Genomic DNA, 115343 nt, shown 5'->3' with positions numbered 1-115343 from the left:
CCACTTCACGCTGCTTGTCCGTGAGCTCAGACAGCCACTGGTCAATGCTCTGGGAAAGATCATCGTCCTGCAACAGCTCACAAGGATCCGTAGGGCGATCATCCGTCAGGGTGTCCAGCAGGGTTTTATCCGAATCCGGACCCAACGAGACGTCGACCGAAGACACGCGCTCGTTAAGACCAAGCATGCGCTTGACCTCCCCTACCGGTTTCTCCAGCAGGTTGGCGATTTCTTCAGGCGAAGGTTCATGATCGAGTTTTTGGGTAAGCTCACGCGCTGCCCGCAGGTAGACGTTGAGCTCCTTGACCACATGGATCGGCAACCGGATCGTGCGAGTCTGATTCATGATCGCCCGTTCGATGGTCTGACGAATCCACCAGGTCGCATAGGTCGAAAAGCGGAAGCCCCGCTCAGGGTCGAACTTCTCTACCGCCCGGATCAAGCCAAGGTTGCCCTCCTCGATCAAGTCCAGCAAGGAAAGCCCACGATTGACATAGCGTCGGGCGATTTTCACCACCAGGCGCAGGTTGCTTTCAATCATGCGCTTGCGCCCGGCCGGATCGCCCTTTTGCGACAAGCGCGCAAAATGGACTTCTTCTTCGGGGGTAAGCAGAGGGGAAAAGCCGATTTCATTGAGATACAACTGGGTCGCATCGAGCGCCCGCGTGTAGTCAATGTATTTGTGTTGCTTTAACGCGGTGGCGTTCTTGGATTTGGTGCGAACTGAAGGTACAGCAGGTCCCTCATTCGACATCGATTCCGTAGCAATGCCGGTCTCCATAAGGAGGACCTCATCGTCGATGTCAAACTCCGGCGCTTCTTTACTGAGAGCCATTGTTATAGTCCTTTGGTGAGTTCGACCTCAAGCTCAAGCGGCGCCTTTATCCTTGGCAACGCTGGAGCCTGTTCCTTCTACGTGAGGGAACAGGCTGTGCAACATATCAACGACGGGGTAAGAATTGCAGCGGATCTACAGGCTTCCCTTGTCGGCGAATCTCAAAGTGCAGTTTCACCCGGTCCGTACCAGTTGACCCCATTTCGGCAATTGTCTGTCCGACTTTGACCTGCTGCCCCTCCCGAACCAACAGCCTACGGTTATGACCGTAAGCACTGACGTAGGTATCGCTGTGCTTGATGATGATCAGCTCGCCGTAGCCCCGTAAACCACTCCCGGCGTACACAACCGTCCCATCAGACGCAGCTAAAACAGGCTGTCCCAAATCTCCGGCGATATCAATGCCTTTATTCAAACTACCGTTTGAAGAGAATTTTCCAATCAACACGCCGTTTGAAGGCCATCCCCAACCGGTCGGCGAAGGCCCAGCAGGTGGCAACGGCGCGGGTGCCGGCTTGTTCGCAGAGGCAGGCGCCGCAGTACCGGCAGGCCGGGTGAAGACGGTAGTTTTGCTTGAGGACGACGGCGAAGAACCACTCTTTGTCACGACTGCCGTAGGCGTTGAACCCGTGCGACCGTCGAAGCGAATCGTCTGACCCGGATGTATCGTGTAAGGCACAGGAATATTGTTACGCGCTGCGAGGGCCTTGTAGTCCCAGCCATAACGGAAGGCGATCGAAAACATCGTATCGCCCTTTCGCACCACATATTGCCCGGTGGTTACCGTCGGCCTTTGCGGTGCCGCATTATTACGATCAACCACCCGCGCGCCGCCGCTTGGCGAGCTGGAGCACCCTACCAACACAGAACTGAAGACGAGGCCAAGCACCAGTCGATGAAAGCTTGTTTTACTCATACGCTGCGCAAGACCTGTGAGACTCACCCGCCGCTCCCTTTGTGCTGGCTGAACATGAACGCCTGTATCAGGCTTGAAATATGACGCAAGTATAACTGGGCATTGGAGTTTTACCGGCACACGTCTGAAACGAATCGTCCAGCGTGTTGAATCGTCGCGCCAGTGATGTTGATTCAATAGACCCCGCCGTAAGACACATCCCCGCCAGCAGAATTCACCGCCGGAAAAAATTGATCAGGCCAGCGGGCCATTGAGCAGCGGTACAAAACGAACAGCGCCCAGTACATGCCGTGAAAAGCCTTCGTCCTCACGGATAATGAGCATCAATTGTTGCACTTCACCGGAGCCGACCGGAATCACCAGGCGCCCACCGGGGGCGAGTTGATCGAGCAGCGCTTGCGGAACATCGGTGGCCACGGCAGTAACAATGATGCCGTTGTACGGTGCCAGCGCCGGCCAACCTTCCCAGCCATCGCCCCAGCGAAACACCACGTTGCGCAGGTTCAACTCCACCAGGCGCTCCTTGGCGCGGTCTTGCAGCACCTTGATGCGCTCCACCGAGAACACCCGCTCCACCAACTGCGCCAGCACGGCGGTCTGGTAGCCGGAGCCCGTACCGATTTCCAGCACCTTGTCCAACGGACCCGCGGCCAGCAGCAGCTCGCTCATGCGCGCCACCATGTAAGGCTGGGAAATGGTCTGGTTATGGCCGATGGGCAGCGCCGTGTCTTCATAGGCACGGTGGGCCAGGGCTTCATCGACAAACAGATGGCGAGGCGTGCGCCGGATCACTTCCAGCACCTGGGCGTTGGACAAGCCCTCTTCGTACAGGCGCTGTATCAGGCGTTCGCGGGTACGCTGGGAAGTCATCCCGATACCCCGGCGCAGCAAGTCGTCTTGTTCACGGCCCATCAGCGCAGCCCCTCCAGCCAGCCATCGAGACCACTGAAGGCATCACTGAAGGTGCGATCAAATTGCAATGGGGTAATCGATACATAACCTTGCATCACCGCATGAAAGTCCGTGCCCGGACCGCCATCTTCGGCGTCACCCGCTGCAGCGATCCAATAGCCTTCCTTGCCGCGCGGATCAATTACCTTCAACGGCGCCGCCGCGCGGGCGCGATGGCCCAGGCGCGTGAGCTGGATGCCGCGAATATGATCAAGGGGCAAGTTGGGAATATTGACGTTGAGCACCGTGCGCGGCGGCAAGTCCAGGGAGCCATGGGCCTCTACCAGCTTGCGCGCGAAATAGGCCGCGGTCGGCAGGTTATCCAATTGGCGCGAGGCAAACGAAAAGGCGAACGCGGTTTGCCCCAGGAAACGCCCTTCAAGGGCTGCCGCCACGGTACCGGAATACAGCACGTCATCCCCCAGGTTCGCACCAAGATTGATGCCCGACACCACCAGGTCTGGCTGCGGATCCAACAGGCTGTTGATCGCCAGGTGGACGCAGTCGGTAGGCGTGCCGTTCACGCTGATAAAGCCATTGGCCAGGACCTGCGGGTGCAGCGGACGGTCGAGCGTCAACGAACTGCTGGCGCCGCTCTTGTCCTGGTCGGGGGCAACCACCACGCACTCGGCATAATCTTCCAGCGCAGCATAGAGCGCGGCAAGACCGGGTGCGGTGGCACCGTCATCGTTTGATATCAGAATACGCATGGGTTGTCCGTCTGCCCCACCGGCACCAGATCAACAAGCTCGCGCACCAAGACAGTGGCGAAACATCCGGCCGGCAGGACGAATTCCAATTGCAGAATGTCCAGCGAGGGATAATGCCACGTCAAACCGCCAATGGGCAGTCGCAGAATGCGACGTTCCTGGCTCATGCCGGCATTCACCAGCCAATCGCGCAGGTCGGCTTCACCGGCGGCGACCGCCTGTTCCAGCTCGAAGGTTGCGCCACTGGCGGGTGAGTCACCTTCCCCCCACTGCGGCCCGGTCGGGTGCAGGTCCAGAATGGCCAGGCGCGGGTCGCTGCATTCCGCCTCCCCCGCCGGGAAAAAGCTGCGGCTGTCAGTAAACGCCAACAGGTCGCCGACCTGCGCGCGCTGCCAGGAACCGTCGGCCACGCGCGCCGCCAGCACCTTATTGAACAGGTAGCTGCGCGCCGTCGACAGCAGCCGTGAACGCACGTTGCGCTGTTCCGGCAAAGCCTTGCGTGCGGCCCACTCGCGGGCGTCAACCACGTTGCCACCATTGTGACCAAAACGCTGGGCGCCGAAATAGTTGGGGATGCCCTGCTGTGCAATCACTTGCAAACGCGCGTCGAGGGCGGCGGTATCACCGGCCAGCTGGGTCAGGCGCAAGGTGAAACCATTGGCCGAATGTGCGCCGCGCTGCAATTTGCGTTTATGACGGGCGGTCTTGAGAACCTTGAGGCTTTCGTTTTCCGCAGCGCTCATGTCCGGATCGGCTTTGCCTGGCAACTGCACGCTGAACCATTGGCGGGTCAACGCCTGGCGATCCTTGAGCCCGGCATAGCTGACAGTGCGCAACGGCACGCCAGCCGCCTTGGCGATACGCCGCGCGGCTTCTTCTGTATTGAGGCCACGCTTCTCAACCCACAACCACAGGTGCTCACCCTCGCCGGTCAGCGGGATATCCAGCACCTCATCAACCTGGAAGTCTTCAGCGGTCGCCTTCAGGACCGCGCTGCCCAAGGCTTCGCCATAGGCCCGTGGGCCCAGCAATTGCAGATCATTCATGCGCGCAGCAACAAGGCAACGGAGTGCACGGCGATGCCCTCTTCACGACCGGTGAACCCGAGCTTTTCGGTGGTGGTAGCTTTCACGTTCACTTGATCCAATTCAATGTGCAGGTCTGCGGCAATCAGTGCGCGCATCGATTCAATATGGGGCGCCATTTTTGGCGCCTGGGCCACGATGGTGTTGTCGACGTTACCGACCTTCCAGCCTTTGGCATGGATCAGGCCAACCACATGGCGCAGCAACACACGGCTGTCCGCGCCCTTGAAGGTCGGGTCGGTGTCCGGAAAGTGCTTGCCGATATCGCCCAACGCCGCCGCGCCGAGCAAGGCATCGCTCAAGGCATGCAACACAACGTCGCCGTCGGAATGAGCCAGCAACCCATGGTGGTGCGCAATGCGCACGCCGCCCAGGGTGATGAAATCGCCTTCAGCGAAACGGTGCACATCGTAGCCGTGGCCAATACGCATATAAAAACGCCCCGATTTAATTCAGGGCGTGATTCTACCTACTTTTGCCTCACATTAACCGAGCAAAGCACGACCATGGTGTCGCAAATGGTCTTCGATGAAGCTGGCGATAAAGAAGTAACTGTGGTCGTAGCCAGGTTGCAGCCGCAGTTCCAACGGATGGTTGGCTGCCTTGGCCGCTTGCTGCAGGGCTTCAGGCTTGAGTTGCACGGCAAGGAAATCGTCGCGATCACCTTGGTCCACCAGCAGTGGCAGCTTTTCCGCGGATTCGCTGATCAGCACGCAGGTATCCCACTCGCGCCATTTCGAACGCTCTTCGCCCAGGTAGCGGGAAAAGGCCTTCTGGCCCCATGGGCAGTCCATCGGATTGCTGATCGGCGAAAACGCCGACACCGACAGGTAACGCCCGGGATTGCGCAACGCACACACCAGTGCACCGTGGCCACCCATGGAGTGACCGCTGATGCCACGTTTATCTGACGCCGGGAAATGCGCTTCAACCAACGCAGGCAATTCCTTCACAACGTAGTCATGCATCCGATAGTGCTTGGCCCAGGGCTCCTGCGTGGCATTCAGATAGAAGCCGGCGCCAAGGCCAAAATCCCAGGCGTTATCGGGATCACCCGGAACACCCGGCCCACGAGGGCTGGTGTCCGGCGCCACGATGATCAACCCCAGCTCGGCGGCCATGCGCTGCGCGCCGGCCTTCTGCATGAAGTTCTCATCGGTGCAGGTGAGACCGGACAGCCAGTACAGCACCGGCAACTTACCGCCCTGCTCCGCTTGCGGCGGCAGGTAGACAGCGAAGGTCATGTCGCAGCCGAGCACGAGGGAGCTGTGTTTGTAGCGTTTATGCCAGCCACCAAAACTCTTTTGGCAGGAAATATTTTCCAAGGTCATGGGAATGCTCCCAGCTAGAAGCTACAAGCTCCAGGCTGCAAGTAAGGCGCGCTCACTTGCAGCGTATGGCTTGTCGCTTGCCGCTGCTTCAAAAATGAATGACGGTACGAATGCTCTTGCCTTCATGCATCAGGTCAAACGCTTTGTTGATGTCTTCCAGGCCCATGGTATGGGTGATGAAGGTGTCCAGCGGGATCTCGCCGGTCTGGGCCATTTCCACGTAGCTTGGCAGCTCAGTACGACCGCGCACGCCACCGAAGGCCGAACCGCGCCAGACGCGACCGGTCACCAGCTGGAAGGGACGCGTGGCGATTTCCTGACCGGCACCGGCCACGCCGATGATCACCGACTCACCCCAACCTTTGTGGCAGCACTCGAGGGCAGCGCGCATCAGTTGAACGTTGCCGATGCATTCAAAGGAGAAGTCCACGCCGCCATCGGTCAGGTCGACAATCACGTCCTGGATCGGGCGATCGTAGTCTTTCGGGTTGATGCAGTCGGTCGCACCCAACTGTTTGGCGATCTCAAACTTGGCCGGGTTGATGTCAATGGCGATGATGCGGCCAGCCTTGGCCTTGACTGCGCCGATGACGGCGGACAGGCCGATACCGCCGAGACCAAAGATGGCCACGGTGTCGCCCGGCTTGACCTTGGCGGTGTTGATCACCGCGCCGATGCCGGTGGTGACGCCGCAACCCAACAGGCAGACCTTTTCCAGTGGCGCTTCTTTAGGAATCTTGGCCACGGAAATTTCCGGCAACACGGTGTACTCGGAAAAAGTCGAGGTGCCCATGTAGTGGAAAATCGGCTGACCCTTGTAGGAAAACCGCGTGGTGCCATCCGGCATCAAGCCTTTGCCCTGAGTGGAGCGAATGGCCTGGCAAAGATTGGTCTTGCCCGACAGGCAGAATTTGCACTGACCGCATTCCGGGGTGTACAGCGGGATCACGTGATCGCCGACGGCTACGGAGGTCACGCCTTCGCCGATCGCTTCAACCACTGCACCACCTTCATGGCCGAGGATCGACGGGAAGATACCTTCGGGGTCGGCGCCCGACAGCGTGTAGGCGTCGGTATGGCATACACCGGACGCGACCACGCGCAACAGCACCTCGCCAGCCTTGGGCATGGCGACATCCACTTCAACAATCTCAAGGGGCTTCTTGGCTTCGAAGGCTACGGCGGCGCGGGACTTGATCATCCGGGTTTCTCCATGGAGTTGAATACTGAGACGGTGAGTGTAAAACATGGCTAGCTGATTAATAATCCAAGCGAAAGCAAAACTTTATTGCTATACAGGGATAATCACCGTGCTTGAAAACCGCTGGGAAGGCATCGATGAATTTGTCGCAGTGGCCGAATGCAGCCAATTCACTGCGGCAGCGGAACGCCTGGGCGTCTCTTCGTCGCATATCAGCCGGCAGGTGGCGCGCCTGGAAGAACGCCTGCAAACGCGGTTGCTGTATCGCAGCACGCGCAAGGTCACCTTGACGGAAGCCGGCCAGACCTTTCTGCAACATTGCCAACGTTTGCAGGACGGGCGCGAAGAAGCCTTGCGTGCGGTGGGTGACCTCACCAGCGAACCCAAAGGCATGTTGCGCATGACCTGCGCCGTGGCCTACGGCGAGCGTTTTATCGTGCCGTTGGTAACGCGGTTCATGGGCCTCTACCCGCAGTTGCGCGTGGATATCGAGCTGAGCAACCGTCAACTAGACCTAGTGCACGAGGGCCTGGATCTGGCGATTCGCCTGGGCCGTTTGCAGGATTCGCGCATGGTCGCCAGCAGGCTGGCACCGAGGCGCATGTACCTGTGCGCGTCGCCGTCCTACCTGGCGCGGTACGGTCGGCCACATAGCTTGTCGGAATTGAGTCGGCATAACTGCTTGATTGGTAGCTCGGATATCTGGCAACTGGCCCAGGACGGGCGCGAATTTTCCCAGCGGGTGCAGGGAAACTGGCGCTGCAACAGTGGGCAAGCGGTATTGGATGCGGCGTTACAGGGCGTCGGGTTGTGCCAGTTGCCGGATTATTACGCACTGGAGCACTTGCACAGTGGCGCGCTGGTGTCGCTGCTGGAGGCGCATCAGCCGCCGAATACAGCGGTGTGGGCGCTGTATCCGCAGCAGCGGCATTTGTCGCCGAAGGTCAGGAAGTTGGTGGATTACTTGAAGGAGGGGCTGGCTGAGAGGCCGGAGTACAGCCAGTAATTATTGGCTGTTTGTGCCGTCCTCTTCGCAGGCAAGCCAGCGCCTACATTTGACCGCGTTTATCCTGTTGGAACGCGGCAAATGTGGGCTTGCTCGCGAAGGGGTCGACTCGGTGCAACTGACTACCGGCGATTAGCCCACCGCAACCTGAGCCACTCCAGATCTTCCGGCCGCGTCACCTTGATATTGTCCGACCGCCCTTCGATCAGCCGCGGCGCCTGGCCGGACCATTCCATGGCAGAGGCTTCATCGGTGATGACGGCGTCCGCCACCAGGCTGTCAGCCAAAGCACGATGCAGCGGACCCAGACGGAACATCTGCGGCGTGTAGGCTTGCCAGATCAGGCTACGGTCGACGGTTTCGACGACACGCCCATGCTTATCGACTCGCTTGAGGGTGTCACGTGCCGGCACGGCCAGCAGACCGCCCACCGGGTCGTCCGCCAGTTCAGTCAGCAGTTTGTCGAGGTCATCGCGACTCAGGTTCGGCCGCGCCGCATCGTGCACCAGCACCCAATCATCATCACTGGCCCCCAAAGCGTTCAGCTGCAACAGCGCGTTGAGCACCGAACCGGAACGCTCAAAATCGCCGTCCGCACGGTGAATGCGCGGGTCCATGGCACACGCCAGGGTAGGCCAATACGGATCATCAACAGCAAGACTGACCATCAGCCCCTTGAGCGAAGGATGGTCGAGAAAACAGCCAAGGCTGTGTTCGAGAATGGTACGTCCGCCCAGTTGCAGGTACTGCTTGGGACGGTCCGCGGCCATGCGGGCACCGATGCCCGCGGCAGGAATCACGGCCCAGAAGGCCGGCAAGCTGTTGGTCATTGGGCCAACTGGTAGAGGGTTTCGCCCTCCTTGACCATGCCCAACTCATGACGAGCCCGCTCTTCAACGGTCTCGGTACCCTTTTTCAGCTCAAGCACTTCCGCATAAAGTACCCGGTTGCGCTCCAGCAGGACTTCGTTTTCGGCGCGTTGTGCAGCGATTTGCTCGGCCAGGTCTTTTACCTGCGCAAAGCTGCCATTACCGACCCATAGGCGGTACTGCAGGCCAGCCAGCAACAAGAGCAAGACGAGAAACAACCAATTGGGACTGCGCATCGAAATCCGGGTATCCAGTGAAAAAAGACAGCCATGCAAAACTTTTAAAGTAACTGATAGCACGAAGCCTGGAAAAACCAGGCTTGTGCTTGATAGCCATCAGATTAGCGTCGAAACCCACACTGTCGTGAGTTTTCCGACGCAATCCGTCAGCTTTTTACCATGTCTTACCCTCAAGAGCGATCAGCCGCGAAACTCGCCGCGACCGTTGTACTTGGCTTTGCCGGCCAGTTGCTCTTCGATACGCAGCAATTGGTTGTACTTGGAAACGCGGTCGGAACGGCACAGAGAACCGGTCTTGATCTGGCCCGCCGAGGTGCCCACGGCCAGGTCGGCAATGGTCGAATCTTCGGTTTCGCCGGAGCGGTGCGAGATCACGGCAGTGTAGCCCGCTGCCTTGGCCATCTGGATGGCTTCCAGGGTTTCGGTCAGGGTGCCGATCTGGTTGAACTTGATCAGGATCGAGTTGGCGATCTTTTTATCGATGCCCTCTTTCAGGATCTTGGTGTTGGTGACGAACAGGTCGTCGCCCACCAGCTGGGTTTTCTCGCCGATCTTGTCGGTGAGGATTTTCCAGCCATCCCAGTCGGACTCGTCCAGCCCGTCTTCGATCGAGATGATCGGGTAACGCTCGGTCAAGCCCTTGAGGTAGTCAGCAAAACCTTCGGAGTTGAACACCTGGCCTTCGCCGGACAGGTTGTATTTACCGTCCTCGTAGAACTCACTGGCCGCGCAATCCAGCGCCAGGGTCACGTCGGTGCCCAGCTTGTAGCCAGCGTTGGCTACCGCTTCGGAGATCACTTTGAGTGCATCTTCGTTGGACGCCAGGTTCGGTGCAAAACCACCTTCGTCACCCACGGCAGTGCTCAGGCCACGGGCCTTCAGCACAGCTTTGAGGTGATGGAAAATCTCGGTGCCCATGCGCAGGCCTTCGGAGAAGGTCTTGGCGCCGACCGGCTGCACCATGAATTCCTGAATGTCGACGTTGTTATCGGCGTGCTCACCACCGTTGATGATGTTCATCATCGGTACCGGCATCGAGTAAACACCGGGGGTGCCGTTCAGGTTGGCAATGTGTGCGTACAGCGGCAGGTCCTGGTCCTGGGCAGCAGCCTTGGCAGCAGCCAGGGACACGGCGAGGATGGCGTTGGCGCCCAGGCTGCCTTTGTTTTCGGTGCCGTCGAGCTTGATCATCGCGTGGTCCAGGGCTTTCTGGTCCAGCGGGTCTTTGCCCAGTAACAGGTCTCGGATCGGGCCGTTGATGTTGGCTACAGCCTTGAGTACACCCTTGCCCAGGTAACGGCTCTTGTCGCCATCACGCAGTTCCAGCGCTTCGCGCGAACCGGTGGAAGCACCGGACGGCGCGCAGGCGCTGCCGATGATGCCGTTATCGAGAAGCACGTCTGCTTCGACGGTGGGGTTGCCACGGGAGTCGAGAACTTCACGACCTTTGATGTCGACGATTTTTGCCATTGTTGTAAACACTCCAAAGTTGACGAAAACGACGCAGCTGAAGGAAATCTTTTGACCGACCGCAAGGGTGGAACAACGGGGCAGGCTTGCAGGCGACATGGCTCAGGCCCGTAGGCCTGAGCGTAAAGCGTGGGAAAGTCTACCGGAGAAATGGTGCTTACGCGGTCTCTACCGTCGGAAAACTCTTGACCAGTTCGTCCAGCTGCTTGAGCTGGGCCAGGAATGGCTCCAGTTTGTCCAGGCGCAGGGCGCACGGACCGTCGCATTTGGCGTTGTCCGGGTCCGGGTGGGCTTCGAGGAACAGGCCCGCCAAAGACTGGCTGATGCCAGCCTTGGCCAGGTCCAGCACCTGGGCACGCCGCCCGCCCGCAGAATCAGCGCGACCACCGGGCATTTGCAGCGCGTGGGTCACGTCGAAGAACACCGGGTATTCGAACTGTTTCATGATGCCGAAACCGAGCATGTCGACCACGAGGTTGTTGTAGCCGAAGCTCGAACCGCGCTCGCAGAGGATCAACTGGTCGTTACCCGCTTCAACGCACTTGCTCAGGATGTGCTTCATTTCCTGGGGCGCGAGGAACTGGGCTTTCTTGATATTGATCACAGCACCGGTCTTGGCCATCGCGACAACCAAGTCGGTCTGGCGCGACAGGAAGGCCGGCAACTGGATGATGTCGCACACCTCAGCGACCACGGCAGCCTGTTCAGGCTCGTGGACGTCAGTGATGATCGGTACACCGAAGGCTTGCTTGATGTCCTGGAAGATCCGCATGCCTTCTTCAAGGCCCGGGCCGCGATAGGAGGTCACGGACGAACGGTTGGCCTTGTCGAAGCTGGCTTTGAACACGTAAGGGATACCCATTTTTTGGGTCACCTTCACGTACTCTTCACAGACCTGCATCGCCATGTCGCGGCTTTCCAGCACGTTCATGCCGCCAAACAGCACCATGGGCTTGTCGTTGGCAATCTCGATGTCGCCTACGCGAATGATCTTCTGGGCCATCAGGGTTACGCCTTTTTCTGATGTTGCGTCAGTGCTGCTTTAACGAAACCACTGAACAACGGGTGACCGTCGCGCGGCGTCGAGGTGAACTCCGGGTGGAACTGGCACGCCACGAACCATGGATGATCCGGTGCCTCGACCACTTCAACCAGCGCGCCATCACCGGAGCGACCGGAGATTTTCAGGCCGGCCTCTTTGATTTGTGGCAGCAGGTTGTTGTTCACTTCGTAGCGGTGACGGTGACGCTCGACGATCACATCCTTGCCGTAGCAATCGTGAACCAGCGAACCCGGCTCCAGCAGGCAGTCCTGCGCGCCAAGGCGCATGGTGCCACCAAGGTCGGAGGCTTCGGTACGGGTCTCGACGGCACCAGTGGCATCTTCCCACTCGGTGATCAGGCCCACGACCGGGTGACCGCTCTTGCTGTCGAACTCGGTGGAGTTGGCGTCTTTCCAGCCCAACACGTTACGGGCGAACTCGATAACGGCCACTTGCATGCCCAGGCAGATACCCAGGTACGGCACCTTGTTCTCACGAGCGTATTGCACGGCAGTGATCTTGCCTTCCACGCCGCGCAGGCCGAAACCGCCCGGTACGAGGATCGCATCGACACCTTCGAGCAGCGCAGTGCCCTGGTTCTCGATGTCTTCGGAATCAATGTAGCGCAGGTTGACCTTGGTACGGTTGCTGATGCCGGCGTGACTCATCGCTTCGATCAGCGACTTGTACGCGTCCAGCAGCTCCATATACTTGCCGACCATGGCGATGGTGACTTCGTGCTCAGGGTTGAGCTTGGCGTCGACCACAGCTTCCCACTCGGACAGGTCCGCGCTGTTGCATTGCAGGCCGAAACGCTCGACCACAAAATCGTCCAGGCCTTGCGAGTGCAGGATGCCCGGGATCTTGTAGATGGTGTCGGCGTCTTCCAGCGCGATCACCGCACGTTCTTCAACGTTGGTGAATTGCGCGATCTTGCGACGCGAGGAAATGTCGATCGGGTGATCGGAGCGGCACACCAGCACATCCGGCTGCAGGCCGATGGAACGCAGTTCCTTTACCGAGTGCTGGGTAGGCTTGGTTTTGGTTTCGCCGGCGGTGGCGATGTACGGCACCAGGGTCAGGTGCATCAGCATCGCGCGCTTGGCGCCGACTTCGAAACGCAGCTGGCGGATGGCTTCGAGGAACGGTTGGGACTCGATGTCACCGACGGTGCCACCAATCTCGACCATCGCCACGTCGGCATCGCCTGCACCCTTGATGATGCGGCGCTTGATTTCATCGGTGATGTGCGGGATCACCTGGATGGTTGCACCCAGGTAGTCACCACGGCGTTCCTTGCGCAGCACGTGCTCGTAGACACGGCCGGTGGTGAAGTTGTTGTTCTGGGTCATGGTCGTGCGGATGAACCGCTCGTAGTGGCCCAGGTCCAGGTCGGTCTCGGCGCCGTCGTGAGTGACGAACACTTCACCGTGCTGGAACGGGCTCATGGTGCCCGGGTCGACGTTGATGTACGGGTCCAGCTTGAGCATGGTGACCTTAAGTCCCCGCGCCTCCAGGATGGCCGCCAATGAAGCGGAGGCAATGCCTTTCCCCAATGAAGAAACAACACCGCCCGTGACGAATATGTAGCGCGTCATGAAAAACCCTAGAAGTCTGCGTTAAAGCGGTCCGAACCGCCGGGGAGAGCGAAGAGAGGCCGAAGCCCCCGATCACCTGCATTAATCACAGTGCACCTTTCAAAAAAAACCGCCGCGTGATGACAGACCGGCAATGAAACACCAGTACGTTGATCGCTACACATTTTTTGGAATCGCCCAGCAAAGACTGCTTGGTAATCGGCAACTGCTGCGATTCAGGCGAATCCACAGAAGTTGTATCAAGAAGGGAGCGTAGTCTACCGGAAAGGCGCTATCAGCTCAAACCTTGATCGCAGGTCTGTGGCATCCAATGTAATTGCCAGTCGCCCGCCCCTGTGTTCCACAATCCCGCCAGGTTAGGCACCCCGAGCAATTGCTCCCCCTGATACAGCAGCGGCAATCTGCCACGGACGAAGCTCGGAAGCCCACTTTCATTAAGCAGGCGCTTCAAGTCACGCCGCCCGCGACGTGGCACGTCGATGATTTCGCCGCCATGACGGTAGCGAACCTCCAGCGGGCCTTCAGGCGCCTTGCCGGTGAGTTTCAGCCGGCCATTGCCGGGTAACTCTAGTGGATTTCGCGGATCGGGCCAGCGCAGCGATGCGTCGGAAAACTCCGACCATGTGGAGGGCAGCCACCATAGGCGTTCGCCGCTACGGTGCAGTTCGCCGTCGGCCAGGCGCCATAGAGGCTGTGCGTCGCCCTTGGCATCACGCAGGGAATGCCAACTGGCCCAGTGGTCGCTGTCGGGTAGACGGGTCAGTGGGGCCAGCCAATGGCGCAGGGCGTTACGCTGGCGGGCGTCGGAAAGTTCGCGCAGCGGCGCAAGTGCCAAAGATGGCAGGTGCAACCAGGGAAAAGGTGCAGGCTGGTCGGCGGCTTGCAGGTCCATTTGCGCCAATTCATCGAGCAGGCCCTGGGCTTCACCTAGGTGCTCGGCAGTGCGGGCAAGGCTGATGACAGCTTGAGGCCAGCGCTTCGTGAGCGCCGGGAACACGTGATGGCGCAGATAATTGCGTGAGAACCGCGGGTCGGCGTTGGACGGGTCTTCGACCCATTTGAGTTGATGCTCGTGGGCGTAGGCCTCCAACTCACCCCTTGCTACATCCAATAAAGGCCGAACCAGATAACCAGCCGCCAACGGGCGCTGTGCAGGCATTGCCGACAGCCCGCGCGCGCCTGCGCCGCGCAACAGGCGGAATAACAGGGTTTCGGCCTGATCATCGCGATGCTGGCCTGTCAGCAGCACCTCCCCTGCTCCGATGACTTCGGTAAACGCCTGGTAACGCGCGTCACGGGCGGCCCGCTCAAGGCTGGCGCCGGGTTGTACCTGCACGCGCATGACGCGCAGGGGGATGCCCACGCTGTCGCATATCGACTGGCAATGGTTTGGCCAGGCGTCGGCGGCGGTTTGCAGGCCATGGTGGACATGGATTGCGTTGAGGGGTGGGAGTGTTTCGGTTTCTGGCAGGGCGGCCAGGAGATGGAGCAGGACGGTGGAATCAAGGCCGCCAGAGAAAGCGATATGCCAGGCCGGGGCATTTTGCCAGGGACCCAGGGCTTGCAGCAGTTTGGCGGTCAGCGTCCGTTTCATCACACATTGTCGCCGCATACTTGGAACACGATAGCCCAGCATACACAAAGCAAATGTGGGAGCGGGCTTACTCGCGAAAGCGTGGTGTCAGTCACCGGATATATTGACTGATTCACCGCTTTCGCGAGTAAGCCCGCTCCCACATCAGTACAGCAATGTCTGCCAGATCAGTAGTTGATCAGAGACCGTAGCTCATCAGACGCTCATAACGACGGGCCAACAGCGCTTCGTTATCCAGCTTCTTGAGCATCGCCAGTTGCGAACCCAGCTCGGCACGAATAGTCGCGGCAGCAGCAGTCGGATCACGATGAGCGCCGCCCAATGGCTCGGCGATCACTTTGTCGACAATGCCCAGGCCCTTGAGGCGATCAGCGGTGATACCCATCGCTTCAGCAGCGTCCGGCGCTTTTTCAGCGGTTTTCCACAGAATCGAAGCGCAACCTTCCGGTGAGATCACCGCGTAGGTCGAGTATTGCAGCATGTTCAACTGATCGCACACGCCAATGGCCAGTGCGCCACCGGAACCACCTTCACCAATCACGGTAGCGATGATCGGGGTTTTGAGGCGCGACATGACGCGCAGGTTCCAGGCGATTGCTTCGCTCTGGTTGCGCTCTTCAGCGTCGATACCCGGATAAGCACCCGGCGTGTCGATGAAGGTCAGGATCGGCATTTTGAAACGCTCGGCCATTTCCATCAGGCGGCACGCCTTGCGGTAGCCTTCCGGACGCGGCATGCCGAAGTTGCGGCGAACTTTCTCGCGCACTTCACGGCCTTTCTGGTGACCGATCACCATCACCGGCTGGTCGTCCAGGCGAGCGATACCGCCCACGATGGCCGCGTCGTCGGAGAAGTGGCGGTCGCCGTGCAGCTCGTCGAACTCGGTGAAGATGTGCTGAATGTAGTCCAGGGTGTACGGACGACGCGGGTGGCGAGCCAAACGCGCGATCTGCCAGCTGGTCAGCTTGCCGAAGATATCCTCGGTGAGCGTGCTGCTCTTGTCTTGCAGGCGAGCGATCTCATCGCCGATATTCAGCGAATTGTCATTGCCGACCAGGCGCAGTTCTTCAATCTTGGCTTGCAGGTCAGCGATCGGCTGTTCGAAATCAAGAAAATTCGGGTTCATAAGCGTCCGTCTTGGGTCGACGGCCAAGGAGTGCCTGGCCAGCCGGTTGTCTATTCGCGCCCTACCTTAAGGGAGAGGCGCGTCTAGGTCGAGATTAAATGTTTCGCCGAGATCAGGCTAAATATTAATGCCTGACCGTCAACGGTATTGGAGAAAGACGTTGTCACGGCCGAACTGGTCACGCAATGCTTGAATCAAGCCATCCGCAGGATCAATTCGCCAGGTCTCGCCAAACTGCAACATGGCCTTGGCGTCATTGCCGGTGTACTCCATAGTCACCGGGCACGCGCCACGGTGGCGTTTGAGCAGGTCGCCCAACCAGCGTAGCTGATCGCCCTTGAGCGCTTCGGTTTTCACCTTCAAGCGCAAGCTCTCGGCCAAATTGGTGCGCGCATCTTCCATGCTCATCACGCGCTTGATCCGCAGCCGCAGGCCGCCGGAGAAGTCATCGTTGCTGACCTCCCCTTCCACCACCACCATGGCGTCAGTCTGCAGCAGCGACTGCGCGGAGTGGAACGCATCGGCAAACAGCGACGCTTCGATGCGGCCCGAACGGTCGTCGAGAGTGATAAAGCCCATCTTGTCGCCCTTTTTGTTTTTCATCACCCGCAGGGCGATGATCATACCGGCGACGGTCTGCGTATCCCGCGCCGGTTTCAGGTCGATGATGCGCTGGCGGGCGAACCGCCGGATTTCACCTTCGTACTCATCAATCGGGTGGCCGGTGAGGTAAAGGCCCAAGGTGTCTTTCTCACCCTTGAGGCGCTCCTTCAGGGTCAGGTCCTTGGCCTTGCGGTGGTTGGCGTACACATCCGCGTCTTCCTCGACGAACAATCCGCCAAACAGGTCGGCATGGCCACTGTCATGGGTGCGGGCAGTCTGCTCGGCAGCCTTGATCGCCTCTTCCATCGCAGTGAGCAACACGGCGCGGTTACGGTCGATATTCGCCTGGTAAGCCTTCGGCTCATCATGGAAATAGGGGCCGAGGCGGTCGAGTGCACCACTACGGATCAGCCCATCGAGGGTTCGCTTGTTGATGCGCTTGAGGTCAACCCGTGCACAGAAGTCGAACAAGTCCTTGAAAGGCCCGTCCTGGCGCGCTTCGGTGATGGCTTCCACCGGGCCTTCGCCCACGCCTTTGATCGCGCCCAGGCCATAGATGATGCGACCTTCGTCGTTCACCGTGAACTTGAACTCCGAGGCGTTCACGTCCGGTGCGTCGAGGCGCAGTTTCATGGTGCGCACTTCCTCGATCAAGGTCACAACCTTGTCGGTGTTGTGCATATCCGCCGAAAGTACCGCAGCCATGAACGGCGCCGGGTAGTGAGCCTTCAGCCAGGCAGTCTGGTACGACACCAGGCCGTAGGCGGCGGAGTGGGATTTGTTAAAGCCGTAACCGGCGAATTTTTCTACCAGGTCGAAAATGTTACCGGCCAGGTCAGCGTCAATATTGTTGGTGGCGCAACCTTCAATGAAACCGCCGCGCTGCTTGGCCATTTCCTCGGGTTTTTTCTTACCCATGGCGCGACGCAGCATGTCCGCACCACCGAGGGTGTAACCGGCCATCACCTGGGCGATCTGCATCACCTGTTCCTGATACAGGATGATGCCGTAGGTCGGCGCCAATACCGGCTTGAGGCCTTCGTATTGGTAGTCGGAGTGCGGATATGCCAGCTCGGCGCGACCGTGCTTACGGTTGATGAAGTCGTCCACCATGCCCGATTGCAGCGGGCCCGGACGGAACAGCGCCACCAGTGCGATCAAGTCTTCCAGGCAGTCGGGCTTGAGCTTTTTGATCAGCTCTTTCATACCGCGCGACTCAAGCTGGAACACCGCCGTGGTTTCGGCCTTTTGCAGCAACTGGTAGGTCGGCTTGTCGTCCAGCGGGATGAACGCAATATCCAGCGGCTCTTCGTCGACCTTGGCACGCTCACGGTTGATCGTCTTGAGCGCCCAATCGATGATCGTCAGCGTGCGCAGGCCGAGGAAGTCGAACTTCACCAGGCCGGCCGCCTCGACGTCGTCCTTGTCGAACTGGGTGACCAGGCCGCCGCCTTCTTCATCGCAATAGATCGGCGAAAAGTCGGTGAGCTTTGTAGGCGCGATAACCACACCACCGGCGTGTTTACCGACGTTACGCACCACGCCTTCGAGCTTGCGCGCCATGTCCCAGATTTCGGCGGCTTCTTCATCGATCTTGATGAAGTCACGCAGGATCTCTTCCTGCTCGTAGGCCTTTTCCAGGGTCATGCCGACTTCGAACGGAATCATCTTCGACAGGCGATCCGCCAGGCCGTAGGACTTGCCCTGCACCCGCGCAACGTCGCGGATTACAGCCTTGGCAGCCATGGAACCGAAGGTGATGATCTGGCTTACCGCGTTGCGGCCGTATTTCTCGGCCACGTACTCAATGACGCGGTCGCGACCATCCATGCAGAAGTCGACGTCGAAGTCGGGCATGGAAACCCGTTCCGGGTTCAGGAACCGTTCGAACAGCAGGTCATATTCCAGCGGGTCGAGATCGGTAATCTTCTGTACGTAAGCAACCAGCGAGCCAGCACCCGACCCCCGGCCCGGGCCTACCGGCACACCGTTGCTTTTGGCCCACTGGATAAAGTCCATTACGATCAGGAAGTAACCGGGGAACCCCATCTGGATGATGATATCCAGCTCGAAATTCAGCCGGTCGACATAGACCTGGCGCTTGGCCTCGTAATCCTCAGTGGTGTCCTTGGGCAACAGCACACTGAGGCGCTCTTCCAAGCCGTCGAACGACACCTTGCGGAAGTACTCATCGATGGTCATGCCATCGGGAATCGGGAAGTTGGGCAGGAAGTGCTTGCCCAGCTTCACTTCAATGTTGCAACGCTTGGCAATTTCGACAGAGTTTTCCAGGGCCTCGGGCAGGTCGCTGAACAGCTCGGCCATCTCGTCGGCACTTTTGAGGTATTGCTCTTCGCTGAAGTTCTTCGAGCGTCGCGGGTCATCCAGAGCCCGGCCCTCGCCGATGCACACGCGGGTTTCGTGGGCTTCGAAATCTTCTTTCTTGATGAAGCGCACATCGTTGGTCGCTACCAACGGCGCGCCCAGCTTATCGGCCAGGGCCACGGCGGCGTGCAGGTGCTCTTCGTCGTTGGGGCGGTTGGTGCGCTGGACTTCCAAGTAGAGACGGTCGGGAAAAACCTGCATCCACTCGCGGGCCAGCACTTCAGCCTCTTGAGGATTGCCGCCGAGTAGCGCGAGACCGATCTCACCCTCTTTAGCGGCCGACAGCATGATCAGCCCTTCGCTGGCCTCGGCGACCCACTCGCGCTCGATGATGATCGAACCGTTGCGCTGGCCGTCGATAAAGCCACGGGAAATCAGTTCGGTGAGGTTGCGATAACCCACGCCGTTCATCGCCAGCAGACTGATACGGCTAAGGGCGTTATCCGGATCTTTGTTGGACAACCACAGGTCGGCGCCGCAGATCGGCTTGATGCCGGCGCCCATGGCGTTTTTATAGAATTTGACCAGGGAACACATGTTGTTCTGATCGGTAACCGCCACGGCAGGCATGTTCATGCCCACCAGGGTTTTGACCAGCGGTTTGATCCGTACCAGGCCGTCAACCAGGGAGTATTCAGTGTGCAGGCGCAGGTGAACGAATGAAGCCGGCATAGTGATCCTGTCTTAAACGTAGAAACAACAAGGCCCGGGATTGTACCGGGCCTTGGCAAAAACATCAGCCTCGCGACTACACCTCGCTGAGACTCTCTCGCAGCTCATAAGCCTGGCGTACGGGGGCGAACGAGCGGCGGTGGATCGGCGTCGGGCCGAGGCGAGCCAGGGCTTCCAGATGAACGGGGGTCGGGTAGCCTTTATGGCCGCCAATGCCGTAGCCGGGGTAGATCAATTCGAAAGCAGCCATTTCACGATCGCGGCTGACTTTAGCCAGGATTGACGCTGCCGCAATCGCAGGCACCTTGCTATCGCCCTTCACCACCGCTTCCGCCGGCATGGCCAATTTTGGGCAGCGGTTGCCGTCGATCATCGCCATTTTGGGCGTGATGTGCAGGCCTTCTACTGCACGCTGCATGGCAAGCATGGTGGCGTGAAGGATGTTCAACGCGTCGATTTCCTCGACTTCGGCCCGAGCAATATGCCAGCTGAGGGCCTTCTCAATAATCTCGTCGTAGAGCTTTTCGCGGCGCGCTTCGGTGAGTTTCTTCGAGTCGTTGAGGCCGAGAATCGGGCGGTTCGGATCGAGAATCACCGCCGCCGTGACGACAGCGCCGCACAAAGGCCCGCGCCCGACCTCGTCAACACCGGCCACCAGTTCGTGGGCTTCGGCAACCAGGCTGAAATCCAGGCCGATTTGCTTGGTCATAAAGCGTCCTGTTTCTTGCCGATCAAGGTCAACACGGCGTCCGCCGCCTGGTTCGAGGCATCACGGCGCAAGGTGCAGTGAATGTCGTCAAAACCGCGGGTCTGCTCTTCGCCGCCGTCGATCAAGGGTAGTAGAGTTTGTGCCAAGGCCTCAGGCGTTGCATCGTCCTGCAACAACTCCGGCACCAACAGGCGCTGGGCCAGCAGGTTGGGCAGGGAGATGTAAGGGCTTTTGACCATGCGCTTGAGAATCCAGAAGGTCAGCGGCGCCAGGCGATAGGCCACGACCATCGGACGCTTGTACAGCAAGGCCTCCAGGGTGGCCGTACCCGAGGCGATCAGCACGGCATTACAGGCCGCCAGGGCCAGGTGCGATTGGCCGTCGAGCAAGGTCACCGGCAGGTTGCGACCGTCCAATAGGGCCTCGATCTGCGCACGCCGCTGCGGGCTCGCGCAGGGCAGCACGAAACGTACGCCTGGCTTCAAGGCTTGCAGGCGCTCGGCAGCATCGAAGAACACCGCAGCCAGGCGGCCGACTTCGCCGCCACGGCTGCCCGGCATCAGCGCCACCAGCGGACCGTCAGGCAGACCCAGCTCGGCGCGCGCGGCTGTGCGATCAGCGTGCAAAGGGATGGTGTCGGCCAGGGTGTGACCGACAAATCGCACCGGCACGCCCTTTTCTTCGTAGAACCTGGCTTCGAACGGCAGCAGGGTCAGCATCAAGTCACAGCCTTCGCGGATCTTCAGTACGCGCTTCTGACGCCATGCCCACACGGAGGGGCTGACGTAGTGCACGGTCTTGATCCCGGCCTGACGTAACTTGAGCTCGATATTAAGGGTGAAGTCCGGTGCGTCGATCCCGATGAAAACATCGGGTTTCTCTTCGATGAGGGTCTGGATCAGCAGCTTGCGGCGAGCCAGCAGCTCACGCAGACGGCCCAGCACTTCCACCAACCCCATGACCGATAGCCGCTCCATGGGAAAGTAGGACGTGAGCCCTTCGGCCTGCATCAGCGGGCCGCCGACACCCATAAATTCCACCGCAGGGTGCTGGGCCTTGAGGGCCCGCATAAGACCCGCGCCCAGAATGTCACCGGAAGCTTCTCCGGCCACCAGCGCAATACGCAGATTAGCCATGATTAGCGGGTGATGCCGCGAGTCGACGCCTGGATAGAGTCACGGAACACCGCGACTTCCGGGAACAACGTCGATGGCTCGGCCAATTGCGTCAACGCCTGATCCACGGTAAGCCCCTGGCGATAAACCACCTTGTAGGCACGGCGCAGGGCGTGGATGGCCTCTTCGCTGAAACCACGACGGCGCATGCCTTCGAAGTTCATGCTGCGAGCTTCGGCCGGGTTGCCAAATACTGTGACGAACGCCGGAACATCCTTGCCGATGGCGGTACCCATGCCGGAAAAGCTGTGTGCGCCGATATGGCAGTACTGATGCACCAGGGTGAATCCGGAGAGGATCGCCCAATCGTCGACGTGCACATGGCCGGCTAACGCCGTGTTGTTGACCAGGATGCAGTGGTTGCCGATGACGCTGTCGTGGCCGATGTGCGCGTAGGCCATGACCAGGTTGTGATCACCCAGGGTGGTCTCGGCCCGATCTTGCACGGTGCCACGGTGAATGGTCACGCCTTCACGAATGATGTTGTGATCACCGATTACCAGGCGTGTTTCTTCACCCTTGTACTTCATGTCCGGGGTGTCTTCGCCTACCGAGGAAAACTGGTAGATACGATTGTGTTTGCCAATACGGGTCGGACCTTTAAGGATCACGTGCGGCCCGATGACAGTCCCCTCGCCGATTTCCACACCTGCGCCGATGATCGACCAGGGGCCGACCTCAACGTCGGCGGCCAGTACGGCCGACGGATCGATGATTGCGCGAGGGTCAATCAAACTCATAGTTTGCGTTCCGCACAGATGATTTCGGCGGAGCACACAGGCTTGCCGTCCACCGAAGCCTGGCATTCGAACTTCCAGATCTGGCGCTTGCAGCTGATGAACTTGGCTTCCAGGATCAACTGGTCACCCGGGGTGACCGGGTTGCGAAAACGCAACTTATCGGACCCCACGAAATAGTAGAGTGTGCCGTCGGCAGGCTTGAGGTCGAGCATTTTGAAACCAAGGATACCGGCAGCCTGGGCCATCGCTTCGATGATCAGCACGCCCGGCATGATTGGATGCGCGGGAAAGTGACCGTTGAAGAACGGTTCGTTGATGCTGACATTCTTGTAGGCACGAATGCGCTTTTCCTCGACGTTGAGGTCCACTACGCGGTCCACCAGCAGGAACGGGTAACGGTGAGGCAGGTATTCGCGAATCTCGTTGATGTCCATCATTTCGGGGGGAAGCCTGTAATAAAGATTGGGGGCGGGCGAACTAAACGCACGCCCCGCTAGCAAATCAAGGAGGCAGTCTAGCGGCTGTGCACACTTGATATGGAAATGGTATCAGCCTTCTGATGAAGCATTACCGCCAGGGGTCACGTCCCCAACACGCTTTTCCAGCTGTTTGAGACGTCGAGCCATGTCGTCGAGCTGCCTCAACCGTGCTGCGCTCTTGCGCCATTCAGCCGCAGGCTGCATGGCGGTACCGGATGAGTAGGCCCCTGGCTCGGTAATCGAGTGGGTAACCATGGTCATGCCGGTGATGAAGACGTTGTCGCAAATATCGATATGCCCCACCAGCCCTACGCCACCGGCGAGCATGCAATGCTTGCCGATCCTGGTGCTGCCGGAAATGCCCACACACGCTGCCATGGCAGTGTGATCACCAATCTGCACGTTGTGGGCGATCTGAATCTGGTTGTCGAGCTTCACGCCGTTGCCGATCACGGTATCGGCCAGGGCCCCGCGATCAACAGCAGTGTTGACGCCAATTTCCACGTCGTCGCCGATCAATACGCCGCCGACCTGGGCAATCTTGTTCCAGATACCCTTGGCGTTGGCGAAGCCGAAGCCTTCCCCCCCGATCACCGCACCCGATTGGATGACCACACGCTCACCGATACGCACATCGTGGTACAGGGTTACGCGCGGTGCGAGCCAACCGTCAGCGCCGATCTCGCAGCGCGCGCCGATAAAGCAATGGGCACCAATGGTCACACCTGCTGCAATGCGCGCACCGCTCTCGATCACCGCAAAGGCGCCAATGCTGGCCGCAGGATCAACCTGAGCATCATCGGCGATGACCGCAGACGAATGAATACCGGCTGCGGCCCTTGGTTTCGGATCGAACAGGTGCGACACCCGGGCATAAGCGAGGTACGGGTCGGGCACCACCAGCGAGTCCCCTGCAAACCCTTCGGCGTCAGCAGCTTTCAGCAACACGGCGGCGGCTTGGCTCTCGACCAGGTATTTACGGTATTGAGGGTTTGCGAGGAAGCTCAACTGAGCTGGGCCAGCCTCCTGCAAGGTGGCTAGCCCAGTGATTTCTTTCTCCGGGGAGCCATTTAAGGTGGCCCCCAGGAACTCGGCCAACTCGCCGAGCTTGATAGTCGCGGTCATGGCTTACTTCAGCTGGTTCATGCGCTCGATCACCTGGCGGGTGATGTCATATTGAGGCTTGACGTCGATAACCGCGCCACGCTCGAACACCAGGTCAAAGGCACCTTTCTTGATGACTTCTTCCACGGCGCTGTCGAGTTTCGGCTTCAGCTGTTTCAGCATTTCACGGTCAGCAACCGCTTTGGCTTCGTTCAGCTCCTTGGACTGGAACTGGTAGTCACGGGCCTTTTGCTTGAATTCAAGCTCCAGACGCTCGCGCTCGCCTTGCTGCATCTTGTCGCCACCGGCTACCAGACGATCCTGGATGCCCTTGGCGCTGCTTTCCAGGGTCTTGAGTTTGGTCAGTTGCGGACCGAATTTCTTCTCGGCATCCACGGCATAACGCTTGGCCGCGTCGGATTCCAACAGCGCCATCTGATAGTTCAGGACGGCGATTTTCATTTCGGCGAAGGCCGGGGTGGTTACCAGCACAGTGGCCAGCAAAACCAATTGAGTCAACTTACGCACGATGTACTCCTACAGAATCCGTTGTCGTTATCTTAGGTCAGACGCTTAGAACGTCTGGCCGAGGGAGAATTGGAAAATCTGGGTTTCAGCGTTATCCGGTTTCTTGATCGGCATGGCCAGCGCGAAGCTCAACGGGCCCAGCGCAGTCACCCAGGTCACACCCAAGCCCACGGAGCTCGCCAAGTTACTGAGGCTCACATCGTTGCACTGGGTGTTGGACTTCAAGCCGCTCGGGTTACGAATCTGCTCGCACTTGGAGTCGAACACGTTACCCACGTCCCAGAAGACCGAGGTCCGCAGGGAACGCTGATCCTTGACGAACGGCAGCGGGAACAGGATCTCGGCACCACCCTGGATCAGCACGTTACCACCGAACGGCAGCGGATCGTTGTCGGAGTCAGCCACAGTGCCTTGGTTACCGGTTACACCAACACCACGGCTTGGGGTACCACGTGGACCCAGGGTGCTGTCTTTGAAACCACGTACGGAGTTGAAGCCACCCGCGTAGTAGTTCTCGTAGAAAGGTAGACCGTTGGTGGAACCATAACCATCGCCATAACCCAATTCAGTGTGCAGGCGCATGGTGTAGTTGTCGCTCAACGGCGTGAACAGTTGGCCACGGTAGTCGAGCTTGAAGAACGACAGGTCGCTGCCCGGCGTGGTGACTTCCGCAGTCAGGCTCTGGGAATGGCCACGGGTTGCCAGCACCCCTTTGTTCAGGGTCGACTCGGACCAGCCAGCAGATGCCTTGAAGTTCAGGAACTTGTCACCTTCACGACGGGTGAAGTCAAAGATTTCATCCACGGTGTAGACACCGGTCTTGATCTCATCCTGTTGCGCAGTCAGGCCGAAGGTCAGGCGCGACGTCTCGCTGATCGGGTAACCAACGTTGACACCGGCACCGAGGCTGTCGATCGCATAGCTTGCAACGTCAACGTCGAGGTCTTTGTAGTCGGTGGTGCGGTAGAAGGCGTTGTAGCCCAGGCTCACACCATCAGCAGTCCAGTAGGGGTCGGTATAACCGAAGTTATATCGGCTCTGGTATTCGCTTCGGGTCAGGCCGATAGACACGCGGTTACCGGTACCCAGGAAGTTGTTCTGGGTGATGGAGCCACCAAGGATCAGACCGGCACTTTGTGCGAAGCCGACACTGGCGGTGATCGAGCCCGAGGCTTGTTCTTCCACGGCGTAGTTCACGTCAACCTGGTCATCAACACCCGGTACGGCCGGGGTTTCGACGTTGACTTCCTTGAAGAAGCCCAGGCGTTCAAGACGGGTCTTGGACTGGTCGATCAGGTAAGTCGACGCCCAGCCACCTTCCATCTGACGCATTTCACGACGCAGCACTTCGTCCGCTGACTTGGTGTTGCCACGGAAGTTGATGCGGTTCACGTAGGCACGTTTGCCGGGATCGACGACGAAAGTGATGTCCACGGTGTGGTCATCATCATGCGGAGTCGGCACGCCGTTGACGTTGGCGAAGGTATAGCCTTCGTTACCCAGGCGGCGAGTGATCAGTTCTGACGTGGTGGTCATCAGCTTGCGGGAGAACACCTGGTCTTTCTGCACCAGCAGCAGCGCCTTGACCTGGTCTTCAGGCACTTTCAGGTCGCCGCTCAGCTTGACATCACGAACCTTGTACTTCTCGCCTTCGTTGACGTTGACTGTGATGTAGACGTGTTTCTTGTCCGGGGTGATGGAGACCTGGGTCGAGGCGATATCCATGTTGATATAGCCACGGTCCAGGTAGTAGGAACGCAGGCGTTCCAAGTCACCAGACAGTTTCTCGCGGGCGTACTTGTCATCGTTCTTGAAGAACGACAGCCAGTTGGTGGTCTTGAGCTCGAACAGGTCGATCAGGTCTTCATCAGCGAACTTGGTATTACCCACCACGTTGATGTGCTGGATCGCCGCCACGGTGCCTTCGTTGATGTTGACCTTGAGGCCCACACGGTTACGCGGCTGCGGCACCACTTCCGTTTCCACGGTGGCGGAGTAGCGGCCTTGGGCAACGTACTGGCGTTGCAGCTCGTTACGCACACCTTCAAGGGTGGCGCGTTGGAAGATCTCGCCTTCGGCCAGGCCGGATTGCTTCAGACCTTTCATCAAGTCTTCAGTAGAGATCGCCTTGTTGCCTTCGATCTCGATACTGGCGACGGAAGGTCGCTCGACAACGGTGATGACCAGGACGTTGCCTTCACGCCCCAGTTGGATGTCTTGAAAGAAACCGGTTTTGAACAGCGCACGAGTGGACTCCACCAGGCGACGGTCATCAGCCTGTTCACCGACGTTCAACGGTAACGCACCAAAGACGCTACCGGCGGAAACCCGCTGGAGGCCGTTGACGCGAATATCGGAGATGGTGAAGGACTCGGCGTGAACTTCGGCGATCATCAATACGGTGAGAACCGCAGTTAGCAGCAGACGTTTCATGAAGTCCTTTCTTATTCCAACTGGCAATAAACAAACTGCCGCAAAATGCGGCAGATTCGCAATTCAGCGAAGCGTTACAGTCGACCCAGATCGTTGACCAAGGCTAATAACATCACCCCGACCACCAAACTGATACCGATCTGTATCCCCCAACCCTGCACCCGATCCGACAAGGGGCGACCACGCACCCACTCGACCAGATAAAACAACAGATGCCCCCCATCCAATACTGGAATGGGCAACAAATTCAGAACACCCAGGCTAATACTCAGATAAGCCAGGAAATTCAGGAAATCCGCGACACCCGACTGGGCAGAAGCGCCCGCCACTTTAGCAATGGTTATCGGTCCACTCAAGTTTTTTACCGAGAGCTCGCCGAACAACATTTTCTTGAGGGATTCCAGGGTCAGCACACTCATGGTCCAAGTGCGTTTTGCACCCTCGCCAATTGCTGCCAACGGCCCGAAGCTGACCTCACGCACCATCGATGGCGGCCAGTCGACACCTTTGACTCCGGCACCGAGGTAACCCCCGGCCGCCTTGGCTTCCCCGCGAACAGACAAGGTCACAGGGACGTCGATTTGAGCACCGTCGCGCTCAACTTTCAGCAGAATTTTAGTATCAGGACGTACACGAACCAGGTCGACTACTTGCTGCCAGTCGCCCAGCGCCTGTCCATCAAGGGCCAACAGCCGATCGCCTGTTTTCAGGCCAGCGGCCTGGGCCGGACCTTTCGGATCGAGCTCCGCCAGGACTGGCGGCAAGGCCGGACGCCATGGACGTATGCCCAGGGACTTGATCGGATCAGGTTCATCAGCGCCCTTGAGCCAGTGGTCGAGGGTCAGATCACGCAGGGTTTCGGTAGTCGAGCCCTGCTCACGCACCACCACATTGACGATGCCGCTTTCGCCCAGGCGGCGCACCAACTGCAGATTGACCGCACCCCAACCTGTGGTGGGCTCGCCATCAATGGAAACAATTTCCTGCCCGGCAACCAAGCCGGCTTTGGCGGCAATACTGTCCAACTCGACCGCACCGATGACCGGACGCACCTGCTGGCTGCCCAGCATGGCGAGGCCCCAGAAGAACACCATCGCCAACAGGAAGTTGGCGATCGGGCCAGCGGCAACAATGGCGATACGCTGACGAACGGTCTTGCGATTGAAGGATTGGTCCAACTGATCTGCCGGCACTTCGCCTTCGCGCTCATCGAGCATCTTGACGTAGCCACCCAGCGGGATGGCGGCAATCACGAATTCGGTGCCTTGGCGGTCACGCCAGCGCAACAGCGGCATGCCGAAACCGACGGAAAAGCGCAGTACCTTGACGCCGCAACGACGCGCGACCCAGAAATGGCCGAATTCGTGGAAGGTAACCAGCACACCCAGAGCAACCAGGGTGCCGACGATCATGTAAAGCGCACTCATCTAATTTCTCCGCATTCCAATCCAGTGCCTAAAGGCTCAAACCCGCCCAAAGACTAACGCGCGTTCCGGCTCAACCATTGCTCAGCCAGGGCTCGAGCCTTGGCATCAGCCTCGAATACCGCCCCCAGATCATTCACCGCCACTACAGGTTCAAGCGCTAGGACGCCCTCAATGATACTCGCGATCTGCGGAAAGCGGATGCGCCGTTCGAGAAACGCTGCCACAGCCACTTCATTCGCGGCATTCAGCATCGCCGGCGCGCTGTTACCCGCTTCGGCAGCTTGCCGCGCCAGGCGCAGGCAAGGAAAGCGCTGCTCGTCCGGCGCCTCGAAGTCCAGACGGGCCACGGCAAACAGGTCCAACGGCGCCACACCGGAGTCAATCCGCTCCGGCCAGGCCAAGGCATTGGCGATGGGCGTGCGCATATCGGGATTGCCCAACTGCGCCAATACCGAACCGTCCACGTAATCAACCAGCGAATGAATCACACTTTGCGGGTGAATCACCACCTCGACCTGATCCGGGCGCGCATCGAACAGCCAGCACGCCTCGATCAACTCAAGACCCTTGTTCATCATGCTCGCCGAATCAACCGAGATCTTGCGCCCCATGGACCAGTTCGGATGAGCGCACGCCTGGTCAGGCGACACATCTTCCAACTCAGCCAACGGAGTTTGCCGGAAAGGACCACCAGACGCCGTCAGCAGAATCCGACGCACGCCAACCTGACTCAAGCCCCGGGCGTAGTCACCCGGCATGCATTGGAAAATCGCATTGTGCTCGCTATCGAGGGGCAGCAACACGGCGCCGCTTTTGCGCACCGCCTGCATAAAGAGTGCACCAGACATCACCAGCGCTTCTTTATTGGCCAGCAGGATCTTCTTGCCGGCATCGACAGCAGCCAGGGTCGGACGCAAACCGGCCGCACCGACAATAGCGGCAACCACGGTATCCACGTCAGCGTCGGCCGAGACCTGGCACAACCCCTCCTCCCCGACCAACACCTGAGTGGCAAGCCCGGCAGCCCGCAGATCATCCTGCAGGCCACGAGCCGCGGCCGCTTCAGGCACCACGGCAAAGCGCGGCGAATGACGCACGCACAAAGCCAGCAGCTCGCTCAAGCGGGTAAACCCGGTGAGGGCGAAGACCTGATAGCGATCAGGATGACGCGCAATCACGTCAAGGGTACTCAGCCCTACCGACCCCGTCGCACCCAGCACGGTTATTTGTTGCAGGCGGCTCACGAAGCCGTCATCCACAACAGCACGGCGAAGATCGGAATGGCCGCGGTCAAGCTGTCGATGCGGTCCAGCACGCCGCCATGGCCCGGCAGCAGGTTGCTACTGTCCTTGATCCCGGCCTGGCGCTTAAACATGCTTTCAGTGAGGTCACCCACCACCGAAATGAACACCACGATGGCCGTGGCCAACAGCGCCAGGAAGATTTCCTTCACCGACCAGCCACGCACGACACCCACTACCAGCGTGATCACCAGCGTTAGTGCCAGGCCGCCGTAAACGCCTTCCCAGCTCTTGCCCGGACTGACCGCCGGCGCCAGCTTGCGCTTGCCGAAGGCCCGGCCGGAAAAGTAGGCACCGATATCAGCGCCCCAGACCAGCACCATCACGGCCAGAATCAACCAGTTACCCATTGGGTAACGCTTGATTTCCACCAGCCCTTGCCACGCAGGCAAGAGGATCAACAAACCAATCACCAACTTGCAGGCAACGGTGGACCATTGGCCACTGGTACGCGGATAGGTCAACACCAGGAACGTCGCCAGTGCCCACCACAACACTGCCGCCCCCAACACCCAAGGCGCAAGGTCCGGCAGGATGTACAAGAGAAACGCCAGGGCAGCCACGACAGTGGCATACACCACACGCGGCAATTGCGCGCTGAAACCCGCCAGGCGCGCCCACTCCCAGGCACCCAGGGTGACGACCAGGCCGATAAACAGCGCAAAGCCGGAACCCTCGAGCAGGAAAAACCCACACAAGGCAATCGGCAACAGGATCAGTGCTGTGATGATTCGTTGTTTAAGCATTTAAACCCGGGCTCCAGCTTCGATCTGCTCGCTCGTTTTACCGAAGCGACGCTGACGGGAAGCGAAATCGGCCAGTGCTTTACGCATGGCATCGTGTTTGAAGTCCGGCCAGAACAGGTCGGAGAAGTACAGCTCGGTATAGGCCAACTGCCACAACAGGAAATTGCTGATGCGGTGCTCACCACCGGTACGGATGCACAAGTCAGGCAACGGCAGGTCGCCGGTGACCAGGCAGGTTTGCAACAGTTCGGGCGTAATGTCGTCGGGACGCAGATGGCCGGCCTGCACTTCGCGGGCCAGCCGTTGCGCGGCCTGGGCGATATCCCACTGGCCACCGTAATTGGCTGCGATCTGCAGCACAAAACGCTCGGCGCCAGCGGTAATGGCCTCGGCTTCGCGCATGGCGGCTTGCAGTTCCGGATGGAAGCGCGAGCGATCACCAATGATACGCAGGCTGATGTTGTTGTCGTTGAGGCGCTTGGCCTCACGACGCAAGGCCTTGAAGAACAGGTCCATCAAGGCACTGACTTCTTCGGCGGGCCGCTGCCAGTTCTCACTGGAGAAGGCGAACAAAGTCAACACTTCGACCTTGGCCTCGGCACACACTTCAATCACAGCCCTTACCGCATCGACACCCGCTTTATGCCCGGCGACACCCGGCATAAAGCGCTTTTTCGCCCAGCGATTATTCCCATCCATGATGATCGCGACATGGCGCGGCACCACGGAGGGTACAGTCTGCTTGGTCTTTTCCATGAAGGCGTCCTGACCCCTTATACGGCCATCAGGTCCTTTTCTTTTTCTTCCGTGGCCTTGGTGATCTGGGCCTCGGCATCTTTGGTCAGTTTGTCGATATCAGCAACGGCACGGCGCTCTTCGTCTTCGCTGATTTCCTTGTCCTTGACCAATTTCTTCAGATCACCCAAGGCATCACGACGAATGTTGCGCACGGCAACCCGCGCATCTTCAGCTGCGCTGCGCGCCTGCTTGGTGAAGCCCTTGCGGGTTTCTTCAGTCAGGGCTGGCATGGAAATCAGCAGCAACTCGCCCAGGTTGGTCGGGTTGAGGTTCAGACCGGCGCTCTGGATAGCCTTGTCGACGGCGCCGAGCATGTTGCGCTCAAAGGCGACGACTTGCAGGGTGCGCGAGTCTTTTACGGTGATGTTGGCCACTTGGGTGATGGAGGTATCTGCGCCGTAATACGGCACCATCACGCTGCCCAGAATGCTTGGGTGAGCCTTGCCTGTACGAATCTGACCAAATGCATGGTTCAGGGAGTCCAGGGATTTCTGCATACGCTCTTGAGCGTCTTTTTTAATTTCGTTGATCATTGTTGGCCTTCCTCGATCAGAGTCCCTTCTGCGCCGCCGTGTACGATATTCAGCAGGGCACCGGGTTTGTTCATGTTAAATACGCGTAGTGGCATCTTGTGGTCGCGGCACAGGCAAATAGCAGTCAGGTCCATCACGCCCAATTTGCGATCCAGCACTTCATCGTAGGTCAGATGATCGAACTTCTCGGCATGCGGGTCTTTGAATGGATCTGCGGTGTACACGCCGTCTACCTTGGTCGCCTTGAGCACCACGTCAGCATCGATCTCGATGGCGCGCAGGCACGCTGCCGAGTCGGTGGTGAAGAACGGGTTACCTGTGCCAGCGGCGAAGATCACCACTTCCTTGGCGTTCAGGTGGCGCATGGCTTTGCGGCGGTCATAGTGATCGGTCACGCCGACCATGGAAATGGCCGACATCACGATAGCCGAGATATTGGCGCGCTCCAGGGCGTCGCGCATGGCCAAGGCGTTCATCACAGTGGCCAGCATGCCCATGTGGTCGCCTGTGACCCGATCCATGCCGGCCGCACTCAGTGCCGCGCCGCGAAACAGGTTACCGCCGCCGATCACCAGGCCGACCTGAACGCCGATACCGACCAGTTGGCCGACTTCCAGCGCCATGCGGTCGAGCACTTTGGGATCGATCCCGAACTCTTCCGAGCCCATGAGGGCCTCGCCGCTAAGCTTGAGTAGAATGCGTTTATAGCGAGCCTGATAACCACTGCCCTGCTGAGCCATTGCGAATCTCTCCTGCGGCGTATTTTTAAAAATTCTTGGCGAGCCGTTTACGGCTTGCGTTCACTCTAGCTGGACGCTGCTACAGCGCCATCGGAACACGGCTTTGTAAGCCAGTTCCGAAGGGATGCCAATTAAAATCGGCCTTCCCATTTGAAAAGAGGCTGCGCGCGTGAGCGGGCAGCCTCTTTCGGGCGACAGTTGAAAACTGTCTTATTGCTTGGCGGCAGCCAGCTGGGCAGCAACTTCTTCAGCGAAGTTGTCGACCGGCTTCTCGATGCCTTCGCCTACTTTAAAGTAGGTGAAGGAAACGATTTCAGCACCGGCTTTCTTTGCCAGTTCGCCAACCTTGATTTCAGGGTTCTTGACGAACGCCTGCTCAACCAGGCTCGCTTCAGCCAGGAACTTGCTGATACGGCCTTTGATCATGTTTTCAACGATGTTTTCTGGCTTGCCGGCGATCTTGTCAGCGTTGAGGCTCAGGAACACGGCTTTTTCGCGTTCGATGGCGTCAGCGGACACTTCCGATGGCAGCAGGAATTCAGGGTTGCTGGCCGCTACGTGCATAGCGATGTCTTTGGCCAGTTCAACGTTGCCGCCTTTCAGGACAACAGCTACGCCGATTTTGTTGCCGTGCAGGTAACCACCCACAACATCACCTTCAACGCGAACCAGGCGACGGATGTTGACGTTTTCGCCAACCTTGCCGACCAGCACCAGGCGAGCAGCTTCTTGAGCTTCGATCAGCGGCTCAACGGTGGTCAGCTTGTCGTCGAATGCTTTCTGGACGCTGGCAGCAACGAATGCCTTGAAGTCGTCTTGCAGAGCGAGGAAGTCGGTCTGCGAGTTCACTTCCAGCAGAACGGCGGCTTTACCGTCTTCAACCAGAGCGATAGCGCCTTCGGCAGCCACGTTGCCGGCTTTCTTGGCAGCCTTGATGGCGCCCGAGGCACGCATGTCGTCGATGGCTTTTTCGATGTCGCCGCCGGCCTTGGTCAAGGCCTTTTTGCAATCCATCATGCCTTCGCCGGTACGCTCACGCAGTTCTTTAACCAACGCTGCAGTAATCTCTGCCATTTCAAAATCCTCTTGGATAGGTTTTCAACCATTCCACCCGATCAAACGGGCGATCAATTCTTCCCGAATCACCCTTGTAGGCCGCTGCACGTTACAGTCGCTAGGTTGCGCTGCCACAAATGGGCGCCGACAAATGGTTTTCGAGGTGGCAAAAAGGGGGCCAAGCCCCCTTTTTGCTTACTGAGTCAACGCCAGGGCGTCAATTACTCAGCTGCGGCTACCGGAGCTTCTTCAACGAACTGCTCGGCACCACCAGCAACGTGGTTGCGACCACGGATTACAGCGTCAGCCATCGAACCCATGTACAGCTGGATAGCGCGGATTGCGTCATCGTTGCCTGGGATGATGTAGTCAACGCCTTCCGGGCTGCTGTTGGTATCGACTACGCCGATAACAGGGATGCCCAGCTTGTTGGCTTCGGTGATCGCGATGCGCTCGTGATCAACGTCGATAACGAACAGTGCGTCAGGCAGACCGCCCATGTCCTTGATACCACCCAGGGAACGATCGAGCTTTTCCAGGTCGCGAGTGCGCATCAGCGCCTCTTTCTTGGTCAGCTTGGCGAAAGTACCGTCTTCGGCTTGCACTTCAAGGTCACGCAGACGCTTGATGGAAGCACGGATGGTTTTGAAGTTGGTGAGCATGCCGCCCAACCAGCGGTGATCGACGTACGGCGAACCGCAACGTGCTGCTTCTTCAGCAACGATCTTGCCAGCGGAACGCTTGGTGCCGACGAACAGAATCTTGTTTTTGCCCTGAGCCAGGCGCTCTACGAAAGTCAAAGCTTCGTTGAACATAGGCAGGGTTTTTTCAAGGTTGATAATGTGGATCTTGTTACGCGCGCCGAAAATGTATTTACCCATTTTCGGGTTCCAGTAACGGGTCTGGTGACCGAAGTGCACACCGGCCTTCAGCATATCGCGCATGTTGACTTGGGACATGATAGTTCCTTAATAAGTCGGGTTTGGCCTCCACGTATCCCAATGACCAACCAGCGGCTTCAAAGCCTCCGGCACCCAGGTCATCGTGTCGACACGTGTGTGGATTTAAGCTCTGCGGGGCATCCCCGGAAAGCGGCGCATTTTATACCACAGCATCGGCAAAAACGGAACACGCAATCACATTTGCCGCCGGTCGCTTTCGTGTAACCCCTTGAATAGAGCCAACATCGCCCTACCTTATAGAAAGAAGCGATCATCAGAGGCTCATGATTTGACGCCATCGTCTGTTAGAATCGCGTTTTTTGTGGCTTGTGCGAATTCTGTAACCTCTTGTCGCACGCCCGTAAACCGTATTGATTTCAGCGCGTCGCGCTAGAGAGAGCCTGTATGACCGTTAGTTTGAAAACCGCCGAAGACATCGCCGGCATGCGCATCGCCGGCAAACTGGCTGCCGACGTGCTGGAAATGATCGCCGAGCACGTCAAGCCCGGCGTTACCACCGAGACCCTCAACCAAATCTGCCATGACTATATCGTCAACGTGCAGGGTGCTATCCCTGCGCCGTTGAACTACAAAGGCTTCCCCAAGTCGATCTGCACCTCGGTCAACCACGTGGTCTGCCACGGGATTCCCGGTGACAAACCGTTGAAGGACGGCGACACCCTGAACATCGACGTTACCGTGATCAAGGACCGCTACTTCGGCGACACCAGCCGCATGTTCCACGTCGGCACCGTGCCGGTCTGGGCCGAGCGCCTGTCCCAGGTGACCCAGGAATGCATGTACAAGGCCATCGAAATCGTCAAACCGGGTTGCCGCCTGGGCGACATCGGCGAAGTGATCCAGAAGCACGCTGAAAAGAACGGCTTCTCGGTGGTGCGCGAATTCTGCGGCCACGGTATCGGCACCGTGTTCCACGAAGAGCCACAGATCCTGCACTACGGCCGCGCCGGCACTGGCATGGAACTCAAGGCAGGCATGACCTTCACCATCGAGCCGATGATCAATCAGGGCAAGGCCGATACCAAAGTGCTGGGCGACGGCTGGACCGCCATCACCAAGGACCGCAAGCTCTCGGCCCAGTGGGAACACACCCTGCTGGTCACCGAAACCGGCTATGAAATCTTCACCCTGCGCGCCGACGACACAATCCCGCGCACTTCAGGTGCTGCTTCGGCGTAACGGTTGCTCAGGTTTTCCCCCACTGTGTTGTGACTGACTGTTTGATAGAAAGGAAAGCCGATCGATGCCCCAGGTGGATCCCGAACTCTTCGACCGTGGCCAGTTCCAGGCCGAACTGGCCCTGAAGGCGAGCCCCATCGCCGCGTTCAAGAAAGCTATTCGCCAGGCCCGCGAGGTGCTCGATGCGCGCTTTCGCAGCGGCCGGGACATCCGTCGGTTGATCGAAGACCGCGCCTGGTTTGTCGATAACATCCTGCAAAAGGCTTGGGAGCAGTTCAGCTGGAGCGAAGACGCCGACATCGCCCTGGTGGCGGTCGGCGGCTACGGGCGTGGCGAACTGCACCCCTACTCCGACATCGACCTGCTGATCCTGCTGGACAGCGCCGATCATGAGATCTTTCGCGATTCCATCGAGCGTTTTCTGACGCTGTTGTGGGACATAGGCCTGGAAGTCGGCCAGAGCGTACGCTCGGTCGACGAATGCGCCGAAGAAGCCCGCGCCGACCTCACGGTGATCACCAACCTGATGGAAAGCCGCACCATCGCCGGCCCCGAGCGCCTGCGCCAGCGCATGCTCGAAGTCACCAGCACCGCGCACATGTGGCCGAGCAAGGAGTTCTTCCTGGCCAAGCGCGCCGAGCAAAAGGCCAGGCACCACAAGTACAACGACACCGAATACAACCTGGAACCCAACGTCAAAGGCTCACCGGGCGGACTGCGGGATATCCTGACGATTTTGTGGGTTGCCCGCCGCCAATACGGCACCTTGAACCTGCGGGCATTGGCCGGTGAAGGCTTCCTGGTGGAAAGCGAGAACGCCCTGCTGGCCTCGTCCCAGGATTTTCTGTGGAAGGTGCGCTACGCCCTGCACATGCTCGCGGGGCGCTCCGAAGACCGCCTGCTGTTCGACCATCAGCGCTCCATCGCCACCCTGCTGGGGTTTGAAGGCGAAGACGCAAAGACCAGCATCGAAAGCTTCATGCAGCAGTATTACCGGGTGGTCATGAGCATTGCCCAGCTCAGCGACCTGATCATCCAGCACTTCGAAGAGGTGATCCTGGCCCCTGAAGACGAAGCGCCGCCGCAACCGATCAACTCGCGTTTCCAACTGCACGACGGCTATATCGAAGCGCGCAACGACAATGTGTTTCGCCGCACGCCGTTCGCCATGCTGGAAATCTTCGTGCTGATGGCCCAGCAGCCGGAAATAAAAGGCGTGCGCGCCGACACCATTCGCCTGCTGCGGGAAAACCGTCACCTGATCGACGACGATTTCCGCAACGACATCCGCAACACCAGCCTGTTTATCGAGCTGTTCAAGTGCAAAATCGGCATCCACCGCAACCTGCGGCGCATGAACCGTTACGGCATCCTCGGGCGCTACCTGCCGGAGTTCGGCTTTATCGTCGGGCAAATGCAGCACGACCTGTTCCACATTTATACCGTGGATGCGCACACCCTGAACCTGATCAAGCACCTGCGTAAGTTGCAGTACACCCAGGTGTCAGAGAAATTCCCTTTGGCCAGTAAGCTGATGGCCAAGTTGCCCAAGCCCGAGCTGATCTACCTGGCCGGTTTGTACCACGACATAGGCAAGGGCCGGCATGGCGACCACTCCGAGATCGGTGCGGTGGATGCCGAGGCGTTCTGCCAGCGCCACCAGTTGCCGCTGTGGGACAGTCGCCTGATCGTCTGGCTGGTGCAGAACCATTTGGTGATGTCCACCACCGCCCAACGCAAGGACCTGTCCGACCCACAGGTGATCCACGACTTCGCACAGATCGTCGGCGATGAAACCCACCTCGACTACCTGTACGTCTTGACCGTCTCCGACATCAACGCCACCAACCCGACGCTGTGGAACTCCTGGCGCGCCAGCCTGTTGCGCCAGCTGTACACCGAGACCAAGCGCGCCCTGCGCCGCGGCCTGGAAAACCCGGTGGACCGCGAAGAGCAGATCCGCCGCACCCAAAGCGCGGCGCTGGATATATTGGTGCGCGGCGGCAACGACCCAGACGACGTCGAACAACTGTGGTCGCAACTGGGCGACGATTACTTCCTGCGCCACACCGCTGGCGACGTGGCCTGGCACACTGACGCGATCTTGCAGCAGCCAGCCGATGGCGGCCCGCTGGTATTGGTCAAGGAGACCACCCAGCGCGAATTCGAGGGCGGTACGCAGATCTTCATTTATGCGCCGGACCAGCACGACTTCTTCGCTGTGACGGTAGCCGCCATGGACCAGCTCAACCTCAACATCCATGACGCCCGGGTCATCACCTCCAGCAGCCAGTTCACCCTCGACACTTATATCGTGCTCGACACCGATGGCGACTCAATTGGTGACAACCCAGCACGCGTGAAAAAGATCCGCGAAGGCCTGACCGAGGCCCTGCACAACCCTGACGACTACCCGACCATCATCCAGCGCCGGGTGCCGCGTCAGCTCAAGCATTTTGCGTTTGCCCCACAGGTGACCATCTCCAACGACGCCCAGCGCCCGGTAACTGTGCTGGAACTCAGCGCCCCGGACCGCCCGGGCCTGTTGGCGCGAGTCGGTGGGATTTTCCTGGAGTTCGACCTGTCGTTGCAGAATGCCAAGATCGCGACCCTCGGCGAGCGCGTGGAAGACGTGTTCTTCATCACCGACGCCGACAACCAGCCATTGTCCGACCCGGAACTGTGCCGCCGCTTGCAGAAAGCCATCGAGCAGCAATTAAGCGTGACTCAGCAACCGAACGTCGAACTGACGCACCTGACTATATGAATTTTTAACTTTGTAAACACGATCCCTGTGGGAGCTGGCTTGCCTGCGATGGCATCGCTGCGGAGTCTCTGGTGTACCGCGGCGTCCCCATCGCAGGCAAGCCAGCTCCCACAGAGTCTGTGTTCACCGTGATAGAGGCTTACATGAACAACGCCCTGAACCAACTGCAGCCCTACCCGTTCGAAAAACTGCGCGCCCTGCTGGGCAGTGTCACGCCGAACCCGGACAAACGCCCGATCGCGCTGTCCATCGGCGAGCCGAAGCACAAATCCCCGACCTTCGTGGCCGAAGCGCTGAGCAATAACCTTGACCAGATGGCCGTGTACCCGACCACCCTGGGCATTCCCGCGCTGCGCGAGGCCATCGGCGCCTGGTGCGAGCGCCGCTTCAATGTGCCCAGGGGCTGGCTCGACCCGGCGCGCAACATCTTGCCGGTCAACGGCACGCGTGAAGCGCTGTTCGCCTTCACCCAAACCGTGGTCAATCGCGGCGACGATGCGCTGGTGGTGAGCCCGAACCCGTTCTACCAGATCTACGAAGGCGCCGCGTTCCTGGCCGGGGCCAAGCCGCATTACCTGCCGTGCCTGGCCGCCAATGGCTTCAACCCGGATTTCGATGCCGTGACGCCGGACGTCTGGAAACGCTGCCAGATCCTGTTCCTGTGCTCCCCCGGCAACCCGACCGGCGCGTTGATACCGGTCGACACCCTGAAAAAACTCATCGCCCTGGCCGACGAATACGACTTCGTGATCGCTGCCGACGAATGCTACAGCGAACTCTACTTCGACGAGCAAACCCCGCCGCCGGGCCTGTTGAGTGCCTGCGTCGAGCTGGGTCGCCAGGACTTCAAGCGTTGCGTGGTGTTCCACAGCCTGTCCAAGCGCTCCAACCTGCCGGGCCTGCGCTCCGGTTTTGTGGCCGGCGACGCCGACATTCTCAAGGCGTTCCTGCTGTACCGCACCTACCACGGTTGCGCGATGCCGGTGCAAACCCAACTGGCGAGCATTGCTGCCTGGCAGGACGAAGCCCACGTGCAGACCAATCGTGATCTGTACCGCGAGAAATTCGATGCGGTGCTGGCGATCCTCAAGCCAGTACTGGACGTGCAAAACCCCGACGGCGGTTTCTACCTGTGGCCGAATGTCGAAGGTGATGACGCCGCTTTCTGCCGGGATCTGTTCGTAGAGGAACATGTCACTGTGGTGCCAGGCTCGTACCTGTCGCGGGAAGTCGACGGCTTCAACCCCGGCGCCGGGCGTGTGCGCATGGCGTTGGTTGCCCCCTTGGCGGAGTGTGTGGAAGCGGCGGAGCGGATTCGCGATTTTATTCAGCGTCGCCGCTAACGGCTAGCTGGGTCATTTCACATGACCCAGATTAGCCTCACTCATATCCAACTCGGCCAACACTTCCCTCAAGACGTCGTCACCAATCTGGTGATGACGGCTCAAGCTGTACAACTCCAAGCGCTGCGCGCGCAGGGCCTTCAGACGCAACTTGCGCTCAAGCAGGTCCATCTGCCGCGCCAGCGCCTGGGCTTCGGCTGAGTCGTTGAACACGTTCAACTGATGGCGATACTCCGACATCAGGCGAGCCTTGAGTTCGGTCGCGAGCGCAGCCTGGGCGGCGTCCTGGGTTTCGCTTTCCGCCGGTTCTTCAGCCTCCAGCGCATGGATTGCAGCCACTGCGGTCTTTTTCCAGGCCTCGCGCACTTCGTTATGGCGCTTTTCATCGGGGCTCTTTTCGATCCCGCGCAACAGCAGGGGCAAGGCGATGCATGCGGCGATCAGCGACAGCAGGATCACCCCGGCAGCAATGAAGATCAGCAAGTCGCGCTCGGGGAAATCCTGGCCCGGCGCCAGCAGCAACGGCACTGACATCACACCCGCCAGCGTCACCGCACCGCGCACACCACCGACGGTCAGCAGCCAGCAAGAGCGTGCAGTCGGCACCAGCGTCAATTCACTTTTCCCACGAATCCGGCGCAGTAAACCCGACAGCCGCCAGATGCTCTGCACCCAGATGAAACGCAACACCACCAGCACCAGAAAGATCGAGACCACATCCAGGCAGCGATAAAACAATGTCGGCCACAGCGTCGGCTCGTGACTGACCACGGCCTTAATGATGTCCGGCAGTTGCAGGCCCAGCAGCAGGAAAATCAAGCCGTTGAAGGCAAACTCCAGCAACGACCACACACTGCGATTGAGCAAGCGGGTGCTCGTCTGGCGGGGTAGCAGGTCGAGCCAGCTTTGCATCATGCCCGCCGCCACCGCCGACAAAATGCCCGATGCGCCCAAGCGCTCAGCCAGCACATAGGCGGCGAACGGTAGCAGCAACATAAACACCACGTGAGTCGCCGGGTCGTCCCAGCCTCGCGCGATCATCCACGCACGCAGTCGCCCGACCAGCCAGCTCAATGCCACCCCCACGGCCAGGCCGCCCACGGCGACCAACACAAATGCCAGGCTGGCATCCGCCAGGGAAAACACGCCAGTCAACGCCGCCGCCAGGGCAAACTTGAAGGTCACCAAGCCCGACGCATCGTTCATCAGGGCCTCGCCCTGGAGCATGTGCATCAGCGGCGTGGGCAGACGGTTCTGGGAAATGGCCGACACCGCAACGGCGTCCGTCGGTGACAACACAGCCGCCAGGGCGAAGGCCACGGGCAGCGGGATCGTAGGCAAAATCCAGTGAATGAAGTAACCGGCGCCCACCACGGTGAACAGCACCAGCCCCACCGCCAACGTCAGGATTGGCCCACGCAGGCGCCACAACTCACGCTTGGGCATGCGCCAGCCATCCGAGAACAGCAGCGGCGGCAGGAACAGAAACAGGAACAACTCCGGGTCCAGCGCCACGTGCAGCCCCAACGTGGGCCAGGCCAGCAAGGCGCCCGCTGCGATCTGCACCAAGGGTAACGGCAGGGGGATGACACGCCCGACCAGACGCGAAACGCTGACCAACATCAGTAGGATAAGAACGGTGTAGGCGGTTTGCATAACGCGGTTTCCCGGACAATCGACTCGCAACGACACATGAGGCAACAACTCGCCGTTGAAGTGCCATATTACCCACCTATGCTGCCGGCTGGCATTTGCACATAAGTCTCACGCCAGCATGACGAGGGGCACCAGAGGCCGCTGGTCGTGGCATAATCCGTAACCTTTCCATTTCATTCGCTCAAAGGGGGCAATTCCTTGACCGCTTCAAGCAAAACGTTGCACCTTTTCGGCATCAAAGCCTGCGACACCATGAAAAAGGCCCGCACCTGGCTCGATGAGCACGCTGTGAGCTATGAGTTCCACGACTATAAAACGGCCGGTATCGACCGCGAGCACTTGACCCAATGGTGCAACGAGCACGGTTGGCAGGTGGTTTTGAACCGTGCGGGCACCACCTTTCGCAAACTCGAAGACGAACGCAAAGCCGATCTCGATCAGTCGAAAGCCATTGAATTGATGCTCGCACAACCCTCGATGATCAAGCGCCCGGTGCTCGATCTCGGTGACAGAACCCTGATTGGCTTCAAGCCAGAAAGTTATTCGGCGGCCCTCAAGTAGGCCAGCCTTCCATTTTTTGTAGAGGTAACACCATGTCCCATTCCCTGTTCAGCCTGGGCTTCGGCGTCGGCACTCAGAACCGCCAAGGTGCTTGGCTGGAAGTGTTTTACGCACAACCGTTGCTCAACCCGTCGGCTGAAATCGTCGCGGCCATCGCGCCGATCATCGGCTACACCGAAGGCAACCAGGCAATCACCTTCACCGTCACCCAGGCCCTGCAAATGGCTGACGCGCTCAAAGGCGTCGACGCTACCCAAGCTGCCCTGATCAGCCGCCTGGCTGAAAGCCACACGCCGCTGGTCGCCACGTTGCTGGCCGAAGACACTGCACTGACCTCCACGCCTGAGGCTTACCTCAAGCTGCACCTGCTGTCTCACCGCCTGGTCAAGCCACACGGCCTAAGCCTGGCCGGTGTGTTCCCGCAGCTGCCGAACGTAGCCTGGACCAGCCAAGGTGCGATCGACATCAATGAGCTGGCCGAACGCCAGCTGGAAGCGCGCCTGCGTGGCGATCTGCTGGAAGTGTTCTCGGTAGACAAGTTCCCGAAAATGACCGACTACGTGGTGCCGAGCGGTGTGCGTATCGCTGATGCGGCGCGTATCCGCCTGGGCGCCTACGTGGGCGAAGGCACCACCGTGATGCACGAAGGTTTCGTCAACTTCAACGCCGGCACCGAAGGCCCGGGCATGATCGAAGGCCGCGTATCGGCGGGCGTGTTCGTCGGCAAGGGTTCTGACCTGGGCGGCGGTTGCTCCACCATGGGCACCCTGTCGGGTGGCGGCAACATCGTGATCAAGGTCGGCGAAGGCTGCTTGATCGGCGCCAACGCCGGTATTGGTATCCCGTTGGGCGACCGCAACACCGTCGAATCGGGCCTGTACGTGACGGCCGGGACCAAGGTTGCGCTGCTGGACGAGCAGAACCAACTGGTCAAAGTGGTCAAGGCGCGCGAGCTGGCCGGCCAGCCGGACCTGCTGTTCCGCCGTAACTCCGAGACCGGTGCCGTGGAGTGCAAAACCCACAAATCGGCTATCGAACTGAACGAAGCGCTGCACGCTCACAACTAAGCAGCCACTCGATGCCACTAGCGGGCCCCTCCCCTGGGGCTCGCTTATACGAGTCTTGATCACCATGCTTGTGCCCTCCCCCTGGCGCGCCGATTTCCCGGCCATCGCCACCCTGCAACGGCAAGACCAGACTTACCTGGACAACGCCGCCACCACGCAAAAACCCCAAGCCTTGTTGGATGCCATCAGCCATTACTACGCCAATGGCGCAGCCAATGTGCACCGCGCGCAACATTTGCCGGGAGCCCATGCGACACAGGCGTTCGAAGACAGTCGCAGCAAGGTCGCGCAATGGTTGAATGCAGGTGACAGCGGGCAGATTGTGTTTACCCACGGCGCGACCTCTGCGCTGAACCTCCTGGCTTATGGCCTGGAGCATTTATTCAATGCGGGCGATGAGATTGTCATCAGCGCCCTCGAGCACCACGCCAACCTGTTGCCGTGGCAGCAGTTGGCCAAACGTCGCGCGCTGACGCTGGTGGTATTGCCACTTGGCGAGGACGGCGTGATCGACCTGCAAGCCGCCGCGGAGCTGATCGGCTCGCGCACACGCCTGCTGGCGGTAAGCCAGCTGTCCAACGTGCTCGGCGCCTGGCAGCCGCTGGAGGCCCTTCTCGCGCTGGCCCAGCCCCACGGTGCCCTGACCGTGGTCGACGGCGCCCAAGGCATCGTCCATGGCCGCCACGACGTGCAGGCCCTGGGTTGCGACTTCTACGTATTTTCCAGCCACAAACTGTACGGCCCGGACGGCGTCGGCGTGCTGTTTGGGCGCAATGACGCCCTGCATCACCTGCGCCACTGGCAGTTTGGAGGAGAAATGGTGCAAAAAGCCGACTACCACAGCGCCAGTTTCCGGCCCGCGCCGCTGGGTTTCGAGGCCGGCACACCACCGATTGCCAGCGTGATTGGCCTCGGCGCCAGCCTGGATTACCTGAGCTCGCTGGATCAACAAGCGGTCGTCGCCCATGAAGCAGCCCTGCATGACTACCTGTTGCGTGGGCTCAAGGCGCGCAATGGCGTGCGCGTGCTGGGGTCACCGCAGGTGGCGTTGGTCAGTTTTGTGGTCGACGGCGTGCATAACGCCGACCTTGCGCACCTGCTGACCGAGCAAGGCATTGCCGTGCGCGCGGGTCATCACTGCGCGATGCCGTTGCTCAAGGCCATGCACCTGTCGGGGGCGATCCGCGTGTCCCTGGCGCTGTATAACGATTCCGATGACCTGGAACGCTTTTTTGAAGCGCTGGACCAGGCCCTGGATATGTTGCGATGAGTGTGCCGGTGGATGCGGTCAGCGCGCTTGAAGCCTTTCAAGCCGTCGGTAGCTGGGAGCAACGCGCGCGGATGTTGATGCAGTGGGGCGAGCGTATGCCGGCCCTGGCGGATGAAGATAAGGTCGACGCCAACCTGGTGCAGGGCTGCGAAAGCCTGGTGTGGTTGGTGGGGCGTTTGCAGGATGGGCATTGGCAGTTTGCGGCGAGCAGCGATGCGCGGCTGATTCGCGGGCTGGTGGCGTTGCTGCTGGCACGGGTCAATGGGTTATCGGCGGCTGAGTTGCAAGGGGTGGATCTGCCTGACTGGTTCAACCAGTTGGGCCTTTCCCGTCAACTGTCACCGTCGCGCAGCAATGGCCTGAACGCGGTCCTGAAGCGCATGCGAGAACTAAGCCCTACACAAAACTAAATGTGGGAGCGGGCTTGCCTGCGATACAGGCACCTCGGCCTATCCGGCTATCGCAGGCAAGCCACACACATTTTGAGCGGTGCACGGCATTAAGTTTTAAGCAGACTTGACCCGCTCCGACGGCCGCCGCACCCCAGCCACAATCTTGTCCACCGCCTTGGTCGCCGCCACCATGCCGAACGTGGCCGTGACCATCATCACCGCGCCAAACCCACCGGCGCAGTCCAGCTTCACGCCATCCCCGACAAAACTCTTCTGCAAACAAATACTGCCATCCGGCTTGGGATAGCGCAGTTGCTCGGTGGAAAACACGCACGGCACGCTGTAATGGCGGGTCACGGTGCGTGAGAAACCATAGTCGCGACGCAGCGTGGAGCGCACTTTCGACGCCAGCGGGTCATTGAAGGTGCGGTTCAGGTCGCAGACCTGGATCAGCGTCGGGTCGATCTGCCCGCCGGCGCCGCCGGTGGTGATGATCTGGATCTTGCGGCGCTTGCACCAGGCAATCAATGCCGCCTTGGCGTTAACGGCGTCAATGCAGTCGATCACGCAGTCGATATCCGGCGTGATGTACTCGGCCATGGTGTCGCGGGTCACAAAGTCCGCCACCGCATGCACGGTGCAATCCGGGTTGATGCCCTTCAGGCGCTCGGCCATCACCTCGACCTTGGGCTTGCCCACGGTGCTGTCCAGCGCGTGCAACTGGCGGTTGCTGTTGCTGACGCAGACATCGTCCAGATCAAACAGCGAAATCTCGCCCACCCCGCAACGGGCCATGGCTTCCGCCGCCCACGAGCCCACGCCGCCGACGCCGACGATTGCCACGTGGGCCGCTTTCAAGCGTTCCAGGCCTTCAATGCCATACAAACGGGCGACGCCTGCAAACCGTGGATCTTCTGTGCTCATGACCATTACCCCAAAAACCGGCGCGCATTATGGACTACGCAGCGATAAGTTCGAAGCGACAAGCTACAAGTAAAGAACTTAGATGGCCTTTCGCTGACTAATGTCCGGTTTTTCTCTGCTTGCTGTACGGTCAGGGAAGGGCCGGTGTAGGATGCGCGCCGTTCGGCGCAGGCCGACACCTCTTTTCGTTCCACACCTTTTGGAACCTGACATAACCATGGCATCGCGTAAATTTGGACTCAACCTGGTGATCGTGCTGGCAATTGCCGCACTGTTCACCGGTTTCTGGGCGCTGATCAACCGCCCGGTCACTGCTCCCAACTGGCCTGAGCAGATCTCCGGTTTTTCCTACTCGCCGTTCCAGCAAGGTCAGTACCCACAGAAAAACCAGTTCCCGACCGACGATCAGATGCGTCGCGACCTTGAAATCATGAGCAAGCTGACGGACAACATCCGTACCTACTCGGTCGACGGCACCCTGAGCGACATCCCCAAGTTGGCGGAAGAATTCGGCCTGCGCGTGACATTGGGGATCTGGATCAGCCCGGACCTTGAACGTAACGAGCGGGAAATCCAGCGCGCCATCGAAATCGCCAACACCTCGCGCAGTGTGGTGCGGGTGGTGGTCGGCAACGAGGCGGTGTTCCGTAAGGACATCACGCCAGAAGCGTTGATCGTGCTGCTGGATCGAGTGCGCGCCGCTGTGAAAGTGCCGGTGACGACATCCGAGCAATGGGACATCTGGGAGAAGAACCCACAACTGGCCAAGCACGTCGACCTGATCGCCGCGCACATCCTGCCGTTCTGGGAATACATTCCGATGGACAAGGCCGGCCAGTACGTACTCGACCGCGCCAAGGATCTGAAGAAACTGTTCCCGAAAAAGCCGCTGCTGCTGTCGGAGGTTGGCTGGCCGAGCAACGGGCGCATGCGCGGCGGCAATGAAACGTCGCCGGCCGACCAGGCGATTTACCTGCGTACGCTGGTGAACAAGCTGAACCGTCAGGGCTACAACTACTTCGTGATCGAGGCGTTCGATCAGCCGTGGAAAGTCAGCGACGAAGGCTCGGCCGGCGCTTACTGGGGTGTGTTCAACGGCGCACGCCAGCAGAAATTCAACTTTGAAGGGCCGGTGGTCGCGATCCCGCAATGGCGCGTACTGGCCATTGGCTCGGTCATACTTGCGCTGCTGTCCTTGACCCTGTTAATGATCGACGGCTCGGCCCTGCGCCAACGCGGCCGGACCTTCCTGACGTTTATCGCGTTCTTGTGCGGTTCAGTGCTGGTGTGGATCGGTTACGACTACAGCCAGCAATACAGCACGTGGTTCAGTGTCACCGTGGGCATCCTCTTGGCCCTCGGCGCCCTGGGCGTGTTTATCGTGTTGCTGACCGAAGCCCACGAACTGGCGGAAGCGGTATGGACTCACAAGCGCCGGCGTGAATTCCTGCCGGTGGAGGGGGAGTCGGACTACCGCCCGAAAGTGTCGATCCATGTGCCGTGCTACAACGAGCCGCCTGAGATGGTCAAACAGACCCTCGACGCCCTGGCCGCCCTCGATTACCCGGACTACGAAGTCCTGATCATCGACAACAACACCAAGGACCCGGCCGTTTGGGAGCCGGTGCGCGACTACTGCGAAACCCTGGGCCCGCGCTTCAAGTTCTTCCACGTCGCGCCCCTGGCAGGTTTCAAGGGCGGCGCACTGAACTACCTGATCCCGCACACCGCCAAGGATGCCGAAGTGATCGCGGTGATCGACTCCGACTACTGCGTGTCGCCCAACTGGCTCAAGCACATGGTGCCGCACTTCGCCGACCCGAAAATCGCCGTGGTGCAGTCACCGCAGGATTACCGCGACCAGAACGAAAGCACCTTCAAGAAGCTCTGCTACGCGGAATACAAGGGCTTCTTCCATATCGGCATGGTCACCCGCAACGACCGCGACGCGATCATCCAGCACGGCACCATGACCATGACCCGTCGCTCGGTGCTTGAAGAACTGGGCTGGGCCGACTGGTGCATCTGCGAAGACGCCGAACTGGGCCTACGTGTATTCGAGAAAGGCCTGTCGGCGGCGTATTACCACGACAGCTACGGCAAGGGCCTGATGCCGGATACCTTTATCGACTTCAAGAAACAGCGTTTCCGCTGGGCCTACGGTGCGATCCAGATCATCAAGCGTCACACCGCAAGCCTGTTGCGCGGCAAAGGCACAGAGCTGACCCGTGGCCAGCGCTACCACTTCCTCGCGGGCTGGTTGCCGTGGGTGGCGGACGGCATGAACATCTTCTTCACCGTTGGCGCGCTGTTGTGGTCGGCGGCGATGATCATCGTGCCGACGCGGGTCGACCCGCCGTTGCTGATTTTCGCGATCCCGCCGTTGGCACTGTTTGTGTTCAAAGTCGGCAAGATCATCTTCTTGTACCGCCGCGCCATGGGTGTGAACCTCAAGGATGCGTTCTGCGCAGCCCTGGCCGGCCTGGCGTTGTCACACACCATCGCCAAAGCGGTGCTGTACGGATTCTTCACCACCAGTATTCCGTTCTTTCGTACACCGAAAAACGCGGATAACCACGGCTTCTGGGTGGCGATTTCCGAAGCCCGCGAAGAGATGTTCATCATGCTGCTGTTGTGGGGCGCGGCGCTCGGGATTTACTTGGTGCAGGGCCTGCCAAGCAATGACATCCGCTTCTGGGTGGTGATGCTGCTGGTGCAGTCGCTGCCGTATGTGGCGGCGCTGATCATGGCGTTCCTGTCTTCGCTGCCAAAACCTTCGGTGAAGGCTGAGCCTGTCACAGCCGTGTAAAAACTTGCGCAATGCACTAAACGGCGGCCTCTGGCCGCCGTTTTGCTATAAGATAACGGCCGTTTTGCAAGACTTGGCATAGCCCCGGCTCTGTGTGGGAGCTGCACCGCTTCAAGTCCACATTCGTCCTGCGCCCATTACACGCTTCCGGAGTTTTTCATGACGGCCCATGCCGACCTTTCGCCGACCCTTCAACTTGCCATCGACCTGATCCGTCGCCCCTCGGTGACGCCGATCGACGCCGATTGCCAGAAGCTAATGATGCAGCGCCTGGGCGACGCAGGTTTTGCGCTGGAACCGATGCGCATCGAAGACGTGGACAATTTCTGGGCCACTCACGGCAAGCATGACGGCCCGGTGCTGTGCTTTGCCGGCCATACCGACGTGGTGCCGACCGGTCCGGTGCAGGCTTGGCAGAACGACCCGTTCGACGCGCTGATCGACGAAAACGGCATGCTCTGCGGGCGTGGCGCGGCAGACATGAAAGGCAGCCTGGCAGCCATGTTGGTGGCGGCGGAACGTTTCGTCACCGATTACCCGGACCACAAGGGTTCGGTCGCTTTCCTGATCACCAGCGATGAAGAAGGCCCCGCGCACCACGGCACCAAGGCGGTAATCGAACGCCTGGCCGCGCGCAAGGAGCGCCTGGACTGGTGCATCGTCGGTGAACCGTCAAGCACCACACTGGTGGGCGATGTAGTCAAGAACGGCCGTCGTGGCTCACTCGGCGCCACCCTGACCGTACGCGGTGTGCAAGGTCACGTGGCCTACCCGCACCTGGCGAAAAACCCGATCCATCTGGCCGCTCCGGCACTGGCCGAACTGGCCGCTGAGCACTGGGATGACGGCAACACGTTCTTCCCGCCGACCAGCTTCCAGATCTCCAACCTCAACTCGGGCACTGGCGCAACCAACGTGATCCCCGGTGAGCTGACAGCGGTGTTCAACTTCCGCTTCTCCACCGAATCCACCGTGGAAGGCCTGCAGCAACGGGTTGCGGCGATTCTCGACAAGCATGGCCTGGACTGGCACGTGGAATGGGCGCTGTCGGGCCTGCCGTTCCTGACCGAGCCGGGCGCTTTGTTGGATGCGGTATCGGCGAGCATCAAGGCGATCACCGGTCGTGAGACCAAGGCGTCCACCAGTGGCGGCACCTCCGACGGGCGCTTCATTGCGACCCTCGGCACTCAAGTGGTAGAGCTGGGCCCGGTCAACGCAACGATCCACCAGGTCAACGAACGCATCCTCGCCAGCGACCTCGATGTGCTGACCGAAATCTATTACCAGACCCTGATCAAGTTGCTCGCCTGATGCTCGCGTGCCCCATTTGCAGCGCACCGCTCAACGCGGTCGACAATGGCGTGGCCTGCCCGGCCGGGCACCGTTTCGACCGTGCGCGCCAGGGTTACCTGAACCTGTTGCCGGTGCAGCACAAGAACAGCCGCGACCCGGGCGATAACCTGGCGATGGTGGAAGCGCGCCGCGACTTCCTCAACGCTGGCCACTACGCTCCCGTGGCAAAACGCTTGGCCGAGTTGGCTGCTGAACGCGCGCCGGCGCGCTGGGTCGACATCGGTTGTGGCGAGGGTTACTACACCGCGCAAATAGCCGACGCCCTGCCCCACGCCGATGGCTACGCGCTGGATATCTCCAAAGAAGCGGTCAAGCGCGCGTGCAAGCGCAACCCGGCGCTGACCTGGTTGATCGCCAGCATGGCCCGTGTGCCCTTGGCCGATGCCAGTTGCCAGTTCCTCGCCAGTGTGTTCAGCCCATTGGACTGGCAGGAGGCCAAGCGCCTGCTCAGCACTGGCGGCGGCTTGATGAAGGTCGGTCCTACCAGCGGCCACCTGATGGAACTGCGCGAACGCCTGTACGACGAAGTGCGCGAATACACCGACGACAAGCATCTGGCCCTGGTGCCAGACGGCATGAGCCTGGCGCACAGCGAGACGCTGGAATTCACGCTGAGCCTGGCCGAGCCCCTGGACCGCGCCAACCTGCTGGCCATGACACCCCACGGCTGGCGCGCCAGTGCCGAGCGCCGCGCCCAAGTGATCGAGGCGGCCGAGCCGCTGCTGGTCACTGTGTCGATGCGCTACGATTATTTCGTGCTTAACTAACCGACTTTTCCGCGAATGGATTTTCGAATCCCGCAACGAGGAACATCCATGCGCCAACCCGATATCGAGATTTACCTGAAGGACGCTGACGTCGACTACAAGGCCATTGCCGCCTGGCTGGGCGCCGCCCTCGGCCCGTGCACCGACTGGGTCCAACGGGGTCAGACCTACAAGTGCAAGGCCGGCGATGTGCCGGTAACGTGGCTGCCGAAAGCTGTAGGCAAATGGAATAGCCTGTTCCTGGAAAGCGACCAGACCCCGTGGGATGACGACATCGCCTGCGCCCGCGCCGCGTTTGCCGCGCTGAAGGTGGAAGTGCGTTGCGCGCCGGGTACTTGGGTTGAAGAGGAAGGTGAGGAAAGCGCTGACACCTGGATTCGTATCAGTGAAGACGGTGAAGAGCAGATCACCTGGAAGACAGCTTAAAGCAGTTGCAAGCTACAAGCCTCAAGCTGAAGCCAACCCGCTTGCAGCTTGAAGCTTGCAATTTGCAGCTCGGCCTTACAGGCCGACTACATCCTCCGCCTGCAACCCCTTCTCGCCAGTCACCACGGCGTACTCCACCTGCTGGCCCTCGGCCAAAGAACGGTGACCATCACCGCGAATGGCGCGGTAGTGCACAAACACATCCTTGCCGTCCTCGCGTTGAATAAACCCATAGCCCTTTGCATCGTTGAACCACTTCACATTGCCGGTTTCGCGCGTTGCCATCTGTCTTACTCCCACATGCATTTTTATTGTTGAGTCGCTCGCATTGAACTGCCGAGTATAAGACAGGCTCAAAAACGATCAACTCAAGTTTACATCGCTGCTTTTTTGCCGATTTTCGGCGAATACGGCACACTACCCGCCCGAGCGTCTGCTCGGTTTTTCCCACTCAAAGCAGAAGCCGTATGACCCGCTCCCCGTTTCGCCGTCTGGTATTTGGCACCTTGCGCCGACTGTTGTACCTCTGGGTTCGCTCGGAGACGATCAACCAGTCGTCCTTAACCCTCAACCTGGACCGCAGCCGGCCGGTGTTATACGTCCTGCAATCACCCTCCCTCAGCGAATTGGCGGTGGTCGATGCCGAGTGCACCAAGGCCGGCTTGCCGCGCCCGGTGCTGCCGGTAGCGGTCGGCCCGCTAATGGAAGCGGCGGCGTTCTTCTACCTCACGCCAGAGCCCGACTGGCTCGGCCGCCAAGACAAGCGCGGCGCGCCGCCGACCCTGACCCGCCTGGTCAACACCCTCAGCGAGCACGCCGAGGAGAATGCACAAATCATTCCGGTCAGCGTGTTTTGGGGCCAATCCCCCGAAAGCGAGTCCAGTCCGTGGAAATTGTTATTCGCCGACAGTTGGGCGGTCACCGGGCGTCTGCGTCGGTTCTTGAGCATCCTGATCCTCGGTCGCAAGACCCGTGTGCAATTCTCTGCGCCTATCAACCTGCGTGAATTGATCGAGCACAATAAAGGCCACGAACGCACGGTGCGGATGGCCCAGCGCATCCTGCGTGTGCACTTTCGTAACCTGAAGACCGCCGTGATCGGCCCCGACCTGTCCCACCGCCGCAATCTGGTGAAAGGCCTGGTCAATATGCCGCTGGTGCGCAAAGCCATTGCCGACGAGGCTGAGCGGGAAAAAATCTCCCCGGAAAAAGCCAAGGCCCAGGCCTTGCGCTACGGCAACGAGATCGCCTCGGACTACACCTACACCGCGATCCGCTTCCTGGAAGTGGTGCTGAGCTGGTTCTGGAACAAGATCTACGACGGGATCAAGGTCAATAACATCGAAGGTGTGCAAAAGGTTGCCCAGGGTTACGAGGTGATCTACGTACCTTGCCACCGCAGCCATATCGACTACCTGTTGCTGTCTTACCTGTTGTTCAAAAATGGCCTGACTCCGCCGCATATCGCCGCCGGTATCAACCTGAACATGCCCGTCATCGGCAGCCTGCTGCGCCGTGGCGGTGCGTTTTTCATGCGCCGCACCTTCAAGGGCAACCCGCTGTACACCTCGGTGTTCAACGAATACCTGCATACCCTGTTCACCAAGGGTTTCCCGGTGGAGTACTTCGTCGAAGGCGGGCGCTCGCGCACCGGTCGCATGCTGCAACCGAAGACCGGGATGCTGGCGATTACCCTGCGCAGTTTCTTGCGCTCCTCGCGTATGCCGATCGTGTTTGTGCCGGTGTACATCGGCTACGAACGCGTGCTCGAAGGCCGCACCTACCTCGGCGAGCTGCGCGGCGCGACCAAGAAGAAAGAATCGATCTTCGATATTTTCAAGGTGGTTGGCGCGCTCAAGCAGCGCTTTGGCCAGGTCGCAGTCAACTTCGGCGAGCCGATCAAGCTGGCCGAATTCCTCGACAGCGAACAGCCGGATTGGCGCGCCCAGGAACTCGCCCCGAACTACAAACCAGCCTGGCTCAACGAAACCACTAACCGCCTTGGCGAACAGGTGGCGCGCCACCTGAACGAAGCTGCGGCAGTGAACCCAGTGAACCTGGTAGCGCTGGCACTGCTGTCCACTACGCGCCTGGCGCTCGACGAACAAGCCATGGCGCGCCAGTTGGACCTGTACCTGGCGCTGCTTCGCCGTGTGCCGTACTCGCCTCACACCACGTTGCCTGAGGGCGATGGCCTGGCGCTGATCAAGCACGTCAAGGACATGGACCTGCTATCGGAACAGAGCGACGCCCTCGGTAAAATTCTGTACCTGGACGAGCGAAACGCCGTCCTGATGACCTACTATCGCAATAACGTTTTGCACATTTTTGCCCTGCCGGCGCTGCTGGCGAGCTTCTTCCAGAGCAGCTCGCGCATGAGCCGCGACCAGATCCTGCGCTACACCCACGCGCTGTATCCGTACCTGCAATCGGAGCTGTTTATCCGCTGGTCGCTGGAAGAGCTGGACACGGTGGTTGACCAATGGCTGGAGGCTTTTGTCGAACAGGGCCTGCTGCGGTTCGAGAAAGACGTGTTCCTGCGCCCGGCCCCCAGTTCGCGGCACTTCGTACTGCTCACGCTGCTGTCCAAGAGCATCGCCCAGACCCTGCAACGCTTCTACATGGCGATTTCGCTGCTGCTCAACAGTGGCCAAAGCAGCATCAGCGCCGAAGAGCTGGAAGACCTGTGCACGATCATGGCCCAGCGCCTGTCGATCCTGCATGGCCTCAACGCTCCAGAGTTCTTCGACAAGAGCCTTTTCCGACATTTCATCCAGACCTTGTTGGAGCAAGATGTGCTGCGTCGCAATGAAGCCGGCAAGCTGAGCTACCACGACCTGCTGGGTGAGCTGGCTGAAGGCGCAGCCAAGCGCGTGTTGCCGGCGGATATTCGCCTGTCGATCCGTCAGGTGGCCCTGCATCGTGTGGATGGCGCTGCTGAAGCGTCCGTCGAACCCGAAGCCCCGATACCTGAAGAAACCCGCTAGATTTAAACAGGCGCCGGTTGGATGCCGGCGCCGTTGAAAAGGAGCTGTACCATGAAAAAGATCATTCTCCTGGGCCTCACCGCCTTGCTTGGAGCCTGCCAATCCATGACCCCCACTTCCAAGGCCAGCCTTGATGGCGAAGTGTTCTATCTGCAACGCATTGCCCTGCCGCCGACCGCGACCTTGAGCGTCAGCCTGCAAGACGTGTCGTTGATGGACGCCCCGGCCGTCACCCTGGCCGAACAGAAAGGCCCGGTCAAAGGCCAAGTGCCGTTGCCCTTTCACCTGAGCTACGACCCGGCGCAAGTCAAGCCTGGCCGCAGTTACTCGGTGAGCGCTCGCATCGAGCTGGATGGCAAGCTACTGTTTATCACCACCGAACGGCATTCTGTGCAGCTCAACGGCCAGGACCCACAACCGTTGCGTCTGCGGGTTGATGCTGTCGCCCACTGAATTCGAACTTCATAAGGAAGCGCCCATGCTCCGTAACTCCCTTCGTTTTACTGCCCTGTGTGCCGGATTGCTGCTCGGGGCCAATGCCATGGCCCTGGATCTTGGCAGCCTGTCCCAAGGTGATGCCGCCGGCGGCCTCAAGGATGCACTGACCCAAGGCGCGCAGATCGCCGTGAAGCAACTGGGCGTCCCCGGTGGTTTCAGCGATAACCCCGAAGTGAAGATCGGCCTGCCGGGCAAGCTGGGCAAAGTCGCCGACAAACTGAAAATGTTCGGCATGGGTGATCAAGTCACTCAGCTGGAAACCAGCATGAACAAGGCCGCCGAAACCGCCGTGACCCAGGCCCAGCCGATCCTGGTCAACGCCGTGAAAAACATGAGCGTGAGTGACGCCAAGGGCATCCTCAGTGGGGGTCAGGATTCGGCAACCCAGTACCTGAACAAAAGCAGCCGCGAACAAATCCGCGCCAAGTTCCTGCCGATCGTCAAGGCGGCTACCGACAAGGTCGGCGTGGCCCAACAGTACAACGCCCTGGCCGGCAAGGCTGCTGCCTTTGGCGCGTTGGACGCCAAGAGCGCCAACGTCGAAAACTACGTGACCGAGCAAGCGCTGGATGGGCTGTTCAAAATGATTGCCAAGCAGGAAGAAACCATTCGCGAGAACCCTGCAGCTGCCGCGACCAGCCTGGCGAAGAAAGTCTTCGGCGCCCTGTAAGCCCAGGCAGAAGCCCGGGCAGATGTGGGGAGCTCACCTGCCCGGATCTGGAAGTCTTCACGTGATTAGAAGATCTTCCCTAAAAGCCCAATACCCCCAAAAGCGATCGCGCCCAACGGCATGACACCGAAGCCTATCGCGAAACTATTGCGGGGCTTGCAAGCGTCTTTGCAAGGGTCGTTGGGCTTGGCAGGTTCAGGCTTGCCAGGCCCGCATGGGTTGCTGTTGCAGGCGGGTTTGAAAGCGCTGACATTGATATCAATTTTCATAAACACTCCTTGAATCATCAGATTTAAGCTTCTACCAGCAGGGGTGAAGCCTGCTGGTAGAAGACCTGGCAATCAGGTAATTCATGTGTGGCCCCGCGTCTCTGAAACGTTCCCGCCTGCGTATTGCCTTTGTGAAAATCCCTACGACAAGCTTTTACACGGACTGTGGTTTGACTCGGAACCATGCCGCGTACAACGCTGGCAAGAATAACAACGTCAACGCCGTCGCCACGATCAAGCCACCCATGATCGCCACGGCCATTGGTCCGAAGAACACACTGCGTGACAGTGGAATCATTGCCAGCACGGCCGCCAGGGCTGTCAGCACAATCGGGCGGAAACGTCGCACGGTGGCTTCGATGATTGCCTGCCAAGGTGCCAGGCCCGCCTTGATGTCCTGTTCGATCTGATCTACCAGGATCACAGAGTTGCGCATGATCATCCCGGACAGTGCGATGGTCCCCAGCATGGCCACAAAGCCAAACGGCTGGCGGAATACCAGCAGAAATAACGTCACACCGATCAACCCCAGCGGCGCTGTCAGAAACACCATGGCAGTGCGCGAGAAGCTACGCAGTTGCAGCATCAGCAGGGTGAGCACCACCACGATAAACAGCGGCACGCCTGCCTTGACCGAGTTCTGGCCACGGGCCGAGTCCTCGACCGTACCGCCGACGTCCAGCAGGTAGCCATCCGGCAGTTCGGCCCTTACGCCTGCAAGGGTTGGCAAGATCTGCTGGACCAATGTCGCCGGCTGCTCCTTGCCATAGATGTCAGCGCGGATGGTCACCGTCGGCAGACGGTTGCGGTGCCAGATAATGCCTTCCTCGAAGCCATATTCGAGGGTGGCGATTTGCGACAGCGCTACGCTTTTACCGTTGTCGGTGGGCACCGCCAGGCTTGGTAGCAATGACAGCTCGGTGCGTTCATGCACCGTGCCGCGCAGAAGGATCTCGATCAACTCGTTGTCCTCGCGGTACTGACTGACGCTGGAGCCGGTCAACGAACTCTGCAGGAACTTCGACAGGTTGGCCGTGCTCACGCCAAGGGCGCGGGCGCGGTCCTGGTCGATATTGAGGTAGACGATCTTGCTCGGTTCTTCCCAGTCCAGGTGCACGTTGACCACATGGGTATTTTCGCGAACCTTGGCCGCGACTTTGCGTGCCAGGGCGCGGACTTCTTCGATGTGCTCACCGGTCACGCGGAACTGCACCGGGTAGCCCACGGGCGGACCGTTTTCCAGGCGTGTGACGCGTGAGCGCAGATCCGGGAATTGCTCGTTGAGGGTTTCGATCAGCCAGGTGCGCAGGCTTTCACGTTCTTCAATGGTTCTGGCCAGCACCACAAACTGCGCGAAGCTGGCGGCCGGCAGTTGCTGATCCAGGGGCAAGTAGAAGCGCGGCGAGCCCGTACCGACATAGGCCACGTAATTGTCGATGCTTTCATGCTCCTTGAGCAGCGCCTCCAGGCGTTTGACCTGGTCAGCGGTGTTGCTCAAAGAGGCACCTTCGGCTAGCTTCAGGTCGACCATCAGCTCCAGTCGGCCAGAAGCCGGGAAGAACTGTTGAGGCACAAAACGGAACAACGCCACCGAGCCGATAAACAGCAACAGGGTTAGCACGATCACGGTCTTGCGCCGACGCACACACCATTCCACCAAACGCCTTACACGTTGATAGAACGGCGTGCCGTAGGGATCCGGGCCATCGGTGCCGTGCTTGGCTGCGTGAATCTTCGCCAGGTCCGGCAGGAGTTTTTCCCCCAGGTAGGGCACAAACACCACGGCGGCCACCCATGAGGCGAGCAACGCAATGGTCACCACCTGGAAAATCGAACGGGTGTATTCGCCGGTGCTCGATTGCGCCGTGGCGATCGGCAGGAAGCCCGCCGCCGTGATCAGCGTACCGGTGAGCATCGGGAATGCGGTGCTGGTCCAGGCAAAGCTGGCGGCCTTGAGCCGGTCATAGCCCTGCTCCATTTTGATCGCCATCATTTCTACCGCGATGATCGCGTCATCCACCAGCAAACCCAAGGCAAGCACCAGGGCACCGAGGGAAATCTTGTGCAGGCCGATGCCGAGGTAATACATGGTGGCAAAGGTCATCGCCAGCACCAGCGGAATCGCCAGGGCCACCACCATGCCCGTGCGCACGCCAAGGGAGAAGAAGCTCACCAGCAACACGATGGCCAGCGCTTCGGCCAGCACCTGCACGAATTCGCCGACGCTGGTTTTCACCGCCGCCGGTTGGTCCGACACTTTGCGCAGTTCCATGCCTGCCGGAAGGTTCTTCTGCAGGCGTGAGAATTCGCTCTCCAAGGCTTTGCCCAATACCAGAATATCGCCGCCGTCACGCATGGCCACGGCCAGGCCAATGGCATCTTCGCCCATGAAGCGCATACGCGGTGCCGGTGGATCGTTGAAGCCGCGGTGGATGTCGGCTACATCGCCGATGCGGAAGGTCCGGTCACCCACGCGAATCGGGAAGTTGCGGATCTCTTCCACGCTCTTGAAGTTGCCCGACACCCGCAGTTGCACGCGCTCGCTAGGGGTTTCAAAGAAGCCCGCAGTGGACACCGCATTTTGCTCCTGCAATGCCTGCTGCACCGCCGCCAATGGCAGGCCGAGCGTGGCCAGCTTGAGGTTGGACAGTTCGATCCAGATCTTTTCATCCTGCAGGCCGAGCAGTTCGACCTTGCCCACATCCGCCACCCGCTGCAGTTGAATCTGGATGCGGTCGGCGTAGTCCTTGAGCAGGGCGTAGTCAAAACCATCGCCGGTCAGCGCGTAGATATTGCCAAAGGTGGTGCCGAACTCATCGTTGAAAAACGGCCCCTGGATATCCGGCGGCAAGGTCTGGCGGATGTCGCTGATCTTCTTGCGCACCTGGTACCACAGGTCGGGGATCTGCGCCGAATGCATGGAATCACGGGCAATGAAAGTGACCTGGGATTCGCCGGGCCGCGAGAAGGAGACGATGCGCTCGTACTCACCCGTCTCCATGAGTTTTTTCTCGATGCGCTCGGTGACTTGCCGCGAAACTTCCTGGGCCGTGGCCCCCGGCCAGTTGGTCTTGATCACCATGGCCTTGAACGTGAACGGTGGGTCTTCACTTTGTCCCAGCTTGGAGTAGGACAAGGTGCCAACCACCGCTAGCAGGATCATCAGGAACAGTACGATCTGGCGATTACGCAGCGCCCATTCGGAAAGATTGAAACCCATTGGGGGACTACTCCTTGGCCGCCAGATTCACCACACGGTTGGCACGATCCACCGGGCGCACTTGCTGGCCCTCGTGGAGCACATGGACACCGGCGGCGATCACCCAATCGGTCGGGGTCAGGCCTTCCAGTATCGGGACGATTTTTTCACCAAAGGCGCCGATGCGCACCGGTGTGCGCTTGAGCGTGTTGTCGGGCTGCACACGCCAGACGTAGGACTCACCGTTCTGCGCACTGAGGGCAGACAGCGGCACCGACAACGGAATCACACCGTCAGCCTGTATGAAAACGCGGGCGCTTTGGCCCAGCTCGGCCGGTATCTTGCCACCAGTGAACGCCACGCGGGCCGCGAACGTACGCGACTTCGGATCGGCCGCCGGTGACAGCTCACGAATACGCCCGGTGAAGCGTTGATCGGGCTGGCTCCACAGCTCCACCGACACCGGCTGACCGAGTTTGAAACGGGCAAAACCCTGCTCCGGCAGGCTGATCAGCACTTCGCGCTCACCATCGGTGGCGAGGGTGAACACGGTCTGGCCGGCGGACACCACTTGGCCAACTTCCACTGCGCGCTTGGCGACCACACCGTCTTGTGGCGCACGCAGCACGGCATAGCCGGCCTGGTTGCTGGCCACGTCGAACTCAGCCTTGATCTGCTTGAGGCGGGCAACACCGGCCCGGTAGAGATTTTCGGCATTGTCATACTGAGATCGGCTGACCATCTGACGGTCCATCAAGGTCTTGTAGCGATCACGCTCGGCACGCACCAGGCTCAGGTTGGCCTCGGCGGCGGCGACTTGGGCACGGGTGGCTTCCAGTTGCAGGCGCACGTCCTGTGGGTCGAGCTCTGCCAGCGGTTGGTTGGCCTTGACTCGCTCGCCCTCCTCCACCAGCCGCTTGCTGATTTTGCCGCCGATGCGGAATGCCAGGTCTGGCTCATAGCGCGCACGCACTTCGCCGGGGTAACTGCCCATCGACTGCGACGACGGCAGTGGCTGCACCACCATGGCCGGGCGGATGGTGGCCTGGGTCGCTTCCTCATGGCCGCAAGCGGTCAACAGGACGACCAGACTGACAGGCAACGCAAAGGGCAGGAAAGTGCTGCGCATGCTGTAGGACCTTTCGCAAATGAAGCTAAGAATAATTATACTGGCCGGTATGTTATTAATACCAAACTCGCCAGTCCAGTATTAAAGGTGAAAATGTCCGACAATCCTGTAAACACCAATAGCCCCGGGCGCCCCAAGGACATGGCAAAACGCCAGGCTATCCTCGAAGCAGCGAAATTCCTGTTTTTGAGCAATGGTTACGCCAGTACCAGCATGGACGCCGTGGCCCTTGAGGCGGGCGTCTCAAAACTGACCGTCTACAGCCACTTCAATGACAAAGAAACCCTGTTCACCGCCGCCGTGGTGGCCAAGTGCGAGGAACAGCTGCCGGTGATGTACTTCGAGCTGCCCGAAGGCGTGCCCGTGGAGACTGTGTTGTTGAACATCGCGCGGGGGTTCCATCGCCTGATCAACAGCGAAGAGTCGATAAACCTGCATCGCCTGATGATGACCACCGGCAGCCAGGACGTGAAACTCTCGCAGATCTTCTTCGAGGCCGGCCCCATGCGCATGCTGCAAGGCATGGAGCGTCTGCTCGGCAAGATCGACCAGGGCGGCGCCCTGAGCATCGATAAACCCTTCACGGCAGCCGAGCACTTTTTTTGCCTGCTCAAGGGCACGGCGAATTTTTGCCTGCTGTATGGCTGCGGCGGACAACTGAGCGAAGAAGCCGCCGAAGCGCATGTGCAGGAAGTGGTGGGGTTGTTTATGCGGGCTTATGGGAGAGGAGCAGTTGCAAGGGGTTAGCTACAAGCGGCAAGCGTACAGCGCGTTTACTTGCAGCTTGCAGCTTAGAGCTTGAGCGCTTTTTTAGCATAAATATCATACCGGCTGGACTTACCCTCCAGCGCGTGGCTCGGCTTGGGCCCTTCAATGCACGGCGCCTTGCGCGGACGCTTGACCACCACGCGGTGGCTGGCCAGGGCCAGGGCGGCGGCCAGCAGCGCCGGTGCGTCCGGATCATCGCCCACCAGCGGGCGGAACAGGCGCATTTCCTTCTTCACCAATGCCGTCTTCTCACGGTGCGGGAACATCGGATCGAGGTAGATCACCTGCGGCGGCTCGCCTTCCCAGTTGCACATTACGTCAATGGAGTTGCCCTTGAGCAACTTCATGCGCGCCACGATCGGCGCCACCTCACAATCATCCGCGCCGCGCGCCAGGCCATCTTCGAGCAGGGCGCCGATCAGCGGCTGGCGCTCGATCAGGCTCATTTCGCAGCCCAGACTGGCAAGCACGAAGGCGTCCTTACCCAGGCCCGCCGTGGCGTCCAGCACCCGTGGGCGCACGCCTTGGGCGACACCCACGGCCTTGGCAATCATCTGCCCGCTGCCACCGCCGTACAGGCGTCGATGCGCGGCGCCGCCCTCGACAAAGTCCACCCGCACCGGCCCTGGCGCGTCAGGCCCAAGCTGTTGTAGCTGTAGGCCATGCTCCCCGAACTGCAGGGAAAAGTCCGCATCCGCCAGGTGTAACGGCAAACCCAGCAGTGAAGCCCACTGCTCGGCACGGTCCTGGAAGCCTTCGCCCAAGGCCTCGACCCTTATGCGGCTGGCCGCTGGTTGTTCGCTCATCAATCGCTACGCTCAAAAATATTAAGGATCGGCCAAAACCGGCCGATAAAAACAACAGTCAGGTATTTTGCCAGAGCTGAGCGTCGACCGAGAAAAATGTCAGACATTCTTCCCCTAACCATCGGTGTACTGCCGACCCATAACCACTACGGCCTGCGCAATACTCAAGCGCTGGCCGGGGTGAGTCATGTGTGGCAGGACTTCTTCGCCCGGGCATTGGCCGAGCAGCTCGGCGATACGCCTGGCGCGCTGGCGGTCCAGGCGCCTGCACCTGCGGACCCAGCGGTAGAACCCAACGCCGGCGCCGACCTGTTGTCGCAGATCCTCACCCAGCGTGAGTGTGACGTGAAGGACACCGAGATCGCCCCTCCAGAGCCGCTGTTCCTGCCGATCGCGGAGTTCGAAACCGAACTGCTGCCACCCGCCGCCGAGCCATTCCCGGAAGAGGAAATCGTCGCCCAGCAACGCCAGCAGAATTTCGAAAGTGGCTGGGTGCGCCCGATCGTGCTGACAGCCGGCCAGCCGCTGCCGGAGCCAGGCCCGGTGCCGGCACCACGCCCACTGCACCTGCCCATTGCCGAATTCGAGCTGGACCTGCTGCCACCGGCCGCCACCCCGTACCCTACCGAAGAACTGGTCGCGCAACAAAAGGCCCTGGACTTCGATTACTACTGGGCACGCCCGTTGATCGCCAACAACCTGCGCCTGGCCGCTTAAACCTTAGCGACACACCCACCAACGCCCCATGTCCAGATGGAAATGGTTGCGGTGCGCAGCGTTGTAGTCCGGGCTCAACACCACATTGAAATCATCGCAGGCGCTATCGCGCACCCGACGCAGGAACCGCGCATCAGCGCCCTCCCCCGGCCAACCTTTGAGCACACTGATGCGGCGCCCATCCGCCAGGCGAAAGCCGGCAATATCCAACGCATTGGCGGAGGCATGCTCGCTGAGTCGCCCTACAGAACGGTTATACATGTTGCGGCAGGCAAAGCTGCCCAGGTGATCGACCCGCGTCACCGCCTGGCCAAACACCGCCTGGGCCGCCGGCTGCAAACTGTGCCGCTCGAACAACGCGAACGCCACCGCCAGTGGGCAACTGGCGAGAAAGCTACTGCTGAGTCCAACCGCAGCGCCCTGTACACGCAAGGTATTGCGTAAAGGGCAGGCGACGTCGACGGGGGTATCGGCCTGATGGCTGACGCGCAGGCCGGAAGTTTCCAGCACGTTGTCGCACAGCGCTGGATCATCCTGCAGACGTCCCAATTTATAACGGGTCAAAAAGTTGGGGCTGGCGCGCACATCCAACGGCGCCCAAGGGTTCCAATCAGCCGGCAACGGCACCCAGCCCCGCCAGATACCAACGGCAAACACCCCGCCCAGAACCAGCAGTACGCCGATGATTTTGAAGAAACTCACCGCTTAGTCCTTAAAGAACTGGTTGGCCTGACTGAACGGCATTTTGCGGTCGGTGAAGGTGAACGTGCCCAGCTCATAGACTTCCTGGGCCGCGCGGTAGAACTCACCATAGGCGGCCAACGCCAGCGCCGAGCCGACGCTGATACGCCGCACGCCCATCTCGCTCAATTGCGCCACACTGAGGTTCAAGCCGCCGGACATCAACACATTCACCGGTTTGGGCGCCACCGCTTTGACCACCGCCAGCACTTCCTCGGCAGTGCGCAGGGCCGGTGCATACAGCACGTCGGCACCGGCTTCGGCGTAGGCTTGCAGGCGGCGGATGGTGTCAGGCAAATCCGGACGACCATGCAGGAGGTTTTCCGCGCGGGCAGTCAGGGTGAAGGGGAATGGCAGGCTGCGCGCGGCGGCAACGGCAGCTTCCACGCGCTCGACGGAGAGGTCGAAGGGATAGATCGGGTCAGCGGCAATACCGGTGGCATCTTCGATGGAACCGCCCACGATACCCGTGGCGGCGGCACGCAGGATCGTCTGGGCGCAGCCTTCAGGGGTGTCACTGAAGCCGTTTTCCAGATCTGCCGCTACCGGCAACACTGTGGCCTTGACGATCATACTGGCGTTGATCAAGGTGTCATCCAGGGACAGCGCCCCTTCCGCATCCGGGCGCCCCAGGCTGAACGCACACCCCGCACTGGTGGTGGCCAGCGCTTCAAACCCCAGGCTGGCGAGCATCACAGCGGAACCAGCATCCCACGGGTTGGGCATCACAAACGCACGGTCTCGCTCATGCAAGGCCTTGAAGGTTTCGGCGCGAAGGGTTGGGGCATCCATGTCTGGCTCCAGGCGGAAAAAGGTGCCCTAGAGTAACCCCAGTTGCTCCACTGCGGGAGCTCGATCCAAGGTTGCCAGCGCTGGCAGGCCAGGCAGACGCACCATCAACTGGTCGTGAAAACGCAGCGCCAATTGCGCGGCGAGGCGGTTGTCCGAGGTGTGCAGGAACACGTAGGGCGTGCGGCCTTCTTCAATCCAACCGGCGACTTTCTCCACCCATGGGACCAGGAACGGGTCATTGGCTTCCAATTCGGGATGGCCGATAAAACGCACTTGGGGAAACAGCGTCAGCGCCGCCGGACGCGGCGGCACCTTGGGCTTTTTGGATTGCGCGTGCAGCACGGCCGCCGAGGTGGACGTGCAACTGAACAAGGCCCGCGGGTCAAGGCAGACCCGCTCGACCCCGCGATCACGCAACAAACGGTTGAGCGTTCGCTCGGCCTCGCCCTTGGCGAAAAACTCAAGATGCCGCACTTCGACAGCCATCGGACGCTCGAGCCCATCAATGAAACCTGCCAACTCACCGAGCCGCTGCGGCGTGAACGTCGCGGGCAGCTGCAACCAAAACGGCGATACCCGCTCACCCAGCGGGCTCATCAAGCCAACAAAGCTTTCTGCCGCCGGCAGTTGTTCGATCAGGTTGCCGCTGTGGCTGATATCACCGGGAAATTTGGCCGTGAAGCGGAAATCGTCAGGCATGATTTCAGCCCAGCGTTGCACCGTGGCAGCTGAAGGGCGGGCATAAAAGGTGGTGTTGCCTTCAACGGCGTTGAAGACCTGGGAATAGAGTGCAAGGTAGTCGCTGGAACGGGCATCGGCGGGGTACAGGTACTCGCGCCAAGCGTTTTCGCTCCAGGACGGGCAACCGAGGTAGTAAGGCAGACGCATCAGATGTGGATGTCGAGGCCCAGCACTTCCATATCCCATTCGACAAAACCGGCGGTGGTCATGTAGCTGGCCAGGGCGGTGGCGACGCTTTTGCTCATGGAGCGCGGGAAGACCATGTCTTGCTGACGGGCTGGAAGACCGCTGATACGAGCGCCTGCGCAACCCTGGGCATTTTGCTGTGCTTCGGACTGGACTTCGATGAAGTCCGGCGAATCTTCGACGGACTCGTCTACCGTAACGTTTGCCTTGCGTGGCTTACGCTTGATGGGGTAGGACGGTGAGGAAAATCCATCTATACGCATGTATGCGAACTCGATATCGGTGATGGCATTTTAGTGGCGTAATCCATAACGCGCAAATGCTCTGGTGATAACTAGAACACATAATTTGAAAAAGGTTTAAAAGCGGGGGCAAATTCTGACGATTGGTGAATTTAGCCCCAAAGTGCCAGCATTTTTGGCGTCAAATAATCCCGCGCTCAGCTTTAGTCTGCGCAACCTTATCGCGCAGATAAACCGGAGCAGCTTGGTCCGCCAGAATCGCTTCACCGCGTTCGAACGCGAAGCGCGCTAGGGTCAATAAGTCTTCGGCATGCGGCAACATCGCAGCGTCCTGGCCAGCCAACGACACGCCAATACGTTCGCCATAAACCCAGCCGGTGCCGGCGCCGAACCAATCACCGCTGGCATCCAACGGCAACGCAGACGACTCCGGCGGCTGCACCGCTTCCACGCCCACCAGGCGCATCTCGCCCGCCGTTGCGCGATAGCAACCCCAATACACTTCATCCATCCGCGCATCGATAGCGGCCGCCACCTGCTGCGCGCCGTGTTCACGCAAGGCACGCTGGGCCAGTACCGCCAGGTTGGACACCGGCAACACTGGGCGCTCCAACGCGAACGCCAGCCCCTGCACCACGCCGATGGCGATGCGCACACCGGTAAACGCGCCCGGGCCACGGCCGAAGGCGATGGCATCGACCGCAGCCAACGTCGTGCCTGCGTCTTCAAGCAGTTGCTTGATCATTGGCAGCAGCTTCTGCGCATGCAGGCGCGGGATCACCTCGTAGTGGCTCGTTACCTTGCCATCGTGCAGCAAGGCAACGGAGCAAGCTTCAGTCGCGGTGTCCAGGGCCAGCAGGGTGCTCATCGTTGTGGGTGTCCAAGTCGAAAAAAAGTGCGCCAGTATAAACAACAACGGCCCGCAAGCGGGCCGTTATCCGTGAAGCCAGTCGAGGGATCAGCTCAGTGCTTGCAGCACTTTGGCAGTGATCGCTTCAACCGAGCCGACGCCAGGAATGTGGCTGTACTTCGGCTTGCCGTTAGCGGCGGACAGCTTCTGGTAAAAATCCACCAGCGGCTTGGTCTGGGAGTGGTAGACCGACAGGCGATGACGCACGGTTTCTTCGGTGTCGTCTTTACGCTGCACCAGGTCTTCACCCGTCACATCGTCCTTGCCTTCAACCTTTGGCGGGTTGTAGACGGTGTGGTACACGCGGCCAGAAGCTTCGTGAACGCGACGACCAGCAATGCGCTGGACGATTTCTTCGTCTTCAACCGCGATTTCGACGACGGCATCCAGCTCGACGCCGGCCTTCACCAGGGCTTCGGCCTGGGGAATGGTGCGCGGGAAGCCGTCGAACAGGAAACCGTTCTTGCAGTCTTCCTGGCTGATGCGCTCCTTGACCAGGTTGATGATCAGGTCATCAGAAACCAGGCCACCGCTGTCCATCACGCTCTTGGCGATCAGGCCCAGCTCGGTGCCGGCCTTGACGGCCGCACGCAGCATGTCGCCGGTGGAGATTTGTGGAATACCGAATTTTTCAGTGATGAACTTTGCCTGAGTACCTTTACCGGCCCCCGGAGCTCCCAGCAGAATGACGCGCATTGATGTGCTCCTCAATTTTTTATAGAGATGACGCTCGGATTCGCCGCGTGGGGCCAATCTCGTAAAATAGGGTTTGTAACTGTATGAGCCCAGCCGTCCAAAACGGCCAAAGGCTGATCAAGATACACAGCAGGCCCTAACCACACAAGCCGCCGAAAGTCGCAGGAACCGTGCCCGGCTTACGTCATAGGTAGGGGTGTGCCTGAGTGCAACCCAGCCGCATAAACGCCAGCCGCCCTTTTCAGGACGGCCGACGTGGTTTATCTGCAAGCCATTGAGAACACGCAAAAAACCTTAGCCGGTGTTACGCAAACCAGCGGCAATACCGGCCACAGACACCAGCAGCGCCTGTTCCAGAGGGCTGTCTTGCGCCGCTTCCTGCTGGCGCGAGCGTGCCAGCAGCTCGGCTTGCAGCAAGTGCAAGGGGTCGAGGTAGGTGTTGCGCAGGCGGATGAACTCTAGGGTGTCTGGGCTATGGGCAAGCAGTTGCGACTGACCGGTCAGGCCAAGCACCACGCCGCACGCCTGCGACAATAGGTCGCGCAGGTGCACACCCAATGGCAGCAGGTCTGGCTGCACCAGCCGCTCGTCATACAGACGGGCGATATCGGCATCGGCCTTGGCCAGCACCATTTCCAGCATGTCGATGCGCGTACGGAAGAACGGCCATTGCTCACGCATCTGCCCCAGCAGTTCGCCTTCGCCGCGCTCCAGCGCCTTGCTCAGCGCCGCTTCCCAACCAAGCCAGGCCGGCAGCATCAGGCGGGTCTGGGTCCAACCGAAGATCCATGGGATCGCGCGCAGGCTTTCAATCCCGCCCGCACGGCGCTTGGCCGGGCGACTGCCCAATGGCAAACGGCCCAGTTCCTGTTCCGGCGTGGACTGGCGGAAATACTCAACGAACTGCGGATTTTCCCGCACGACGGCGCGGTAAGCGCTGACACCGTCTGCCGCCAATTCATCCATCAAATGGCGCCAGGCCGGTTCAGGCGGCGGCGGTGGCAACAGCGTGGCTTCGAGTACCGCCGCCAGGTACAGATTCAGGTTCTGTTCGGCGATATCCGGCAGGCCGAATTTGAAGCGAATCATTTCGCCCTGCTCAGTGGTACGGAACCGCCCCGCCACCGAACCCGGTGGCTGCGACAGGATCGCCGCGTGCGCCGGGCCGCCGCCACGGCCGACCGTGCCGCCACGACCGTGGAACAACAGCAATTCCACTTGTTGTTCGCGGCAGATATCCACCAGCCGTTCCTGTGCCCGGTACTGCGCCCAGGCAGCGGCGGTGGTGCCGGCATCCTTGGCTGAGTCCGAGTAGCCAATCATTACTTCCTGCGGGCCCTGCAAACGCGCGCGATAGCCCGGCAACAGCAACAGTTGCTCGATCACAGGACCGGCGTTATCCAGGTCGGTCAGGGTTTCGAACAGCGGCACCACGCGCATCGGCCGTTGCACGCCTGACTCTTTAAGCAGCAGTTGCACTGCCAGCACGTCCGACGCCGCGCCCGCCATGGAGATGACATACGAACCCAGGGAGGCGGCCGGTGCGGCGGCGACTTCCTTGCAGGTGTTGAGCACCTCGGCCGTATCGGCCGACGGCTTGAAATAACTCGGCAATAGCGGTCGACGGTTGGACAACTCCTTCATCAGGAAGCTGATGCGCGCGTCTTCGTCCCAGTCTTCGTAACGTCCCAGACCCAGATAATCGGTGATCTCGGTCATCGCCGCCGAATGGCGACTGGAGTCCTGGCGCACGTCCAGGCGTACAAGGAATAAGCCAAAGGTCACGGCCCGACGCAGGCAGTCGAGCAATGGGCCATCGGCAATCACGCCCATGCCGCACTCGTGCAGCGACTGGTAGCACAATTCCAGCGGCTCCAGCAGGTCACGGTTGTTTTGCAACACCTCGGCCGGCGCCGGGGTGCTGCTGCTCAACGCCGTGTGTGCCCATTGGCGCGTGGCGCGCAGGCGTTCGCGCAGTTGCTTGAGCAACGCGCGATAAGGCTCCACGCTGTCACCGACCTTGGCCTGCAACGCCGGGCTGGCCTGTTGCATCGACAGCTCCGAGGCTAGGTGATCGATATCACGCAGGTACAAGTCGGCCGCCATCCAGCGCGCCAACAGCAACACTTCGCGGGTGACCGGCGCAGTGACATTCGGGTTGCCGTCACGGTCGCCGCCCATCCAGGACGCAAAGCGGATTGGCGCCGCTTCCAGGGGCAGGCGCAGGCCGGTGGCGGCGTGCAACGCCTGGTCAGCCTTACGCAGGTAATTAGGGATGGCGTGCCACAGCGAATGCTCGATCACCGCAAAGCCCCACTTGGCCTCGTCCACCGGAGTGGGCCGGGTGCGGCGGATTTCTTCGGTGTGCCAGGCTTCAGCGATCAGCCGTTGCAGGCGCTGGCGGATCTGCTCGCGCTCGGCGGTAGTGAGGTCGCGGTGATCCTGCAGGGCCAGTTGGGCAGCAATGGCATCGTATTTCTGGATCAGGGTACGGCGCGCCACTTCAGTAGGGTGAGCGGTGAGGACCAGTTCAATCTCCAGGCGCCCCAACTGGCGGGCCAGGGATTCGTTGCTATGCCCTTCACTTTGCAGGCGGGCAAGCAACTCCGGCAATACGCGGGATTCAAACGGCGCGGCTTGCGACTCATCGCGTCGGTGAATCAGTTGGTATTGCTCAGCGATGTTGGCGAGGTTGAGGAATTGATTGAACGCACGGGCCACCGGCAACAGTTCGTTTTCCTGCAACTGATTCACGCGGGTACTCAGTTCATCGCCAGCGCCGCGGCGATCAGCCTTAGCGCCTTTGCGGATCTGCTCGATCTTGTCGAGGAAATCATCGCCGTACTGCTCTCGAATCGTGTTGCCCAACAGCTCACCCAGCAGGTGAACATCCTCACGCAAGCGTGCATCGATATCACTCATCAGCCAATCTCCAGCCAGAAATCCGGGACGCGCAGGTCTGTCAGAGTGCCGCCAGCGTCCATTTATGACAAGACTTTAAACCTTGTGAGTTGTAGCGAGTCTCAAGGTTGAGTCGTCGCGTTTACCTACGCAGACGACTGGTTGCTCATCACCGCCTGCCAACGCGCGCTTTATTGAGGTTGCCATGAAAATCCGAGAATTGGCCCAGCACTGGGAAGAGAACGCCAAGGGTCGCCTGACCAAAACCGAGTACGCGATTCATCTGGATGTAGAGGCCGCCGCGAGGCTGGCGGCCATCGCCGAAATGTACCCCAAGCGTCAGACCGAAGAATTACTTGGCGAGTTGATCGGCGCGGCCCTGGAAGAGCTTGAAGAGAGCTTTCCCTACGTCAAGGGCGAGCATGTGATTGCCACCGACGAAGAAGGCGACCCCCTTTACGAAGATGTCGGTGCTACCCCTCGCTTCCTGTCACTTTCGCGGCGTTTTCTGCACGACCAGTCGGCCAGCGACGAAGACCCACAACGCTGACCTCCCTCTTCAAAACTTCCTTTTCACCCAATTATTTCGGGCTTTTATCAAGCCCGGCATACCGTTCGTGCAGCAGAAAGTTCCAATTTTTGGACCTGACCAATCAGTCAAAAATTTTTTTAGGCAATTCGCCATCTTCGCTGAACTATTCAAAAAAGCCTCGGGTCACACCGAGTAAGCCATCACTTGGAACAGCCGTTTGAATAGGCGTCCGCAGCTTTACCGCTAGCCCGCCGCCGCTGACCACCTGAGATGGATTTTGATGTTATTAGGAGCTATCTAATGGAGTTGAAGACGATGAAGACCAGCACTGCCAAAACCTCGTTTAACCCTCTGCGCGGGCTCAAGTTGGCCGCGCTGGCAATCGGCACAAGCTTCGTTTTGGCTGGCTGCGCCGGCAACCCTCCGACCGAGCAATATGCGGTCACCCAGTCTGCGGTGAACAGCGCTGTCAGCGCCGGTGGCACCGAGTACGCAGCTGTAGAAATGAAGTCGGCCCAGGACAAGCTCAAGCAAGCTGAGATTGCCATGCACGACAAAAATTACGAGGAAGCCCGTCGCCTGGCCGAACAAGCCGAGTGGGACGCTCGCGTTGCAGAGCGCAAGTCCCAGGCTGCCAAGGCTGAACAGGCTTTGAAGGATTCCCAGAAGGCTGTTGATGAGTTGCGTAAGGAAGGCATGCGCCCGGCTGCTATCCAGCAGAAGTAAGACGCTTCCTGTGACCGAATCGCACCCGATAAAGAATTGAAAGGACGACACGACTATGCGTAAACAATTGATGATCCCTGCCCTGCTGGCGATGAGCGTTGCACTGGCGGCTTGCTCCACCCCGCCGAACGCGAACCTGGAAAATGCACGGACCAACTTCTCGTCCCTGCAAACCAACCCGCAAGCGACCAAGCTCGCGGCGCTGGAAACCAAGGACGCCAGCGAATGGCTGGACAAGGCTGACAAGGCTTACCGCGACAAGGAAGACCAGAAGAAAGTCGACCAACTGGCCTACCTGACCAACCAGCGTGTTGAAGTGGCCAAAGACACCATCGTGCTGCGCGAATCCGAAGCCAAGCTGAAAAACGCCGGCGACGAACGCGCCCGCGCTTTGCTGGAGGCTCGTGATGCGCAGATCAAGCAGCTGCAAGACAGCTTGAACGCCAAGCAGACCGATCGCGGCACCCTGGTGACCTTCGGTGACGTGCTGTTCGCCACCAATAAATCTGATCTGAAATCCAGCGGCCTGGTTAACATCACCAAGCTGGCTCAGTTCCTGCGCGACAACCCGGACCGTAAGGTGATCGTCGAAGGCTACACCGACAGCACCGGTTCCGACTCGTACAACCAGAGCCTGTCGGAGCGCCGTGCAGCCTCCGTGCAACGCGCACTGGCTCAGCAAGGCGTGGACATCTCGCGCATCGTGACCCAGGGCTATGGCAAGGAATACCCGGTTGCCGACAACACCAGCGTGTCGGGCCGTGCCATGAACCGCCGCGTTGAAGTGACCATCTCCAACGACAACCAGCCGGTCAAGCCACGGTCTTCCGTTGCTAACTGATTGATTGGCGCCGCATAAGAAAACCCACTTCACGGTGGGTTTTTTTTCGGCTCGTCAAACTGAATGGTGCGATTCGTATCCTCGGCAGGCATTTCAATCTTTGCGCTGGCCGGCTCATCCATCCGTTGATCGCGCTTGTACCTGCGAGCGGCTTCCTGTTCCAGCGCCACATGCTGTCTTGCCATGGCCAACATGTTTTCCAATACAGGAATATGTATTTTCATCCTCGACCCAATCTGAGTAGGTTGCACCATTTTATGTGGGAGTTTGAGTCGAAACGGTTCCAGACATTTCCTCCGCAAGTGTCCCCGGCAACGGCGTGAGCTGCCGCGCCACACGTTACACCGCCCGCTCCGTTGCTGGTTGTCGGTTTGAATCAACATGAAAAAACCGCCCGATAGAGGCGGTTTTTTGAGGGCGCGCGAATTAAACGCCGACCTTGCCTGAGCCCTGCGTCTGCGGCATTTGGATTTGGCCCTGACTGCCAGCCTGACCATCTTGTGCGCCTTGATCGCCTTGCGCGCCCTGAGACTTTTGTGCCAGCAGCTTCTCCAGCAGTTTCATCAGTTCATCGAGGCCACCTCCGCCCTCGCTACCCTGACCGCCTTTAGCACCTTGTGCCTGCATGTCTTTGATTTTGTTTTGAACGTCTCGAATCTGCTGATCGAGGCCTTGGTTTGATTGGGAGCCCCCGCCAACATTGGCACCAGCGCCCATGCTCCCTACGCCCGACACTCCGTTTATACCAGCCATATATGCTCACTCCAGACTAATGAAAAAATGGGCTGATCAGCATTGCCAATCAGCCCATAATCTGTGGTGAGCGCGCCAGACTGGTTCCAGCCGGCTGAACGCCTGACAGGCGTTAAATCATTAATCGGTACGTAAAATGGACCTTTCCCACAGCGCTGAAAACAGCGTTCACTGCTGCAATTGCGGGGTTTCTTGCCCCATGCATCGCACGGCCTGCTTCTTGTTGTTCACCAACACACCGCTGAGGCCTTTCTGCTCGGTGTCGAACATCACCAGCACGCCATCCACGCATTGCGCGACTTGCGCGGCCGGGGTCAGGGAGATCTTGTAGTCCTCGCCGGGCACGGTCTTGAGCATGGTGAAATCGCTGAGCAGCAGCGCATCTTCGGGTTTGGCAAAGTGCAGGTAACCGTAGAACCACAGGCAACCGACGGTACCGATGATAGTGCCAATACCGGTGAGGATCAGCGGGATCATATTGCGTTCTTCGCTCATTGCGGGCTCTCTGATGAATCCACTCTTGGAGTGGGATAGTTCGGAATTTCGCCCAGGCGGCGTAGGCCGTTGAAGTGCCGCGGGTCGTCCAGGTAGCGCAGCATCACGGTTTGCCAGGTCTTGTCGGCAAAGGTTTGCACATGGCCGCCCCGGGTTAACTGCAGCACCCTTGGCGGCGGCGCGGCTTGGTACAGGCGGATGCCATTGGCCACTGGCACAACCGGGTCATCCAGGCTGTGAAACAACAGTTTCGGCACACCCGTCAGCTGAGGCATGGCGCGGATAGCACTGTCGGCGTCCGGTACCAGCCAGGACAGGGGCACTTGAAACGGCCATGTTAACCAGGAGGTACTTAGGGCGAATTGTCCTACGTCACGATAACTGGCGGGCACGCCGTCCAGCACCAGCGCCTTGAGCCGGGATTGGCGTTCCGGGTGGGCTGCCAGGTAGTGCACCGCCAGCGCGCCACCCAGGCTTTGGCCCAGAACGATCAGCGGCTGGCCCTGGGTTTCGGGCGCCTTGTCGATCCAGCGGAACGCCGCATCAACATCCTGATAGACCGCGGGTAATGATGGCGTGCCTTCCGACAGCCCATAACCGCGATAGTCCAGCAGCAGCACTTGGTAACCCTGCTCAGGCAACCACCAACTGCCGCCCAGGTGCCAGGCCAGGTTGCCGCCGTTGCCGTGCAAGTGCAGCACCGTACCCTTGAGCGGCACGCCGGGCTTGGCCGGTAGCCACCAGGCGTGCAGCTTCACGCCGTCGGCGGTGGTCAAGGTGACGTCGCGGTATTGCAGGTGGGCTTTTTCCGGTGTGAAAGGCAGGCCGGGCTCGGGGTAGAACAGCAGGGAGCTGCAGCCGTTCAAAGTGAGTAGCAGGCACAAAATGCCGAGGATTCTCATCCGTTGAAGCCTCGCTGGAAGGTTGTACTCATTTCTCAAGAACAAATGAGATCAAATGTGGGCGCTGGGGTAGCCTGCGATAACGGTGTATCAGTCACAGGTGTTTTCACTGAATGACCGCCATCGCAGGCGACCCAGCTCGCACATGTTTGGCGCGGTTTCTTCAAAGGATATTCGAATAATCCGCCTCAATCCGGTCCAGGCTCAAATGATTGAGGAAGTTGGAAAAGCACATCCATGCCGCCAGTGCATTCATGTCGCGGAACTGCTCCGGCAGGTACTTGGGCGGCACCACGAGGCCTTCGTCGACCAACTGACGCAGGGTTCGCATGTCTTCCAGGGTGGTCTTGCCGCAGAACAGCAGCGGCACTTGCTCCAGCTTGCCTTTACGCACGGCGAGCTGAATGTAGTTGTAGACCATGATAAAGCCCTTGAGGTAGGACAGATCCTTGGTAAACGGCAGACCGTTCGGCACCGAGCCACGGAATACGCGACTGGCGTTGCCATAGCTTTCGCCCATCTCAAAGCCTTGCTCGCGGAAGAACTCAAACACCTGCAGGAAGTCGGCGCCCTCCTCCACCATGTGAATGGCACGGGTGCGGTTGGTCAGTTTGCGCAGGCGGCTCGGGTAGGAGGCAAAGGTGATGATTTCCATCAGGATCGCCAGGCCTTCCTGAGTCACGGTGGAGGACGGCGGGCCCTTGGACAGGAACGTGCAGATCGGTTGGTTCTGCCCGTTTAGCGTGGTGCCAACATGCACCAGGCCTTCATGCACTTCCAGGGCCCGCACGTCGCGGTCATTGAACATCGCGTCGGCGCGGATCTTGATGTAGTCGGCGCCCGCCGCGGCGTCAGCGACAATACCGTCGGACTCAAACACGCGGATAGTCTCTTCGGCCTCGCCAAATACCTTGTTCAGGCGTGTTTGCAGCAGCGCCACGGCGTCCTGGGCGGTGAGGGTCTTGGCTTCATCCTTCAAATCGCCACGGCCGTCGATGTTGTTCAGATAGTCAGAAAGCATCAGGCCCAGGTCCGCCAGGGTCGGGTCGCCCGCGTGGAACGCATCGGAGGCGGCGCCATAGAGTTCCTGGGATATCAGGCCGAAATCCTCGGTACCGCGCGCTTCAAGCATGCGCACCACCATGCGATATTCCCGGCACATGCGGCGCATGATCTGCCCCACGGGGCTGAACTGGCCGAGGCGACGGGTAATGTCGCGCTCGATGTTCTGGAACTCCAGCTTTACCGCGCTGGAGTCGAACGTCAGTGGCCGATTCAGGTAATAGTCGCGGTCCACGGCGGGCATTTCCTTGCCCTTGGCCTTGAGGAATCCCTGACGAATGTTGTCGTCCCACTTCACGGCGTCGAGGACGCGAATCGGTGTCTGCGCCAGCACAATGCGATCAGACAAGGTGCGTATCGTCTGCTGGTAATCGTCCACCCGGTGCTTCCTCTTTAAACGTTATTTGCCCGTGCGCTGGTAGCGCACGGCTTCCACGAATACATCGGCGTTGGCCGGGTCATCCAGGTAGGCAAACACTTGGTCCATGGGGCTGTCGACCAATACGCCGTCGCCTTCCACGGTTTCCACAGTACTGCCGTGCAACGTCTTTTGGCCTATCGCTTGGTGGATCTGCTCAAGGTCCAGGTTATAGACCACCAATTCATGTTTTTCGCCGCTCTTATCCTCAAAGTCAAACCCCGCCAGGATGAAATGCCCGCCCAGTTTGGCCGGCAACGGCGCCGACAAGTACCAGCGGCTACCATGCCGGGAAACAGTAAACAGGTACTCATCACGCGGGCCCGGCTTGGCTGTAGGGTAGCTCACGGCTTTATAACGGTGGTCCCCCACGCGAGTGATGTGCAGGTTGAGCGGCTCGCCCCAGGCGTTTTTGCTCGACCATTTCCCCAGCAGGGCCGGCGGCGCGGCCTCATGGGCCGGCAGCGGGTCCTTGAAGGTCACCAGGCAACCGCTGAGCAGCAGGAACGACAAGGCAATTACCGCGATTCGCCAGGCTTTCATCGTGTACTCCACTGAATATCGTGCATGGCACCCGTTTATGTGGGAGCTGGCTTGCCTGCAATGGCATCAACCAACCGTGCCTGATTTACCGAGTTGTCTGCAGCGCAGGCAAGCCAGCGCCCACATAAAGTAGCGTCGACTTGTGACTACACCGAGGCCAACACCAAATGCATGTAACGCTTGAGAATTTCAAGCATCTCTTCACCGGTCAGAGGCTCTGCGCCGCTCAGCAGGCCCTGATATTCCATCCGACTGATTATCGCCGTCAACACTTTGGCATCCTGTTGCGGTTCGCGGGAGCCCAGTACCTGGAAAAACTGCTCAGTGCCCTGCAACAGAATCTGCTGATGGGAACGCACCAGTTCTGCCAGCCGCGGGTTCAGAAGCGCTTCCTGGCGAAAGGCCTGCTCGGCCATCAGGTGCTCACGGCGGTTGGTCAGTTGGCGCAACACGTAGTCAGCGGTCAAACGCGCAATATCATCGGCCAGTTGTGAACGCGACTGTGGGCTGCCATCGCCATAGGCGACCATTTCGCGCAGCAGGCCCTCGTTACGTACCCATAGCTTGCCCATGAACGCGGCACTGCGTTCGACGTATTGAGCGAAGGTATCGGTGAGCAAGTCGTCGATATCCTTGAAATAGTAGGTCGTGGCCGACAACGGCACCCCCGCCTCTGCCGCGATTGCACGATGGCGCACGGCCCGTACGCCATCACGCACCACGATGCGCATCGCCGCATCGAGAATGTCTTGCCTGCGTTGCTCACTGCCTCGGCGACTGGCCTTACGGCCCTGGTACTGGACGCTTTCAGCCACGGCAGCAGCAATGCCGGCGGCGCCTTCTTGAGCCATTACGCGGTTCACGACACACATCCTTGAATAGATCAAAACCTGGCGCTGTTTGCTTGACGCTTATAAACGCCGCATAAAAAAGCCGCCTTATAAAAGGCGGCTCTGGATTTCGCTAAGGTTACGCTTGTGGCCGCATGTGCGGGAACAGGATCACATCGCGGATCGACGGCGAGTTAGTCAACAGCATCACCAGGCGATCGATGCCGATCCCTTCACCGGCGGTTGGCGGCATGCCATATTCCAGGGCGCGCACGAAGTCGGCATCGTAGTGCATGGCTTCGTCGTCGCCGGCGTCCTTGTCGGCCACCTGGGCCATGAAACGCTCGGCCTGGTCTTCCGCATCGTTCAACTCGGAGTAGGCGTTGGCGATTTCGCGGCCGCCGATGAACAATTCGAAACGGTCGGTGACGTTCGGGTTGTCATCGTTGCGACGGGCCAGCGGCGATACTTCGAACGGGTACTGGGTAATGAAGTGCGGCTGTTCCAGCTTGTGCTCCACCAACTCTTCGAAAATCATCACCTGCAATTTGCCCAGGCCTTCGAAGCCCAACACTTTTGCGCCGGCTTTCTTGGCAATGGCGCGTGCCTTGTCGATGTCGGTCAGGTCGTCAGCGGTCAACTCGGGGTTGTACTTGAGGATCGAATCGAACACCGACAGGCGCACGAACGGTTCGCCAAAGTGGAACACCTTGTCGCCGTACGGCACGTCAGTGCTGCCCAGGACCAACTGCGCCAGCTCGCGGAACAGTTCTTCAGTCAGGTCCATGTTGTCTTCGTAATCGGCGTAGGCCTGGTAGAACTCCAACATGGTGAATTCTGGGTTGTGACGCGTCGAAACGCCTTCGTTACGGAAGTTGCGGTTGATCTCGAACACTTTCTCAAACCCGCCAACCACAAGGCGCTTGAGGTACAGCTCAGGCGCGATACGCAGGAACATTTCCAGGTCCAGTGCGTTGTGGTGGGTTTCGAACGGCTTGGCTGCAGCACCACCGGGGATGGTTTGCAGCATCGGGGTTTCAACTTCCAGGAAGTCACGCTGCATCAAGAAGCTGCGGATGTGCGCGATGACTTGCGAACGCACGCGGAAGGTGTGGCGCACGTCTTCGTTGACGATCAGGTCAACATAGCGCTGGCGGTAGCGCTGCTCGGTGTCGGTGAGACCGTGGTGCTTGTCCGGCAGCGGGCGCAGGGATTTGGTCAGCAGGCGTACGCTGGTCATTTCAACGTACAGGTCGCCCTTGCCGGAACGGGCCAGGGTACCCTCGGCGGCGATGATGTCGCCCATGTCCCAGGTTTTCACCGAGGCCAGGGTATCTTCAGGCAGGGTCTTGCGGTTGACGTAGACCTGGATGCGACCGGTCATGTCCTGGATCACCATGAACGAGCCGCGGTTGAGCATGATGCGACCTGCCACCTTGACCGGGATCGCCGCTTCCGCCAGCTCTTCCTTGGTCTTGTCCGCGTATTGCTTCTGCAAGGCATCGCAGTAGTTTTCGCGGCGGAAGTCGTTGGGGAAGGCATTGCCCTTGGCGCGCTCGGCAGCCAGCTTTTCCTTGCGCAGGGCGATCAGGGAGTTTTCTTCCTGTTGCAGGGCTTGGTCGAGTTGTTGGTCGCTCATGTCTTTAAATATTCCATCAGGTTCGTTGCCCCCGGCCTGCGGCCGGGGATCGCCGGCGTGCCGGCTCCTAAAAAAGGGTTACAGGCCTGACTTCAGGCTGGCTTCCAGGTATTCGTCGATATCACCGTCGAGCACCTTGTCGCAGTCGCTGCGTTCGATGTTAGTGCGCAAATCCTTGATCCGCGACGCATCAAGCACATAAGAACGGATCTGGTGACCCCAGCCGATATCCGACTTGGTGTCTTCCAGCGCCTGGGAAGCGGCGTTGCGCTTCTGCATTTCCTGCTCGTACAACTTGGCCCGCAGCATTTTCATGGCGGTGTCCTTGTTCGCGTGCTGGGAGCGTTCGTTCTGGCAGCTGACCACGGTGTTGGTCGGTACGTGGGTAATACGTACGGCCGAGTCGGTGGTGTTTACGTGCTGGCCACCGGCACCGGAGGAGCGGTAGGTATCGATGCGCAGGTCGGCCGGGTTGATCTCGATCTCGACCTTGTCGTCGATCTCTGGCGAGACGAAAACAGCAGAGAACGAGGTGTGGCGACGGTTGCCGGAGTCAAACGGGCTCTTGCGCACCAGGCGGTGCACGCCGATCTCGGTGCGCAGCCAGCCAAAGGCGTACTCGCCCTTGATATGCACGGTCGCGCCCTTGATACCGGCGACTTCACCGGCGGACAGTTCCATGATCGTCGCTTCGAAACCGCGCTTGTCAGCCCAGCGCAAGTACATGCGCAGCAGGATGTTGGCCCAGTCCTGGGCTTCGGTACCGCCGGAACCGGCCTGAATGTCCAGGTAGGCGTTGTTCGGGTCCATTTCGTGGCTGAACATGCGGCGGAATTCGAGCTTGGCGAGGTTGTCCTCAAGACGGGCCAGCTCGGCGACGACATCGCCCACTGCGCCTTCGTCGTCTTCTTCGACGGCCATGTCCAGCAGGTCACGGCAATCAGCCAGACCGGTGTTCAGTTCATCGAGGGTGTCGACGATCTGCGCCAGCGCAGCGCGCTCGCGGCCCAGTTCCTGGGCGTATTCAGGTTTGTTCCAGACAGCAGGATCTTCAAGCTCGCGATTGACTTCGGTCAGACGCTCATGCTTTTGATCGTAGTCAAAGATACCCCCGAATAGTTTCGGAGCGCTCGGACAGGTCCTTGATGGTGTTAAGGATCGGGTTGATTTCCATGGCGGGCAGCACTCGTTGGCGAACTTTTGAAAGCCGGCGAGTATAACGGCAAACGGGGGGGAACGGCAGCCCGCTGGGCGAAAAGGCGCGGGCCTTGTACACGATCCATAGAACGATACGGATCAAACTCGTGAGCAAGCCCGCTCCCACATTAGATTTCCAGCGCCTTCAGGTCACTCAATCCCCACCTGATTGCGCCCATTATGCTTGGCCGTATACAACCCCTTGTCCGCCGCCATGATCAACTGTCGGCAGTCCGTGCCCTGCACCGGTGTCATGGTCGACAGGCCGATGCTGATGGTCAGGCTCGCCCCCTCAGCCGGCGCTATGTGTGGGATTTTCAGCGCGGCAACGGCCATGCGTAGCTTTTCAGCCACCAGGCGTGCGCCGCCCGGCGAGGTGTTCGGCAGTACCAAGGCGAACTCTTCACCGCCGTAGCGCGCCGGCAGGTCCGAGGGGCGACTGCTGGCTTCGCGGATGGTGTCGGCGACCTTGCGCAAGGCTTCGTCGCCTTCGACGTGGCCGAAGCTGTCGTTGTAGGTCTTGAAAAAATCCACGTCGATCATCAGCAGCGACAGTTGGGTCTGGTCGCGCATGGCACGACGCCATTCCAGTTCCAGGTATTCGTCGAAGTGGCGGCGGTTGGACAGCCCGGTGAGGCCGTCGGAGTTCATCAAGCGTTGCAGCACCAGATTGGTGTCCAGCAGTTGCTGCTGGCTGACTCGCAGCGCTCGATAAGCCGCGTCCCGTTGCAACAAGGTCATGTAGGAGCGCGAGTGATAGCGGATGCGCGCCACCAGTTCGATATTGTCCGGCAGCTTGACCAGGTAGTCGTTGGCGCCGGCCGAAAACGCCGCACTCTTGATCAGCGGGTCTTCCTTGGTGGAAAGCACGATGATCGGAATGTTTTGCGTGGCCGGGTGGTTGCGGTATTCGCGCACCAGCGTCAGGCCGTCGAGGCCAGGCATCACCAAGTCTTGCAGGATAACGGTCGGTTTGATGCGGATCGCCTGGGCAATCGCCTGGTGCGGGTCGGCGCAGAAGTGGAAGTCGATGTTTTCTTCATGGGCCAGGCCACGTCGCACGGCTTCGCCGATCATGGCTTGGTCGTCGACAAGCAACACCATGGCAGCATTTTCATCGGTCTTGATGTCGTCGATCTGTAAATCATTCATGTGCAATCACCTGAATTACTTTCCTGCTGGCCAGCACCCTGGAGGGTCTTGATCATTTTGCGAAGACCTCCAGTAATCGGGGCGCAATTGTGTCCAGTGGGCGAATTTCAACAGCAGCATCAATCGCCGCCGCCGCTTTGGGCATGCCATACACCGCCGAGCTCTGCTGATCCTGGGCGATGGTTAGATAACCTTGTTCACGCAGCAACTTGAGGCCTTGGGCCCCGTCGCGCCCCATACCAGTCAGCAAGACGCCAACGGCGTCACCATTCCAGTGGCTCGCCACGCTTTCGAAAAACACGTCGATCGACGGCCGGTAAATCTCGTTCACTGGCTCTGCGGTATAGGCTAGCGTGCCATTCTTCAACAGACGAATATGGTGGTTGGTGCCGGCCAGCAGCACGACACCGCTTTGCGGTGGCTCACCCTCGCGGGCCAGGCGCACCGGCAGGCCAGAGGCGCTGCTCAGCCACTCGGCCATGCCGGCGGCAAACACCTGGTCCACATGCTGCACCAGTACGATGGCGGCGGGAAAGTCTTGAGGCAAACCCTTGAGCAGGATTTCCAGGGCCGCCGGGCCACCTGCCGAGGAACCGATAGCCACCAGACTCTGGCGCTTGCCGGTGGCGCGCGGCGGGGCGGCGTCGGCACGCAGGCGGCTGCCACGCTGGCCGATCAACCAGCCGATATTGAAGATCTTGCGCAGCAGCGGCGCCGCGGCATCCTTGGGGTTGCCCACGCCCAGCGGCGGCGTGTCCACCACATCCAGGGCGCCATGGCCCATGGCTTCGAACACGCGGCTGACATTGGCTTGGCGGTCGACGGTGACGATAACGATGGCACACGGGGTCTCGGCCATGATCTGCCGAGTGGCTTCCACGCCGTCCATTACGGGCATGATCAAGTCCATCAGGATCAGATCCGGGGTCAGCTCAGCGCAGCGCTGCACCGCTTCCAGGCCATTGGCTGCCACCCACACAACCTGGTGAGCAGGTTCGAAACTCAAGGCACGGCGAAGGGCCTCAACCGCGAGGGGCATGTCATTGACGATTGCGATCCTCATGCGCGCGCGCCTCCGATCAGTTCCACCACCGCGTCCAGCAACGCGTCATCATGGAAACTGGCTTTGGCTAAATAATAGTCGGCGCCGGCATCCAGTCCACGACGCCGGTCTTCTTCGCGATCCTTGTAGGACACCACCATCACCGGCAACGATTGCAGGCGACTGTCACGGCGCAAGAGTGTGACCAATTCAATACCGTCCATGCGAGGCATATCAATGTCTGTGATCAGCAGGTCGAAGTCTTCGGAACGCAGGGCGTTCCAGCCGTCCATGCCATCGACCGCGACGGCCACTTCATAGCCACGATTGAGTAACAATTTGCGTTGCAGCTCACGCACGGTCAGCGAGTCATCCACCACCAGCACCCGTTTACGCGGCGCCTCGGTGGTTTGTTGACTGCGCCGGGCAATACGTTCCAAACGCCCGGTGTTGAGCAACTTGTCCACCGAACGCAGCATGTCTTCAACGTCGACGATCAACACCACCGAGCCGTCGTCGAGCAAGGCGCCGGCGGAGATGTCCTGGACCTTGCCCAGGCGATCATCCAGCGGCAACACCACCAGCGTACGCTCGCCGATAAAACGCTCCACGGCAATCCCGTACACGGCATCGCGCTCGCGGATCACCACCACTTTCAACGTGTCTGACTGACTCTGCCCCGCCGGGCGCTGCAACAACTGGCTGGCGGCAACCAGGCCGACATGCCGGCCCTCGTGCCAGAAATGCTGGCGGCCTTCGAGTTGCACAATATCGTCGGGCGCCAGGTCGCACATGCGCTCGATATGGGCCAGCGGGAACGCGTAGGCTTCTTCGCCGACCTCCACCACCAGGCTGCGCACCACCGACAAGGTCAACGGCACTTCCAGGTGGAAACGACTGCCCTGCCCCGCCGCCTGCTCCAGCACCACCGCACCCCGCAGTTGGCGGACCATGTGTTGCACCGCATCCAGGCCGACCCCGCGCCCGGACACTTCGGTGACCTTGTCGCGCAGGCTGAACCCCGGCAGGAACAGGAACGTCAGCAGCTCTTCTTCGCTCAGGCGCAGGGCGGTTTCCAACGGCGACAGATGTCGATCGACGATGGTGCCGCGCAAGCGCTCCAAGTCGACGCCATTGCCGTCGTCGCTCAACTCCAGCACCAACAAACCGGCCTGATGGGACGCGCGCAGGCGGATCAGGCCTTCAGCCGGCTTGCCCGCGAGCAGGCGTTGCTCAGGCATTTCGATGCCGTGGTCAACGGCATTGCGCAACAAATGGGTGAGTGGCGCTTCGAGCTTTTCCAGCACGTCGCGGTCGACCTGAGTCTTTTCACCCTCTATCTCCAGGCGCACCTGCTTGCCCAGGCTGCGGCCAAGGTCGCGCACCATGCGCACCTGCCCAGCGAGGACATCGGCAAACGGTCGCATACGGCAGGCCAGGGCGGTGTCATACAGCACCTGGGCACGCTGCCCGGCCTGCCAGCCGAACTCGTCCAGCTCGGCATGTTTTTCCGCCAGCAAGGCCTGAGCTTCGCTCAACAAGCGGCGGGTGTCGGCCAAGGCTTCCTGGGCTTCGAGGTTAAAACCCACGGTTTTGAGCTGGCCGTCCAACGTGTCGAGGGCGCGCACGCTTTGGCTTTGAATGCGTTTGAGGCGCTGTAGGCTGGCCAGGTAGGGCTTGAGCCGCTGGGTTTCCACCAGGGATTTGCTCGACAGGTCGAGCAAGCTGTTCAAGCGCTCGGCGGTCACCCGCAGTACGCGCTCGCCGCCTTCGGTCATGCGTTTGTTCTGGCGCGGCGGCTCGGCGGTAATCGGCGGAGCGGGCTCGGGTTCCGGCGGCAGTTCTTCAACGACCGGCTCCGGCGCTGCCGGCGGCGTTGCCTTGACCGGCGCCTGGGACGGGCCCAGCAGGTGCTCCATCAACGCCACATAAGCTTCGATGTCCGCCGGCCCCACGTCATTGCCCGGCGTGGCGATGCGCATCAGCAGATCAGTGCCTTGCAGCAGCGCATCAATATGTTCGGGTTGCAGGTACAGGCGGCTTTCCTGGGCGCTGACCAGGCAATCCTCCATGACGTGGGACACGCTGACTCCGGCGTCCACCCCAACGATGCGCGCGGCGCCCTTGAGCGAGTGCGCCGCGCGCATGCACGCTTCAAGCTGGTCAGCCTGGGTCGGGTTGCGTTCCAGGGCCAGCAGGCCCGCGCTGAGTACCTGGGTCTGCGCATCAGCTTCCAGGCTGAACAGTTCCAGCAGTGAGGCGTCGCGCATCTGGTCGGGGGTCATGTGAGGCTCCGGGTCACGGCGGACAACAATTGCGCCTCGTCCAGCCAACGCAGGCTGCGGCCTTTCCACTGCAGCACACCCTGGGTAAAGCGGCCGCTGGCCTGGGTGCCGGAGGCCGATGCGGCCTTCAGGGTGCGCTCATCAACAGCATGGATACCGTCGACTTCATCCACCGGCACCACCACCGGACCATCCTGGGCGGCGATGATCAACATGCGCGGCATGATGCGCCCACCGCTGGCGCTCTGGGGGGTGGCGTCCAGGCCCAGCAACTCCACCAGCGACAGGCACGCCACCAGCGCGCCGCGCACGTTGGCCACGCCAAGCAAGGCGCGGGAGCGTTGGTGTGGCAGGGAGTGAATCGGTTGCAACGGCGCCACTTCCACCAGGCAACGGGTGGCAATGCCCAGCCATTCTTCGCCGAGGCGGAACATCAGCAGGGAATGCGTGACCACCTCCTCGCCCAATTCGACCGCGTTGTACGCGCGATGCGCGTCCTGCTGCAATGCGTAGCGATCCAGCAATCGCGTGGCCGCAGCCGAGTACACCGAGCAGTTGCGGCAATGGATGTGGTCCGCCAGCAACGGGCAGGACTTGTCGCCATGGATGCCGATGCGGTTCCAACAGTCATCGATGGCTTGGGTGTCAGCCAGGGTCAGGTCCAGGCCTGCGGTATCGAGCGCCTCGGTGTTATTCATCGCTTGGACTCACTGTCAGCTCGCTCGCTCCGCGCGGCGCGCGCCTGCAAGCGGCGCGCCCCCGCGCTGTCACCCTGGGACTCAAGCAACGCGGCCAGGTGCATCAACGCCTGCGGATGCTGGGGTTCCAGGTACAAGGCTTTTCGATAATAGCCCTGGGCCTCCAGGGCACTGCCGGCCACGTCGCTGAGCAGCCCAAGCCAGTAGAACACTTGGGCGGCCGGCGGGTGGTTGTTCAGGTATTGCTCGCAAGCGGCGCGGGCATCAAGGCTTTTGCCTTCGTTGGCCAGGGAGGCGATCCGACTGAGCAGATCAGCCGCGTCGGAATGCGCCACCTTGATTGGCAACACTTGGGCGCTGACCGCGCTGAAGGGCCGCGGCCTGGTGGGAATCGGCGCCGCACTGCGCTGCGGGAAGGGCGCGGCGATAGGCACAAACACCGGCTCCGGCTTGACCGGCTCAGCCTGCCGACTGAACGCAAATGACTGCGGTACACCAATCGAACGCATGCCATGGCGCCCCAGCAGGCTGCCCTCGGCCGGGCCGATAAACAGCACGCCCTCCTCATGGGTCAAGCCTTTGAGCACATCAAACACTTGCTTCTGGGTCGGCTGGTCGAAATAGATCAACAGGTTGCGACAGAACACAAAGTCGTAGCTCGCCTCATTGGCCAGCAGCGCCGGGTCAAGCAGGTTGCCGACTTGCAGGCGCACCTGTTCGCGCACGCGGTCGGCGATGTGGTAGCCGTCACCGAATTCGGTGAAATGTCGGTCGCGAAACGCCAGATCGCCGCCGCGAAACGAGTTCTTGCCATACACCCCGCGTCGCGCGCGCTCAACCGACAGTGGGCTGACATCCAAGCCCAGCACCTTGAACTGGTGCGGAGCCAAACCGGCATCCAGCAGCGCCATGGCAATCGAATAAGGTTCTTCGCCGGTGGAGCACGGCAGGCTGAGGATGCGCAGGGCGCGCATCTGCTTGATGTCGAGCAGGCGGGCCTTGGCCAAGCGGGAGAGGGTTGCAAAGGATTCGGGATAACGGAAAAACCAGGTCTCGGGGACGATTACCGCCTCGATCAGCGCCTGCTGTTCATCCCCGCAGCTTTGCAGGTGCTGCCAGTATTCGCCGGCCCCTTGGGCATTGACGGCCTGGCTGCGTTGGCGCACCGCACGCTCGATAATGGCTTCGCCCACAGACGCAACGTCCAGGCCGATGCGCTCTTTCAGGAAGGCAAAAAAACGCGGGTCGTGGCTCATACGCTCGGCTCTGCAGAAAACAGCAAGGCGCGCACTTCGTCGGTGAGCAATTCGTTAACCCCAATCCACTGCATCAAACCCAAGGTGTCTTCACGCACCAGCCCCAGGTAAGGCGCCTCGCGGTTATCCAGGCCATAAGGCTTGAACTCGCCAAGGTCGCAACGCAGGGTGTCGGTGGCTTGTTCCAGGATCAGCCCCAGCCAACGCGCTTGAACCCAAGACTGCGGTTGATAATTGACCAGCACCAGGCGCGTGCTGGTGCGCGCCTGGGCCGGCGTGCCGAAGGCCAGGGCGCTGAGGTCGATGACCGGCACCAGCGCGCCACGATGGGCAAAAATGCCCGACACCCACTGCGGTGCATGGGCAATCGGTTTGAGTGGCAGGCGCGGCAGTACCTCGGCGACTTCCGTGGCCCTGAGGGCAAAACGCTCGTCGCCGATGTGGAACACCAGGAACAACGCCTTTTTCGCTGCCGGGACGACACCGTGTCTAGCCGCGTGATCGCTCATCAGACTTTGAAACGCGACACGCCGCTGCGCAGACCGACCGCAACCTGGCTCAGCTCATCAATGGCAAAGCTGGCCTGGCGCAGCGAGTCGACAGTCTGGCTGCTGGCATCCCCCAGTTGCACCAACGCGTGGTTGATCTGCTCGGCGCCGGTAGCCTGGGCCTGCATGCCTTCGTTGACCATCAACACCCGCGGCGCCAGCGCCTGTACCTGATGGATGATCTGCGACAGCTGCTCGCCCACTTGCTGCACTTCGAACATGCCGCGACGTACTTCTTCGGAGAACTTGTCCATGCCCATCACACCTGCGGACACCGCCGACTGGATCTCGCGCACCATCTGCTCGATGTCGTAGGTGGCCACGGCGGTCTGGTCGGCAAGGCGGCGAACTTCGGTGGCAACCACGGCAAAACCGCGACCGTATTCACCGGCCTTCTCGGCCTCGATGGCCGCGTTGAGCGACAGCAGGTTGGTCTGGTCAGCGACCTTGACGATGGTCACCACCACCTGATTGATGTTGCCGGCCTTCTCATTGAGGATCGCCAGCTTGGCGTTCACCAGGTCGGCGGCGCCCATCACCGAGTGCATGGTTTCTTCCATGCGCGCCAGGCCTTGCTGCCCGGAACCGGCGGCGACCGACGCCTGGTCGGCAGCGGTGGACACTTCGGTCATGGTGCGCACCAGGTCCTTGGACGTGGCAGCGATTTCGCGGGACGTGGCGCCGATCTCAGTGGTAGTCGCAGCGGTTTCAGTGGCGGTGGCCTGTTGCTGCTTGGACGTGGCGGCAATCTCGGTGACCGAGGTGGTCACCTGCACCGACGAGCGCTGGGCCTGGGACACGAGGCCGGTGAGCTCGGTCATCATGTCGTTGAAGCCGGTCTCTACCGCACCGAATTCGTCCTTGCGCTCCAGGTTCAGGCGTTTGCTCAGGTCACCGGTGCGCATGGTTTCAAGGATCTCGACGATGCGCTGCATCGGCGCCATGATCGCGCGCATCAGCAGCAGGCCGCAAAGGCCGGCGGCAAGGATGGCGATAAGCAGCGACACAGCCATGCTGATCTTGGCCGACAAGACTGCCTCGTCGATCGCCGCCGTGGCGCGGTCAGACACGTTCTTGTTTTCAGTGATGATGTCGTTGAGTTTCATGCGCCCTTCAGTCCAGATAGGCGTCAATTGCTCCTCGACCAATACGCTAGCCCCTGGCAGGTCGTTGGCTTCGATGCGCTCCAGCACCTGGGCGAGGACTTTGTTGTACGTCGTGTGCGCCGCCTTGAAGTTATCGAATTCCATGCGGTCAGCCTGGTTATGAATGGTTTTTTCATAGTTGGCCATCTGCTGTTCGATACGCGCTTCGAAGGACTTGTAGTGCGACCTATCGTTGTTGCTGAGCGTTTTTCCGTCGCGCAGACCAATGATATCGACGGTTTCAAGGTAGCTGTCGACCCACGCGCTGCGGATCATCGAGCTGAGGTAAACGCCCGGTACCGCGTCGTCACGCACCACCTCCTGGCTGGTTTCGATCTTCAGCAACCGTGAGTAGGAGACCACAACCATTAACAGCATGATGGCGATAATGACCGCAAAGCTTGCCAAGATCCGTTGGCGCAAGGTCCAGTTCTTCACAGTAATTCCTCGAAGGGCCATTCAAATGGGGGGAGTATAGCTGAGCAGGTGCCCTCATTTATCAATGGGTTTTTATGCAGCGCGCACGAAATGCAAAAACACCCCGGGCTGCGAAGGCAGCCGGGGTGATTGTATTAACAAGCGCGTTTAAAGTGTGGCCTGGCGCACCTGTTTTTCCAGCTCCAACTTCAACCCAGGCTCGAGTTTAAGCTGACGGGCCAGTTCATCGAGGTAGGACTTCTCCATGAAATTCTCCTCATCCACCAGCATCACACTGGCGATGTACATTTCGGCGGCCATTTCCGGAGTGCCGGCCGCCCGCGCCACATCGGCAGGGTCCAGGGGTTTGTTCAGTTCGGCATGCAGCCAGCTTTGCAGCTCGCGGTCGTTATCCAGCTTGGTGAACTCGCCTTCGATCAGCGCGCGCTCGCGCTCGTCCACATGGCCGTCAGCCTTGGCTGCCGCGACCAGCGCCTTGAGAATGCCTTGGCTGTGTTGCTCAACCTGAGCCGGTGGCAGGCGGTCGATGGTTTGCGGCTCACCCTGGGGTGCATTGGCCTGTTGCGCTTGCCAGTTACCGTAAGCTTTGTAGGCAATCACCCCCAACGCCGCCAACCCACCGTAAGTCAGGGCCTTGCCGCCGAAATTGCGCGCCTTCTTATTGCCCAGCAACAGGCCCATCGCGCCGGCTGCCAGCGCGCCGCCACCCGCACCACCGAGCAGGCTGCCCAAGCCGCCACCGCCGAGCAAGCCGCCAAGAGCGCCTTTATCGTCCTGTTTCCGCTGGCCGCCGGCCTTGTTTTGCAACATGTCCTGGCCAGACTTGAGCAACTGATCGAGCAATCCACGGGTATTCATTCAAAGCCTCCAGACACTTGGGTTCGTAGGACCCATAGGCCTCCAGCGTAAAACTAAGTGCCAAAAAGCCTTTGCTTAGAGTGCTTCCAGATGTAACGCAGCGCTTGCGGCTTGAAGCTTGCAACTGCCCTTCGCTTAAATCGATATACACTTGAGCAAATCTATAAAAACACCCCACTGGTAATTCCAGCATGATGACCTTGCGTCAAATCCGGCACTTTATTGCCGTGGCCGAGACCGGCTCGATCTCCGCCGCCGCGCAAACTGCGTTCATTTCCCAGTCCACACTGACCCTGGCGATCCAGCAACTGGAGCAGGAAATCGGCGTAAACCTGTTCAACCGTCACGCCAAGGGCATGACACTCACGCATCAAGGCCATCAATTCCTGCGCCAGGCGCACCTGATCCTCGCCACCGTCGACAACGCCAAGCGCAGCCTGCAACAGAGCACCGACCCAGTCGCCGGGCAGTTGGTCATCGGCGTGACCAGCCTGGTGGCCGGCTATTACCTCGCAGATTTGCTGACACGATTCCAGCGCGCCTACCCCAACGTGGAAATCCGCGTGATGGAGGATGAGCGCCCGTATATCGAGCATTTGCTGGTCAGCGGCGAGATCGACGTGGGCGTGCTTATCCTGTCCAACCTCGAAGACCGTCACGCCCTGCAAACCGAAGTACTGACTCATTCGCCTCACCGGTTATGGCTGCCGGCGCAACATCCGTTGCTGGAACACGACAGCATCAACCTGGCCGATGTGGCGCGCGAGCCGTTGATTCAGTTGAACGTCGACGAAATGGGCCATAACGCCCAGCGCATGTGGACCGGTGCGGGCCTGCAGCCGCATGTGACCCTGCGTACCGCCTCCACCGAAGCCGTGCGGAGCCTGGTAGCAGCCGGCCTGGGCGTGTCGATCCAGCCGGACATGACCTACCGCCCCTGGTCCCTTGAAGGCGACATTATCGAAGCGCGGCCGATTGCCGACCTCAGCCAAACCCTCGATGTAGGCCTGGCTTGGCGCCGCGGCACGGCGCGACCGGCACTGGTCGACCCGTTCCTGACGGTTGCGCGTGAACAGCCGCACCCACGCAAGCCATCTATTTAATCGAATGCTGCATTCAGTATTTAGTATTTGTTGACCTCGCGCCTGACCTCTACTCTCAGCTCATCCATAAGAGAAAGGTCAGGTGCCTCGTAAGAGAACGCCCATGGCCATCCAAGAAAAGAGATCGCGAAAAATGTCCGGCGCGCCCACCCCGCTGCTCACTGCGTTGCTGATCGACGGCGAACTGGTCCAGGGCCAGGGTTTTGTCGAGCCGATCCTCAACCCGGCCACCGGTGAAGTACTCACCCAGATCGCCGAAGCCAGCACCGAGCAGGTGGAGGCTGCGATCCTCGCCGCCCACCGAGCCTTTACCGGCTGGTCACGCACCACGCCGCAACAACGTTCGAACATCTTGCTGGGCATCGCCGATGCCATCGAAAAACAAGCCGACTACCTGGCCCGCCTGGAATCCCTGAACTGCGGCAAGCCCTTGCACCTGGCGCGCCAGGATGACTTGAGCGCCACTGTCGATGTGTTCCGCTTCTTCGCCGGCGCCGTGCGCTGCCAGACCGGGCAACTGAGCGGCGAATACCTGCCGGGCTACACCAGCATGGTGCGCCGCGACCCCATCGGCGTCGTGGCCTCGATTGCACCGTGGAACTACCCGCTGATGATGGCCGCGTGGAAAATCGCTCCAGCCCTGGCCGCCGGTAATACGCTGGTGTTCAAACCATCGGAGCACACGCCGCTGTCGATCCTGGCGCTGGCCCCTGTGCTTAAAGAGCGCTTGCCACGCGGAGTGATCAACATTCTGTGTGGCGGCGGCGAAGGCGTCGGCAGTCATCTGGTCAGCCACCCCAAGGTGCGTATGGTGTCGCTGACCGGCGATATCGTCACCGGGCAGAAAATCCTGCAAGCGGCCTCCAAAACCCTTAAACGCACGCACCTGGAACTGGGCGGCAAAGCGCCGGTGATCGTGTGCAACGATGCTGACCTGCAAGCCGTGGTCGAGGGCGTGCGTGCCTATGGTTATTACAACGCCGGCCAGGACTGCACTGCCGCGTGCCGCATCTACGCCCAGGCCGGCATTCACGACAAGTTGGTTGCCGAGCTTGGCGCAGCGGTCAGCAGCCTGCGCTTTGCCGGTAAACGCGACGCGGACAATGAACTGGGCCCGTTGATCAGCACACGCCAGCGCGACCGTGTGGCCAGTTTTGTCGAACGCGCCCTCGGCCAGCCGCATATCGAACGCATCACCGGCGCGGCTGTGCATTCCGGCGCGGGCTTCTATTACCAGCCCACCCTGCTCGCCGGCTGTAAACAGAACGATGAAATCGTGCAGCGCGAAGTGTTCGGCCCGGTAGTGACCGTGACCCGCTTTGACGAACTGGAACAGGCGGTGGACTGGGCCAACGACTCCGAATACGGCCTGGCGTCCTCTGTGTGGACCCAGAACCTGGACAAGGCCATGCAAGTGGCGGCGCGCCTGCAATACGGCTGCACTTGGATCAACAGCCATTTCATGCTGGTCAGCGAAATGCCCCACGGCGGCTTGAAGCGCTCGGGGTATGGAAAAGACCTCTCGAGTGATTCATTGCAGGACTATAGCGTTGTCAGGCACATCATGGCCCGGCACGGAAATACACTTTAGCCGCAAGGTTCAAGCTGCAAGCTCCAAGTAAATACGGATGGGTTTTTCTTGCGGCTTGCAGCTTGAAGCCAAGGGCTACGCTAAAACAAAAAACAACACGTACAACTGCTTTTACTGCCCCGACCATAATTAAAGAAGAGGGAACCCCCATGTCCGCGCATAAGACCGCACTGCTCAGTGCCCTGACCACCGCGCTGCTCGCCAGTGCCAGCCTACAGGCCGCCGAACCGCTCAAGGCCGTTGGCGCGGGTGAAGGCCAACTGGATATCGTCGCCTGGCCCGGCTATATCGAACGTGGCGAAAGCGACAAGGCCTACGACTGGGTCACAGGTTTCGAGAAGGAAACCGGCTGCAAGGTGAATGTGAAAACCGCCGCCACCTCAGACGAAATGGTCAGCCTGATGGCCAAGGGCGGGTATGACCTGGTCACCGCGTCGGGCGATGCCTCGCTGCGGCTGATCGTCGGCAAGCGGGTGCAGCCGATCAACACCGCGCTGATCCCCAATTGGAAGAACATTGACCCGCGCCTCAAGGATGCGCCGTGGTATGTGGTCGGCCAACAGACCTTCGGCACCCCGTATCAATGGGGCCCGAACGTGTTGATGTACAACACCACGGTATTCAAGACCGCCCCCACCAGCTGGAACGTGCTGTTCAACGCCCAGAACCTGCCAGACGGCAAGCCGAACAAAGGCCGCGTGCAGGCGTATGACGGCCCGATCTATATCGCCGATGCGGCGCTGTATCTCAAGTCGACCAAGCCAGAGCTGGGCATTCAAAGCCCGTATGAACTGACCGAAACCCAGTACAAGGCCGTGCTCGAAGTGTTGCGCGCCCAGCAACCGCTGATCCACCGCTACTGGCACGACACCACCGTGCAAATGAGTGACTTCAAGAACGAAGGCGTGGTCGCCTCCAGCGCCTGGCCGTACCAGGTCAACGGCTTGCAGAACGAGAAACAGCCGATCGCCTCGACCATTCCCAAAGAAGGCGCCACCGGCTGGGCGGACACCACCATGCTGCACACCGACGCCAAGCACCCGAACTGCGCCTACAAGTGGATGGACTGGTCGCTGCAGCCCAAGGTCCAGGGCGATGTCGCCGCGTGGTTCGGCTCGTTGCCGGCGGTGCCGGCGGCCTGCAAGGAAAGCGAACTGCTCGGCGCCGAGGGCTGCAAGACCAATGGGTTCGACCAGTTCGAAAAGATCGCTTTCTGGAAAACCCCGCAGTCTGAAGGCGGCAAGTTCGTGCCGTACAGCCGCTGGACCCAGGATTACATTGCGATCATGGGCGGGCGGTAATTTCTACCAAACGACATAGAACCAATGTGGGAGCGGGCTTGCTCGCGAACGCGGTTGAACAGTGACAGACATGTTGACTGACACACCGCATTCGCGAGCACGCCCGCTCCCACAGATGCTTTTTTGGAGCACCGCACCATGACACTTGCAGTCCAATTCACCCACGTTTCCCGTCAGTTCGGCGAAGTGAAAGCCGTTGACCGGGTTTCCATCGATATCCAGGACGGCGAGTTCTTTTCCATGCTCGGCCCTTCCGGCTCGGGCAAGACTACCTGCCTGCGCCTGATCGCCGGGTTCGAGCAACCGAGCGCAGGCTCGATCCGTATCCACGGCGAGGAAGCCGCCGGCTTGCCGCCGTATCAACGCGATGTAAACACTGTGTTCCAGGACTACGCGCTGTTCCCGCATATGAATGTGCGCGACAACGTCGCCTACGGCCTCAAGGTCAAGGGCGTGGGCAAGGCCGAACGCCTCAATCGCGCCGAAGAAGCCTTGGCCATGGTCGCCCTCGGCGGTTATGGCGAGCGCAAGCCGGTGCAGCTTTCCGGTGGGCAGCGTCAGCGCGTAGCCCTGGCCCGCGCCCTGGTCAATCGCCCACGCGTATTGCTGCTGGATGAGCCGCTGGGCGCACTCGACCTCAAGCTGCGTGAGCAGATGCAGAGCGAGCTGAAAAAGCTGCAACGCCAGCTCGGCATCACCTTTATTTTCGTGACTCACGACCAGACCGAAGCGCTGTCGATGTCTGACCGTGTGGCGGTGTTCAACAAGGGTCGCATCGAGCAGGTCGACACCCCGCGCAACCTGTACATGAAGCCCGCCACGGCCTTTGTCGCCGAGTTTGTCGGCACGTCCAACGTGATTCGCGGCGAACTGGCCCAGCGCCTCAGCGGCAACCCGCAGCCCTTCTCGATCCGTCCGGAGCACGTGCGTTTTGCCGAAGGCCCGCTGGGTGCCGGCGACGTGGAAGTCAGCGGTTTGCTGCACGATATCCAGTACCAGGGCAGCGCCACGCGCTATGAGCTGAAGCTGGAAAACGGCCAGACGTTGAACATCAGCCAGGCCAACAACCAGTGGCTGGACATCAGCAGTGCCCATCAGGTCGGCCAGTCCATCACCGCCCGCTGGGCGCGGGAAGCCATGACACCGCTGACCGATATCGCAGGCGAGGTGTGACATGAGCCTGGCCCTAACCCAACCACCGATGCGCAGGTTTTCCAACCTGCTGTACCGCAAGCCCAACCTCTACCTGGCGATGCTGCTGGTGCCGCCGCTGATCTGGTTCGGCGCGATCTACCTGGGTTCGTTGCTGACCCTGCTGTGGCAAGGTTTCTATACGTTTGACGACTTCACCATGGCGGTCACGCCGGACCTGACCCTGACCAACTTCGCCGCGCTGTTCCAGCCGTCGAACTTCGACATCATTGTGCGCACCTTGAGCATGGCGATTGTGGTGTCGATTGCCAGTGCGGTGATCGCGTTCCCGATTGCTTATTACATGGCGCGCTACACCACGGGCAAGACCAAAGCGTTTTTCTACGTCGCGGTAATGATGCCGATGTGGGCCAGCTACATCGTCAAGGCATATGCCTGGACATTGCTGCTGGCCAAAGGTGGCGTGGCGCAGTGGTTCGTGCAGCACTTGGGGCTGGAGCCCGTGTTGCAGCTCGTGCTGGGCATTCCCGGCGTGGGCGGCAGCACCTTGAGCACCTCGCACCTGGGGCGGTTCATGGTCTTCGTTTATATCTGGCTGCCGTTCATGATCCTGCCGATCCAGGCGTCCCTGGAGCGTTTGCCGCCGTCGCTATTGCAAGCCTCGGCTGACCTTGGGGCCAAACCGCGCCAGACGTTTATGCAGGTGATATTGCCGCTGTCGATTCCGGGGATTGCCGCCGGTTCCATCTTCACGTTCTCGCTGACCCTGGGCGATTTCATCGTGCCGCAACTGGTGGGCCCACCGGGTTACTTCGTCGGCGGCATGGTTTACGCCCAGCAAGGCGCCATCGGCAATATGCCCATGGCCGCAGCGTTCACGTTGGTGCCCATCGTGCTGATCGCGGTTTACCTGTCCATCGTCAAACGCCTGGGGGCCTTCGATGCACTCTGAAAAATCCAGTTTGAGTTTGAAGATCGCAGCCTGGGGCGGGTTGGTGTTTTTGCACTTCCCGATCCTGATCATCTTCCTCTACGCCTTCAACACCGAAGAAGCCGCGTTCAGCTTTCCGCCCCAAGGCTTTACCTTGAAGTGGTTCAGCGTGGCCTTCGCCCGGCCGGACGTGCTGGAGTCGATCAAGCTGTCCTTGCAGATCGCCGCCATCGCCACCCTGATTGCGATGGTGCTCGGCACGTTGGCGTCGGCCGCGTTGTATCGCCGCGAGTTCTTCGGCAAGCAAGGCGTGTCGTTGATGTTGATCCTGCCGATTGCGCTGCCGGGGATCATCACCGGTATCGCGCTGCTGGCGACGTTCAAGACGCTGGGCATTGAGCCGGGGATGTTCACCATTATCATCGGCCACGCGACGTTCTGCGTGGTGATTGTCTACAACAACGTCATTGCCCGCTTGCGCCGCACCTCCCACAGCCTGATCGAAGCCTCGATGGACCTGGGTGCCGACGGCTGGCAGACCTTTCGCTACATCATCATGCCCAACCTCGGCTCGGCGCTGCTGGCTGGCGGCATGCTCGCGTTTGCGCTGTCGTTCGACGAAATCATCGTCACCACCTTCACCGCCGGCCACGAGCGCACCTTGCCGCTGTGGCTGCTCAACCAGCTCAGCCGCCCACGCGATGTGCCGGTGACCAACGTGGTGGCGATGCTGGTGATGCTGGTGACGATGGTGCCTATTCTCGGGGCTTATTACCTGACGCGCGGTGGTGAAAGCGTGGCGGGGAGTGGCGGTAAATAACTTGGCGACTGGAGGAACGCGGTTTAAATGTGGGCTTGCTCGCGAATGCGGTACATCAGATACACATGTGCCGACTGACACACCGTATTCGCGAGCAAGTCGAATCGTCGCACCGCCGCTCCCACATTTAGAGCCAGTTTCTTCAGAGAAATAACACGCGTTTTTAGGAGAGCTGAACCATGCAGACCAAACTTTTGATCAACGGCCAACTGGTAGAGGGCGAAGGCCCGGCCCAGGCCGTGTTCAACCCGGCACTCGGCCGCGTACTGGTGGAGATCAAGGAAGCCAGCGAAGCCCAGGTCGACGCCGCCGTGCGCGCAGCGGATGCCGCCTTTGAAGGCTGGTCACAAACCGCGCCCAAGGATCGCTCGCTGTTGCTGCTGAAGCTGGCGGACGTGATCGAAGCCCATGGCGAAGAGCTGGCCAAGCTGGAATCGGACAACTGCGGCAAGCCTTACAGCGCCGCGCTGAACGATGAAATCCCGGCGATTGCCGACGTATTCCGCTTCTTTGCCGGCGCCAGCCGTTGCATGAGCGGCTCGGCCGGCGGTGAGTACTTGCCCGGGCACACCTCGATGATCCGCCGCGACCCGGTGGGTGTGATTGCCTCCATCGCACCGTGGAACTACCCACTGATGATGGTCGCCTGGAAAATCGCCCCGGCCCTCGCCGCCGGTAATACCGTGGTGCTCAAGCCGTCGGAACAAACCCCGCTGACCGCGTTGCGCATGGTCGAACTGGCCGCTGAAATCTTCCCGGCCGGTGTACTCAACTTGGTGTTCGGCCGTGGGCCAACCGTCGGCAGTCCACTGGTGAATCATCCGAAAGTGCGCATGGTCTCGCTGACCGGCTCCATCGCCACCGGTGCAAACATCATTTCCAGCACCGCCGACAGCGTGAAGCGCATGCACATGGAGCTGGGCGGCAAGGCGCCGGTGATCATCTTCAACGACGCCGATATCGATGCTGCCGTAGAAGGCATTCGCACCTTTGGCTTCTACAACGCCGGCCAGGATTGCACCGCTGCATGCCGGATTTATGCGCAAGCAGACATCTACGATGCGTTCGTCGAAAAGCTCGGCGCCGCGGTCGCCAGCATCAAGTACGGCTTGCAGGATGATCCCGCTACCGAACTGGGGCCGCTGATTACCGCGCAACACCGCGATCGTGTCGCCGGGTTTGTCGAACGCGCCGTGGCACAACCGCACATTCGCCTGGTCACCGGCGGCAAGGCGGTGGAAGGCAATGGTTTCTTCTTTGAGCCGACCGTGCTGGCCGACGCGCAGCAGGACGACGAAATCGTGCGTCGCGAGGTATTCGGGCCGGTGGTGTCGTTGACCAAGTTCACCGATGAAGCCCAAGTGCTGGGCTGGGCCAACGATTCGGATTACGGCCTGGCGTCATCCGTGTGGACCGCCGATGTAGGGCGCGCCCATCGTTTGGCCGCGCGCTTGCAGTACGGCTGCACCTGGGTGAACACCCACTTCATGCTGGTCAGCGAAATGCCCCACGGCGGTCAGAAACTGTCCGGCTACGGCAAGGACATGTCCCTGTACGGGTTGGAAGACTACACCACCGTTCGCCATGTGATGTTCAAGCACTGAAGCTTTTACCCCTGCGAATGCGGAGAATCAGTCGGTAGATCCTGTCACTGACACACCGCATTCGCGAGCAAGCCCGCACACATTTGATCTTCATAAAGATCAAGTACTGTGTTGGCATCAGAGCCGGAAATGTCTTGTCGCACTTGCAACTCAATCACCCCGCTATCAATCAATTTTCCTACGTCATCGAACCGCTTAAGCTATCCGGCGTCTGTTTAATGTCCGTTGCGTTTGGCCGAAGGCATGTCCGAACCGTAATTTCTGATCCGCTACGTGCCAGGAACGGCGCGGGATTTGCTCACGACAGGTTGTCTCTATGCACCGTAGGAATTTGCTCAAAGCGTCCATGGCCATTGCGGCTTACACTGGTTTGTCGGCCAGCGGCCTGCTAGCCGCCCAGGCTTGGGCCGGGAACCGTGCCGCCGATGGCAAGGCCGTGGCGTTCGATTTCGAATCGCTGAAGGCCCAGGCCAAGCAACTCGCCGGGACCGCTTACAAAGACACCAAACAAGTGCTGCCGCCCACCCTGGCGACCATGACCCCGCAGAATTTCAACGCCATCGGCTACGACGGCAACCACTCGTTGTGGAAGGAATTGAACGGCCAACTCGACGTGCAGTTCTTCCACGTCGGCATGGGATTCAAGACGCCGGTGCGTATGCACAGCGTCGACCCCAAGACCCGCGAAGCCCGCGAGGTGCATTTCCGCCCTTCGCTGTTCAACTATGAAAAAACCACGGTCGACACCAAACAGCTGACCGGCGACCTGGGTTTCTCCGGCTTCAAGCTGTTCAAGGCGCCAGAACTGGGCCGCCATGATGTACTGTCGTTTCTCGGCGCCAGCTACTTCCGCGCAGTGGATTCCAGCGGCCAGTACGGCCTCTCCGCCCGTGGCCTGGCCATCGACACCTACGCGAAAAAACGCGAGGAATTCCCTGATTTCACGCAGTTCTGGTTCGAAACCCCGGACAAGAACGCCACCCGCTTCGTGGTCTACGCCCTGCTCGACTCGCCGAGCGCCACCGGCGCCTACCGCTTTGATATCGACTGCCAGGCCAACCAGGTGGTGATGGCGATCGATGCACACATCAACGCGCGTACCGCCATCGAACAACTGGGTATCGCGCCGATGACCAGCATGTTCAGCTGCGGTACCCATGAGCGCCGCATGTGCGACACCATCCACCCGCAAATCCACGACTCGGACCGCCTGGCGATGTGGCGCGGCAATGGCGAATGGATCTGCCGCCCGCTGAACAACCCGGCCAAGCTGCAGTTCAACGCGTTTGCCGACACCGACCCCAAAGGCTTTGGCCTGGTGCAGACCGACCATGAGTTCGCCAGTTACCAGGACACCGTGGACTGGTACAGCAAACGCCCGAGCCTATGGGTCGAACCCACTACGGCCTGGGGTGAAGGCTCCATCGACCTGCTGGAAATTCCTACAACCGGCGAGACCCTCGATAACATCGTGGCCTTCTGGACCCCGAAAAAACCCGTAGCGGCCGGCGAATCACTGAACTACGGCTACAAGCTGTACTGGAGCGCCCTGCCACCGGTGAGCACGCCGTTGGCCCAGGTTGACGCGACCCGTTCAGGCATGGGTGGCTTTATCGAAGGTTGGGCGCCGGGTGAGCACTACCCTGAGGTGTGGGCGCGCCGTTTCGCCGTGGACTTCAAGGGCGGTGGCCTGGACCGCCTGCCACCCGGCACGGGGATTGAGCCAGTGGTGACGTGCTCCCATGGCCAGGTCAAGGATTTCAGCGTGCTGGTGCTGGATAACATCAAGGGCTACCGCATCCTGTTCGACTGGTACCCGACCAGCGACAGCGTAGAGCCGGTGGAACTGCGCCTGTTTATCCGTACCCAGGACCGCACCTTGAGTGAAACCTGGTTGTATCAGTACTTCCCGCCGGCACCGGACCAGCGCAAGTACAGCTGATACCGGTGGGAGCTGGCTTGCCAGCTCCCACCTTGTTTAACGACGATCCTCAGAACCGCGACACACTCTTCATCGCCCCAATCAAATAGCGCATTGCCATCTGATCGTTCTCGGTCAGGGCGCGGTACTGCGCCAGCAATTCCATTTCATCTGAGCTCAACCTTCGGCCCCGCAACGACATCCTGCGGGTCAGAAAAGACGTCACCACACCCGCTACACCATCGGACTTGGCCATGGACTGGTTCTCCTGATATCCATCGAATACTCCTGTTGCCCATTACCCGCCTCCCATGAAGCGCAATGCCTCAGTGAGCAAACCCACTGACTTCCTGGGCCAGAAATCAGGCTCACCCTAAGCGTAGAAAAAAACTGCTCTCGTGTGGGATTTTTTTAGAGTATTAACTTAAATAAATTGCTTAGGTAACAAATACCTACAGACATATCCGACACCTGCGCGCGTAAAAAAACCCACCGGGTCAGGGTGGGTTTCAGTCAGCGCCAACAGCGGATTAGTCGCGCAGATCAGACTCATGAATCGGCTGGTCGCGATGGGTCGCCCTTTGATACTGCGCCGGCCAGATCGCCTTGCGCCCGCCCAGGTCGTCGTCGGCATGCAGCGGCCAGTAAGGATCACGCAGCAGCTCGCGTGCCAGGAAGATGATATCGGCCTGGCAGGTGCGCAGGATGTGCTCGGCCTGGGCCGGCTCGGTGATCATGCCAACGGTGCCGGTAGCCATGCCCGACTCTTGGCGCACCCGCTCGGCGAAACGGGTCTGGTAGCCGGGGCCGGTGGGGATCTCGGCATTAGCGGCCGTGCCACCGGACGATACGTCAATCAGGTCCACGCCAAGGGTTTTCAGGCGACGCGCCAGTTCCACGGTTTCGTCGGGGTTCCAGCCATCTTCCACCCAGTCGGTGGCCGACACCCGCACAAACAACGGCAGCTCCTGAGGCCAGGCTTCACGCACGGCCTCTGTGACCTGCAGCACCAGGCGGATACGGTTTTCAAACGAGCCGCCGTACCTGTCCTGACGCTGATTGCTGATCGGCGACAGGAATTGATGCAACAGGTAACCATGCGCCGCGTGGATTTCCACCACTTCAAAACCCGCGGTCAACGCACGCTTGGCGGCGGCGACAAAATCGGCGATGACTTGTTGGATCTGCCCCTCATCCAACTGTGTGGGTTGAGTGTGCTGAGGGTCGAAGGCAATCGGCGAGGGCCCTACCGGCACCCAGCCGCCCTCCTCCGCCTTGACACTGCCATGCTTGCCGATCCAGGGCCGATGGGTGCTGGCCTTGCGCCCGGCGTGAGCCAGTTGAATGCCGGCCACCGCGCCTTGGGCTGCAATAAAACGCGTGATGCGTCGCAGCGGTTCGATCTGCGCGTCGTTCCACAAGCCCAGGTCCTGGGCGGTGATGCGGCCATCAGCGGTGACAGCGGTGGCTTCGGTAAAAATCAGCCCCGCACCGCCGACCGCACGGCTACCAAGATGCACCAGGTGCCAGTCGTTGGCCAGGCCGTCGACCGCCGAATACTGGCACATCGGCGAAACCGCGATGCGATTGAGCAGGGTTAATTGGCGCAGGGTATAGGGTTCGAGCAGCTGACTCATGGCGCACCTCTTCTGGGTTCTATGGGCACTGTTCAACAGTGCTTAGAGCCTAGTCGACAACGCTGGATTGCACAGGGTTCAGAAAGAGAAGCGGGAGCCGATTACCGGCTCCCGCGTTGCAAAAGCTTACATTTCGACCTGGGTGCCCAGCTCGATCACTCGGTTTACCGGGAGTTTGAAGAAGCGCAGGTTGCCGTTGGCATTCTTCAACATGAACGCGAACAACGCCTCGCGCCAGCGCGCCATGCCCTTGATGCGAGAGGCGATCACCGTCTCGCGGCTGAGGAAGTACGTGGTGCGCATCGGGCTGAAATCCAGGTCATCCAAGTGACACAACTTCAGCGCTTCGGGCACGTCCGGCTCGTCGGTAAAACCAAAGTGCAGGATCACGCGGAAGAAGCCTTCGCCGTAGGAATCCACTTCGAAGCGCCGTGCCGCCGGCACGCGAGGAATGTCTTCGTAGACCACCGTCAGCAACACCACTTGTTCATGCAACACCTGGTTATGCAGCAGGTTGTGCAACAGCGCGTGGGGCACAGCGTCCGGGCGTGCGGTGAGAAACACGGCGGTACCCTGCACCCGGTGGGGCGGCTGGACGCGAATGCTGCTGATAAAAATCGGCAATGGCAGGCCGCCTTCGTCGAGGCGCTCCACCAGCAATTGTTTGCCGCGCTTCCAGGTGGTCATCAGCACGAACAACACAATCCCCGCCAAAACCGGGAAGGCACCGCCCTGGATGATCTTCGGCACGTTGGCAGCGAAGTAGAGCCCGTCCACCAGCAGGCAGCAGACCAAGACCGGCACGGCCAGAATCGGAGGCCATTTCCATAGCAGCAACATCACCGCCGACACCAGGATGGTGGTCATCAGCATGGTGCCGGTTACCGCCACGCCGTAAGCTGACGCCAGTGCGTTGGAGGATTCGAAACCCAGCACCAACAGGATCACACCCACCATCAGCGACCAGTTCACCGCGCCGATGTAGATCTGGCCCTGCTCGGCACTGGAGGTGTGCTGGATATGCATGCGCGGGATGTACCCCAACTGGATCGCCTGGCGCGTCAACGAGAACGCACCGGAAATCACTGCCTGGGACGCAATCACCGTGGCCAGGGTGGACAACACCACCAGCGGGATCAACGCCCAGCTGGGTGCCAGCAGGTAGAACGGGTTACGCGCGGCTTCCGGGTCACCCAGCAGCATCGCGCCTTGGCCGAAATAATTGAGTACCAGCGCCGGCAGCACCAGCATGAACCAGGCGCGGGCAATGGGTTTGCGGCCGAAGTGGCCCATGTCGGCGTACAGTGCTTCGGCGCCGGTCAGTGCCAGCACCACCGCGCCAAGGATAGCCACGCCAATGCCCGGGTGAGCCTCGAAGAATCGCACCGCCCACATCGGGTTCATGGCACTGAGCACCTCAGGATGCAGGGTGATGCCATACACACCGAGACCGCCCAGGACCAGGAACCAGGTCACCATCACAGGCCCAAACAGCTTGCCGATGTGGTCAGTGCCGTGCTTTTGGATCAGGAACAAGGCCACCAGCACGACAAGGGCGATGGGCACGACCCATTTTTCCAAGCCGTCGAACGCCAGCTCCAGGCCTTCGATCGCCGATAACACGGAAATCGCCGGGGTGATCATGCTGTCGCCGTAGAACAGCGCCGCGCCGCACAGGCCACACACCACCAGGAAGCTGCGCAGCTTCTTGCGCTCCCCCGCCGCCCGTCGCGCCAGTGCAGTCAGGGCCATGATGCCGCCCTCGCCTTGGTTGTCGGCGCGCAGCACAAACAGCATGTATTTGATCGAAACGACCCAGATCAGCGACCAGAAGATCAGCGCCAGGATCCCCAACACACCGTCATGGTTGACCTGAACCCCATAGCCGCCGCTGAACACCTCTTTAAGGGTGTAGAGCGGGCTGGTCCCGATATCGCCGTAAACCACCCCGACCGCTGCCACCAGCATGCCAATCGGCTTTGCGGTGGAATGCTCGGCGCCTGCCGCCGGACTACTTGCCTGACCCATCAACCACTCCTGCCCTTCTGACCTGCGGTCTTTATAAACAACGCCTCTAAGCGGACCCTAGCATGCGCTGTTTTACTTCTCGTAACAGACGTTTTGTTGACCTTAGGATTTTACCTACGCGCAACGGCGCGAAGCATAGCGCAGCACTCGTCGCTTTTCGCTGCATAAAGCTGGTCAAGTGCGCTGCCCGTCGCTAGAATTGCGCACTTTTTGATCAGAGGCACACTTCAAGTGCCCATCCGTTGTCTCGTCGTGCACGACCGGCAGCGTCATTCAATACCGAGGTTAGACATGTCCACCACCATCGCAAAAGCCAACCCCAAGGTTGGCTTTTTTTCCCTGGGTTGACCGGGGGACTCAGATAGAATCCGACCACATCAATGACCTTTTCGGCGAAGTGCGGATCATTGCTGACCTTGAATGTCTTCAGTAGGTGCGATTTGAGATCGGGCGCCGCCCAGATTTGTCGAACTCGCCAGGTGGTAACGTGCGCGTATTTGGCCATCAACCGAACGCTCCAATGCGTTGCCTCCTTCGAAACCCGCTGAGTTGTCAAGATCAGGATTTATTTGACTTTCTCAGCGCCCGGTTTCAAGGGCTGACCGCTACGCGGAAGGTCGCTCAGCCCCCTCGATTTCCTACTCAAGGTAGCGTTTTTTGCCACTTGAACACCGTCGGCGAAGTGATCTGTAGCTCCCCACAGATGGCCATGGGCGTCACCCCGTCAGCGAGCAAAAGGAGTATCCGCGCCCACCGACCGAGGCTTTGCTCCAGCGTACTCATGCGCAACCAACCTTGAAGCGTAATTACGTCGGCGAGTTGCAGTGCAAAAGGAGCAACTGGTCGAGGCATGCGTGGAACCATCTCGAGGCGAGGGGCACACAGTATATCTTTACACGCTAGAAAATGAACTAACCGCTCACGACACTAGCCGGACTCTTTAAGAAACGTCTTATTCGCCCCTCACCAAAAAAACCATAAAATACAATCCAATTTTTATAAAAGACGCTGCACCCCACTATGAAAATTAAAAATTTATTACTACTGTTTTTTATCTGCAGCACAACAACGAATGCAATCGCAGCAACATGCCAATTCTACCCAGGCAGCTCTGCCTTTACGAATAACATCACACTACCCCAAACTGCATCGATACCTAGAGACGCACCTGACGGCCAAATCATATATGAAAGCTCGCCAATTACAATTACCAATCAGGACAAATACATTTGCGCCGCCCCATATTTGCTAGGGACCAAGAATTACTTGGGTAAGGACGTGCCCGGAAGCATACAGCCTATTGGAGACACCGGTATTGGGTGGCAATGGATTCATGACGGAGAAGCATATAACGGAGTGGCAAGCAATTATATTAGACCCGACTTCGGAAGCGCAATTTATTTCACAGGCGCATCTTTCGCGTTAAGATTTGTAAAAATAGGAGCGATAAAAAATAACGCTCGAATACCTGCTGGAGAAATTGGAGCACTCCAAAGAGGGACGATTTTTCCGGTTACACTCACAACCAATGGAATGTCTATAGTAGTACCCTCATGCGAAACGCCCGATGTAACTGTGGACATGGGAAGCATGGACTTGAGTCAAATTTTCCACAACGATGCGTCGAAGCGCTTCAACATAAAACTCAACAACTGTCCAGCCGGCATCCAAAAAGTAAATTACAAACTTATCGCAACATCAACAGCACCTGCGATAGGTCCAACTTCAGGAATTATTAACCTGAATTCCACTTCAACTGCCAAAGGCATTGCGTTGCAACTAATGGACAGTAGCGAGCAACCAATAAATCTCAACTTAACACATGCATTCAACGACTACTCAAATGGCGGGGGAAATTTCGAAATCCCCATGTTCGCACGATACTTTAAGAAAGCAGGAGGAACTGGAGAAATAAAAGCTGGAACCGCAAACTCGGAGATCACCTTCATTATGAGTTACTTATAAATTCGCTCAGTTACCTTATCACATAAAACGACTTAAAGAGCCCTCTATCATGCCTATCGTAATCCAACCTAAAGAGCTGAAAGACCCTATTTTTTGCGAGTTCTAACGAAATAGCGGAACTCGTGAGAAAAAAACCTCATTGTTCGTCAGCCGTGTTGATCCATGTGTATGGATGGCAAACTGCGAATTCATCAAGTCGAACAAGTCAAGCAGATCGCTTAGTATCGTCAATACATTTACCTCCTCAGATTCTATCCAACTCTTAGGCGCGACTAGACGCTGGGCCATTATCGCCACGCTTGTCCGCGTACCTAGAATTCTCTGATCCATATGTAGTGGTCGAATGAAACCGGACACTCATTTAGACGAGAATGCTCGCAAGATCGAGGTGTCAAATGACCAAACAACGCCGTACCCTTTCTGCTGAATTCAAACGCGAGGCTGCCGACTTCGTACTCAGGCAAAACTACAGCTACATCGAAGCCAGCCCTTCATTCGGTATTGGCGAGTCAGCGTTGCGCCGCAGGGTTGACCAGGTTCAGAAAGAGCGCCAAGGCGTCACTCCGCAGAGCAAGGCGCTGACCCCAGAGCAGCAGAAAATTCAGGAGCTGGAAACCCGGATCGCCCGGCTTGAGCGAGAAAAATCCATACTAACTTCAGTCTCTCCATACGCGCTAACAATACTCATTAGCAACAATTGTTTTTGCGCATTATTTGATCAACGCTTAGAATCGCGCGCCAAGAATTTCGACCAGGGCTAACCCTGCAGGCTGTGAGTATATGAGTAATAATCCACGTGTAGGGTTTGTGTCGCTAGGGTGCCCGAAGGCTCTGGTTGACTCCGAGCGCATCCTCACGCAACTGCGCATGGAAGGCTATGACGTTGTGTCCACTTACCAGGACGCTGACGTGGTGGTGGTCAACACCTGCGGCTTCATCGATTCGGCCAAGGCTGAGTCGCTGGAGGTGATCGGCGAGGCGATCAAAGAGAACGGCAAGGTCATCGTCACCGGTTGCATGGGCGTGGAAGAAGGCAATATCCGTAATGTGCACCCAAGCGTGCTCGCGGTGACCGGCCCACAGCAGTACGAGCAGGTGGTCAACGCCGTGCACCAAGTGGTGCCGCCACGCCAGGACCACAACCCGCTGATCGACCTGGTGCCGCCGCAAGGCATCAAGCTGACCCCGCGCCACTACGCGTACCTGAAGATATCCGAGGGCTGCAACCACAGCTGCAGCTTCTGCATCATCCCGTCGATGCGCGGCAAACTGGTGAGCCGCCCGGTCGGTGATGTGCTTGACGAAGCCCAGCGCCTGGTCAAATCCGGTGTGAAAGAGCTGCTGGTGATCTCCCAGGACACCAGTGCCTACGGCGTCGACGTGAAATACCGCACCGGTTTCTGGAACGGCGCGCCGGTCAAAACCCGCATGACCGAACTCTGCGAAGCCTTGAGCAGCCTGGGTGTGTGGGTGCGCCTGCACTACGTTTACCCGTACCCGCACGTGGACGAGCTGATCCCGTTGATGGCCGCCGGCAAGATCCTGCCGTACCTGGACATCCCGTTCCAGCACGCCAGCCCGAAAGTGCTCAAGGCCATGAAGCGCCCGGCGTTCGAGGACAAGACCCTGGCGCGCATCAAGAACTGGCGCGAGGTCTGCCCGGAGCTGATCATCCGTTCGACCTTCATCGTCGGCTTCCCCGGCGAAACCGAAGAAGACTTCCAGTACCTGCTGGACTGGCTGACAGAAGCCCAACTGGATCGCGTCGGCTGCTTCCAGTATTCGCCGGTTGAAGGCGCCCCGGCGAACCTGCTGGACCTGGCCGTCGTGCCGGACGACGTCAAGCAGGACCGTTGGGAGCGTTTCATGGCTCACCAGCAAGCTATCAGCTCGGCGCGCCTGCAACTGCGCATCGGCAAGGAAATCGAAGTGCTGATCGACGAAGTCGACGAGCAAGGCGCGGTTGGCCGCTGCTTCTTCGATGCGCCGGAAATCGATGGTAACGTGTTTATCGACGATGCCAACGGTTTGAAGCCGGGTGACAAGGTCTGGTGCACCGTGACGGACGCCGACGAGTACGATTTGTGGGCTGAAAAGCGCGACTGATCGGCGACAAAATCAAAAGCCCTGCATCTGATCAAGATGTGGGGCTTTTTTAGGTCTATCGTTTGCCCATCGCCCATCACTGGCAGGAAGCAGCGGCATGCGTCAGCATTCGGTTATCCATACCCCCAAAACCAGCGATTATCAAAAACTGACTGAAATCTGGGAGTCCTCAGTGCGGGCCACCCACGATTTTTTGCCGGACAGCTACATCGAGCGGCTGAGGCATCTGGTGCTGACCCATTATCTGGACACGGTGATGCTGATCTGCACCAAGGACTCGCACCAATGCATCACCGGGTTCGCTGGCGTGGCCGCGGGCAAGGTCGAAATGCTGTTTATCGACCCGCAGCGCCGCGGCCAGGGCCTTGGCCGGCAATTGCTGCGCTATGCCATTGAACGCATGAACGCCGACGAACTCGAGGTGAACGAACAGAACCCCCAGGCCCTGGGCTTTTACCTCAAGCAAGGCTTCGAGGTAGTCGGACGCACGGAGCATGATGGCCTCGGCCAGCCTTATCCGTTGCTGCGTCTGCGTTTGCGCCAGGCGCAACAACAGGCCCGCCAGGGTTAAATGAAATAGGGCCGGGATTAACCGGCTCCAGGCAGGTACAATAGCCGCCCCCTTTTGTTACGGCCCTTGTCATGACTGACCCCATACGCCTCTCCAAACGTCTAATCGAACTGGTCGGTTGCTCCCGTCGGGAGGCTGAGCTGTTCATTGAAGGCGGCTGGGTCTCGGTGGACGGTGAAGTGATTGACGAGCCGCAGTTCAAGGTCACCACCCAGACGGTCGAACTCGACCCCGAGGCCAAGGCCACCGTGCCTGAGCCGGTGACCATCCTGCTGCACGCCCCTGTGGGCGTGGAGGCCGAAACGGCCATGGCGTCGATTAGCGCCGAAACACTCGCGGAAGAACACCGCTTTAGCAAGCGCCCGCTCAAGGGCCATTTCCTGCGCCTGACCGCCAGCGCCGACCTTCAAGCCAAGGCCAGCGGCCTTCTGGTGTTTACCCAGGATTGGAAGATCCTACGCAAGCTGACCGCCGATGCCGCCAAGATCGAGCAGGAATACGTGGTGGAAGTCGAAGGTGACATGGTTGCCCACGGCCTCAACCGCCTGAACCACGGCCTGACATACAAAGGCAAGGAACTGCCGGCCGTCAAAGCCAGCTGGCAGAACGAAAACCGCCTGCGTTTTGCAATGAAAAACCCGCAGCCGGGTGTAATCGCGCTGTTTTGCGAAGCGGTTGGCCTCAAGGTCATCGCCATTCGTCGTATCCGCATCGGCGGCGTGTCCATCGGCAAAGTGCCGGTTGGCCAATGGCGTTACCTGTCCGGCAAAGAGAAGTTCTAAGCCGCTCCCCTATTATCGACACCGCCTGCCTGGGCGGTGTCCACCGTTGAAAACCAGGATTGCCCACCATGATTCACAATGACGTACTGCGCAGCGTGCGCTACATGCTCGACATCAGCGACAACAAGATGGTCGAGATCACCAAGCTCGGCGGCATGGACGTAACCAAGGAAGACCTGCTGACCTACCTCAAGAAGGATGAGGAAGAAGGTTTCGTGTTCTGCCCGGATGAAGTCATGGCGCACTTCCTTGATGGCCTGGTGATCTTCAAGCGCGGCAAGGACGAAAGCCGTCCGCCGCAGCCGATTGAAACCCCGATCACCAACAACATCATCCTCAAGAAGCTGCGCGTGGCCTTTGAACTGAAGGAAGACGACATGCACGCCATCCTCAAGGCGGCCGAGTTCCCGGTGTCCAAGCCTGAGTTGAGCGCGCTGTTCCGCAAGTTCGGCCACACCAACTACCGGACCTGCGGTGACCAGTTGCTGCGCAACTTCCTCAAGGGCCTGACCCTGCGGGTTCGTGCGTAAGCCATGAATTACCACGTCTCGCCCGTCGGTTTCGTGCGCTCCTGCTTCAAGGAGAAGTTCGCGATCCCGCGCCAACCGCAGCTGGCACCCGCCGCGCGGGGCGTGCTGGAATTGGTGGCGCCGTTCGACGGGGGTGAGGCGGTGCAGGGCCTGGAGCAGGTCAGCCATGTGTGGCTGTTGTTTCTGTTCCACCAGGCCCTGGAAGACAAGCCACGCCTGAAAGTGCGCCCGCCGCGCTTGGGTGGCAACACCTCCATGGGCGTGTTTGCTACCCGCGCGACTCATCGCCCCAATGGTATTGGCCAGTCGGTGGTGAAACTGGACAGGGTCGAGCCAGGGCGATTGTGGATTTCCGGGATAGACCTGCTTGATGGCACGCCGGTACTGGATATCAAACCGTATGTGCCGTATGCCGACATTGTCGACACGGCCACCAACGGGATCGCCAGCGCTGCGCCGCAGCTGATTCCCGTGCAATGGCTGAAGACTGCGCTGCATCAGGCGCAGAGCCACGCTCAGCGCTTGGATGAGCCGCTGGTGGCGTTGATTGAACAGTGCCTGGCGCAGGACCCGCGGCCGGCGTATCAGACGCCGGGGCCGGAGCGAGAGTACGGCGCGCAGTTCTGGGATGTGGATGTGCGTTGGCACTATCCCGAGGCTGGGCTGATTTGTGTGCTGGAAGTGCTTCCAGCCAACTGAAGAAACCGGAAGCATTTTTTGATCTGTGTTTTTACTAACCCAGTATCACTTCTCGACGAACGCGCGCTCGATCAGGTAATCACCTGGCTCACGCATGCGTGGCGACACTTTCAGGCCGAAGCTGTTCAACACCTCACTGGTTTCATCCAGCATGCTCGGGCTGCCGCACAGCATGGCGCGGTCGTCCTCGGGGTTGATCGGTGGCAGGCCGATGTCGCTGAACAACTTACCGCTGCGCATCAGGTCGGTCAGGCGGCCTTCGTTTTCGAAAGGCTCGCGCGTCACGGTTGGGTAGTAGATCAACTTCTCACGCAGGGCCTCGCCGAAGAATTCGTTCTGCGGCAGGTGCTCGGTGATGAATTCGCGGTAAGCGACTTCGTTGACGTAACGCACGCCGTGGCACAGGATCACTTTTTCAAAGCGCTCGTAGGTTTCCGGGTCCTGGATCACGCTCATGAACGGAGCAAGGCCGGTACCGGTGCTGAGCAGGTACAAGTGTTTGCCCGGCTTCAAATCGTCAAGCACGAGGGTGCCTGTCGGTTTCTTGCTGATGATGATCTCGTCGCCTTCCTTCAAGTGCTGCAACTGGGAAGTCAGCGGGCCATCTGGCACCTTGATACTGAAGAACTCCAGATGCTCTTCCCAGTTCGGGCTGGCAATGGAGTAAGCGCGCATGAGCGGGCGGCCGTTGGGCTGTTGCAGGCCGATCATCACGAACTGACCGTTCTCGAAGCGCAGGCCCGGATCACGGGTGCACTTGAAGCTGAACAGAGTGTCGTTCCAGTGATGAACACTGAGGACACGCTCGTGGTTCATGTTGCTCATGTACGGGGGACTCCTGGAAATGGGTCTGCGCCAAAGGTGTAGATGCGCAATTGCACAGCATTCTAATGGCGGCGACAATATCTGTTAACTGGATTATTAAGATAAGGGTTATCGGTTATATCGATATGCGATTTACTCTCCGTCAACTGCAAGTCTTCGTCGCCGTCGCCCAGCAGGAAAGCGTCTCCCGCGCTGCTGGCCTTCTGGCCTTATCTCAATCCGCCGCCAGCACCTCGATCACCGAGCTGGAGCGTCAATCCAGCTGCCAATTATTCGACCGTGCGGGCAAGCGCCTGAGCCTCAACGCCCTCGGTCATCAGCTGTTGCCCCAGGCCGTAGCGCTTTTGGACCAGGCCAAGGAGATCGAGGATCTGCTTAACGGCAAGTCCGGTTTTGGCTCCCTGGCGGTCGGCGCCACCCTGACCATCGGAAATTACCTCGCCACGCTGCTGATCGGCAGCTTTATGCAGCAACATCCCGAGAGCCAGGTGAAGCTGCATGTGCAGAACACTGCACATATCGTGCACCAAGTCGCGCACTACGAAATTGACTTGGGTCTAATCGAAGGCGATTGCAGCCACCCGGACATCGAGGTGCAAACCTGGGTGGAAGATGAGCTGGTGGTGTTTTGTGCGCCGCAGCATCACCTGGCCAAGCGTGGCGTGGCGACCATGGCAGAGTTGACTCATGAAGCCTGGATTTTGCGCGAACAAGGCTCAGGCACGCGCTTGACGTTTGACCAGGCCATGCGCCATCACCGCAGCGCGCTGAATATCCGCCTGGAGCTGGAACACACTGAGGCCATCAAACGGGCGGTGGAGTCAGGGTTGGGGATTGGCTGTATTTCGCGGCTGGCGCTGCGCGACGCGTTCCGACGTGGCAGTTTGGTGCCGGTGGAAACCCCGGACCTGGACCTGGCCCGGCAGTTCTACTTCATCTGGCATAAACAGAAGTACCAGACCTCAGCGATGCGCGAGTTCCTGGAACTTTGCCGGGCCTTTACCGCTGGAGTCCAGCGCAGCGACGAGATCGTGCTGCCGAGCATTGCCTGAGCCTTAGATCAGGATCACAGCCCACACCAGCGTGATCATGGTCAGCGCGACAAACTGCGCAGCGCTGCCCATGTCCTTGGCGTTTTTCGACAGCGGGTGGCGGTCCAGGGAGATGCGGTCGATGGCGGCTTCAACCGCCGAGTTGAGCAGCTCGACGATCAAGGCCAGCAGGCACACGGCGATCAACAACGCGCGTTCGACGCGGCTGACAGTCAGGAAAAAGCTCAGCGGGATCAGGATGACGTTCAGCAACACCAACTGGCGGAATGCTGCCTCGCCTGTGAAGGCCGCGCGCAGGCCATCCAGGGAATAACCCCCTGCATTAAAGATACGCTTGATACCGGTTTGACCCTTGAAAGGCGACATAGACGTAGGCAACTGAACCAAAGAAGTGGGGAAACTAGATCACGCCAAGTCAAAAAAGCGTGAACCGCTCAACGCTTAATGCTGCGAGATTGACTCAAGTTGTTGTAGGAGCAATGCCGCCTGGGTGCGCGTACGCACGCCCAGCTTGCGGAAGATCGCCGTGACATGGGCCTTGATGGTCGCTTCAGATACGCTCAGCTCGTAGGCAATCTGCTTGTTCAACAAACCTTCGCAAACCATGGTCAGCACACGAAACTGCTGCGGCGTCAGGCTGGCCAGTCCATCGCGCGCGGCCTTGGCTTCGTCGGACACGTTAATTTCTTCAAACGCTTGCGGCGGCCAGGACACATCGCCATCAAGCACGGTGCGCACGGCTTTCTGGATATCTTCCATGGCACTGGACTTGGGGATGAAACCACTGGCGCCAAACTCCTTGGAGCGCACCACCACATCGGCGTCTTCCTGGGCCGAAACCATCACCACGGGGATCTGCGGGTATTGCCCGCGCAACAGCACCAGCCCGGAAAAACCATAGGCGCCGGGCATATTCAGGTCGAGCAGCACCAAGTCCCAGTCGGACTTTTCGGCAAGGCGGGCTTCCAGCTCGGCAATGCTGGCCACTTCGACCAGCCGCACGTCCGGGCCAAGGCCCAGGGTCACGGCTTGATGCAGCGCACTGCGAAACAGCGGGTGGTCATCGGCTATCAGGATTTCGTATGTGGCCATTGATTAAATGATCCTGTTTTTTATGGGAGCCCTGATGGGTTCAGGGCTCGCCAGTACACAAGGCGGCAGCCAGGCAGCTGTCGCCACAGGGCACGCTCAACGTCAAAAGCACCTGAAACGACGTCGAAAATTCACGGTTGCACCCCAATCGGCGCTCAGCATGCCCAGCGTAGCCTGGGGGGTCAAGCACTACGCCCACGGGCATTTTAGCGGCGTGCGGGTTTAGGGTGCCATCATGCAAACGTCGTCTGGCTATCCCGCAGGTATATAGGGAGCAAGACGAGTATGGACGATGTCCGTCGGGTCCAGGGGTAACTGGAATTTGGCCGCCAGGTAATGCGTGCTGAACACGTCGAGGTAGGCATCGAGTACTTCGCAGGCAGCCTGGTCATCGGCCAGTTCGAGGCACAGGGCGGCGACTTCGGCGGTGCAAAAATGATCATCACGCTTGGACCGGCGCAGTTTATAGCGCGACAGTTGCTCCGGCGCCAGGCTGAGTACCGGCAAATGCTCAAGGTAGGGGCTTTTGCGGAACATCTTGCGCGCTTCACTCCAAGTGCCATCCAGCAAGATGAACAACGGGCGCTTGCCCTCCTCCACCTTTACTTCACTGACAACACGCTCGGGCGCCACAAATTCACCAGGGAACACGATGTAGGGCTGCCACTGCGGATCGGCCAACAAGGTGAGCAAGTCCGGATCGACTTCGGTGCGCGACCAGGCGAATGCGGTGGTGTCGTCGATTACGTCGGCGATCAGCCAGCCGGTGTTGCTGGGCTTCATCGGTTCCACGTCATGCATCAGTAGACACATGGCAGATCGGGCCTCGACTTCGGGGCGCCAGGCACACAGGCAGTATTGCGGGATGACCCGGCAACCGGGGCAGCGTTCGGCACGCGACCCACGATTGAGGAACGGCCGCACGGCGCGAGCCAGACGTTGGGTACGCAGGCGGGAGACGGCGTGGCTCATCGGATGCGCCGGTGAAACGGGTAAATCGACACGGTGGAAACTCGTGAAAGGCTTAAGTGGCCGCAGTTTACCAGCGATACGCCTGGCTGTAGTGGCAAGGGCACACCTATAATTGCGCGCCACTGAACGCACAGCACAGTGGCTGGTCTATGCACCAGTAACCGAATCAGGAGAGTTTCATGCTGCGTTCCATGCTGCGTCTTGTCGCCCCATCCGTCGCCCTCGCGCTGGTATTGCCCGTGTGCGCCCAGGCGGCCTCGCTGCTGGAGGCCCAAATGAACAGAAAGCTGCAAAGCGTCGCGGCTGAGAGCAATAAGGACCTGCCCCGGGAAATCGACGAAAAAACCCTGGAAGTGGCCTACACCGTTGAAGGCATGCAACTGATCGATCACCTGAGCGTGATGTCCGACCGCGCCGAACAGATGCGCGCCAACCCCAAGGCTGTGTACTTCCAGCTTGGCCAAAGCGTGTGCCTGAACAAAGGCTACCGCGAACTGATGGCCAAAGGTGCAGTGATGCGCTACGAAATCACCGAGAACAAGACCAACCGTCCTGTGGCGTCGGTCAAATTCGTTGAAGCAGATTGCCCGGCACCGGCTGCGGCGAAAAAGAAAAAGTAGCCGTTTTACCTTCGCGCGCTGCTGTCCGGCAGCGCGCACTCCCCCCGCGCCAACTCCTTCCAGGCAACTAAGCCCCCCCTATTGAGCGACCAATAAGTGGTTGCCAGCCAAGGGTTTTTCGGCACATGATCAAGTCATTCCAGCCATTTATTCACAGCATTGTTCATGCTGTTCTGTAACATTTTCAGGGCAAAAGAAGGTTGCCCCCTGCGGCAAGCAGCGACACATGCAGTGTCGTAGCCTCCGGCGAACCTCTCGTCGGCCACCCGGGCCCTGCAAGAAGGAGACGTTGAATGCCTTACGAACCGAATGACCGCCTGCTTCGACATTTTGAAGAGAACGGGGCCGACCTCACGCAGCAGGTCGAAGCTCAACTCCAACTGATCGCTCCCAACAGCCCGAATATCCCCCTGTATCGCGACATGATCCTCACCGTGCTGCGCATGGCCCAGGACGACCGCAACCGCTGGAACGCCAAGATCACCCTCCAAGCTATCCGCGAATTGGACCATGCCTTCCGCGCGCTCGAACAGTTCAAGGGTCGCCGCAAAGTGACAGTGTTCGGCTCGGCACGCACTCCAGTGGAAAGCCCGCTGTACGCCCTCGCCCGGGAAGTCGGCGCAGCGCTGGCACGCTCGGACCTGATGGTGATCACCGGCGGTGGCGGCGGCATCATGGCCGCCGCCCATGAAGGCGCCGGCCTTGAACACAGCCTGGGGTTCAACATCACCCTGCCGTTTGAACAGCATGCCAACCCGACCATTGATGGCACTGAGAACCTGCTGTCCTTCCACTTCTTCTTTACCCGCAAGCTGTTCTTCGTCAAGGAAGCCGACGCATTGGTGTTGTGCCCAGGCGGTTTCGGCACGCTGGATGAAGCGTTGGAAGTGTTAACCCTGATCCAGACCGGCAAGAGCCCGCTGGTACCGGTAGTGCTGTTGGACGCGCCAGGCGGCGGGTTTTGGCAGGGTGCCCTGGATTTTATCCGCAGTCAGTTGGAAGCCAACCGCTATATCCTGCCTACCGACCTCAAGCTGGTACGCCTGGTGTACAGCGCCGAAGAGGCAGTGGAAGAGATCAACCAGTTTTATGCCAACTTCCACTCCACGCGCTGGTTGAAACGTGAGTTTGTAGTACGCATGAATCATCCGCTCAGTGAGCGGGCATTGGCCCATTTGCAGAGCGAGTTTGCCAGCTTGCGGCTGAGTGGGGACTTCCAGCAGCACGGGTATACCGGCAAAGAACATGACGAGCCAAGGTTCAGTCATTTGACGCGACTGGTGTTCAACTTCAACGGGCGCGACCAGGGCCGGCTACGGGAGCTGGTGGATTACATCAATTTACCGGAGAACTGGGCGCAGGCTCAGGGGAAGGCTCAGCAGCGGGTGGAGCCGGAGCCGGCGTGATTTTTTGAGCAAAAAAAAGGTTCTTCACGGAATCACGGGAAAGACAGAAACAAGAACGCCGATTTGATGGATGATGTTCGTGCGAGCAAACACATCTAAAAAACCGGCGTTCTTATGCGTGATATTAATACTTTTCTTCCCTTTT

General features: G+C 59.7%; 106 protein-coding genes and 2 pseudogenes (1 of these 108 running past the window's edge). 38 read left to right on the top strand and 70 right to left on the bottom strand.

What is annotated here, in order from left to right; genetic code table 11:
• The 8 genes from rpoS to AACY44_RS13895 all read right to left on the bottom strand — a co-directional run.
• Window positions 1-835, bottom strand: partial view of an RNA polymerase sigma factor RpoS gene (rpoS, locus tag AACY44_RS13930; RefSeq protein ID WP_339455716.1) — the 5' portion only. 170 nt of this gene lie to the left of the window's left edge; the window shows 835 of its 1005 coding nt (coding positions 1-835); its start codon is at window positions 833-835; the stop codon falls past the left edge of the window.
• A 106-nt stretch (window positions 836-941) separates the two neighbouring features.
• Window positions 942-1778 (bottom strand): peptidoglycan DD-metalloendopeptidase family protein, encoded by an 837-nt coding sequence (locus AACY44_RS13925; RefSeq protein WP_339418297.1) that lies wholly within the window; start codon window positions 1776-1778, stop codon window positions 942-944.
• A 207-nt stretch (window positions 1779-1985) separates the two neighbouring features.
• Window positions 1986-2621: a protein-L-isoaspartate(D-aspartate) O-methyltransferase gene (locus AACY44_RS13920; RefSeq protein ID WP_010563544.1), complete on the bottom strand. Its 636-nt coding sequence runs from the start codon at window positions 2619-2621 to the stop codon at window positions 1986-1988.
• A gap of 41 nt (window positions 2622-2662) precedes the next feature.
• The gene (surE, locus tag AACY44_RS13915; RefSeq protein ID WP_339418117.1) at window positions 2663-3412 is read right to left on the bottom strand and encodes a 5'/3'-nucleotidase SurE; all 750 of its coding nucleotides are present in this window, start codon (window positions 3410-3412) and stop codon (window positions 2663-2665) included.
• Window positions 3400-4458, bottom strand: coding sequence for a tRNA pseudouridine(13) synthase TruD (gene truD, locus AACY44_RS13910; protein ID WP_339418119.1), 1059 nt, complete (start codon window positions 4456-4458; stop codon window positions 3400-3402). Before truD ends, surE begins: the two co-directional genes overlap by 13 nt.
• Entirely contained in the window at window positions 4455-4928 is a 474-nt protein-coding gene (gene ispF, locus AACY44_RS13905; protein ID WP_025855145.1) for a 2-C-methyl-D-erythritol 2,4-cyclodiphosphate synthase, read from the bottom strand. Before ispF ends, truD begins: the two co-directional genes overlap by 4 nt.
• 54 nt (window positions 4929-4982) lie before the next feature.
• The gene (fghA, locus tag AACY44_RS13900; RefSeq protein ID WP_445261122.1) at window positions 4983-5828 is read right to left on the bottom strand and encodes an S-formylglutathione hydrolase; all 846 of its coding nucleotides are present in this window, start codon (window positions 5826-5828) and stop codon (window positions 4983-4985) included.
• Window positions 5829-5916: 88 nt separating this feature from the next.
• Window positions 5917-7029, bottom strand: coding sequence for an S-(hydroxymethyl)glutathione dehydrogenase/class III alcohol dehydrogenase (locus AACY44_RS13895; RefSeq protein ID WP_065880066.1), 1113 nt, complete (start codon window positions 7027-7029; stop codon window positions 5917-5919).
• A gap of 109 nt (window positions 7030-7138) precedes the next feature.
• Here AACY44_RS13895 and AACY44_RS13890 point away from each other — a divergent pair, with 109 nt between their 5' ends.
• Window positions 7139-8035, top strand: coding sequence for a LysR substrate-binding domain-containing protein (locus tag AACY44_RS13890; RefSeq protein ID WP_339418121.1), 897 nt, complete (start codon window positions 7139-7141; stop codon window positions 8033-8035).
• Between the two features lie 122 nt (window positions 8036-8157).
• Here the strand turns inward: AACY44_RS13890 and ispD are convergent, their stop codons facing one another.
• The 23 genes from ispD to rpsB form a co-directional block, all read right to left on the bottom strand.
• Entirely contained in the window at window positions 8158-8865 is a 708-nt protein-coding gene (ispD, locus tag AACY44_RS13885) for a 2-C-methyl-D-erythritol 4-phosphate cytidylyltransferase (RefSeq protein ID WP_339418124.1), read from the bottom strand.
• The gene (gene ftsB, locus AACY44_RS13880; RefSeq protein ID WP_339418126.1) at window positions 8862-9140 is read right to left on the bottom strand and encodes a cell division protein FtsB; all 279 of its coding nucleotides are present in this window, start codon (window positions 9138-9140) and stop codon (window positions 8862-8864) included. The genes ispD and ftsB overlap by 4 nt, the downstream gene beginning before the upstream one ends.
• Before the next feature lie 183 nt (window positions 9141-9323).
• Entirely contained in the window at window positions 9324-10613 is a 1290-nt protein-coding gene (gene eno / locus AACY44_RS13875) for a phosphopyruvate hydratase (protein ID WP_065872435.1), read from the bottom strand.
• Between the two features lie 157 nt (window positions 10614-10770).
• On the bottom strand, window positions 10771-11616 hold the full coding sequence (gene kdsA / locus AACY44_RS13870) for a 3-deoxy-8-phosphooctulonate synthase (protein ID WP_339418128.1): 846 nt from the start codon (window positions 11614-11616) through the stop codon (window positions 10771-10773).
• 5 nt (window positions 11617-11621) lie between these two features.
• Window positions 11622-13253, bottom strand: a complete 1632-nt coding sequence (locus AACY44_RS13865) for a CTP synthase (RefSeq protein ID WP_339427097.1) — start codon at window positions 13251-13253, stop codon at window positions 11622-11624.
• A 274-nt stretch (window positions 13254-13527) separates the two neighbouring features.
• Window positions 13528-14847, bottom strand: coding sequence for a tRNA lysidine(34) synthetase TilS (gene tilS, locus AACY44_RS13860; protein WP_339530439.1), 1320 nt, complete (start codon window positions 14845-14847; stop codon window positions 13528-13530).
• A gap of 178 nt (window positions 14848-15025) precedes the next feature.
• On the bottom strand, window positions 15026-15973 hold the full coding sequence (locus AACY44_RS13855; protein ID WP_339418132.1) for an acetyl-CoA carboxylase carboxyltransferase subunit alpha: 948 nt from the start codon (window positions 15971-15973) through the stop codon (window positions 15026-15028).
• 138 nt (window positions 15974-16111) lie between these two features.
• The gene (dnaE, locus tag AACY44_RS13850; protein WP_339435890.1) at window positions 16112-19633 is read right to left on the bottom strand and encodes a DNA polymerase III subunit alpha; all 3522 of its coding nucleotides are present in this window, start codon (window positions 19631-19633) and stop codon (window positions 16112-16114) included.
• Between the two features lie 76 nt (window positions 19634-19709).
• Window positions 19710-20342 (bottom strand): ribonuclease HII, encoded by a 633-nt coding sequence (gene rnhB / locus AACY44_RS13845; RefSeq protein WP_339469472.1) that lies wholly within the window; start codon window positions 20340-20342, stop codon window positions 19710-19712.
• Window positions 20339-21478 carry a lipid-A-disaccharide synthase gene (gene lpxB, locus AACY44_RS13840; protein WP_339530436.1) on the bottom strand — a complete coding sequence of 380 codons (1140 nt, stop codon included), beginning with the start codon at window positions 21476-21478 and terminating at the stop codon, window positions 20339-20341. The genes rnhB and lpxB overlap by 4 nt, the downstream gene beginning before the upstream one ends.
• 2 nt (window positions 21479-21480) lie before the next feature.
• On the bottom strand, window positions 21481-22257 hold the full coding sequence (gene lpxA, locus AACY44_RS13835) for an acyl-ACP--UDP-N-acetylglucosamine O-acyltransferase (protein WP_339418138.1): 777 nt from the start codon (window positions 22255-22257) through the stop codon (window positions 21481-21483).
• Window positions 22254-22694 carry a 3-hydroxyacyl-ACP dehydratase FabZ gene (fabZ, locus tag AACY44_RS13830; protein WP_003172281.1) on the bottom strand — a complete coding sequence of 147 codons (441 nt, stop codon included), beginning with the start codon at window positions 22692-22694 and terminating at the stop codon, window positions 22254-22256. Before fabZ ends, lpxA begins: the two co-directional genes overlap by 4 nt.
• 111 nt (window positions 22695-22805) lie before the next feature.
• On the bottom strand, window positions 22806-23861 hold the full coding sequence (lpxD, locus tag AACY44_RS13825; RefSeq protein ID WP_339418141.1) for a UDP-3-O-(3-hydroxymyristoyl)glucosamine N-acyltransferase: 1056 nt from the start codon (window positions 23859-23861) through the stop codon (window positions 22806-22808).
• 3 nt (window positions 23862-23864) lie between these two features.
• Window positions 23865-24368: an OmpH family outer membrane protein gene (locus tag AACY44_RS13820; RefSeq protein ID WP_003189173.1), complete on the bottom strand. Its 504-nt coding sequence runs from the start codon at window positions 24366-24368 to the stop codon at window positions 23865-23867.
• A 45-nt stretch (window positions 24369-24413) separates the two neighbouring features.
• The gene (gene bamA, locus AACY44_RS13815; protein ID WP_339418143.1) at window positions 24414-26801 is read right to left on the bottom strand and encodes an outer membrane protein assembly factor BamA; all 2388 of its coding nucleotides are present in this window, start codon (window positions 26799-26801) and stop codon (window positions 24414-24416) included.
• Window positions 26802-26875: 74 nt separating this feature from the next.
• On the bottom strand, window positions 26876-28228 hold the full coding sequence (gene rseP / locus AACY44_RS13810; RefSeq protein ID WP_339530434.1) for a sigma E protease regulator RseP: 1353 nt from the start codon (window positions 28226-28228) through the stop codon (window positions 26876-26878).
• A gap of 53 nt (window positions 28229-28281) precedes the next feature.
• Complete coding sequence (gene ispC, locus AACY44_RS13805; RefSeq protein WP_339418147.1) at window positions 28282-29472, bottom strand: 1-deoxy-D-xylulose-5-phosphate reductoisomerase; 1191 nt, start codon at window positions 29470-29472, stop codon at window positions 28282-28284.
• Window positions 29469-30275: a phosphatidate cytidylyltransferase gene (locus AACY44_RS13800; RefSeq protein ID WP_339418148.1), complete on the bottom strand. Its 807-nt coding sequence runs from the start codon at window positions 30273-30275 to the stop codon at window positions 29469-29471. Before AACY44_RS13800 ends, ispC begins: the two co-directional genes overlap by 4 nt.
• Window positions 30276-31031: a polyprenyl diphosphate synthase gene (gene uppS / locus AACY44_RS13795; protein ID WP_339418149.1), complete on the bottom strand. Its 756-nt coding sequence runs from the start codon at window positions 31029-31031 to the stop codon at window positions 30276-30278.
• 17 nt (window positions 31032-31048) lie between these two features.
• Window positions 31049-31606 carry a ribosome recycling factor gene (gene frr / locus AACY44_RS13790; protein WP_049709667.1) on the bottom strand — a complete coding sequence of 186 codons (558 nt, stop codon included), beginning with the start codon at window positions 31604-31606 and terminating at the stop codon, window positions 31049-31051.
• Entirely contained in the window at window positions 31603-32346 is a 744-nt protein-coding gene (gene pyrH / locus AACY44_RS13785) for a UMP kinase (protein ID WP_003172271.1), read from the bottom strand. The genes frr and pyrH overlap by 4 nt, the downstream gene beginning before the upstream one ends.
• Window positions 32347-32556: 210 nt before the next feature.
• On the bottom strand, window positions 32557-33420 hold the full coding sequence (gene tsf, locus AACY44_RS13780; RefSeq protein WP_314563261.1) for a translation elongation factor Ts: 864 nt from the start codon (window positions 33418-33420) through the stop codon (window positions 32557-32559).
• A gap of 203 nt (window positions 33421-33623) precedes the next feature.
• Complete coding sequence (gene rpsB / locus AACY44_RS13775) at window positions 33624-34361, bottom strand: 30S ribosomal protein S2 (RefSeq protein ID WP_049709669.1); 738 nt, start codon at window positions 34359-34361, stop codon at window positions 33624-33626.
• Window positions 34362-34748: 387 nt separating this feature from the next.
• Between rpsB and map the strand changes: the two genes are divergently transcribed.
• From map to dapC, 3 genes are all read left to right on the top strand, one after another.
• Complete coding sequence (gene map / locus AACY44_RS13770; RefSeq protein ID WP_065872446.1) at window positions 34749-35543, top strand: type I methionyl aminopeptidase; 795 nt, start codon at window positions 34749-34751, stop codon at window positions 35541-35543.
• Between the two features lie 64 nt (window positions 35544-35607).
• On the top strand, window positions 35608-38310 hold the full coding sequence (locus AACY44_RS13765; protein ID WP_339530432.1) for a [protein-PII] uridylyltransferase: 2703 nt from the start codon (window positions 35608-35610) through the stop codon (window positions 38308-38310).
• A 143-nt stretch (window positions 38311-38453) separates the two neighbouring features.
• Entirely contained in the window at window positions 38454-39653 is a 1200-nt protein-coding gene (gene dapC, locus AACY44_RS13760; protein ID WP_339530430.1) for a succinyldiaminopimelate transaminase, read from the top strand.
• 12 nt (window positions 39654-39665) lie between these two features.
• Here the strand turns inward: dapC and AACY44_RS13755 are convergent, their stop codons facing one another.
• Window positions 39666-41309 carry a Na+/H+ antiporter gene (locus tag AACY44_RS13755; RefSeq protein WP_339435886.1) on the bottom strand — a complete coding sequence of 548 codons (1644 nt, stop codon included), beginning with the start codon at window positions 41307-41309 and terminating at the stop codon, window positions 39666-39668.
• Window positions 41310-41561: 252 nt separating this feature from the next.
• Between AACY44_RS13755 and AACY44_RS13750 the strand changes: the two genes are divergently transcribed.
• From AACY44_RS13750 to AACY44_RS13735, 4 genes are all read left to right on the top strand, one after another.
• Complete coding sequence (locus AACY44_RS13750) at window positions 41562-41870, top strand: arsenate reductase (RefSeq protein WP_231984831.1); 309 nt, start codon at window positions 41562-41564, stop codon at window positions 41868-41870.
• Between the two features lie 32 nt (window positions 41871-41902).
• Entirely contained in the window at window positions 41903-42937 is a 1035-nt protein-coding gene (gene dapD / locus AACY44_RS13745; RefSeq protein WP_339418160.1) for a 2,3,4,5-tetrahydropyridine-2,6-dicarboxylate N-succinyltransferase, read from the top strand.
• A gap of 64 nt (window positions 42938-43001) precedes the next feature.
• Complete coding sequence (locus tag AACY44_RS13740; RefSeq protein ID WP_339435885.1) at window positions 43002-44207, top strand: aminotransferase class V-fold PLP-dependent enzyme; 1206 nt, start codon at window positions 43002-43004, stop codon at window positions 44205-44207.
• The gene (locus AACY44_RS13735; RefSeq protein WP_339418162.1) at window positions 44204-44617 is read left to right on the top strand and encodes a SufE family protein; all 414 of its coding nucleotides are present in this window, start codon (window positions 44204-44206) and stop codon (window positions 44615-44617) included. The genes AACY44_RS13740 and AACY44_RS13735 overlap by 4 nt, the downstream gene beginning before the upstream one ends.
• Window positions 44618-44713: 96 nt before the next feature.
• On the opposite strand, the gene tcdA is transcribed toward AACY44_RS13735, so the two are convergent.
• The gene (gene tcdA / locus AACY44_RS13730; protein ID WP_370467832.1) at window positions 44714-45523 is read right to left on the bottom strand and encodes a tRNA cyclic N6-threonylcarbamoyladenosine(37) synthase TcdA; all 810 of its coding nucleotides are present in this window, start codon (window positions 45521-45523) and stop codon (window positions 44714-44716) included.
• 217 nt (window positions 45524-45740) lie between these two features.
• On the opposite strand from tcdA, the gene AACY44_RS13725 reads away from it, so the two are divergent.
• The 4 genes from AACY44_RS13725 (at window position 45741) to AACY44_RS13710 (ending at window position 50878) form a co-directional block, all read left to right on the top strand.
• A complete protein-coding gene (locus tag AACY44_RS13725) occupies window positions 45741-48332 on the top strand; it encodes a glycosyltransferase (protein WP_339418164.1) in 2592 nt (863 codons plus the stop codon).
• 159 nt (window positions 48333-48491) lie between these two features.
• Window positions 48492-49643 (top strand): succinyl-diaminopimelate desuccinylase, encoded by a 1152-nt coding sequence (dapE, locus tag AACY44_RS13720; protein ID WP_065872455.1) that lies wholly within the window; start codon window positions 48492-48494, stop codon window positions 49641-49643.
• Window positions 49643-50452 carry a putative RNA methyltransferase gene (locus AACY44_RS13715; RefSeq protein WP_339435882.1) on the top strand — a complete coding sequence of 270 codons (810 nt, stop codon included), beginning with the start codon at window positions 49643-49645 and terminating at the stop codon, window positions 50450-50452. Before dapE ends, AACY44_RS13715 begins: the two co-directional genes overlap by 1 nt.
• 48 nt (window positions 50453-50500) lie before the next feature.
• On the top strand, window positions 50501-50878 hold the full coding sequence (locus AACY44_RS13710) for a hypothetical protein (RefSeq protein ID WP_339418166.1): 378 nt from the start codon (window positions 50501-50503) through the stop codon (window positions 50876-50878).
• Between the two features lie 75 nt (window positions 50879-50953).
• Here the strand turns inward: AACY44_RS13710 and AACY44_RS13705 are convergent, their stop codons facing one another.
• On the bottom strand, window positions 50954-51163 hold the full coding sequence (locus AACY44_RS13705; RefSeq protein WP_032891681.1) for a cold-shock protein: 210 nt from the start codon (window positions 51161-51163) through the stop codon (window positions 50954-50956).
• Window positions 51164-51345: 182 nt separating this feature from the next.
• Here AACY44_RS13705 and plsB point away from each other — a divergent pair, with 182 nt between their 5' ends.
• Genes plsB through AACY44_RS13690 form a run of 3 tightly spaced genes read left to right on the top strand, consistent with a single transcriptional unit; the run spans window position 51346 to window position 55033 of the window.
• The gene (gene plsB / locus AACY44_RS13700) at window positions 51346-53865 is read left to right on the top strand and encodes a glycerol-3-phosphate 1-O-acyltransferase PlsB (protein WP_339530427.1); all 2520 of its coding nucleotides are present in this window, start codon (window positions 51346-51348) and stop codon (window positions 53863-53865) included.
• Window positions 53866-53916: 51 nt separating this feature from the next.
• Window positions 53917-54318, top strand: coding sequence for a YbaY family lipoprotein (locus AACY44_RS13695; RefSeq protein ID WP_339435880.1), 402 nt, complete (start codon window positions 53917-53919; stop codon window positions 54316-54318).
• A 25-nt stretch (window positions 54319-54343) separates the two neighbouring features.
• Window positions 54344-55033 carry a DUF4197 domain-containing protein gene (locus AACY44_RS13690; protein WP_339418169.1) on the top strand — a complete coding sequence of 230 codons (690 nt, stop codon included), beginning with the start codon at window positions 54344-54346 and terminating at the stop codon, window positions 55031-55033.
• Between the two features lie 65 nt (window positions 55034-55098).
• On the opposite strand, the gene AACY44_RS13685 is transcribed toward AACY44_RS13690, so the two are convergent.
• The 3 genes from AACY44_RS13685 to AACY44_RS13675 all read right to left on the bottom strand — a co-directional run bounded on the left by AACY44_RS13685 (window position 55099) and on the right by AACY44_RS13675 (window position 59630).
• Window positions 55099-55302 (bottom strand): hypothetical protein, encoded by a 204-nt coding sequence (locus AACY44_RS13685; protein ID WP_339418170.1) that lies wholly within the window; start codon window positions 55300-55302, stop codon window positions 55099-55101.
• Between the two features lie 154 nt (window positions 55303-55456).
• On the bottom strand, window positions 55457-58522 hold the full coding sequence (locus AACY44_RS13680) for an efflux RND transporter permease subunit (RefSeq protein WP_339435879.1): 3066 nt from the start codon (window positions 58520-58522) through the stop codon (window positions 55457-55459).
• Window positions 58523-58529: 7 nt separating this feature from the next.
• Entirely contained in the window at window positions 58530-59630 is a 1101-nt protein-coding gene (locus AACY44_RS13675; protein ID WP_339418172.1) for an efflux RND transporter periplasmic adaptor subunit, read from the bottom strand.
• Between the two features lie 93 nt (window positions 59631-59723).
• On the opposite strand from AACY44_RS13675, the gene AACY44_RS13670 reads away from it, so the two are divergent.
• Window positions 59724-60377, top strand: coding sequence for a TetR/AcrR family transcriptional regulator (locus AACY44_RS13670; protein ID WP_339418173.1), 654 nt, complete (start codon window positions 59724-59726; stop codon window positions 60375-60377).
• A gap of 44 nt (window positions 60378-60421) precedes the next feature.
• Here the strand turns inward: AACY44_RS13670 and AACY44_RS13665 are convergent, their stop codons facing one another.
• Window positions 60422-61204: a class I SAM-dependent methyltransferase gene (locus AACY44_RS13665; protein ID WP_339530424.1), complete on the bottom strand. Its 783-nt coding sequence runs from the start codon at window positions 61202-61204 to the stop codon at window positions 60422-60424.
• A gap of 96 nt (window positions 61205-61300) precedes the next feature.
• On the opposite strand from AACY44_RS13665, the gene AACY44_RS13660 reads away from it, so the two are divergent.
• Window positions 61301-61921, top strand: a complete 621-nt coding sequence (locus AACY44_RS13660; RefSeq protein ID WP_339418175.1) for an energy transducer TonB — start codon at window positions 61301-61303, stop codon at window positions 61919-61921.
• 3 nt (window positions 61922-61924) lie between these two features.
• On the opposite strand, the gene AACY44_RS13655 is transcribed toward AACY44_RS13660, so the two are convergent.
• From AACY44_RS13655 to ppc, 7 genes are all read right to left on the bottom strand, one after another.
• A complete protein-coding gene (locus tag AACY44_RS13655; protein ID WP_339435876.1) occupies window positions 61925-62623 on the bottom strand; it encodes an extensin-like domain-containing protein in 699 nt (232 codons plus the stop codon).
• Window positions 62624-62626: 3 nt separating this feature from the next.
• On the bottom strand, window positions 62627-63454 hold the full coding sequence (locus tag AACY44_RS13650) for an isocitrate lyase/PEP mutase family protein (protein WP_339530422.1): 828 nt from the start codon (window positions 63452-63454) through the stop codon (window positions 62627-62629).
• A gap of 27 nt (window positions 63455-63481) precedes the next feature.
• Window positions 63482-64342, bottom strand: a complete 861-nt coding sequence (locus AACY44_RS13645; protein WP_339530420.1) for a DUF72 domain-containing protein — start codon at window positions 64340-64342, stop codon at window positions 63482-63484.
• Window positions 64342-64644, bottom strand: coding sequence for a hypothetical protein (locus AACY44_RS13640; protein WP_339418179.1), 303 nt, complete (start codon window positions 64642-64644; stop codon window positions 64342-64344). The genes AACY44_RS13645 and AACY44_RS13640 overlap by 1 nt, the downstream gene beginning before the upstream one ends.
• A gap of 160 nt (window positions 64645-64804) precedes the next feature.
• Window positions 64805-65491 carry a tRNA (adenosine(37)-N6)-threonylcarbamoyltransferase complex dimerization subunit type 1 TsaB gene (tsaB, locus tag AACY44_RS13635; protein WP_339418180.1) on the bottom strand — a complete coding sequence of 229 codons (687 nt, stop codon included), beginning with the start codon at window positions 65489-65491 and terminating at the stop codon, window positions 64805-64807.
• A 90-nt stretch (window positions 65492-65581) separates the two neighbouring features.
• A complete protein-coding gene (gene adk / locus AACY44_RS13630; protein WP_049709696.1) occupies window positions 65582-66229 on the bottom strand; it encodes an adenylate kinase in 648 nt (215 codons plus the stop codon).
• A 294-nt stretch (window positions 66230-66523) separates the two neighbouring features.
• Window positions 66524-69151: a phosphoenolpyruvate carboxylase gene (gene ppc / locus AACY44_RS13625; protein ID WP_339427103.1), complete on the bottom strand. Its 2628-nt coding sequence runs from the start codon at window positions 69149-69151 to the stop codon at window positions 66524-66526.
• A gap of 184 nt (window positions 69152-69335) precedes the next feature.
• Between ppc and AACY44_RS13620 the strand changes: the two genes are divergently transcribed.
• From AACY44_RS13620 to AACY44_RS13610, 3 genes are all read left to right on the top strand, one after another.
• Window positions 69336-69680 carry a pilin assembly protein gene (locus AACY44_RS13620; RefSeq protein WP_339418182.1) on the top strand — a complete coding sequence of 115 codons (345 nt, stop codon included), beginning with the start codon at window positions 69336-69338 and terminating at the stop codon, window positions 69678-69680.
• A 282-nt stretch (window positions 69681-69962) separates the two neighbouring features.
• Entirely contained in the window at window positions 69963-70388 is a 426-nt protein-coding gene (locus AACY44_RS13615; RefSeq protein WP_339418183.1) for a DUF4398 domain-containing protein, read from the top strand.
• Window positions 70389-70443: 55 nt separating this feature from the next.
• Window positions 70444-71229, top strand: a complete 786-nt coding sequence (locus AACY44_RS13610; protein WP_339418184.1) for an OmpA family protein — start codon at window positions 70444-70446, stop codon at window positions 71227-71229.
• 29 nt (window positions 71230-71258) lie between these two features.
• On the opposite strand, the gene AACY44_RS13605 is transcribed toward AACY44_RS13610, so the two are convergent.
• The 17 genes from AACY44_RS13605 to AACY44_RS13525 all read right to left on the bottom strand — a co-directional run bounded on the left by AACY44_RS13605 (window position 71259) and on the right by AACY44_RS13525 (window position 88490).
• Window positions 71259-71453 carry a hypothetical protein gene (locus AACY44_RS13605; RefSeq protein WP_339418185.1) on the bottom strand — a complete coding sequence of 65 codons (195 nt, stop codon included), beginning with the start codon at window positions 71451-71453 and terminating at the stop codon, window positions 71259-71261.
• Between the two features lie 202 nt (window positions 71454-71655).
• Window positions 71656-71946: a hypothetical protein gene (locus AACY44_RS13600; RefSeq protein ID WP_339418186.1), complete on the bottom strand. Its 291-nt coding sequence runs from the start codon at window positions 71944-71946 to the stop codon at window positions 71656-71658.
• Window positions 71947-72150: 204 nt separating this feature from the next.
• Entirely contained in the window at window positions 72151-72477 is a 327-nt protein-coding gene (locus AACY44_RS13595) for a hypothetical protein (RefSeq protein ID WP_017738324.1), read from the bottom strand.
• Window positions 72474-73379 carry an alpha/beta hydrolase gene (locus tag AACY44_RS13590; RefSeq protein WP_339418187.1) on the bottom strand — a complete coding sequence of 302 codons (906 nt, stop codon included), beginning with the start codon at window positions 73377-73379 and terminating at the stop codon, window positions 72474-72476. The genes AACY44_RS13595 and AACY44_RS13590 overlap by 4 nt, the downstream gene beginning before the upstream one ends.
• Window positions 73380-73542: 163 nt before the next feature.
• Window positions 73543-74820 (bottom strand): flavohemoglobin expression-modulating QEGLA motif protein, encoded by a 1278-nt coding sequence (locus AACY44_RS13585; RefSeq protein ID WP_339418188.1) that lies wholly within the window; start codon window positions 74818-74820, stop codon window positions 73543-73545.
• A 21-nt stretch (window positions 74821-74841) separates the two neighbouring features.
• Window positions 74842-75402 (bottom strand): hypothetical protein, encoded by a 561-nt coding sequence (locus AACY44_RS13580; RefSeq protein WP_339530416.1) that lies wholly within the window; start codon window positions 75400-75402, stop codon window positions 74842-74844.
• 146 nt (window positions 75403-75548) lie between these two features.
• Window positions 75549-76265 carry a TetR/AcrR family transcriptional regulator gene (locus AACY44_RS13575; protein ID WP_339418190.1) on the bottom strand — a complete coding sequence of 239 codons (717 nt, stop codon included), beginning with the start codon at window positions 76263-76265 and terminating at the stop codon, window positions 75549-75551.
• A gap of 106 nt (window positions 76266-76371) precedes the next feature.
• On the bottom strand, window positions 76372-77871 hold the full coding sequence (gene lysS, locus AACY44_RS13570; protein WP_339418191.1) for a lysine--tRNA ligase: 1500 nt from the start codon (window positions 77869-77871) through the stop codon (window positions 76372-76374).
• Between the two features lie 78 nt (window positions 77872-77949).
• A protein-coding gene (gene prfB / locus AACY44_RS13565; RefSeq protein ID WP_339418192.1) for a peptide chain release factor 2 occupies window positions 77950-79045 on the bottom strand; the annotation gives its coding sequence in 2 pieces (ribosomal slippage) (window positions 77950-78972 and window positions 78974-79045; 1095 coding nt in all).
• Window positions 79046-79218: 173 nt separating this feature from the next.
• Window positions 79219-80220, bottom strand: coding sequence for a PleD family two-component system response regulator (locus tag AACY44_RS13560; RefSeq protein WP_339418193.1), 1002 nt, complete (start codon window positions 80218-80220; stop codon window positions 79219-79221).
• A 52-nt stretch (window positions 80221-80272) separates the two neighbouring features.
• On the bottom strand, window positions 80273-81283 hold the full coding sequence (locus AACY44_RS13555; RefSeq protein ID WP_339418194.1) for a chemotaxis response regulator protein-glutamate methylesterase: 1011 nt from the start codon (window positions 81281-81283) through the stop codon (window positions 80273-80275).
• Window positions 81280-83547: a hybrid sensor histidine kinase/response regulator gene (locus AACY44_RS13550; RefSeq protein WP_339530414.1), complete on the bottom strand. Its 2268-nt coding sequence runs from the start codon at window positions 83545-83547 to the stop codon at window positions 81280-81282. The genes AACY44_RS13555 and AACY44_RS13550 overlap by 4 nt, the downstream gene beginning before the upstream one ends.
• Window positions 83544-84245, bottom strand: a complete 702-nt coding sequence (locus AACY44_RS13545) for a chemotaxis protein CheW (RefSeq protein ID WP_339418197.1) — start codon at window positions 84243-84245, stop codon at window positions 83544-83546. Before AACY44_RS13545 ends, AACY44_RS13550 begins: the two co-directional genes overlap by 4 nt.
• On the bottom strand, window positions 84242-85501 hold the full coding sequence (locus tag AACY44_RS13540; protein WP_339435875.1) for a CheR family methyltransferase: 1260 nt from the start codon (window positions 85499-85501) through the stop codon (window positions 84242-84244). Before AACY44_RS13540 ends, AACY44_RS13545 begins: the two co-directional genes overlap by 4 nt.
• On the bottom strand, window positions 85498-86010 hold the full coding sequence (locus AACY44_RS13535; protein ID WP_339418201.1) for a chemotaxis protein CheW: 513 nt from the start codon (window positions 86008-86010) through the stop codon (window positions 85498-85500). The genes AACY44_RS13540 and AACY44_RS13535 overlap by 4 nt, the downstream gene beginning before the upstream one ends.
• Window positions 86010-87632 (bottom strand): methyl-accepting chemotaxis protein, encoded by a 1623-nt coding sequence (locus AACY44_RS13530; protein WP_339418203.1) that lies wholly within the window; start codon window positions 87630-87632, stop codon window positions 86010-86012. Before AACY44_RS13530 ends, AACY44_RS13535 begins: the two co-directional genes overlap by 1 nt.
• 147 nt (window positions 87633-87779) lie before the next feature.
• The gene (locus AACY44_RS13525; RefSeq protein ID WP_065872488.1) at window positions 87780-88490 is read right to left on the bottom strand and encodes a tellurite resistance TerB family protein; all 711 of its coding nucleotides are present in this window, start codon (window positions 88488-88490) and stop codon (window positions 87780-87782) included.
• 191 nt (window positions 88491-88681) lie between these two features.
• Between AACY44_RS13525 and AACY44_RS13520 the strand changes: the two genes are divergently transcribed.
• From AACY44_RS13520 to AACY44_RS13485, 8 genes are all read left to right on the top strand, one after another.
• Complete coding sequence (locus tag AACY44_RS13520) at window positions 88682-89593, top strand: LysR family transcriptional regulator (RefSeq protein ID WP_339418205.1); 912 nt, start codon at window positions 88682-88684, stop codon at window positions 89591-89593.
• Window positions 89594-89726: 133 nt separating this feature from the next.
• Complete coding sequence (locus AACY44_RS13515; RefSeq protein WP_339530411.1) at window positions 89727-91184, top strand: gamma-aminobutyraldehyde dehydrogenase; 1458 nt, start codon at window positions 89727-89729, stop codon at window positions 91182-91184.
• A gap of 149 nt (window positions 91185-91333) precedes the next feature.
• On the top strand, window positions 91334-92485 hold the full coding sequence (gene ydcS, locus AACY44_RS13510; protein WP_339418207.1) for a putative ABC transporter substrate-binding protein YdcS: 1152 nt from the start codon (window positions 91334-91336) through the stop codon (window positions 92483-92485).
• Window positions 92486-92623: 138 nt separating this feature from the next.
• Window positions 92624-93658 (top strand): ABC transporter ATP-binding protein, encoded by a 1035-nt coding sequence (locus tag AACY44_RS13505; RefSeq protein ID WP_339530409.1) that lies wholly within the window; start codon window positions 92624-92626, stop codon window positions 93656-93658.
• A 1-nt stretch (window position 93659) separates the two neighbouring features.
• Complete coding sequence (locus AACY44_RS13500; protein WP_339418209.1) at window positions 93660-94589, top strand: ABC transporter permease; 930 nt, start codon at window positions 93660-93662, stop codon at window positions 94587-94589.
• Window positions 94579-95388, top strand: coding sequence for an ABC transporter permease (locus AACY44_RS13495; RefSeq protein WP_339418211.1), 810 nt, complete (start codon window positions 94579-94581; stop codon window positions 95386-95388). The genes AACY44_RS13500 and AACY44_RS13495 overlap by 11 nt, the downstream gene beginning before the upstream one ends.
• Before the next feature lie 179 nt (window positions 95389-95567).
• Window positions 95568-96992: a gamma-aminobutyraldehyde dehydrogenase gene (locus AACY44_RS13490; RefSeq protein ID WP_339455824.1), complete on the top strand. Its 1425-nt coding sequence runs from the start codon at window positions 95568-95570 to the stop codon at window positions 96990-96992.
• 316 nt (window positions 96993-97308) lie between these two features.
• The gene (locus AACY44_RS13485) at window positions 97309-98934 is read left to right on the top strand and encodes a glucan biosynthesis protein D (protein ID WP_339418213.1); all 1626 of its coding nucleotides are present in this window, start codon (window positions 97309-97311) and stop codon (window positions 98932-98934) included.
• A 49-nt stretch (window positions 98935-98983) separates the two neighbouring features.
• On the opposite strand, the gene AACY44_RS13480 is transcribed toward AACY44_RS13485, so the two are convergent.
• The 4 genes and pseudogenes from AACY44_RS13480 to AACY44_RS13465 all read right to left on the bottom strand — a co-directional run.
• Window positions 98984-99169, bottom strand: a complete 186-nt coding sequence (locus tag AACY44_RS13480) for a hypothetical protein (protein ID WP_339418214.1) — start codon at window positions 99167-99169, stop codon at window positions 98984-98986.
• Window positions 99170-99443: 274 nt separating this feature from the next.
• Window positions 99444-100550, bottom strand: a complete 1107-nt coding sequence (locus tag AACY44_RS13475) for an NADH:flavin oxidoreductase/NADH oxidase (protein WP_339418216.1) — start codon at window positions 100548-100550, stop codon at window positions 99444-99446.
• Between the two features lie 126 nt (window positions 100551-100676).
• Window positions 100677-102578, bottom strand: coding sequence for a potassium transporter Kup (locus tag AACY44_RS13470; RefSeq protein WP_339418218.1), 1902 nt, complete (start codon window positions 102576-102578; stop codon window positions 100677-100679).
• A gap of 343 nt (window positions 102579-102921) precedes the next feature.
• Window positions 102922-103430: pseudogene (locus AACY44_RS13465) on the bottom strand (helix-turn-helix domain-containing protein); the annotation flags it as partial.
• 168 nt (window positions 103431-103598) lie between these two features.
• Here AACY44_RS13465 and AACY44_RS13460 point away from each other — a divergent pair.
• From AACY44_RS13460 to tsaA, 7 genes and pseudogenes are all read left to right on the top strand, one after another.
• Window positions 103599-104543 (top strand): fimbrial protein, encoded by a 945-nt coding sequence (locus AACY44_RS13460; protein ID WP_339530406.1) that lies wholly within the window; start codon window positions 103599-103601, stop codon window positions 104541-104543.
• Window positions 104544-104938: 395 nt separating this feature from the next.
• Window positions 104939-105196, top strand: a pseudogene (locus AACY44_RS13455) (transposase); the annotation flags it as partial.
• A gap of 127 nt (window positions 105197-105323) precedes the next feature.
• Window positions 105324-106649, top strand: a complete 1326-nt coding sequence (gene rimO, locus AACY44_RS13450) for a 30S ribosomal protein S12 methylthiotransferase RimO (protein ID WP_339418220.1) — start codon at window positions 105324-105326, stop codon at window positions 106647-106649.
• A 97-nt stretch (window positions 106650-106746) separates the two neighbouring features.
• Window positions 106747-107220 (top strand): GNAT family N-acetyltransferase, encoded by a 474-nt coding sequence (locus AACY44_RS13445; protein WP_339418222.1) that lies wholly within the window; start codon window positions 106747-106749, stop codon window positions 107218-107220.
• 71 nt (window positions 107221-107291) lie between these two features.
• Window positions 107292-108002, top strand: coding sequence for an rRNA pseudouridine synthase (locus AACY44_RS13440; protein WP_339418223.1), 711 nt, complete (start codon window positions 107292-107294; stop codon window positions 108000-108002).
• 68 nt (window positions 108003-108070) lie between these two features.
• Window positions 108071-108532 carry a YehS family protein gene (locus tag AACY44_RS13435; protein WP_049709728.1) on the top strand — a complete coding sequence of 154 codons (462 nt, stop codon included), beginning with the start codon at window positions 108071-108073 and terminating at the stop codon, window positions 108530-108532.
• Between the two features lie 3 nt (window positions 108533-108535).
• The gene (tsaA, locus tag AACY44_RS13430) at window positions 108536-109231 is read left to right on the top strand and encodes a tRNA (N6-threonylcarbamoyladenosine(37)-N6)-methyltransferase TrmO (protein ID WP_339418224.1); all 696 of its coding nucleotides are present in this window, start codon (window positions 108536-108538) and stop codon (window positions 109229-109231) included.
• Window positions 109232-109276: 45 nt separating this feature from the next.
• On the opposite strand, the gene fpr is transcribed toward tsaA, so the two are convergent.
• Complete coding sequence (gene fpr / locus AACY44_RS13425; protein WP_003172178.1) at window positions 109277-110056, bottom strand: ferredoxin-NADP reductase; 780 nt, start codon at window positions 110054-110056, stop codon at window positions 109277-109279.
• 125 nt (window positions 110057-110181) lie between these two features.
• Between fpr and AACY44_RS13420 the strand changes: the two genes are divergently transcribed.
• Window positions 110182-111108 carry a LysR family transcriptional regulator gene (locus AACY44_RS13420; RefSeq protein ID WP_049709730.1) on the top strand — a complete coding sequence of 309 codons (927 nt, stop codon included), beginning with the start codon at window positions 110182-110184 and terminating at the stop codon, window positions 111106-111108.
• 3 nt (window positions 111109-111111) lie between these two features.
• Here the strand turns inward: AACY44_RS13420 and AACY44_RS13415 are convergent, their stop codons facing one another.
• From AACY44_RS13415 to AACY44_RS13405, 3 genes are all read right to left on the bottom strand, one after another.
• Window positions 111112-111474 carry a diacylglycerol kinase gene (locus tag AACY44_RS13415; protein ID WP_339418227.1) on the bottom strand — a complete coding sequence of 121 codons (363 nt, stop codon included), beginning with the start codon at window positions 111472-111474 and terminating at the stop codon, window positions 111112-111114.
• Window positions 111475-111549: 75 nt separating this feature from the next.
• On the bottom strand, window positions 111550-112200 hold the full coding sequence (gene erdR, locus AACY44_RS13410; RefSeq protein ID WP_065872500.1) for a response regulator transcription factor ErdR: 651 nt from the start codon (window positions 112198-112200) through the stop codon (window positions 111550-111552).
• Window positions 112201-112452: 252 nt separating this feature from the next.
• Entirely contained in the window at window positions 112453-113172 is a 720-nt protein-coding gene (locus tag AACY44_RS13405) for a tRNA-uridine aminocarboxypropyltransferase (protein ID WP_339427108.1), read from the bottom strand.
• A gap of 179 nt (window positions 113173-113351) precedes the next feature.
• On the opposite strand from AACY44_RS13405, the gene AACY44_RS13400 reads away from it, so the two are divergent.
• Both AACY44_RS13400 and AACY44_RS13395 read left to right on the top strand, forming a co-directional pair.
• Complete coding sequence (locus AACY44_RS13400; protein WP_049709734.1) at window positions 113352-113792, top strand: PA3611 family quorum-sensing-regulated virulence factor; 441 nt, start codon at window positions 113352-113354, stop codon at window positions 113790-113792.
• A 293-nt stretch (window positions 113793-114085) separates the two neighbouring features.
• Entirely contained in the window at window positions 114086-115198 is a 1113-nt protein-coding gene (locus tag AACY44_RS13395; protein WP_339455581.1) for an LOG family protein, read from the top strand.
• Window positions 115199-115343 lie beyond the last annotated feature (145 nt).

Source organism: Pseudomonas sp. RA_15y_Pfl1_P11, assembly GCF_963970975.1.
GTDB lineage: Bacteria > Pseudomonadota > Gammaproteobacteria > Pseudomonadales > Pseudomonadaceae > Aquipseudomonas > Aquipseudomonas tritici.
This window is presented reverse-complemented; position numbering and strand designations above follow the sequence as displayed.

Bases quoted from the DNA above. Each gene is read 5' to 3' on its own strand.
- rseP (WP_339530434.1), bottom strand. From the start codon at position 28,228: ATGAGTGCGCTTTACATGATCGTCGGCACCCTGGTTGCTCTGGGTGTG.
- tcdA (WP_370467832.1), bottom strand. From the start codon at position 45,523: ATGAGCACAGAAGATCCACGGTTTGCAGGCGTCGCCCGTTTGTATGGC.
- dapD (WP_339418160.1), top strand. From the start codon at position 41,903: ATGTCCCATTCCCTGTTCAGCCTGGGCTTCGGCGTCGGCACTCAGAAC.
- AACY44_RS13485 (WP_339418213.1), top strand. From the start codon at position 97,309: ATGCACCGTAGGAATTTGCTCAAAGCGTCCATGGCCATTGCGGCTTAC.
- AACY44_RS13740 (WP_339435885.1), top strand. From the start codon at position 43,002: ATGCTTGTGCCCTCCCCCTGGCGCGCCGATTTCCCGGCCATCGCCACC.
- AACY44_RS13765 (WP_339530432.1), top strand. From the start codon at position 35,608: ATGCCCCAGGTGGATCCCGAACTCTTCGACCGTGGCCAGTTCCAGGCC.
- AACY44_RS13400 (WP_049709734.1), top strand. From the start codon at position 113,352: ATGCTGCGTTCCATGCTGCGTCTTGTCGCCCCATCCGTCGCCCTCGCG.
- AACY44_RS13750 (WP_231984831.1), top strand. From the start codon at position 41,562: ATGAAAAAGGCCCGCACCTGGCTCGATGAGCACGCTGTGAGCTATGAG.
- frr (WP_049709667.1), bottom strand. From the start codon at position 31,606: ATGATCAACGAAATTAAAAAAGACGCTCAAGAGCGTATGCAGAAATCC.
- AACY44_RS13690 (WP_339418169.1), top strand. From the start codon at position 54,344: ATGCTCCGTAACTCCCTTCGTTTTACTGCCCTGTGTGCCGGATTGCTG.
- tsaB (WP_339418180.1), bottom strand. From the start codon at position 65,491: ATGAGCACCCTGCTGGCCCTGGACACCGCGACTGAAGCTTGCTCCGTT.
- rnhB (WP_339469472.1), bottom strand. From the start codon at position 20,342: ATGACCAAGCAAATCGGCCTGGATTTCAGCCTGGTTGCCGAAGCCCAC.
- AACY44_RS13560 (WP_339418193.1), bottom strand. From the start codon at position 80,220: ATGAATGATTTACAGATCGACGACATCAAGACCGATGAAAATGCTGCC.
- AACY44_RS13470 (WP_339418218.1), bottom strand. From the start codon at position 102,578: ATGGGTCAGGCAAGTAGTCCGGCGGCAGGCGCCGAGCATTCCACCGCA.
- truD (WP_339418119.1), bottom strand. From the start codon at position 4,458: ATGAATGATCTGCAATTGCTGGGCCCACGGGCCTATGGCGAAGCCTTG.
- AACY44_RS13710 (WP_339418166.1), top strand. From the start codon at position 50,501: ATGCGCCAACCCGATATCGAGATTTACCTGAAGGACGCTGACGTCGAC.
- AACY44_RS13640 (WP_339418179.1), bottom strand. From the start codon at position 64,644: ATGCGTATAGATGGATTTTCCTCACCGTCCTACCCCATCAAGCGTAAG.
- AACY44_RS13460 (WP_339530406.1), top strand. From the start codon at position 103,599: ATGAAAATTAAAAATTTATTACTACTGTTTTTTATCTGCAGCACAACA.
- AACY44_RS13475 (WP_339418216.1), bottom strand. From the start codon at position 100,550: ATGAGTCAGCTGCTCGAACCCTATACCCTGCGCCAATTAACCCTGCTC.
- AACY44_RS13685 (WP_339418170.1), bottom strand. From the start codon at position 55,302: ATGAAAATTGATATCAATGTCAGCGCTTTCAAACCCGCCTGCAACAGC.
- tilS (WP_339530439.1), bottom strand. From the start codon at position 14,847: ATGAAACGGACGCTGACCGCCAAACTGCTGCAAGCCCTGGGTCCCTGG.
- AACY44_RS13610 (WP_339418184.1), top strand. From the start codon at position 70,444: ATGCGTAAACAATTGATGATCCCTGCCCTGCTGGCGATGAGCGTTGCA.
- uppS (WP_339418149.1), bottom strand. From the start codon at position 31,031: ATGGAAAAGACCAAGCAGACTGTACCCTCCGTGGTGCCGCGCCATGTC.
- AACY44_RS13415 (WP_339418227.1), bottom strand. From the start codon at position 111,474: ATGTCGCCTTTCAAGGGTCAAACCGGTATCAAGCGTATCTTTAATGCA.
- AACY44_RS13650 (WP_339530422.1), bottom strand. From the start codon at position 63,454: ATGGATGCCCCAACCCTTCGCGCCGAAACCTTCAAGGCCTTGCATGAG.
- fghA (WP_445261122.1), bottom strand. From the start codon at position 5,828: ATGACCTTGGAAAATATTTCCTGCCAAAAGAGTTTTGGTGGCTGGCAT.
- AACY44_RS13665 (WP_339530424.1), bottom strand. From the start codon at position 61,204: ATGAGCGAACAACCAGCGGCCAGCCGCATAAGGGTCGAGGCCTTGGGC.
- adk (WP_049709696.1), bottom strand. From the start codon at position 66,229: ATGCGCGTCATTCTGCTGGGAGCTCCGGGGGCCGGTAAAGGTACTCAG.
- plsB (WP_339530427.1), top strand. From the start codon at position 51,346: ATGACCCGCTCCCCGTTTCGCCGTCTGGTATTTGGCACCTTGCGCCGA.
- AACY44_RS13520 (WP_339418205.1), top strand. From the start codon at position 88,682: ATGATGACCTTGCGTCAAATCCGGCACTTTATTGCCGTGGCCGAGACC.
- AACY44_RS13535 (WP_339418201.1), bottom strand. From the start codon at position 86,010: ATGAGCGATCACGCGGCTAGACACGGTGTCGTCCCGGCAGCGAAAAAG.
- lpxA (WP_339418138.1), bottom strand. From the start codon at position 22,257: ATGAGTTTGATTGACCCTCGCGCAATCATCGATCCGTCGGCCGTACTG.
- erdR (WP_065872500.1), bottom strand. From the start codon at position 112,200: ATGGCCACATACGAAATCCTGATAGCCGATGACCACCCGCTGTTTCGC.
- ispD (WP_339418124.1), bottom strand. From the start codon at position 8,865: ATGACCAACAGCTTGCCGGCCTTCTGGGCCGTGATTCCTGCCGCGGGC.
- AACY44_RS13480 (WP_339418214.1), bottom strand. From the start codon at position 99,169: ATGGCCAAGTCCGATGGTGTAGCGGGTGTGGTGACGTCTTTTCTGACC.
- AACY44_RS13420 (WP_049709730.1), top strand. From the start codon at position 110,182: ATGCGATTTACTCTCCGTCAACTGCAAGTCTTCGTCGCCGTCGCCCAG.
- AACY44_RS13495 (WP_339418211.1), top strand. From the start codon at position 94,579: ATGCACTCTGAAAAATCCAGTTTGAGTTTGAAGATCGCAGCCTGGGGC.
- AACY44_RS13865 (WP_339427097.1), bottom strand. From the start codon at position 13,253: ATGACGCGCTACATATTCGTCACGGGCGGTGTTGTTTCTTCATTGGGG.
- lpxD (WP_339418141.1), bottom strand. From the start codon at position 23,861: ATGACCGCGACTATCAAGCTCGGCGAGTTGGCCGAGTTCCTGGGGGCC.
- tsf (WP_314563261.1), bottom strand. From the start codon at position 33,420: ATGGCAGAGATTACTGCAGCGTTGGTTAAAGAACTGCGTGAGCGTACC.
- AACY44_RS13715 (WP_339435882.1), top strand. From the start codon at position 49,643: ATGCTCGCGTGCCCCATTTGCAGCGCACCGCTCAACGCGGTCGACAAT.
- AACY44_RS13600 (WP_339418186.1), bottom strand. From the start codon at position 71,946: ATGGGCGCTGGTGCCAATGTTGGCGGGGGCTCCCAATCAAACCAAGGC.
- AACY44_RS13590 (WP_339418187.1), bottom strand. From the start codon at position 73,379: ATGAGAATCCTCGGCATTTTGTGCCTGCTACTCACTTTGAACGGCTGC.
- dapE (WP_065872455.1), top strand. From the start codon at position 48,492: ATGACGGCCCATGCCGACCTTTCGCCGACCCTTCAACTTGCCATCGAC.
- fabZ (WP_003172281.1), bottom strand. From the start codon at position 22,694: ATGATGGACATCAACGAGATTCGCGAATACCTGCCTCACCGTTACCCG.
- AACY44_RS13540 (WP_339435875.1), bottom strand. From the start codon at position 85,501: ATGAGCCACGACCCGCGTTTTTTTGCCTTCCTGAAAGAGCGCATCGGC.
- AACY44_RS13645 (WP_339530420.1), bottom strand. From the start codon at position 64,342: ATGCGTCTGCCTTACTACCTCGGTTGCCCGTCCTGGAGCGAAAACGCT.
- AACY44_RS13705 (WP_032891681.1), bottom strand. From the start codon at position 51,163: ATGGCAACGCGCGAAACCGGCAATGTGAAGTGGTTCAACGATGCAAAG.
- AACY44_RS13595 (WP_017738324.1), bottom strand. From the start codon at position 72,477: ATGAGCGAAGAACGCAATATGATCCCGCTGATCCTCACCGGTATTGGC.
- AACY44_RS13695 (WP_339435880.1), top strand. From the start codon at position 53,917: ATGAAAAAGATCATTCTCCTGGGCCTCACCGCCTTGCTTGGAGCCTGC.
- AACY44_RS13670 (WP_339418173.1), top strand. From the start codon at position 59,724: ATGTCCGACAATCCTGTAAACACCAATAGCCCCGGGCGCCCCAAGGAC.
- AACY44_RS13800 (WP_339418148.1), bottom strand. From the start codon at position 30,275: ATGCTTAAACAACGAATCATCACAGCACTGATCCTGTTGCCGATTGCC.
- AACY44_RS13660 (WP_339418175.1), top strand. From the start codon at position 61,301: ATGTCAGACATTCTTCCCCTAACCATCGGTGTACTGCCGACCCATAAC.
- ppc (WP_339427103.1), bottom strand. From the start codon at position 69,151: ATGAGTGATATCGATGCACGCTTGCGTGAGGATGTTCACCTGCTGGGT.
- AACY44_RS13615 (WP_339418183.1), top strand. From the start codon at position 69,963: ATGGAGTTGAAGACGATGAAGACCAGCACTGCCAAAACCTCGTTTAAC.
- AACY44_RS13440 (WP_339418223.1), top strand. From the start codon at position 107,292: ATGACTGACCCCATACGCCTCTCCAAACGTCTAATCGAACTGGTCGGT.
- rpsB (WP_049709669.1), bottom strand. From the start codon at position 34,361: ATGTCCCAAGTCAACATGCGCGATATGCTGAAGGCCGGTGTGCACTTC.
- AACY44_RS13580 (WP_339530416.1), bottom strand. From the start codon at position 75,402: ATGAAAGCCTGGCGAATCGCGGTAATTGCCTTGTCGTTCCTGCTGCTC.
- dapC (WP_339530430.1), top strand. From the start codon at position 38,454: ATGAACAACGCCCTGAACCAACTGCAGCCCTACCCGTTCGAAAAACTG.
- AACY44_RS13555 (WP_339418194.1), bottom strand. From the start codon at position 81,283: ATGAGGATCGCAATCGTCAATGACATGCCCCTCGCGGTTGAGGCCCTT.
- tsaA (WP_339418224.1), top strand. From the start codon at position 108,536: ATGAATTACCACGTCTCGCCCGTCGGTTTCGTGCGCTCCTGCTTCAAG.
- AACY44_RS13395 (WP_339455581.1), top strand. From the start codon at position 114,086: ATGCCTTACGAACCGAATGACCGCCTGCTTCGACATTTTGAAGAGAAC.
- bamA (WP_339418143.1), bottom strand. From the start codon at position 26,801: ATGAAACGTCTGCTGCTAACTGCGGTTCTCACCGTATTGATGATCGCC.
- AACY44_RS13620 (WP_339418182.1), top strand. From the start codon at position 69,336: ATGAAAATCCGAGAATTGGCCCAGCACTGGGAAGAGAACGCCAAGGGT.
- ydcS (WP_339418207.1), top strand. From the start codon at position 91,334: ATGTCCGCGCATAAGACCGCACTGCTCAGTGCCCTGACCACCGCGCTG.
- AACY44_RS13755 (WP_339435886.1), bottom strand. From the start codon at position 41,309: ATGCAAACCGCCTACACCGTTCTTATCCTACTGATGTTGGTCAGCGTT.
- lysS (WP_339418191.1), bottom strand. From the start codon at position 77,871: ATGAGCGACCAACAACTCGACCAAGCCCTGCAACAGGAAGAAAACTCC.
- AACY44_RS13895 (WP_065880066.1), bottom strand. From the start codon at position 7,029: ATGATCAAGTCCCGCGCCGCCGTAGCCTTCGAAGCCAAGAAGCCCCTT.
- ispF (WP_025855145.1), bottom strand. From the start codon at position 4,928: ATGCGTATTGGCCACGGCTACGATGTGCACCGTTTCGCTGAAGGCGAT.
- pyrH (WP_003172271.1), bottom strand. From the start codon at position 32,346: ATGGCTCAGCAGGGCAGTGGTTATCAGGCTCGCTATAAACGCATTCTA.
- surE (WP_339418117.1), bottom strand. From the start codon at position 3,412: ATGCGTATTCTGATATCAAACGATGACGGTGCCACCGCACCCGGTCTT.
- AACY44_RS13605 (WP_339418185.1), bottom strand. From the start codon at position 71,453: ATGAAAATACATATTCCTGTATTGGAAAACATGTTGGCCATGGCAAGA.
- map (WP_065872446.1), top strand. From the start codon at position 34,749: ATGACCGTTAGTTTGAAAACCGCCGAAGACATCGCCGGCATGCGCATC.
- AACY44_RS13500 (WP_339418209.1), top strand. From the start codon at position 93,660: ATGAGCCTGGCCCTAACCCAACCACCGATGCGCAGGTTTTCCAACCTG.
- AACY44_RS13405 (WP_339427108.1), bottom strand. From the start codon at position 113,172: ATGAGCCACGCCGTCTCCCGCCTGCGTACCCAACGTCTGGCTCGCGCC.
- AACY44_RS13550 (WP_339530414.1), bottom strand. From the start codon at position 83,547: ATGACCCCCGACCAGATGCGCGACGCCTCACTGCTGGAACTGTTCAGC.
- rimO (WP_339418220.1), top strand. From the start codon at position 105,324: ATGAGTAATAATCCACGTGTAGGGTTTGTGTCGCTAGGGTGCCCGAAG.
- AACY44_RS13435 (WP_049709728.1), top strand. From the start codon at position 108,071: ATGATTCACAATGACGTACTGCGCAGCGTGCGCTACATGCTCGACATC.
- AACY44_RS13725 (WP_339418164.1), top strand. From the start codon at position 45,741: ATGGCATCGCGTAAATTTGGACTCAACCTGGTGATCGTGCTGGCAATT.
- AACY44_RS13680 (WP_339435879.1), bottom strand. From the start codon at position 58,522: ATGGGTTTCAATCTTTCCGAATGGGCGCTGCGTAATCGCCAGATCGTA.
- AACY44_RS13735 (WP_339418162.1), top strand. From the start codon at position 44,204: ATGAGTGTGCCGGTGGATGCGGTCAGCGCGCTTGAAGCCTTTCAAGCC.
- AACY44_RS13490 (WP_339455824.1), top strand. From the start codon at position 95,568: ATGCAGACCAAACTTTTGATCAACGGCCAACTGGTAGAGGGCGAAGGC.
- AACY44_RS13445 (WP_339418222.1), top strand. From the start codon at position 106,747: ATGCGTCAGCATTCGGTTATCCATACCCCCAAAACCAGCGATTATCAA.
- AACY44_RS13505 (WP_339530409.1), top strand. From the start codon at position 92,624: ATGACACTTGCAGTCCAATTCACCCACGTTTCCCGTCAGTTCGGCGAA.
- lpxB (WP_339530436.1), bottom strand. From the start codon at position 21,478: ATGGCTAATCTGCGTATTGCGCTGGTGGCCGGAGAAGCTTCCGGTGAC.
- fpr (WP_003172178.1), bottom strand. From the start codon at position 110,056: ATGAGCAACATGAACCACGAGCGTGTCCTCAGTGTTCATCACTGGAAC.
- AACY44_RS13920 (WP_010563544.1), bottom strand. From the start codon at position 2,621: ATGACTTCCCAGCGTACCCGCGAACGCCTGATACAGCGCCTGTACGAA.
- AACY44_RS13525 (WP_065872488.1), bottom strand. From the start codon at position 88,490: ATGAATACCCGTGGATTGCTCGATCAGTTGCTCAAGTCTGGCCAGGAC.
- AACY44_RS13675 (WP_339418172.1), bottom strand. From the start codon at position 59,630: ATGCGCAGCACTTTCCTGCCCTTTGCGTTGCCTGTCAGTCTGGTCGTC.
- kdsA (WP_339418128.1), bottom strand. From the start codon at position 11,616: ATGGCCCAGAAGATCATTCGCGTAGGCGACATCGAGATTGCCAACGAC.
- AACY44_RS13515 (WP_339530411.1), top strand. From the start codon at position 89,727: ATGTCCGGCGCGCCCACCCCGCTGCTCACTGCGTTGCTGATCGACGGC.
- ftsB (WP_339418126.1), bottom strand. From the start codon at position 9,140: ATGCGCAGTCCCAATTGGTTGTTTCTCGTCTTGCTCTTGTTGCTGGCT.
- AACY44_RS13855 (WP_339418132.1), bottom strand. From the start codon at position 15,973: ATGAACCCGAATTTTCTTGATTTCGAACAGCCGATCGCTGACCTGCAA.
- AACY44_RS13545 (WP_339418197.1), bottom strand. From the start codon at position 84,245: ATGAATAACACCGAGGCGCTCGATACCGCAGGCCTGGACCTGACCCTG.
- dnaE (WP_339435890.1), bottom strand. From the start codon at position 19,633: ATGCCGGCTTCATTCGTTCACCTGCGCCTGCACACTGAATACTCCCTG.
- eno (WP_065872435.1), bottom strand. From the start codon at position 10,613: ATGGCAAAAATCGTCGACATCAAAGGTCGTGAAGTTCTCGACTCCCGT.